Annotated in this window: 103 protein-coding genes and 2 pseudogenes (2 of these 105 cut by a window edge); 58 read left to right on the forward strand and 47 right to left on the reverse strand. The window is 73.5% G+C overall.

Annotated features, from left to right (window positions below):
• Together AB0G35_RS14450 and AB0G35_RS14455 are read right to left on the reverse strand one after the other, a co-directional pair.
• Positions 1-253 carry the 5' portion of a nuclear transport factor 2 family protein gene (locus AB0G35_RS14450; protein WP_360948335.1) on the reverse strand. The gene continues 179 nt to the left of window position 1, outside the view, so 253 of the gene's 432 nt are visible here — the first part of the coding sequence; its start codon is at positions 251-253; the stop codon falls past the left edge of the window.
• 61 nt (positions 254-314) lie between these two features.
• A complete protein-coding gene (locus AB0G35_RS14455) occupies positions 315-1,235 on the reverse strand; it encodes a zinc-binding dehydrogenase (protein WP_360948337.1) in 921 nt (306 codons plus the stop codon).
• 151 nt (positions 1,236-1,386) lie between these two features.
• On the opposite strand from AB0G35_RS14455, the gene AB0G35_RS14460 reads away from it, so the two are divergent.
• Positions 1,387-2,358: a LysR family transcriptional regulator gene (locus AB0G35_RS14460; RefSeq protein ID WP_360948339.1), complete on the forward strand. Its 972-nt coding sequence runs from the start codon at positions 1,387-1,389 to the stop codon at positions 2,356-2,358.
• Here the strand turns inward: AB0G35_RS14460 and AB0G35_RS14465 are convergent.
• On the reverse strand, positions 2,355-3,098 hold the full coding sequence (locus AB0G35_RS14465) for a TetR/AcrR family transcriptional regulator (RefSeq protein ID WP_360948341.1): 744 nt from the start codon (positions 3,096-3,098) through the stop codon (positions 2,355-2,357). The genes AB0G35_RS14460 and AB0G35_RS14465 overlap by 4 nt on opposite strands.
• A 111-nt stretch (positions 3,099-3,209) precedes the next feature.
• Here AB0G35_RS14465 and AB0G35_RS14470 point away from each other — a divergent pair, with 111 nt between their 5' ends.
• The gene (locus tag AB0G35_RS14470) at positions 3,210-4,292 is read left to right on the forward strand and encodes an alpha/beta hydrolase (RefSeq protein WP_360948343.1); all 1,083 of its coding nucleotides are present in this window, start codon (positions 3,210-3,212) and stop codon (positions 4,290-4,292) included.
• A gap of 97 nt (positions 4,293-4,389) precedes the next feature.
• Here the strand turns inward: AB0G35_RS14470 and AB0G35_RS14475 are convergent, their stop codons facing one another.
• Entirely contained in the window at positions 4,390-5,238 is an 849-nt protein-coding gene (locus AB0G35_RS14475; RefSeq protein WP_360948345.1) for a helix-turn-helix transcriptional regulator, read from the reverse strand.
• A 146-nt stretch (positions 5,239-5,384) separates the two neighbouring features.
• On the opposite strand from AB0G35_RS14475, the gene AB0G35_RS14480 reads away from it, so the two are divergent.
• The 3 genes from AB0G35_RS14480 to AB0G35_RS14490 all read left to right on the forward strand — a co-directional run bounded on the left by AB0G35_RS14480 (position 5,385) and on the right by AB0G35_RS14490 (position 8,499).
• Complete coding sequence (locus AB0G35_RS14480; RefSeq protein WP_360948347.1) at positions 5,385-6,146, forward strand: SDR family oxidoreductase; 762 nt, start codon at positions 5,385-5,387, stop codon at positions 6,144-6,146.
• Between the two features lie 238 nt (positions 6,147-6,384).
• Positions 6,385-7,212 carry a glycoside hydrolase family 16 protein gene (locus AB0G35_RS14485; protein WP_360948349.1) on the forward strand — a complete coding sequence of 276 codons (828 nt, stop codon included), beginning with the start codon at positions 6,385-6,387 and terminating at the stop codon, positions 7,210-7,212.
• A 78-nt stretch (positions 7,213-7,290) separates the two neighbouring features.
• Complete coding sequence (locus AB0G35_RS14490; RefSeq protein WP_360948351.1) at positions 7,291-8,499, forward strand: 4-hydroxybenzoate 3-monooxygenase; 1,209 nt, start codon at positions 7,291-7,293, stop codon at positions 8,497-8,499.
• A gap of 394 nt (positions 8,500-8,893) precedes the next feature.
• Here the strand turns inward: AB0G35_RS14490 and AB0G35_RS14495 are convergent, their stop codons facing one another.
• Positions 8,894-10,126: a serine hydrolase domain-containing protein gene (locus tag AB0G35_RS14495; protein WP_360948353.1), complete on the reverse strand. Its 1,233-nt coding sequence runs from the start codon at positions 10,124-10,126 to the stop codon at positions 8,894-8,896.
• Between the two features lie 276 nt (positions 10,127-10,402).
• Here AB0G35_RS14495 and AB0G35_RS14500 point away from each other — a divergent pair, with 276 nt between their 5' ends.
• A complete protein-coding gene (locus AB0G35_RS14500) occupies positions 10,403-10,726 on the forward strand; it encodes a putative quinol monooxygenase (RefSeq protein ID WP_360948355.1) in 324 nt (107 codons plus the stop codon).
• Positions 10,727-10,772: 46 nt separating this feature from the next.
• Here the strand turns inward: AB0G35_RS14500 and AB0G35_RS14505 are convergent, their stop codons facing one another.
• The gene (locus AB0G35_RS14505) at positions 10,773-12,128 is read right to left on the reverse strand and encodes a phosphoribosyltransferase family protein (protein WP_360948357.1); all 1,356 of its coding nucleotides are present in this window, start codon (positions 12,126-12,128) and stop codon (positions 10,773-10,775) included.
• A 164-nt stretch (positions 12,129-12,292) separates the two neighbouring features.
• Between AB0G35_RS14505 and AB0G35_RS14510 the strand changes: the two genes are divergently transcribed.
• Complete coding sequence (locus AB0G35_RS14510; protein ID WP_360948359.1) at positions 12,293-13,096, forward strand: TIGR01458 family HAD-type hydrolase; 804 nt, start codon at positions 12,293-12,295, stop codon at positions 13,094-13,096.
• Here AB0G35_RS14510 and AB0G35_RS14515 read toward each other — a convergent pair.
• Positions 13,053-13,706, reverse strand: a complete 654-nt coding sequence (locus AB0G35_RS14515) for a histone deacetylase (protein WP_360948610.1) — start codon at positions 13,704-13,706, stop codon at positions 13,053-13,055. The two genes, AB0G35_RS14510 and AB0G35_RS14515, sit on opposite strands and share 44 nt — an antisense overlap.
• 301 nt (positions 13,707-14,007) lie before the next feature.
• Between AB0G35_RS14515 and AB0G35_RS14520 the strand changes: the two genes are divergently transcribed.
• The 4 genes from AB0G35_RS14520 (at position 14,008) to AB0G35_RS14535 (ending at position 18,620) form a co-directional block, all read left to right on the forward strand.
• Positions 14,008-15,072, forward strand: coding sequence for a hypothetical protein (locus tag AB0G35_RS14520; protein ID WP_360948361.1), 1,065 nt, complete (start codon positions 14,008-14,010; stop codon positions 15,070-15,072).
• Between the two features lie 287 nt (positions 15,073-15,359).
• Positions 15,360-16,907 carry an ATP-dependent DNA ligase gene (locus AB0G35_RS14525; protein ID WP_360948363.1) on the forward strand — a complete coding sequence of 516 codons (1,548 nt, stop codon included), beginning with the start codon at positions 15,360-15,362 and terminating at the stop codon, positions 16,905-16,907.
• Between the two features lie 3 nt (positions 16,908-16,910).
• The gene (locus AB0G35_RS14530; RefSeq protein WP_360948365.1) at positions 16,911-17,384 is read left to right on the forward strand and encodes an NUDIX domain-containing protein; all 474 of its coding nucleotides are present in this window, start codon (positions 16,911-16,913) and stop codon (positions 17,382-17,384) included.
• Between the two features lie 222 nt (positions 17,385-17,606).
• Positions 17,607-18,620, forward strand: coding sequence for a winged helix-turn-helix domain-containing protein (locus AB0G35_RS14535; RefSeq protein ID WP_360948367.1), 1,014 nt, complete (start codon positions 17,607-17,609; stop codon positions 18,618-18,620).
• A 24-nt stretch (positions 18,621-18,644) separates the two neighbouring features.
• Here AB0G35_RS14535 and AB0G35_RS14540 read toward each other — a convergent pair whose 3' ends face one another.
• The 5 genes from AB0G35_RS14540 to AB0G35_RS14560 all read right to left on the reverse strand — a co-directional run bounded on the left by AB0G35_RS14540 (position 18,645) and on the right by AB0G35_RS14560 (position 23,754).
• Entirely contained in the window at positions 18,645-19,637 is a 993-nt protein-coding gene (locus AB0G35_RS14540; RefSeq protein ID WP_360948369.1) for a zinc-dependent alcohol dehydrogenase family protein, read from the reverse strand.
• A 13-nt stretch (positions 19,638-19,650) separates the two neighbouring features.
• Positions 19,651-20,499 carry a carbohydrate ABC transporter permease gene (locus tag AB0G35_RS14545; protein ID WP_360948371.1) on the reverse strand — a complete coding sequence of 283 codons (849 nt, stop codon included), beginning with the start codon at positions 20,497-20,499 and terminating at the stop codon, positions 19,651-19,653.
• Positions 20,496-21,479, reverse strand: a complete 984-nt coding sequence (locus AB0G35_RS14550; protein WP_360948373.1) for a sugar ABC transporter permease — start codon at positions 21,477-21,479, stop codon at positions 20,496-20,498. The genes AB0G35_RS14545 and AB0G35_RS14550 overlap by 4 nt, the downstream gene beginning before the upstream one ends.
• Complete coding sequence (locus AB0G35_RS14555; protein ID WP_360948612.1) at positions 21,460-22,782, reverse strand: sugar ABC transporter substrate-binding protein; 1,323 nt, start codon at positions 22,780-22,782, stop codon at positions 21,460-21,462. The genes AB0G35_RS14550 and AB0G35_RS14555 overlap by 20 nt, the downstream gene beginning before the upstream one ends.
• A 210-nt stretch (positions 22,783-22,992) precedes the next feature.
• Positions 22,993-23,754, reverse strand: a complete 762-nt coding sequence (locus tag AB0G35_RS14560) for a DeoR/GlpR family DNA-binding transcription regulator (RefSeq protein ID WP_360948375.1) — start codon at positions 23,752-23,754, stop codon at positions 22,993-22,995.
• Positions 23,755-24,059: 305 nt separating this feature from the next.
• On the opposite strand from AB0G35_RS14560, the gene AB0G35_RS14565 reads away from it, so the two are divergent.
• Positions 24,060-24,455, forward strand: a complete 396-nt coding sequence (locus AB0G35_RS14565; protein WP_030411227.1) for an STAS domain-containing protein — start codon at positions 24,060-24,062, stop codon at positions 24,453-24,455.
• A gap of 9 nt (positions 24,456-24,464) precedes the next feature.
• Here AB0G35_RS14565 and AB0G35_RS14570 read toward each other — a convergent pair whose 3' ends face one another.
• A complete protein-coding gene (locus tag AB0G35_RS14570) occupies positions 24,465-25,670 on the reverse strand; it encodes a sialidase family protein (RefSeq protein ID WP_360948377.1) in 1,206 nt (401 codons plus the stop codon).
• Positions 25,671-26,153: 483 nt separating this feature from the next.
• Between AB0G35_RS14570 and AB0G35_RS14575 the strand changes: the two genes are divergently transcribed.
• On the forward strand, positions 26,154-27,590 hold the full coding sequence (locus AB0G35_RS14575) for a VOC family protein (protein ID WP_360948379.1): 1,437 nt from the start codon (positions 26,154-26,156) through the stop codon (positions 27,588-27,590).
• Between the two features lie 77 nt (positions 27,591-27,667).
• Here AB0G35_RS14575 and AB0G35_RS14580 read toward each other — a convergent pair whose 3' ends face one another.
• Positions 27,668-28,429 carry a hypothetical protein gene (locus tag AB0G35_RS14580; RefSeq protein WP_360948381.1) on the reverse strand — a complete coding sequence of 254 codons (762 nt, stop codon included), beginning with the start codon at positions 28,427-28,429 and terminating at the stop codon, positions 27,668-27,670.
• A 2-nt stretch (positions 28,430-28,431) separates the two neighbouring features.
• Positions 28,432-29,019 carry a sigma-70 family RNA polymerase sigma factor gene (locus AB0G35_RS14585; RefSeq protein WP_360948383.1) on the reverse strand — a complete coding sequence of 196 codons (588 nt, stop codon included), beginning with the start codon at positions 29,017-29,019 and terminating at the stop codon, positions 28,432-28,434.
• A gap of 446 nt (positions 29,020-29,465) precedes the next feature.
• Between AB0G35_RS14585 and AB0G35_RS14590 the strand changes: the two genes are divergently transcribed.
• Positions 29,466-30,284 (forward strand): SAM-dependent methyltransferase, encoded by an 819-nt coding sequence (locus AB0G35_RS14590; RefSeq protein WP_360948385.1) that lies wholly within the window; start codon positions 29,466-29,468, stop codon positions 30,282-30,284.
• 56 nt (positions 30,285-30,340) lie between these two features.
• On the opposite strand, the gene AB0G35_RS14595 is transcribed toward AB0G35_RS14590, so the two are convergent.
• From AB0G35_RS14595 to dhaK, 3 genes are all read right to left on the reverse strand, one after another.
• Positions 30,341-30,772: a PTS fructose transporter subunit IIA gene (locus tag AB0G35_RS14595; protein WP_360948387.1), complete on the reverse strand. Its 432-nt coding sequence runs from the start codon at positions 30,770-30,772 to the stop codon at positions 30,341-30,343.
• Positions 30,769-31,377 carry a dihydroxyacetone kinase subunit DhaL gene (gene dhaL / locus AB0G35_RS14600; protein ID WP_360948389.1) on the reverse strand — a complete coding sequence of 203 codons (609 nt, stop codon included), beginning with the start codon at positions 31,375-31,377 and terminating at the stop codon, positions 30,769-30,771. The genes AB0G35_RS14595 and dhaL overlap by 4 nt, the downstream gene beginning before the upstream one ends.
• A 112-nt stretch (positions 31,378-31,489) precedes the next feature.
• Positions 31,490-32,482 carry a dihydroxyacetone kinase subunit DhaK gene (gene dhaK, locus AB0G35_RS14605; RefSeq protein ID WP_360948391.1) on the reverse strand — a complete coding sequence of 331 codons (993 nt, stop codon included), beginning with the start codon at positions 32,480-32,482 and terminating at the stop codon, positions 31,490-31,492.
• Positions 32,483-32,710: 228 nt separating this feature from the next.
• Between dhaK and AB0G35_RS14610 the strand changes: the two genes are divergently transcribed.
• From AB0G35_RS14610 to rpsN, 3 genes are all read left to right on the forward strand, one after another.
• A complete protein-coding gene (locus tag AB0G35_RS14610; protein ID WP_360948393.1) occupies positions 32,711-33,733 on the forward strand; it encodes an alcohol dehydrogenase catalytic domain-containing protein in 1,023 nt (340 codons plus the stop codon).
• A 131-nt stretch (positions 33,734-33,864) separates the two neighbouring features.
• Positions 33,865-34,101 carry a 50S ribosomal protein L28 gene (rpmB, locus tag AB0G35_RS14615; RefSeq protein ID WP_360948395.1) on the forward strand — a complete coding sequence of 79 codons (237 nt, stop codon included), beginning with the start codon at positions 33,865-33,867 and terminating at the stop codon, positions 34,099-34,101.
• Positions 34,101-34,406, forward strand: coding sequence for a 30S ribosomal protein S14 (rpsN, locus tag AB0G35_RS14620; RefSeq protein WP_360948397.1), 306 nt, complete (start codon positions 34,101-34,103; stop codon positions 34,404-34,406). Before rpmB ends, rpsN begins: the two co-directional genes overlap by 1 nt.
• Before the next feature lie 134 nt (positions 34,407-34,540).
• Here the strand turns inward: rpsN and AB0G35_RS14625 are convergent, their stop codons facing one another.
• Both AB0G35_RS14625 and AB0G35_RS14630 read right to left on the reverse strand, forming a co-directional pair.
• Positions 34,541-35,701 (reverse strand): adenosine deaminase, encoded by a 1,161-nt coding sequence (locus AB0G35_RS14625; RefSeq protein WP_360948399.1) that lies wholly within the window; start codon positions 35,699-35,701, stop codon positions 34,541-34,543.
• 164 nt (positions 35,702-35,865) lie between these two features.
• A complete protein-coding gene (locus tag AB0G35_RS14630; protein WP_360948401.1) occupies positions 35,866-36,612 on the reverse strand; it encodes a GntR family transcriptional regulator in 747 nt (248 codons plus the stop codon).
• Positions 36,613-36,782: 170 nt separating this feature from the next.
• Between AB0G35_RS14630 and AB0G35_RS14635 the strand changes: the two genes are divergently transcribed.
• Positions 36,783-38,495, forward strand: coding sequence for an aconitase family protein (locus AB0G35_RS14635; protein ID WP_360948403.1), 1,713 nt, complete (start codon positions 36,783-36,785; stop codon positions 38,493-38,495).
• Between the two features lie 9 nt (positions 38,496-38,504).
• Here AB0G35_RS14635 and AB0G35_RS14640 read toward each other — a convergent pair whose 3' ends face one another.
• Positions 38,505-38,822, reverse strand: a complete 318-nt coding sequence (locus AB0G35_RS14640) for a DUF6343 family protein (protein ID WP_360948405.1) — start codon at positions 38,820-38,822, stop codon at positions 38,505-38,507.
• Between the two features lie 315 nt (positions 38,823-39,137).
• Between AB0G35_RS14640 and AB0G35_RS14645 the strand changes: the two genes are divergently transcribed.
• The 3 genes from AB0G35_RS14645 to AB0G35_RS14655 all read left to right on the forward strand — a co-directional run bounded on the left by AB0G35_RS14645 (position 39,138) and on the right by AB0G35_RS14655 (position 42,212).
• Positions 39,138-39,929, forward strand: coding sequence for a SigB/SigF/SigG family RNA polymerase sigma factor (locus tag AB0G35_RS14645; RefSeq protein ID WP_360948407.1), 792 nt, complete (start codon positions 39,138-39,140; stop codon positions 39,927-39,929).
• A gap of 122 nt (positions 39,930-40,051) precedes the next feature.
• Positions 40,052-40,480, forward strand: coding sequence for an SRPBCC family protein (locus AB0G35_RS14650; RefSeq protein ID WP_360948409.1), 429 nt, complete (start codon positions 40,052-40,054; stop codon positions 40,478-40,480).
• A 103-nt stretch (positions 40,481-40,583) separates the two neighbouring features.
• The gene (locus AB0G35_RS14655; RefSeq protein ID WP_360948411.1) at positions 40,584-42,212 is read left to right on the forward strand and encodes an NAD(P)/FAD-dependent oxidoreductase; all 1,629 of its coding nucleotides are present in this window, start codon (positions 40,584-40,586) and stop codon (positions 42,210-42,212) included.
• Positions 42,213-42,294: 82 nt separating this feature from the next.
• Here AB0G35_RS14655 and AB0G35_RS14660 read toward each other — a convergent pair whose 3' ends face one another.
• Complete coding sequence (locus tag AB0G35_RS14660; protein WP_360948413.1) at positions 42,295-43,191, reverse strand: universal stress protein; 897 nt, start codon at positions 43,189-43,191, stop codon at positions 42,295-42,297.
• Positions 43,192-43,271: 80 nt separating this feature from the next.
• The gene (locus AB0G35_RS14665) at positions 43,272-45,416 is read right to left on the reverse strand and encodes a SpoIIE family protein phosphatase (protein WP_360948415.1); all 2,145 of its coding nucleotides are present in this window, start codon (positions 45,414-45,416) and stop codon (positions 43,272-43,274) included.
• 286 nt (positions 45,417-45,702) lie between these two features.
• On the opposite strand from AB0G35_RS14665, the gene AB0G35_RS14670 reads away from it, so the two are divergent.
• The 9 genes and pseudogenes from AB0G35_RS14670 to AB0G35_RS14710 all read left to right on the forward strand — a co-directional run bounded on the left by AB0G35_RS14670 (position 45,703) and on the right by AB0G35_RS14710 (position 50,200).
• Positions 45,703-46,089 (forward strand): gas vesicle protein, encoded by a 387-nt coding sequence (locus AB0G35_RS14670; RefSeq protein ID WP_360948417.1) that lies wholly within the window; start codon positions 45,703-45,705, stop codon positions 46,087-46,089.
• Between the two features lie 87 nt (positions 46,090-46,176).
• Positions 46,177-46,608, forward strand: a complete 432-nt coding sequence (gvpJ, locus tag AB0G35_RS14675; RefSeq protein ID WP_360948419.1) for a gas vesicle protein GvpJ — start codon at positions 46,177-46,179, stop codon at positions 46,606-46,608.
• A 3-nt stretch (positions 46,609-46,611) separates the two neighbouring features.
• Positions 46,612-47,325, forward strand: coding sequence for a GvpL/GvpF family gas vesicle protein (locus tag AB0G35_RS14680; protein WP_360948421.1), 714 nt, complete (start codon positions 46,612-46,614; stop codon positions 47,323-47,325).
• A gap of 69 nt (positions 47,326-47,394) precedes the next feature.
• A complete protein-coding gene (locus AB0G35_RS14685) occupies positions 47,395-47,646 on the forward strand; it encodes a gas vesicle protein GvpG (RefSeq protein ID WP_360948423.1) in 252 nt (83 codons plus the stop codon).
• Positions 47,647-47,718: 72 nt separating this feature from the next.
• A pseudogene (locus AB0G35_RS14690) lies at positions 47,719-48,018 on the forward strand (gas vesicle protein); the annotation flags it as partial.
• A gap of 392 nt (positions 48,019-48,410) precedes the next feature.
• Entirely contained in the window at positions 48,411-49,226 is an 816-nt protein-coding gene (locus tag AB0G35_RS14695; protein ID WP_360948425.1) for a GvpL/GvpF family gas vesicle protein, read from the forward strand.
• On the forward strand, positions 49,223-49,513 hold the full coding sequence (locus tag AB0G35_RS14700) for a gas vesicle protein (protein WP_360948427.1): 291 nt from the start codon (positions 49,223-49,225) through the stop codon (positions 49,511-49,513). The genes AB0G35_RS14695 and AB0G35_RS14700 overlap by 4 nt, the downstream gene beginning before the upstream one ends.
• Positions 49,510-49,920, forward strand: a complete 411-nt coding sequence (locus AB0G35_RS14705) for a gas vesicle protein K (RefSeq protein ID WP_360948429.1) — start codon at positions 49,510-49,512, stop codon at positions 49,918-49,920. The genes AB0G35_RS14700 and AB0G35_RS14705 overlap by 4 nt, the downstream gene beginning before the upstream one ends.
• A gap of 85 nt (positions 49,921-50,005) precedes the next feature.
• Positions 50,006-50,200, forward strand: a complete 195-nt coding sequence (locus AB0G35_RS14710; RefSeq protein WP_360948431.1) for a CsbD family protein — start codon at positions 50,006-50,008, stop codon at positions 50,198-50,200.
• Positions 50,201-50,301: 101 nt separating this feature from the next.
• Here the strand turns inward: AB0G35_RS14710 and AB0G35_RS14715 are convergent, their stop codons facing one another.
• The 3 genes from AB0G35_RS14715 to AB0G35_RS14725 are packed head-to-tail and all read right to left on the reverse strand — an operon-like array spanning position 50,302 to position 53,015.
• The gene (locus tag AB0G35_RS14715; RefSeq protein ID WP_360948433.1) at positions 50,302-51,285 is read right to left on the reverse strand and encodes a Rieske (2Fe-2S) protein; all 984 of its coding nucleotides are present in this window, start codon (positions 51,283-51,285) and stop codon (positions 50,302-50,304) included.
• Positions 51,286-51,290: 5 nt separating this feature from the next.
• Positions 51,291-52,304, reverse strand: coding sequence for an SRPBCC family protein (locus AB0G35_RS14720; RefSeq protein ID WP_360948435.1), 1,014 nt, complete (start codon positions 52,302-52,304; stop codon positions 51,291-51,293).
• A 6-nt stretch (positions 52,305-52,310) separates the two neighbouring features.
• A complete protein-coding gene (locus AB0G35_RS14725; protein ID WP_360948437.1) occupies positions 52,311-53,015 on the reverse strand; it encodes a histone protein in 705 nt (234 codons plus the stop codon).
• Between the two features lie 363 nt (positions 53,016-53,378).
• Between AB0G35_RS14725 and AB0G35_RS14730 the strand changes: the two genes are divergently transcribed.
• The gene (locus AB0G35_RS14730; protein ID WP_360948439.1) at positions 53,379-55,094 is read left to right on the forward strand and encodes an alpha/beta hydrolase; all 1,716 of its coding nucleotides are present in this window, start codon (positions 53,379-53,381) and stop codon (positions 55,092-55,094) included.
• A gap of 28 nt (positions 55,095-55,122) precedes the next feature.
• Here the strand turns inward: AB0G35_RS14730 and AB0G35_RS14735 are convergent, their stop codons facing one another.
• From AB0G35_RS14735 to AB0G35_RS14745, 3 genes are all read right to left on the reverse strand, one after another.
• Positions 55,123-55,353, reverse strand: a complete 231-nt coding sequence (locus AB0G35_RS14735) for a DUF6458 family protein (RefSeq protein WP_030798711.1) — start codon at positions 55,351-55,353, stop codon at positions 55,123-55,125.
• 146 nt (positions 55,354-55,499) lie between these two features.
• Positions 55,500-56,480 (reverse strand): Ku protein, encoded by a 981-nt coding sequence (locus AB0G35_RS14740; protein WP_360948441.1) that lies wholly within the window; start codon positions 56,478-56,480, stop codon positions 55,500-55,502.
• Between the two features lie 150 nt (positions 56,481-56,630).
• On the reverse strand, positions 56,631-57,029 hold the full coding sequence (locus tag AB0G35_RS14745) for a hypothetical protein (RefSeq protein ID WP_360948443.1): 399 nt from the start codon (positions 57,027-57,029) through the stop codon (positions 56,631-56,633).
• 609 nt (positions 57,030-57,638) lie between these two features.
• Here AB0G35_RS14745 and ligD point away from each other — a divergent pair.
• Positions 57,639-58,649, forward strand: a complete 1,011-nt coding sequence (ligD, locus tag AB0G35_RS14750; RefSeq protein WP_360948445.1) for a non-homologous end-joining DNA ligase — start codon at positions 57,639-57,641, stop codon at positions 58,647-58,649.
• Between the two features lie 16 nt (positions 58,650-58,665).
• Here ligD and AB0G35_RS14755 read toward each other — a convergent pair whose 3' ends face one another.
• Positions 58,666-59,787, reverse strand: coding sequence for a cation diffusion facilitator family transporter (locus AB0G35_RS14755; protein WP_360948447.1), 1,122 nt, complete (start codon positions 59,785-59,787; stop codon positions 58,666-58,668).
• Between the two features lie 154 nt (positions 59,788-59,941).
• Between AB0G35_RS14755 and AB0G35_RS14760 the strand changes: the two are divergent.
• Positions 59,942-60,585, forward strand: a pseudogene (locus AB0G35_RS14760) (endonuclease).
• 43 nt (positions 60,586-60,628) lie between these two features.
• Here AB0G35_RS14760 and AB0G35_RS14765 read toward each other — a convergent pair.
• The 9 genes from AB0G35_RS14765 to AB0G35_RS14805 all read right to left on the reverse strand — a co-directional run bounded on the left by AB0G35_RS14765 (position 60,629) and on the right by AB0G35_RS14805 (position 72,636).
• Complete coding sequence (locus tag AB0G35_RS14765; protein WP_360948449.1) at positions 60,629-62,446, reverse strand: complex I subunit 5 family protein; 1,818 nt, start codon at positions 62,444-62,446, stop codon at positions 60,629-60,631.
• The gene (locus tag AB0G35_RS14770) at positions 62,443-62,790 is read right to left on the reverse strand and encodes a sodium:proton antiporter (RefSeq protein WP_360948451.1); all 348 of its coding nucleotides are present in this window, start codon (positions 62,788-62,790) and stop codon (positions 62,443-62,445) included. The genes AB0G35_RS14765 and AB0G35_RS14770 overlap by 4 nt, the downstream gene beginning before the upstream one ends.
• Positions 62,787-63,539 carry an MnhB domain-containing protein gene (locus AB0G35_RS14775; RefSeq protein ID WP_360948453.1) on the reverse strand — a complete coding sequence of 251 codons (753 nt, stop codon included), beginning with the start codon at positions 63,537-63,539 and terminating at the stop codon, positions 62,787-62,789. The genes AB0G35_RS14770 and AB0G35_RS14775 overlap by 4 nt, the downstream gene beginning before the upstream one ends.
• Positions 63,536-63,805 (reverse strand): hydrogenase subunit MbhD domain-containing protein, encoded by a 270-nt coding sequence (locus AB0G35_RS14780; protein WP_360948455.1) that lies wholly within the window; start codon positions 63,803-63,805, stop codon positions 63,536-63,538. Before AB0G35_RS14780 ends, AB0G35_RS14775 begins: the two co-directional genes overlap by 4 nt.
• Positions 63,795-64,289, reverse strand: coding sequence for a monovalent cation/H+ antiporter complex subunit F (locus tag AB0G35_RS14785; protein WP_360948457.1), 495 nt, complete (start codon positions 64,287-64,289; stop codon positions 63,795-63,797). Before AB0G35_RS14785 ends, AB0G35_RS14780 begins: the two co-directional genes overlap by 11 nt.
• On the reverse strand, positions 64,286-64,462 hold the full coding sequence (locus tag AB0G35_RS14790; protein WP_360948459.1) for a hypothetical protein: 177 nt from the start codon (positions 64,460-64,462) through the stop codon (positions 64,286-64,288). The genes AB0G35_RS14785 and AB0G35_RS14790 overlap by 4 nt, the downstream gene beginning before the upstream one ends.
• A 129-nt stretch (positions 64,463-64,591) precedes the next feature.
• Positions 64,592-67,003, reverse strand: coding sequence for a phosphoketolase family protein (locus AB0G35_RS14795; RefSeq protein WP_360948461.1), 2,412 nt, complete (start codon positions 67,001-67,003; stop codon positions 64,592-64,594).
• A 41-nt stretch (positions 67,004-67,044) separates the two neighbouring features.
• On the reverse strand, positions 67,045-68,010 hold the full coding sequence (locus AB0G35_RS14800; protein ID WP_360948463.1) for an LLM class F420-dependent oxidoreductase: 966 nt from the start codon (positions 68,008-68,010) through the stop codon (positions 67,045-67,047).
• 393 nt (positions 68,011-68,403) lie between these two features.
• Entirely contained in the window at positions 68,404-72,636 is a 4,233-nt protein-coding gene (locus AB0G35_RS14805; RefSeq protein ID WP_360948465.1) for a bifunctional nitrate reductase/sulfite reductase flavoprotein subunit alpha, read from the reverse strand.
• A gap of 212 nt (positions 72,637-72,848) precedes the next feature.
• Between AB0G35_RS14805 and AB0G35_RS14810 the strand changes: the two genes are divergently transcribed.
• The 6 genes from AB0G35_RS14810 (at position 72,849) to AB0G35_RS14835 (ending at position 79,740) form a co-directional block, all read left to right on the forward strand.
• Entirely contained in the window at positions 72,849-74,012 is a 1,164-nt protein-coding gene (locus AB0G35_RS14810) for an NAD(P)/FAD-dependent oxidoreductase (protein ID WP_360948467.1), read from the forward strand.
• A gap of 105 nt (positions 74,013-74,117) precedes the next feature.
• Positions 74,118-74,882 (forward strand): VOC family protein, encoded by a 765-nt coding sequence (locus tag AB0G35_RS14815; RefSeq protein ID WP_360948469.1) that lies wholly within the window; start codon positions 74,118-74,120, stop codon positions 74,880-74,882.
• A gap of 114 nt (positions 74,883-74,996) precedes the next feature.
• The gene (locus AB0G35_RS14820) at positions 74,997-75,422 is read left to right on the forward strand and encodes an SH3 domain-containing protein (protein ID WP_360948471.1); all 426 of its coding nucleotides are present in this window, start codon (positions 74,997-74,999) and stop codon (positions 75,420-75,422) included.
• 208 nt (positions 75,423-75,630) lie between these two features.
• Positions 75,631-76,842: an acyl-CoA dehydrogenase family protein gene (locus tag AB0G35_RS14825; RefSeq protein ID WP_360948473.1), complete on the forward strand. Its 1,212-nt coding sequence runs from the start codon at positions 75,631-75,633 to the stop codon at positions 76,840-76,842.
• Between the two features lie 69 nt (positions 76,843-76,911).
• A complete protein-coding gene (locus tag AB0G35_RS14830; protein WP_360948614.1) occupies positions 76,912-77,748 on the forward strand; it encodes an oxygenase MpaB family protein in 837 nt (278 codons plus the stop codon).
• A 33-nt stretch (positions 77,749-77,781) separates the two neighbouring features.
• Positions 77,782-79,740 carry a serine/threonine-protein kinase gene (locus AB0G35_RS14835; RefSeq protein WP_360948475.1) on the forward strand — a complete coding sequence of 653 codons (1,959 nt, stop codon included), beginning with the start codon at positions 77,782-77,784 and terminating at the stop codon, positions 79,738-79,740.
• A 21-nt stretch (positions 79,741-79,761) separates the two neighbouring features.
• On the opposite strand, the gene AB0G35_RS14840 is transcribed toward AB0G35_RS14835, so the two are convergent.
• Positions 79,762-81,072, reverse strand: a complete 1,311-nt coding sequence (locus AB0G35_RS14840) for a glycoside hydrolase family 27 protein (protein ID WP_360948477.1) — start codon at positions 81,070-81,072, stop codon at positions 79,762-79,764.
• Positions 81,073-81,252: 180 nt separating this feature from the next.
• Here AB0G35_RS14840 and AB0G35_RS14845 point away from each other — a divergent pair, with 180 nt between their 5' ends.
• From AB0G35_RS14845 to AB0G35_RS14865, 5 genes are all read left to right on the forward strand, one after another.
• Positions 81,253-82,833 carry an NAD(P)/FAD-dependent oxidoreductase gene (locus AB0G35_RS14845; protein ID WP_360948479.1) on the forward strand — a complete coding sequence of 527 codons (1,581 nt, stop codon included), beginning with the start codon at positions 81,253-81,255 and terminating at the stop codon, positions 82,831-82,833.
• A 110-nt stretch (positions 82,834-82,943) separates the two neighbouring features.
• On the forward strand, positions 82,944-84,047 hold the full coding sequence (locus tag AB0G35_RS14850) for a nitronate monooxygenase family protein (protein ID WP_360948481.1): 1,104 nt from the start codon (positions 82,944-82,946) through the stop codon (positions 84,045-84,047).
• Between the two features lie 19 nt (positions 84,048-84,066).
• Positions 84,067-85,623, forward strand: a complete 1,557-nt coding sequence (locus AB0G35_RS14855; protein WP_360948483.1) for an acyl-CoA synthetase — start codon at positions 84,067-84,069, stop codon at positions 85,621-85,623.
• Between the two features lie 41 nt (positions 85,624-85,664).
• Entirely contained in the window at positions 85,665-87,179 is a 1,515-nt protein-coding gene (locus AB0G35_RS14860; protein ID WP_360948485.1) for an acyl-CoA synthetase, read from the forward strand.
• A gap of 132 nt (positions 87,180-87,311) precedes the next feature.
• Positions 87,312-88,112 (forward strand): VOC family protein, encoded by an 801-nt coding sequence (locus AB0G35_RS14865; protein ID WP_360948487.1) that lies wholly within the window; start codon positions 87,312-87,314, stop codon positions 88,110-88,112.
• Between the two features lie 4 nt (positions 88,113-88,116).
• Here the strand turns inward: AB0G35_RS14865 and paaK are convergent, their stop codons facing one another.
• On the reverse strand, positions 88,117-89,445 hold the full coding sequence (paaK, locus tag AB0G35_RS14870) for a phenylacetate--CoA ligase PaaK (RefSeq protein WP_360948616.1): 1,329 nt from the start codon (positions 89,443-89,445) through the stop codon (positions 88,117-88,119).
• Positions 89,446-89,567: 122 nt separating this feature from the next.
• Here paaK and AB0G35_RS14875 point away from each other — a divergent pair, with 122 nt between their 5' ends.
• The gene (locus AB0G35_RS14875) at positions 89,568-90,266 is read left to right on the forward strand and encodes an alpha/beta hydrolase (protein ID WP_360948489.1); all 699 of its coding nucleotides are present in this window, start codon (positions 89,568-89,570) and stop codon (positions 90,264-90,266) included.
• Positions 90,267-90,391: 125 nt separating this feature from the next.
• A complete protein-coding gene (locus AB0G35_RS14880; RefSeq protein ID WP_360948491.1) occupies positions 90,392-91,021 on the forward strand; it encodes a chorismate mutase in 630 nt (209 codons plus the stop codon).
• Between the two features lie 51 nt (positions 91,022-91,072).
• Here the strand turns inward: AB0G35_RS14880 and AB0G35_RS14885 are convergent, their stop codons facing one another.
• Entirely contained in the window at positions 91,073-92,701 is a 1,629-nt protein-coding gene (locus AB0G35_RS14885) for an acyl-CoA synthetase (RefSeq protein ID WP_360948493.1), read from the reverse strand.
• Between the two features lie 189 nt (positions 92,702-92,890).
• On the opposite strand from AB0G35_RS14885, the gene AB0G35_RS14890 reads away from it, so the two are divergent.
• From AB0G35_RS14890 to AB0G35_RS14910, 5 genes are all read left to right on the forward strand, one after another.
• On the forward strand, positions 92,891-93,691 hold the full coding sequence (locus AB0G35_RS14890; protein WP_360948495.1) for a crotonase/enoyl-CoA hydratase family protein: 801 nt from the start codon (positions 92,891-92,893) through the stop codon (positions 93,689-93,691).
• A gap of 18 nt (positions 93,692-93,709) precedes the next feature.
• A complete protein-coding gene (locus tag AB0G35_RS14895; protein WP_360948497.1) occupies positions 93,710-94,660 on the forward strand; it encodes an OB-fold domain-containing protein in 951 nt (316 codons plus the stop codon).
• A complete protein-coding gene (locus tag AB0G35_RS14900) occupies positions 94,657-95,700 on the forward strand; it encodes a thiolase domain-containing protein (RefSeq protein WP_360948499.1) in 1,044 nt (347 codons plus the stop codon). Before AB0G35_RS14895 ends, AB0G35_RS14900 begins: the two co-directional genes overlap by 4 nt.
• Positions 95,697-96,863, forward strand: a complete 1,167-nt coding sequence (locus AB0G35_RS14905; protein WP_360948501.1) for a thiolase domain-containing protein — start codon at positions 95,697-95,699, stop codon at positions 96,861-96,863. The genes AB0G35_RS14900 and AB0G35_RS14905 overlap by 4 nt, the downstream gene beginning before the upstream one ends.
• Before the next feature lie 94 nt (positions 96,864-96,957).
• Positions 96,958-97,197 (forward strand): DUF397 domain-containing protein, encoded by a 240-nt coding sequence (locus AB0G35_RS14910; RefSeq protein WP_360948503.1) that lies wholly within the window; start codon positions 96,958-96,960, stop codon positions 97,195-97,197.
• A gap of 18 nt (positions 97,198-97,215) precedes the next feature.
• Here the strand turns inward: AB0G35_RS14910 and AB0G35_RS14915 are convergent, their stop codons facing one another.
• Together AB0G35_RS14915 and AB0G35_RS14920 are read right to left on the reverse strand one after the other, a co-directional pair.
• The gene (locus AB0G35_RS14915) at positions 97,216-97,944 is read right to left on the reverse strand and encodes a leucine-rich repeat domain-containing protein (RefSeq protein ID WP_360948505.1); all 729 of its coding nucleotides are present in this window, start codon (positions 97,942-97,944) and stop codon (positions 97,216-97,218) included.
• A gap of 57 nt (positions 97,945-98,001) precedes the next feature.
• Positions 98,002-98,760 carry a maleylpyruvate isomerase family mycothiol-dependent enzyme gene (locus AB0G35_RS14920; protein ID WP_360948507.1) on the reverse strand — a complete coding sequence of 253 codons (759 nt, stop codon included), beginning with the start codon at positions 98,758-98,760 and terminating at the stop codon, positions 98,002-98,004.
• 161 nt (positions 98,761-98,921) lie between these two features.
• Between AB0G35_RS14920 and AB0G35_RS14925 the strand changes: the two genes are divergently transcribed.
• The 3 genes from AB0G35_RS14925 to AB0G35_RS14935 all read left to right on the forward strand — a co-directional run bounded on the left by AB0G35_RS14925 (position 98,922) and on the right by AB0G35_RS14935 (position 100,540).
• Positions 98,922-99,530 (forward strand): ABATE domain-containing protein, encoded by a 609-nt coding sequence (locus AB0G35_RS14925; RefSeq protein ID WP_360948509.1) that lies wholly within the window; start codon positions 98,922-98,924, stop codon positions 99,528-99,530.
• A gap of 10 nt (positions 99,531-99,540) precedes the next feature.
• Positions 99,541-99,936: an ACT domain-containing protein gene (locus tag AB0G35_RS14930; protein WP_360948511.1), complete on the forward strand. Its 396-nt coding sequence runs from the start codon at positions 99,541-99,543 to the stop codon at positions 99,934-99,936.
• A 103-nt stretch (positions 99,937-100,039) separates the two neighbouring features.
• Positions 100,040-100,540, forward strand: a complete 501-nt coding sequence (locus AB0G35_RS14935) for a hypothetical protein (protein ID WP_360948513.1) — start codon at positions 100,040-100,042, stop codon at positions 100,538-100,540.
• A 79-nt stretch (positions 100,541-100,619) separates the two neighbouring features.
• Here the strand turns inward: AB0G35_RS14935 and AB0G35_RS14940 are convergent, their stop codons facing one another.
• Together AB0G35_RS14940 and AB0G35_RS14945 are read right to left on the reverse strand one after the other, a co-directional pair.
• Entirely contained in the window at positions 100,620-102,623 is a 2,004-nt protein-coding gene (locus AB0G35_RS14940; RefSeq protein WP_360948515.1) for an N-acetylmuramoyl-L-alanine amidase, read from the reverse strand.
• Positions 102,624-102,949: 326 nt separating this feature from the next.
• Positions 102,950-104,083 (reverse strand): aminoglycoside phosphotransferase family protein, encoded by a 1,134-nt coding sequence (locus tag AB0G35_RS14945; protein ID WP_360948517.1) that lies wholly within the window; start codon positions 104,081-104,083, stop codon positions 102,950-102,952.
• Positions 104,084-104,367: 284 nt separating this feature from the next.
• Here AB0G35_RS14945 and AB0G35_RS14950 point away from each other — a divergent pair, with 284 nt between their 5' ends.
• Positions 104,368-105,897 carry a hypothetical protein gene (locus AB0G35_RS14950; RefSeq protein WP_360948519.1) on the forward strand — a complete coding sequence of 510 codons (1,530 nt, stop codon included), beginning with the start codon at positions 104,368-104,370 and terminating at the stop codon, positions 105,895-105,897.
• Positions 105,898-106,087: 190 nt separating this feature from the next.
• On the opposite strand, the gene AB0G35_RS14955 is transcribed toward AB0G35_RS14950, so the two are convergent.
• The gene (locus tag AB0G35_RS14955; protein WP_360948521.1) at positions 106,088-107,554 is read right to left on the reverse strand and encodes a SpoIIE family protein phosphatase; all 1,467 of its coding nucleotides are present in this window, start codon (positions 107,552-107,554) and stop codon (positions 106,088-106,090) included.
• 310 nt (positions 107,555-107,864) lie between these two features.
• On the opposite strand from AB0G35_RS14955, the gene AB0G35_RS14960 reads away from it, so the two are divergent.
• The 3 genes from AB0G35_RS14960 to AB0G35_RS14970 all read left to right on the forward strand — a co-directional run.
• Positions 107,865-109,289 (forward strand): HEAT repeat domain-containing protein, encoded by a 1,425-nt coding sequence (locus tag AB0G35_RS14960; protein WP_360948523.1) that lies wholly within the window; start codon positions 107,865-107,867, stop codon positions 109,287-109,289.
• Between the two features lie 169 nt (positions 109,290-109,458).
• Positions 109,459-110,586 carry a glycosyltransferase family 1 protein gene (locus AB0G35_RS14965; RefSeq protein ID WP_360948525.1) on the forward strand — a complete coding sequence of 376 codons (1,128 nt, stop codon included), beginning with the start codon at positions 109,459-109,461 and terminating at the stop codon, positions 110,584-110,586.
• Positions 110,583-111,695, forward strand: partial view of a glycosyltransferase gene (locus tag AB0G35_RS14970; protein WP_360948527.1) — the 5' portion only. Its footprint extends 111 nt past the window's final position; 1,113 of the gene's 1,224 nt are visible here — the first part of the coding sequence; its start codon is at positions 110,583-110,585; the stop codon falls past the right edge of the window. Before AB0G35_RS14965 ends, AB0G35_RS14970 begins: the two co-directional genes overlap by 4 nt.

A 111,695-nucleotide genomic window follows, 5' to 3' on the forward strand; every position in this document is an offset into this window, starting at 1 on the left:
CGACCACACGGTCGCCCTCGGCCACGGTGCCGACCAGCGTTATCTCCAGGGTTCCGGGGACGAAGGCCGGTCCCATGCCGCCGAGGAAGTCGTTGACGATGGCGTCGCGGCCCTGCCAGACCTTGGACACCGGCAGGCTGCCCGGGTAGTGCCAGGTCGCGTCCTCGGCGAAGCTGGCGTGGATGACCTCGGCGTCACCGTCGCGCACGGCCTCGATGTAGCGGATGACGACGGTCCTGGGGTCGGTGTTCATGATCGTGTTCCTTTGTTCGTGTGCGTTCGCGACCGGGGTTCTCCGGCCGGGGGAGACGGGTTCAGGACAGGGTGAGAACGGCTTTGCCGCGGATGTGGCGGTCGCGCAGGTCGGTGAGGGCGGTCGCGGTGTCGGCCCAGTCCGCGACGCGGCCGATCTCCGGGTGCAGCCGGCCCTCGTCGGTCAGCCGGACCAGCGCCGCCAGGTCGTCGTCGAGGCGGGTGTCCGCGTCGAGGTAGTGGAAGTGCCGGAGCACGGCCGATTCGGGGCCGTGGAAGAAGTCGAAGAAGTCGAGCGTCGCGGGGGTGCGGCTGGCCTGGCCGAACCAGATGAGCGTGCCGCGCCGGGCGAGCCGCGCCAGCGCGAGCGGAAGGGCCCGGCCGCCGGTCGACTCCAGCACGAGGTCGTAGGGGCCGCTCGCGTCGGCGACGTCATGGACGATTTCGGCGGCGCCGAGTCCGGCCAGACGGGCACCGCGTTCGGCGTCCCTCGTGACGGCGGTGACCTGCGCCCCCGCAGCGGCCGCGAGCTCGGTCACGTAGTGGCCCACGCCACCGGACGCACCGGTCAGCAGGACCCGCCGGCCCACCACGGGCCCGGCCGCGCGCAGCAGCCGCAACGCGGTGAGCCCGGCCAGCGGCAGCGCTGCCCCCTGGAGCACCGAGACCCCGTCCGGCAGCGCCGCGAGCGCGTCCGTCGGCACCGCCACGTACTCCGCCCAGCCGCCCGCCATGGGGTGGCCGACGACCCGGGTGATGCCGGTAGGGCCGCTTCCGTCGGCGGCCGGCTGCACCACCAGCCCCGCGACGTCCTTCCCGGGACGCTCGCCGGGGACCGGCCGCTCCAGCTTGAACGTCTCGCCCCGGTTGACCGAGAACGCCTCGACCTTGATCAGCGCCTCATGGGGGCGCGGGGTCGGCTCGGGGACATCGGCGAGCACCACCGGCTCGGCCGGATCCCCGGTCGGTATCAGGGCTTTCATTGCGGTCGGTCCTCCTCGGCGGCCGCCGGGGCGCTCCCCGGTGCGGCGTCTGGTGCGGTGTCGGGGACCATCCGACCGGGCGGCGGGGCGGCCCGGCCAACAACCGCACCGTCCGGCCGACAACGTGCGGTTGTCGCATAAGGTCAGCGGCATGGATCTCGACCTCGCCCTGGTCCGCGCGTTCACCACGACCGCCGAAACCCTGCACTTCGGGCGGGCCGCCGAGCAGTTGAGGACCAGTCAGCAGGCGCTGTCCAAGCGCATCGCACGGCTGGAGCAGCTGCTGGCCGTGCGGCTCTTCGTGCGCGAGGGCGGCGTCCGGCTGACCGAGGCGGGCGAGCGGTTCCTGCCGGCCGCGCACGAGGCGCTGGCGGCGGGTGAGCGTGCGATCGCGGCGGTGCACGGGGCCGGTCCGGCCGTACGGATCGACACCTGGGGCCACCTCTACGCGCCGATGCGCACCGTCGCCCAGGCCGTGCAGGCGCTCGGGCAGCTGCGGCTGGAGCCCGGTCCGGGACGCGACTGGCCCTCGGTCGCGCAGGCGCTGCTGCGCGGCGCCACCGATGTGGGCTTCGGCCGGGTGCACCCGCTGCCGGGCGGCGGTGACGCGGGGCTCACCCAGCGGCTGGTGCGGCTGGAGCCGGTCGACGCGGTGGTCGGCCCCGACCATCCGCTGGCCGGCGCGGACGCGCTGCGCCCGGCCGACCTGCGGGGGAGCATCCTGTGGTGTCCGGCCGAACTGACCCGGCTGGACTTCCTCCGCCGCTTCGCCGACGCCTTCGGCCTCACCCGGCGGCAGGACGGCCCCAACCTCGGCCTGGACCACCTCGTGCAGCACCTGCGCGGCGACCCCGCGTGCTTCACGCTCTTCCCCGCCGACGCCCCGCTGCCCGACCACGCGGGCCTGCGCGCGATCCCGCTCGTCGAGCCGGTCCCGCTGTACGCCTGGTCGCTGGCCTGGCGCGAGGCCGTCCGCCACCCGCTGCTCGACACCCTGCTCCGCGGCTTCACCGAAACCGGCCGCTCCCGGCGCTGGCTGGACTACACCCCGCGCCGCGACTGGCTCCCCGACACGGACCACGCCAAGCTCGCCGTGGGCCGGGGGGAGCACGCCCGGCGCTAGCCGCGCGGCGCCTCGCGGTCGATGAGGGTCTGGACACCGTCGAGGATGCGGTCCAGGCCGAAGGCGAGCGGGTCCTCGGCGGTGGGGGCGAAGGCGCCGGCGGCGACGGCCTTGGTCAGGGCGGGGAAGCGGTCGGCGTGCCGGTCGAGGAGCTCGCCCGTGAGGCGGTTCCACTCCTGGTCCTGCTCCTCGTCGAAATCCAGCAGCTGCTGGGCGAGGTTGCGGATCAGCCCGACCACGAGCAGGAAGACCTGGTGCCGCTGGGCCGCGGGCAGACCGGTCGGCTCCAGGGCCGCCAACGCGGCGTCCAGCCAGCCCAGTTGGTGGGGGCCCATGGCCTGGCGGCGCATCGCGGTGGCCGCGAGCAGCCAGGGGTGGGCCTGGTGGACGCCCCAGGACCTGCGGGCCCACTCGATCAGCTGCGGCCGCCAGCCGTCCCCCGCGGCCGAGAGGTCGGGCCGCTCCGCGAGCACGGCCTCGACCATCAGCTCGACCAGTTCGGCCTTGCCCGGGACGTAGCGGTACAGCGCCATCGCCGAGACGCCGAACGTGCCGGCGACCTTGTTCATGGAGACGGCTTCCAGGCCCTCGGCGTCGGCCAGCGTCACGGCGGCCTCCGCTATGCGGTGGGGGGTGAGGCTGGGCTTGGGGCCCCGGGTGGGCCGGTTCTGCTCGCCCCACAGCAGCGCGAGGCTCGCCCGCACGTCCCGCGCCTCCTTGGCCTTGGTGGTCCTGGCCACGGCGGCCTCCTTCTCCTCGCAGTCGGCGGAAGCCGGTTGACGTCCGCTCCAACTGTATATACCGTAAAGCTCACTGCTGATGGATTAAACAGTTTAGGGGGGTCACCTGCCATGCTGGGAACCGTTCTCGGAGTTTCCGCTGCCGCCGTCGTCGCCGGGCCGGCGGCGGGACTGCTGGGATATCGCCAGGTCAAGCGCGCTTCTTCGGCTCAGAAGCTGCGCATCACCGCACCCGGGGGGATCGACGAGGCCGGCTTCATCCGCATCGGAGGCATCGACCAGTACGTCTCCGTGCGCGGTGAGGACCGCGGCAACCCGGTCGTCCTGGAGCTGCACGGCGGTCCCGGCGCCTCCAACCTGGTCTTCGCGCCGCGCACCCGTGCCTGGGAGAAGCACTTCACGATCGTGCGGTGGGACATGCGCGGCGCCGGCAAGACCTTCGGCCGGGGTGGCCCGGCCGGGCAGGGCGACATGAGCCTGGAGCGGCTGCAGAGCGACGCCCTGGAGCTGACCGCACACATCCGCGCCCGGCTCGGCGTCGGCCAGGTCCTGCTGGTCGCCAACTCCTTCGGCACCTTCATCGGGCTCCGCCTGGCCCGCAGCCACCCGGAGCTGTTCTCCGGCTATGTCGGCACCGACCAGAACATCGTCGCGGGCGGCCGTGACCTGCCCTCCTACCGCGCGCTGTGCGAGCGCCTCCGGGAGTCCGGCAAGCGCAAGGAGCTGGCCGCCGCCACCGCCATGGGCCCCGATGCCACCGCCTGGAGCCCCGAACAGTGGTCGCAGTACGCCAAGTTCGTCGTCACGTCCGACCCGCTGACCTACGACACCATGAAGACCGTGGTGATCCGCTCGCTCTGGTTCTCCCCGCTGCACAGCCTCCGCGAGCTGCGCACGTATCTGAAGGGCATGAGCTTCTCCGAGCAGCTCGGGCCCGAGGCCATGGGCATCGACGAATGGGCCGAGGGGACCGCGTTCCGCATCCCGTTCTTCCTCTTCCAGGGCGACCGCGATGTGCTCACCCCGCCCGAGCCCGCCCGGCGGTTCTTCGACGATGTCACCGCACCGGTCAAGGACTTCGCGCTCATACGCAACGCCAGCCACTTCGCGTCGTTCCGGCACCCCGACCAGTTCCTGGACCTGATGCTCACCAAGGTGCGGCCCGTGGTCACCGGACGGCCTGTCGCCTGCTGACCGCGGGTGCGGGTGCGGGTACGGGTGCGGGCGGGGCCCCGGGGAGGCCAGACCTGCCCGGTGCCCGGCTGAGACCGCACCGCTCCGGCCGTAGGTGTCAGACCGCCGGGGTCGCCGCCCAGCTGGCCAGCAGCCGCAAGCGCTCCTCGGTCTGCGAACCGGGCTCGGGTGTGTAGACCACCAGCATCTGGTCCGGCTCCCCGGTCACGGTCAAGGTCTCGTAGGGCATGGTGAGTTCACCCACCACGGGATGGCGCATGCGCTTCGCCCCGGTGGTCTTCTCCTTGACCAGGTGGTCCGCCCACAGCCGACGGAAGTCCTCGCTGCCCAGCGACAACTCGCCCACCAGCGTGGCCAGTTGCCGGTCGTGCGGATGGCTGCCCGCGTCCAGTCGCAGATAGGCGACCGTCTCCGCGGCCACCGCCGCCCAGTCGGGGTACACCTCGTGCGCCTGCGGGTTGAGGAACACCTGGCGCGGCATGTTCCGTTCCCTGGGAGGCATCTGGGAGAAGCCGACGACGGCGTCGCCCAGCGCGTTCCAGGCGAGCACGTCCATGCGCCGGCCGAGGATGACCGCGGGGACCTTGTCGATGCTGTCCAGGAGGAGGCGCAGCCCCGGGCGGACCTTCTGGGGCGCGGATGCGGCGGCGGCCCTGCGGCGGGCGGCGGGCCGAGCCACCGTACGCAGGTACTCCTGCTCCGTGTCGTCAAGGCGCAGGACGCGCCCGATGGCGTCGAGCACCGCATCCGAGACGGACGGGCCACGGCCCTGTTCGAGGCGGATGTAGTAGTCGACGCTGACGCCCGCGAGCTGCGCGACCTCCTCACGCCGCAGACCCGGCACCCGCCGCCTGCCGTGACCGGGCAGCCCGACCTCCTCGGGCTGGATACGGGCGCGCCGTGAGCGCAGGAAGTCGCCGAGTTCCCGGTCCGGGGATATGTCCATGACGTGATCCTAGGCGGCGGAGCCGATCCGCTCCTGGTACTGCCAGACCCAGGAAAACGGCAGCCCTGGGTAAGGGCGGCGGCCGGGAGCAAGGTGGTTGCCGCCGGGAGACACCCGGCGGCAACCACCTCTCACCAGGAGTTCCCATGTCGTACGACACCCTCACCGGCCGTACCGCCGTCGTCACCGGAGCCGCCAGCGGGATGGGCGAGGCCACCGCCCGGCTGCTCGCCTCGCACGGCGTACGGGTGGCGCTGCTCGCCCGCCGGGCCGAGCGGCTGACGGAACTCGCCGCCACGATCGAGGCAGCCGGCGGACAGGCCCTCGCGGTCGCCGCCGACGTCACCGACCCGGCGTCCGTGGAGGCGGCCGCGGAGCGGGTGCACGCCGCCTACGGCCGGGTCGACCTGGTCGTCAATGCGGCGGGCGTGATGCTGCCCAACCCGGTCACCGCCGGCCGCGCCGACGAATGGCAGCGCATGCTCGACACCAATGTGGCCGGTGCGCTCCGCGTCATCCGCGCCTTCACGCCCGACCTGATCGCGGTGGCGGAGTCCGGCGGGACCGCGGACCTGGTCAACATCTCCTCGATCGGCGCGCACATCACCTTCCCGAATTACGCGGTGTACGGCGCGACGAAGGCCGCGCTGACGTACCTCTCGCAGTCCCTGCGCACGGAGCTGGGCCCGCGCGACGTCCGCGTCACCAACATCGAGCCGGGACTCACCGACACCGAGCTGGGCGGCCACATCGACAACGCGGAGCTCTCCGGCCAGCTGGACGGGATGTTCGACGCCCTGATCGGACTGTCCGCGGACGACATCGCGGACCTGATCGCCTACACGACCAGCCGCGCCCGGCACGTCAACCTGCGCCAGGCCATCGTGCTGCCCACGCGCCAGGCGTGAGCCGGCGAGGGGAGCGGCCCGGTGTGTGAGACCCCGCACATCGGGCCGGTGAACCTGGCCGGTGCGCGCTCATTCCGTGTATGCCTGGTATTCGCTCTCGCCCGGTTTTCGGGGCGGAGTGACCGGGATTACCCCGTGGTGCGCCGATAGCGCAGCGCAATCATCGAGAGCCTGCATCCGCAGTTCTTCGTCGAATTCCGTATTCATTGGGGGATTTTCCGAGAGGGGCAGCAGAACCGTGCATCGTCTGAAGGTGGCCGCGACCACACTTGCCGTCGGGGCGCTCGTTTCCGTCCCGGCGATCGCCGAGGGCGCCGCGAAGTCCACGTCCCAGCCGTCCACCACCACCCGCCCCTTGGCTGCCACCGCGCCCCGGCCCGCATCGGCCGGGCCGGCCGGAATTCCCGGCAGCTGGACGACGAAATTCGCCGATGAATTCAACGGGACGGCACTGTCCCGCAGCTGGACGCCCGGCTGGTTCGGCACCGGGGTCACCAAGCCGGTCAACGGCAAGGAACAGGCCTGCTACGACTCCCGCAATGCCACGCTGCCCGGCGACGGCGCCCTGCATCTGAAGGTCAAGGCCGGCCGTTCGACCTGCGGCGGGCAGACCAAGCCGAACACCGGGGCGCTGGTCAGCAGCAACGGCCGGTTCTCGTACACCTATGGGGCCGTGGAGTGGCGCGCGTACATTCCCTCCGGCGGGACGCAGATGGCCAACTGGCCCGCCCTGTGGTCCAACGGCCAGAACTGGCCCACGGACGGTGAGAACGACACGATGGAGGGCCTCGGCGGAAAGGCCTGCTTCCACTTCCATTCGCCCTCGGGCGGCCCCGGCAACTGCGTACCCGGCAACCTCAGCGGCTGGCACACCTTCGCCTCCGACTGGGAGCCCGGCAGCGTCACGTACTACTACGACGGCGTGAAGGTCGGCCGGATCGCGACGGGCATCACCAAGTCCCCGCAGTACCTCGTCATGGACCACACCGTGTCGTCGTCGATCGGCGGGCCGACCGTGCTGCCCGCGGACATGAAGGTCGATTACGTACGGGTCTGGCAGCACTGAGGCCCGCCGGGCGGGGCGAACCGCCCAACCGCCATACTGCGTGCGATCTTTCTCCCCGCCCGAAGGGAATCGCACGACGTGAACCCGCCTGCCCCCGCCTCCTTCACCCGCACCTCGGTCGCCGTCGTCGGCGCCGGGCCCGCCGGGCTGACCGTCGCGAACCTGCTCCGCGCGGCCGGCGTCGACTGCGTGGTACTGGAGGCGGAGAGCAGGCAGTTCATCGAACAACGGCCGCGCGCCGGCTTCATCGAGGAGTGGGCGGTACGCGCGCTGGACCGGCACGGGCTGGCCGGCCGGCTGCTCGAAACGGCCGAAACCCAGGACCGGTTCGAGTTCCGCTTCGACGGGCAGCGGCACACCTTCCGGACGGCCGAACTGTCCGGTCGCCGTCATTTCGTCTACCCCCAGCCGTTGTTGGTCACCGACCTGGTCGCGGCATACGTCGACGAGGCGGGCGGTGACGCCCGCTTCGGCGTGCGGGACGTCCGGCTGCACGACGTCGACGGCGACCGGCCCGCCGTGTCGTACACCGATCCGCGGACCGGGGCGCGGCACCACATCGACTGCGACGTCATCGCCGGCTGCGACGGCGCGCGCGGCGTGACACGCGCCGCGATACCCGCCGGACGGACCGTCCTGACCCGCTACGACCACGGCGTCGCCTGGCTCGCCCTGCTCGCCGAGGCCCCGCCGTCCGCCGACGGCGTGGTCTTCGGCATCCACGAGCGCGGATTCGGCGCCCATATGGCCCGCAGCCCCCAGGTCACCCGCTACTACCTCCAGGTCCCTCCCGGTGAGGACGCGGACGACTGGTCGCACGCCCGCGTCTGGGACGAGCTGCACACCCGGCTCGCCGCCGCCGGGGCCCCGCCGCTGACCGAAGGGCCCCTGCTGGAGAAGGTCGTCCTGGACATGCACAACTACGTGGTGGAGCCGATGGCGTACGGCCGGCTCTACCTGGCGGGCGACGCCGCACATCTGGTCGCGCCGATCGCCGCCAAGGGCATGAACCTCGCGATCCATGACGCCCTGCTGCTCGGCGAGGCGCTGATCGCGCACCACAACGGCGACGACTCCGGCCTGGCGGGCTACTCGGACGCCTGTCTGCGGCGGGTCTGGCAGTACCTGGAGTTCTCGCAGTGGCTCTCCGAGGTGCTGCACGGCGCCTCGTCCGGCGACCGGTTCCGGGCCGGTACGGCCTCCGCCCGGCTGCGGCGGCTGCTGGGTTCCCGTCCGGCGGCCGAGGCGTTCGCCGGGCTGTACCTCGGGGAGGGGGCCGATCTGTGAGTCACCCCGCCCGGCCCGCCGTCCCGGCGGGTGGGATGGCTCACAGGAAGCCGGAGGGTGATGCCCCGGAACGCTGGGTACGGGCCTCATGATCGCCGGGCGGGATACCGCACCGAAGTGGTAGAAATTCGGCGAAACCATCATGAGTCGCCAGGGAGAAGGGAGACGCCATGTCCTCGAAGCGCCGTCGCAAGAAGAAGGCACGCCGCAAGAACGGAGCCAACCACGGCAAGCGGCCGCAGTGCTGAGCTGAGGGCCCGACCGCCCTTGCCCGTAGCCGGCACCCCTGGGGAGGACCCCGTCAACCCCGCGGGCGCCGGCTACGCCTCCGTTCGGCCCGTCATGGCCCCCGCGGCGCGGCCGGCCTGCCCTCAGCGCCCGGAGCAGGGCTGCGTCAGGGCTTCGTCAGGGCGTCGGCTATCCGGAGGGTGGCCTGGACCTGGGTGGCATCGCGGCGGACCGGGTTGAACGACAGGACCGCGCGCCGCTGTTGGTCCCGCGTGGCAACCATGGCCGAGGCGTAGCCGAATTGTTCGCCGGACTTCCCCCAGAGGGTGATCCCGTTCACCGTGACCGTCTGCAGCCCCGCGCTGTAGCGCGCCGGGGTGCCGTCCGGCATCCGCACCTTTTCCGGCGGCAGCGTGAACATCCGGTCCAGCTCACGGGGTGGCAGCAGCTCACCGGAGAACAGGGCGGTGAGGAAACGGTCCAGATCGCCGGTGGTGGAGATCATCTCGCCCTCGCCCCAGGCGGCCGACTGATCGAAATCGGTGATGTCCAGCAGGGTCCCGTCCGTCATCTTCATATAGCCGTGCACATGCGGACCGTGGATTCGCGGGTCGTTGCCCGGCACGCAGGTGTGCCGCAGGCCGAGCGGGCGCAGGATGCGGTCGGCGACGACCTCTCCGTACGGCCGGCCGGTCAGCCGCTCGATCAGCAGCGCCAGCAGGACGTAATTGATGCCGCGGTACTCCTGGGCGCTGCCGGGCGGGAACTTCATCGAGCCGTGCGAGACGAGCGCGACGAGCTGTCGGGGCGTCCACCGGTCGTAGCGGTGCCGGGCGACGGCCTCGGGCGTGGACAGGTCCGGTTCGCCCTGCTCGCGAGGGAGCCCGCTGGTGTGGTTCAGCAGTTGCAGCACCGTGATCGGCGGGAACCCGGCCGGCAGCAGGCCGGGCAGCTCGCGCTGGATCGGCGACTCCACCGCGACCCGGCCCTCGGCGGCCAGTTGGAGCACCACCGTGGCGACGAAGACCTTGGTGATGCTGCCGACGCGGAAGGTGTCGTGAGCCCGGACCGCCCGGCCGGTGTCCCGGTCGGCGACGCCCGCGGTGCCGTACCACCGGCCCGCCGAGCCGCTCACCCGCACCTGCGCCGCGGTCAGCTGCGGATGCTCCAGATCGCCTATGGCGGCCCGCAGCGCCGCAACGTTCAGCGGAGGCACCGGGGGAACGGGCGGGACGGACGGGGCGGACTCGGCGGAAGGGACGGAAGGGACGGGCCGGTGCGGTGGCCGCGGGCCGGGAACGCGTCCGGCGGCCTGCGCGAGGCCCGACGTCGCCACGACCGCCGCCCCCGACAGCGCCGCACCCACAACTGCCCTGCGGGACAAGGAAGAAGAACTCATGTGACTCAGCATGAGGAAAACCCGCCGCGATTCCTTCAGGGCTTTCCCCGACCCGACCCTGACCGGTCCCTGAGACATCCCTGACCCGGCCCGGGTCACCGCTCCACGGACGGCACGACACGACAGGTCACGGCACGGCACGCCACGGTGGGCCGCGGCACGGCACGACCCGTTAGGCCACGGCTCGGCACGGCACGAAGGGCGCATCAGACCGTGACATTCACTCGCAAACCCCTGGCTAACAGGAAACTTCAGTATGTGATCTAGAATCGACGGATGATCTTCATTGTCGTCAAGTTCCCCGTGAAGCCCGAGCACGCCGAGGAGTGGCCGCAGCACGTCCACGCCTTCACCGGCGCCACCCGTGCCGAACCCGGCAACCTGTGGTTCGAGTGGTCGCGCAGCCTGGAGGACCCGAACACCTACGTCCTCGTCGAGGCGTTCCAGGACGACGCCGGCGAGGCGCACGTCAACTCCGACCACTTCCGGGCCGGCCTGGAGGCCATGCGCCCGCTGCTGCGCAGCACCCCCGAGATCGTGAGCACCACCATCGAAGGCGCCCACGGCTGGAGCGCGATGGGTGAACTCACCATCGACTGACGACGAGCGACCGCGCTGTCCCCGGCCGCTCAGCCTCCCCGGCCGCTCAGCCGACCAGGTGGTCGAGGAACCAGTCCCGGGCGCGCTCGGCGACCTGGTCCAGCGCGCCGTGCTCCTCGAAGAGGTGGGTGGCGCCGGGGATGACGTCGAGGCGGGTCTCGCAGCGCAGCGCGGATTCCGCCTCGCGGTTGAGGTCGAGGACCAGCGGGTCGTTGCCGCCCACGATGAGCAGGGTCGGCGCGCGGACACCGGCCAGCAGCGGCCCGGCGAGGTCCGGGCGGCCGCCGCGGGAGACCACGGCGCCGATGTCCGCACTGGGGGAGGCGGCGGCCCGCAGCGCGGCGGCCGCCCCGGTGCTCGCGCCGAAGTAGCCGATCGGTACGGGGACGCGGCCGCGCAGCCACTCCGTGGCGTCGGTCAGCCGCTCCGCCAGCGTCTCGACGGCGAAGACGTTCGCCCGGTTGGCCTCCTCCGCCGGTGTGAGCAGGTCGAAGAGCAGGGTGCCCAGTCCCGCCCGGTTGAGGGCGGCGGCGACCAGGCGGTTACGGGGGCTGTGCCGGCTGCTCCCGGACCCGTGGGCGAACATCACGGCCGCCTTGGCGCCCGCCGGCAACATCAGATCGCCGGTCAGCCGGACCCCGGCGGCGTCGATGGTCACTTCCTCCTCGACGTCCACGTCCTCCACGGGAGCCGCGCCCTCCTCGGCGCCCAGGTCGTTCCCGGCGTCCGGCTTCTCGTCGGCGGTCGTGCCGGCCCCCGTGGCGTGCCGGGCGGCGGCCTGCGCCAGCAGGGAGACCACTTCGTCGTCGGGGGTCTGGGAGAAGTCCCGGTACCACTCGCCCACGGCGGAGAACCCGAACGGCGTGGAAAGGCAGACGAATTCATCGGCGCTGCCGCGGAGCCGTTCGGCCGCGTCCGGTGGCGCCACCGGCACGGCCAGCACCACCCGGGCCGCGCCCTGCGCCCGTACCACCTCACAGGCGGCGGCCGCCGTGGAGCCGGTTGCGACGCCGTCGTCCACCAGGATCGCGGTCCGTCCCTCAAGGGACAGCCGGGGGCGTCCGGCGCGGAACTTCTCCGCCTGGCGTACCAGTTCCGCCTCCTCGGCACGCTCGACGGACGCCAGATCCGCCTGGCCGAGGTGGCCGCGACGGACGATGTCGTCGCTGATCACCCGTACGCCGCCCTCCCCGATGGCGCCGAACCCCAGCTCGCGCTGGTACGGGACGCCCAGTTTGCGGACCACGATCACATCGAGCGGCGCATGGAGCGCCCGCGCCACCTGGAAGGCCACCGGTACCCCGCCCCGCGGCAGGCCCAGCACCACGGGCTCTTCCTCCGCCAGCTGTCCCAGTGCTTCGGCAAGGCGCTGACCTGCGTCGACGCGGTCGGTGAACAGCACGATGCGCACCCCCTGCCCAGGGGACGGACGTCACGTCCCTACCTGTCTCGGAGCCCGTACACCTGTCTTTGACGTAACCGCAAGTGGAGAGCGGGCGCAAGTCGGGCCGGCCGCCGTCGGCCGCGTACCGGCGTAGGTGCACGACGGTGGTTACCGTCGCGGACATGGAACACATCCGGGCGGTGCTGATCGATATCGACGGGGTGCTCACGGTCTCCTGGAAGGCGCTGCCGGGCGCCGTCGAGGCCGTGGAACGGCTGCGCGCCGCGGACCTTCCGCTGGCCCTGGTCACCAACACCACCTCGCGCACCCGCGCCGAGATCGCCCGGCGACTGACCGGGGAGGGCTTCCCCGTCAGCGCCGACGACATCCTCACCGCGCCCGCGGTCACCGCCGCCTACCTGCGGGAACACCATCCCGACGGACGCTGTCTGCTGATCAACAGCGGTGACGTCCGAGCCGACCTGGAAGGCGTCGAGATCATGCAGGGGACGGACGGGGCGGAGCCGGACTCCGGGGCGGCGCCGGATGTGGTGGTCTTCGGCGGCGCGGGCGAGGAATTCAGCTATCCGGCGCTGAACGCGGCGTTCCGGCATCTGCAGGCCGGTGCCCGGCTCGTCGCGATGCACCGCAATCTGTACTGGCGTACGGCGCAGGGGCTGGACCTGGACACCGGCGCCTTCCTCCTGGGGCTGGAACGGGCCGCGCGGGTCGAGGCCCAGGTGACCGGAAAACCGTCCGAGGCGTTCTTCGCCGCCGCACTGGCGCACCTGGGCACGGCCGCCTCGGACACGCTGATGGTGGGCGACGACGTCGAGTCCGATGTGCTGGCGGCGCAGCGCTGCGGGATGACCGGGGTGCTGGTCAGGACCGGTAAGTACCAGCCCGAGGCCGTCGAGGCGGCCGACGGGACACCGGACCGGGTCATCGACTCGTTCGCCGATCTGCCGGGGCTGCTGGGCCGGTGAGGAGCGCGGCGATGTCCGTGGCCGTCCAGTGGCCGTGGGCACCCGGACAGCCCGCCAGGTAGTCGGCGGCGCGGCGTGCGCTCCATCCGTGGGAGGCGATGATCCCGGCCGCGATGTGGCGCAGATAGGCCGCGGACGGCGGGTGCAGGTCGACGGTGCCGTCGTCACTGCTCCAGGGTGCCGTGAAGGTCAGCACCGGCAGGCCGTCCCGCCGCCCGGCACACACCAGGGTTTCATAGCGGCCCGGGCCGATGCGGGCCCTTCCCTCGCGCAGCACCTCGGTGAGATCGAGCTCCCCGCCCGGTTCGCGGTACATCTCCTGGGCGGCGATGTCGCAGAACTGCTCGGCGGTCAGGAGGTAGAGCCGCGCGGGGAGTTCGGGGGGCCCGCCGCCGTTGCCGTGCGGCGGCCGCGGGCCGCGGTGGTCCGGGTCGTAGAAGGCGCGGCCGCCGGTCCACACCCGGGAGGTGGTGGCGAAGTACATCCGGCCCGGCAGCATGACCGGCTCGGTACGGGCCGGCGGACGCGGGTCCCGGCAGCCGGGAAAGCCGCGCAGCCCGCCGGGCGGGCAGCCGCCGGCCAGGTAGTACGTCAGCCGGTCGAGGTGCATGTTGGAGCCGTAGGCGGCGTACCAGAGGTGACGCTCGCCGTCCGGGCGGGCGGTGGCGTCGTCGAGGCGTCGGGGCCCGGTCACGTCTTCACGCTACGCGCCGGGAGGAGGTGTGGCGCGTGCGCCGCGTTCGGACGTCCGCCACCCCGGCGCGTCACCGTCCTCGGGCCGGGCCGCCCCGGGGCCGGAAATCGCCTGTCCCGACCGGGTGCGCGAAAGGCGGGCGGCGGCGCGGGTTTTGCGTGGAATCGGCTGGAGAAGCGCACTGCACGGACCAGGTCGCCCGAAGAACGGAGGCAGTGTGCCGGACACCGTGGCAGGAACCGGAACGGACGGGGCAATACGGCGGACAGCGGACGGAGCGCCGGGGACGGGAGCGGGCGTCGGCCGCCGGGGGGTACTCGCGGCGTCCGCGGCGGCCGGCCTCACGCTGCTCACCGGCTGCGGGGACGCGCCGTCCCCCGGCAGCTCGGACGCCAAGCCCGCTCCCCGGCCCTCACACACCTCGCCCGGCCCGTCCGCCCGGCACAGCACCCCCGCACCGGCCCGGACACCGCGCCGCCCCCGCCCCGAACTCCCCCGAGGCGGACGGAAGTTGTTCCCCCGCTACCGGATGGTCGGCTTCTGCGGTCTGCCCGGTGCGGCGGCGCTCGGCCGGCTCGGGACCGGGGACCCCGCGGGGCGCGCCGACGAGATCGAGAAGACGGCCCGCCGCTATGGAGCGGGGCGCGAACCGCTGCCCGTACTGGAGCTGCTGGCCGTGGTCGCCAACTCCACCCCCGGCCCCGACGGCGCCTACCGCTCCCGGACGCCCGCCGCGACGATCGACCGCTTCCACCGGCTGGCGCGCCGCCGGCGGGCGATGCTGCTGCTGAACGTCCAGCCCGGGCGGGCGGCGGTGCTCGACGAGGTCAAGGCGCTGCGGAAGTGGCTGGTCCACCCGGACGTGGGGGTGGCGCTGGACCCCGAGTGGGAAATGGGCCCCGGCGAGGTGCCGGGCGACTCCTACGGGCGGACCGACGGCCATGAGCTGACCTCGGTGGCCCGCTACCTGTCGGGCCTGGTCGCGGCGCACGATCTGCCGGAGAAACCGCTGGTCTTCCATCAGGTCGCCACGTCCGTCGTACGGGAGCAGTCCGCGCTGCGGCCGCAGCCGGGCGTGGCGCTGGTCAAGAGCGCCGATGGCATCGGCTCGCCGGGGCTCAAACGCGGTACCTGGAAGCGGCTGGTGCGCGATCTGCCGGACGGGGTGCACACCGGGTTCAAGCTCTTCTACGACGAGGACGCGCAGGGCGGCGGCCGCTTGATGACGCCGAAGGAGGTGCTGGCGCTCAGGCCGCAGCCGGAGTACGTGATGTACGAGTGAGCAGGCCGGCCACGGGCGGACGGGAACTCAAGTCCAGTGCCGGTCCGCCCGGCCCCGCCAGGCGTCGTTGGCGCGGGCGCCCGGCTCCGGGTGGAGCTGCTCCCTCCGGACCGTGCGCCATGAGGTCCTCCGGGGCCCTCGCACACCCTCCGACCGGCGTCGCCCTCCGCGCGGCACCGGGCACACCGGCTGAGCCGCAGCCCGTCCGGCCCGGAACCTGCTTGTGCGTGCGGCTACTTCACGGCGGCCCACCTGCGCCGCGGGCGTTGCGGAGGCACCATGGGACTGTGCTGCTGGCCGATCTCGCGCAGGTGTCAGGGAAGGTGGCCGCGACCTCGGCGCGGTCGCGGAAGATCGCGCTGCTGGCCGGGCTCTTCCGGGCCGCGGCGCCGGAGGACGTCCCGGTGGTCATCCCGTATCTGGCCGGCAGGCTGCCCCAGGGGCGGATCGGGATCGGCTGGAGCGTCCTGCGCGAGCCGGTGCCGGCGGCGGGCCGGGCCACGCTGACCGTACGGGACGCGGACGCGGCGCTGACCGGGCTGGCCGGGGTCGCCGGGGCCGGGGCGCAGGCGGAGCGGCGCCGGCGGGTGCGGGAGCTGCTGGGGGCGGCGACCGCGGAGGAGCAGCGGTTCCTGGTCGGGCTGCTGACCGGTGAGGTGCGCCAGGGTGCGCTGGACGCGCTCGCGGTCGAGGGGCTGGCCGCGGCGACCGAGGTGCCCGCCGAGGACGTCCGGCGGGCGGTGATGCTCGCGGGCTCGCTGCAGGACGTGGCCCGGGAGCTGCTCGCCGAGGGGCCGGCGGCGCTGACCCGCTTCCGGCTGACCGTCGGCCGTCCGGTCGGGCCGATGCTGGCGCACAGCGCGAAGTCCGTGGCCGAGGCCATCGGCAAACTGGGGGCCTGCGCGGTGGAGGAGAAGCTCGACGGCATCCGCGTCCAGGTGCACCGGGACGGCGAGGACGTACGGATCTACACCCGCACGCTGGACGAGGTCACCGGCCGGCTGCCCGAGGTGACCGCCGCGGCCCGGGAGCTGCCGGCCACCCGCTTCATCCTCGACGGCGAGGTGATCGCCCTCGGCCCGAACGGCCGCCCGGTGCCGTTCCAGCAGGTCGCGGGCCGGTTCGGGTCGCGGGTCGATGTCGCCGCCGCGCAGGCCGCGCTGCCGCTCTCACCGGTTTTCTTCGACGTCCTGGCGGTGGACGGCCGGGAACTGCTGGAACTGCCGGGCGCCCGGCGGTATGCGGAGCTGGCGCGGCTGGTGCCGGAGCCGATGCGGGTGCGGCGGTGCGTCGTCGAGGACCCGGCCGACCCCGCGGCCCGCACGGCCGCCGAGGAGTTCTGGACCCGGACGCTCGACCGCGGCCACGAGGGCGTCATGGTCAAGGCGCTCGACGCCCCGTACAGCGCGGGCCGCCGGGGCGCCGCCTGGCTGAAGGTGAAGCCCGTGCACACCCTCGACCTGGTGGTGCTCGCGGCGGAGTGGGGGCACGGCCGGCGCACCGGGAAGCTGTCCAACCTCCACCTGGGCGCCCGCGACCCGGACGGCGGGTTCGTCATGCTCGGCAAGACCTTCAAGGGGCTCACCGACGCCGTCCTGAGCTGGCAGACCGAGCGGCTCCGGGAACTCGCGGTGTCCGACGACGGGTACGTGGTGACCGTGCGGCCGGAACTCGTCGTGGAGATCGCCTACGACGGGCTGCAGACGTCTTCGCGCTACCCGGCGGGGGTGACGCTGCGGTTCGCGCGCGTGGTGCGCTACCGGGAGGACAAGACGGCCGCGGACGCGGACCCGGTCCAGGCCGTGCTCGCCGCGCATCCCGGCGGGCAGGCGTAGGCCGTGGCGCCGCGGCGCAGCGCCGGGCTGCTGCTGTACCGGGGCGCCGGGCCCGGCGTCGAGGTGCTGCTGGCGCACATGGGCGGCCCGCTGTGGGCCCGGCGGGACGTGGGAGCCTGGTCCGTGCCCAAGGGGGAGTACCTGCCGCCCGAGGAACCGCGGGCCGCCGCCCGGCGGGAGTTCGAGGAGGAGCTCGGGATGCCGCCGCCCGACGGCAGGTACCTGCCCCTGGGGGAGACCCGTCAGTCCGGGGGCAAGGTGGTGACGGTGTGGGCCGTCGAGGGCGATCTGGACCCGGAACGGATCGTGCCCGGCACCTTCACCATGGAATGGCCGCGCGGCTCCGGTACGGTCCGCAGCTTCCCGGAGATCGACCGGGTGGCGTGGTTCTCCCCGGACGAGGCGCACGGGCGGCTGGTGGCCGGGCAGCGGGTCTTCCTGGAACGCCTCGCGGAGCGGCTCACCGGCGGCAACTGACCTCCGGGGCACGCGGAGCGGGCCCCCGCGCCCTGGCCGGAACCGGCCGCCGGACCGCCGTGGGACGCGCCCCGCGCTCCCCGCCTTCACCCCCGCGCACACGGCCGGCCGCCGGCCGCCCTGGACACCCCGTCCCCCGACCGGCAGGCTGACGGCGGGGCCTGGGGGAGGCCCGGAACGGGGGCTTGGGCAACGGGGTCATGAGCATGCCGCGGGGGCCGCATGTTGCGCATCCACTTCGAGGACCGGGACGTCGCGCGGGTGCAGATCGCCGCGGAACCCGACCCGCTCTGGGAGACGGTGCTGGCGATGCACCAACTGGTGCCGGCCGGCCCCGGGGCGCCGGTGTACGCGGCCTGGCGCGCCCGGGCCCGGCGCGAACTGCACGCCCGCGGCCTGGGCCGGGCCGCCCGGCTGATCAGCGCGCTCGCCCCGGCCGACGCCCGCTACTTCCCGGACTTCCTCACCCCCGACGCGGCCCGCGACGGGCTCGCGGCGGGCCTGGCGGAGCTCCGCGCCACGCCCGCCGAGCGGCTGCTCGCGGAGGCCGCCCGGGCCGCGCTGCCGGCCCGGCTGCCGCGCTGGACCGGTGCGCTGGCAGCGGGCAGCCGGCAGCCGCTCGACGAACTGGCTGCCGCCCTCGGGGAAGTGCACCGCGCCGTGGTCGCCCCCGACTGGACACAGGTGGCTGCCATGGTCGGCTGCGACCGCGCCGCCCGCACCCGCGCGTTCTGCCGCGGCGGGGTGGACGGCATGCTCAACTCCCTCTTCCCCGCCGCGCGTTGGGACCCGCCGGTGCTGTCCGTGGCCTATCCGTGCGAGCGGGAGCTGCATCTGCGCGGCCGCGGGCTGCGGCTGATCCCGTCGCACTTCTGCTGGGGCCGGCCCATCGCGCTCGCCGACCCGGGACTGCCGCCGGTCCTCGTCCACCCGGTGGAGCACCTCACCGTCCGGGCGCCCGCCGCCACCCGCAACGTCCGTCCGGAGGCCCTGTCCGCCCTGCTCGGCCGGACCCGGGCCCGCATCCTCGCCGCCCTCGACGCACCCGCCACCACCGGTGAACTGGCCCGCCGCCTACGGGTCTCCGCACCGTCGGCCAGCGAGCACGTCAGCGCCCTGCGTGCGGCCGGCCTGGCCCGCAGCCGGCGCGACGGCGGCCGGGTCGTCCATGCCCTCACCCCGCTCGGCACCGCGCTGCTGCACGGTGAGCTCGCACCGGCACGCCTGCCGGAGTGAGTGAGGGCATAGACGTCCCCCGTCCTACGGGCAGACCTGGATCTTGCGGCCCTGCCCGGCCCGGAAACGGTCGAGCGCCCCGGCGTAGTCGCCCAGCGGGAGGCGGTCGCTGATGAAGACCTCCGGGTCGAGCACGCCCGCCGCGAAGAGTTCCGCGGCGCGTTCGTAGCTGTGCAGGACGGCCATCGAGCCGGTGATGGTGATCTCCTGGTTGTAGATCCGGTACGGCTCGATGACGGCGCGGGCGGCGTAGTCGGCCACGCCGAACTGGAGGAACGTGCCGCCCTTGCCGACCCGGCCGAGTGCGTCCTGGATGGCACGTTCGTTGCCGGTGGCGTCGATGACCACGTCCCAGCCGCGCGGCCGGTCCAGCTCGTCGGCGGAGCCGGCGGCGTTGCTGCAGCCCAGCGTGCGGGCGGTGGCCAGCCGCTCGGGGTTGAGGTCGACCACGTCCACGCCGGCCGCACCGGTCCGCTTGGCCAGTTCCAGCATCATCAGGCCCATCGTGCCCGACCCGTAGATCAGCACCTGGCTGCCCAGCTGCTGGGAGCGCAGGATGTCGTAGCCGCGGACCGCGCAGGACAGCGGCTCGATCAGGGCCGCGTCCTCGGTGCGCACGTGGTCGGGGAGTCTGACGCAGTTCGCGACCGGAGCCACGGCGAACTCGGCGGCGCCGCCGGCCGTGGTCACCCCGATCGCGGCCCAGCGCTCGCAGAGGTTGTTGCGGCCGATCCGGCAGTAGTGGCACTCGTGGCAGTACAGGGAGGGGTCGACGGCCACCCGGTCGCCCTCGGCGAGTTCGGTGACCGCGCTGCCGCGGGCGACGACCATACCGGCGAATTCGTGGCCCGGCACGACCGGCAGGGTGGGCGCGAACTCGCCCTGGAGGATGTGCAGATCGGTGCCGCACAGCCCGCAGGCGGCGACCGACACCACCACCTCGCGCGGGCCGGGGGCCGGGTCGTCGACGGTGGTGACCTCGACCTTGCCGGGGGCGCTGATCACTGCGGCCTTCATATGGCGGTTCCTTTCACTTCACGGCTCCGAGCGAGAGGCCCTGGACGAGCTTGTCCTGGGCGGCGAACCCGGCGACGAGCACCGGGAGGGAGATGACGGTGGCGGCGGCGCACACCTTGGCCAGGAACAGGCCCTGGCTGGTCACGAGTCCGGTCAGGAACACCGGCGCCGTACCGGCGACGATCCCGGTCAGGACCCGGGCGAACAGCAGCTCGTTCCAGCTGAAGATGAACGAGATCAGCGCCGTCGCGGCGATGCCGGGCAGGGCGACCGGGGCCACGATGCGGGTCAGGGTGGTGGTCAGCCCGGCGCCGTCGATCGAGGCGGCCTCCAGCATCTCCACCGGCACCTCGGCGAGGAACGAGCGCATCATCCACACCGCGATCGGCAGGTTCATCGACGTGTAGAGGATGACCAGCAGCCAGACGCTGTCGAGTAGCCCGGTGTTCTGCGCGACGAGGTACACCGGCAGCAGCCCGGCCACCAGCGGCAGCATCTTCGTGGAGAGGAAGAAGAAGAGGACGTCGCTCCACTTCCGTACCGGCTTGATGGCCAGGGCGTACGCGGCCGGGACGGCGAGCGCGAGCACCAGCAGGGTGGACACCACCGAGGCCGTCAGGGAGTTGACCAGCGGCGGCCAGGGGCTGACGCCGCTGCCGGAGCCGAAGAACTCCCGGTAGCCGTGCAGGGTCAGCCCCGCGCCGACGCTCGGCGGGTTGGTCGCCGCGTCCGCCTCGCTGTGGAAGGACGTCAGCACCATCCACGCGACGGGCAGGAAGAAGGCGATGCCGCACAGCCAGGCCGCCAGGCCCAGCAGGCTCCCGGTCCGCCGCCGGCGCCGGGTCAGGGGTGCGCGGTTCATCGGGTGACCTCCTCGCGCAGCAGGGACGAGACGGTACGCAGCGCGAAGGTTGCCACGATCAGGGAGCACACCACCACGACGACGCCCTGCGCGGACGCCCGTCCGTAGTCGTGGGCCTGGTAGAAGGTCTGGTAGATGGTGTACGGGAGGTTGGCGGTGCCCAGGCCTCCGGACGTGATGGTGAACACCGCGTCGAAGTTCTGGACGACGTACACGGTGCCCAGCAGCGCGGCCAGTTCGAGGTAGCGGCGCAGATGCGGCAGGGTGAGGCAGCGGAAGATGTCGAAGGCGGACGCCCCGTCCATCCGGGCCGCCTCGACCGCGTCGGCCGCCCGGCTCTGCAGCCCGGCGAGCAGGATCAGCATCATGAACGGCGTCCACTGCCAGATCAGCGACACCTCGACCGCGGCCAGCGGCACCTCGGTCATCCAGTCCGGCTGCGGCGGGCTGTCACTGCCGAACAGCCCCCATATCCAGGTCAGCGAGCCGTTGATCAGCCCGTACGAGGCGTTGTAGAGGGCGTGCTTCCACAGCAGCGCGGAGGCCACCGGAACGACCAGGAACGGGGTGATGAGCAGCGTGCGGACGATCCCGCGGCCGCGGAAGCTGCGGTCCAGCAGCAGCGCCAGGCCCAGCCCGAGCACCAGGCTGACCAGCACCACGGTCACGGTCAGCAGCACCGTCGTGCCCACCGAGGACCGCAGCGCCGGATCGGTGAAGACCGCCCGGTAGTTGGCGAAGGCGGCGAAGCCGCGGTTGTCGGGGGCCAGCGCGTTCCAGCGGGTGAAGGAGATCACCACCGTCGCCACGAACGGGAGCTGGGTGACGACGATCAGGAAGACCAGGGCGGGCAGGAGCGGGGCGCGGCGGGCCCAGTCCTTGGCCCGCTCGGTGCGGCGGGCGCGGGCGGCCGGGCCGCCGGCCGGCGGTACGCCCCGGCTCGCGGCCTCCCGGGCCGGTTCAGTGGTCTGCGTAGGCATCGGACACCTCCTGCGCCAGTCGCTGGCTCTTGGTGAGGGCCTCGGGCACGCTCTGCCTGCCGGCGATGGCCGCGCTGATCTCGTGCGAGACCTTGGTGCCGAGGTCGGAGAATTCGGGGATGCCGACGAACTGGATCCCGGGGGCGGGGCGTTGCTGGACACCGGGGTCGCCGGGCCGGGCCGAGCCGATGGCCTGCTGCGTGGCCGCGGCGAAGGCGCCGGCGGAGCGGGTGTAGTCGGGATTGCGGTAGAGCGAGGCCCGCTTGCCGCCGGGCACCCGCGACCAGCCCAACTCCCGGCCGACCAGCCGTTCGTACGAGGCGCCCGAGGCCCAGCGGATGAACTTCCAGGCCGCGTCCTGGTGCGTGCTGGCCTTCTGCACGCCCCAGGCCCAGGTGTAGAGCCAGCCGGAGGTGCGGGTGCGCTCGACGGGGGCGGGGGCGTAGCCGATCTTGCCGGCGACCTTGGAGCCGGCGGTCTCCAGGGAGCCGGCGCCGGCGGTGGCGTCGTACCACATGGCGACCTTGCCCTGCTGCATGTCGTTGAGGCACTCGGTGTAGCCGGCCTGCGGGGCGCCCGCCTCACCGTGCTTGCGGACCAGATCGACGTAGAACCGGGTGGCCCGGGTGAATTCCGGACTGTCGACCCGTGCCTTCCAGCCCTTGTCGAACCACGTCCCGCCGAAGGTGTTGACGACGGTGGTCAGCGGGGCGGCCAGCTGGCCCCAGCCGGGCTGGCCGCGCAGGCAGATGCCCTTCATGCCCTTGCGGAAGCCGTCCAACTTGGCCGCCAGGGCGGCGACCTGGTGCCAGGTCGGGTGGGCGGGCATGGTCAGCCCGGCGGCCTTGAGCAGGTCCTTGCGGTACATCAGGAAGGACGACTCGCCGTAGAACGGCTCCGCGTAGACCTTGCCGTCGGCGGCGGTGAGCGAGCTGCGGAGCGGCGCGAGGATGTCGTTCTGGTCGAAGGCACGGTCCTTTGCGGCGCGGGTGCCGAGTTCCGTGAGCCAGCCGTTGCGGGCGTAGAGGGGGGTTTCGTAGTTGCTGAGGCTGGCGACGTCGTACTGGCCGGCCTGGCTGGAGAAGTCCTGGCTCATCTTGTCGCGCAGGTCGTCCTCCGGCAGCACGGTGAAGTTGACCTTGATGCCGGTCTCCTTGGTGAAGTGTTCGGCGGTGAGCTTCTGGAGATCCACCATCTGCGGGTTGTTGACCATCAGGACGTTCAGGGTGTTGCGGCCGTCGTTGCCCGCGTCACCGGCGCCGCGGTAGCAGCCGGTGGTGGACAGCGACAGGGCCAGGGCCAGGGCGGTGAGTGCCGCCGCGCGGGGGCCGCGGCCTGCCCCGGGGGATCGTGCTCGCACGGCTCATACCTCTCTTTTTCACTGCATGTCGGCATGTCGGGGATACGGAGTCGTGCCGAGGCACGGTGGGGAACCGCACGAGGGCCCGCGTGGGGTGCGGCCTCGGCGGCGGCTTGATGGTGTTGTGCGGACCGGTTCCGTCCGGGCCCGGGGTCAGACCCGGAGCACCTGCGGCCCCAGGAGGGAGTAGCGGTGGGCCTCCGGAGCGGACAGCCCCGCGTCGGTGACGATCGTGTCGAAGTCGCCGACCTCGGCGAACCGGCAGAAGCTGCTGGCGCCGAATTTGCTGTGCACCCCGACCAGCACCCGCCGCCGGGAGGAGCGGACGGCCTGCTCCTTCACCTCGGCGACCGCCGGATCGGGGGTGGTCAGTCCGTGCTCCCGGGAGACGCCGTTTGCCCCGAGGAACGCCAGGTCGATCACGAACCGGGAGAGCATGTCGCGGGCCCAGGAGCCCACCGTCGCCTGCGTCCCGGAGCGCACCCGGCCCCCGGCCAGCAGGACGGTGGCGGACTCCGAGGCGGAGACCAGGGACGCGGTCCGCAGCGAGGCGGTGATCACGGTCAGCGGGCGGTCGGTGGGCAGCAGCATGGCGACCAGCTCGGGTGTGTAGCCCTCGTCGACGAAGACCGTCTCGGCGGATCCGACCAGCTCCGCGGCGGCCGCCGCGATCCGCCGCTTCTCGGCCACCTGCTGGGTCTCCCGCCGGGCGAGCGTGGTCTCGAAACCGGCGCTCTCGACCGGGTACGCCGCCCCGTGCGTCCGCCGGACCAGCCCGCGGCGCTCCAGCTCGCTGAGGTCACGGCGGACGGTCTCGCGGGCCACGCCGAACTCGGACGCGGCATCGGCGACCTCGACCCGGCCGGAACGCCGGGCCAGCGCGAGGATGCGGTGCTGGCGTTCCTCGGCCCTCATGGCTCACTCCTGCCCGGTGTTCCGGCGGTTTCCGGTGGCTTCCGTTCGGTCACGGGCCTGCCCGTTTCCGCCCGCATCAGGTTTATAGCAACCGGGGACGACCGAAGGTCTGCCCGTAGCGACAGGAAAACTGCCCGTTTTTGCCCGCTTCAGACCGCCGATGCACCGGCCGGGCCACCGGGCGGCTGCCCGTACCGCCTCCCTGAGCTGCCCGCGGCCCACCGGGACCACCCGGTCCGTTCCGGCCACACGCAGCGGTGGTGCCGGCGGCCGCGCCGCATAGTCTGGACGGCATGAGCTCGGAGATGCGGTCGTTGGCGGTCACCTCGGTCGTGGAGGCGGAGGAGTGCGCGGTGCTGCGCGTCAGCGGGGAACTGGACCTCCGCACCGAGCAGGCCTTCCTCGCCGAGGCGCGGTCGGTGGTCTCGGCCGGGCACCGCTTCCTGGTGCTGGACCTGACCGCCCTGCGCTTCTGCGACTCCCGGGGGCTGAGCTGTCTGCTGGCCCTGGAGTGGCTGTGCCGCCGCCTGGAGGGCCGGCTGCTGCTGGCGTCCCTGGGCGTACGGATGCTCCGGCTGCTGGTCGGCACCCAGTCGCTCGGCGTCTTCTCCTGCTACCCGACGGTCGGCCATGCGCTGGCCGCCGTCCCCGACGGCGCCCGCCCGGCCTGGCCGCCCGCCGTCGAGGACCCGTCCGTGTGAAGCGGCGGTTCACCCGGGTGACGGCCCGGGGCAGCGCATCCCCAGCCAGGCCCCGTTGAACCGGGCGAAGGTGATCCTCCGGTACGGGCCGGACTCGTAGAGCAGCCCGAACGTGCCGTCCGGCAGCCGGGTCAGCGTCGAGTACGCGGCCGGCCCCGGCACCACGGTCCGGGCCACCGGCCAGCTCTCGCCGTCGTCGCACGACCCCCGCACGGTCAGGTTCTCCCGGGCCCGGGCGCTCGCCGTGTTGCTGAACAGCAGCCAGTGCGCCCGCGGCCGGCGGGCCGGCGCCGCCGGGTCGTAGCGCAGGACCGAGGCGTTGTTGGCCGGGTCGGGCAGCTCGTCGTCGGCCGCCGGGGCGCTGTAGGACAGCCCGCCGTCCCGCGAGTGCGCGACCAGCCGCCGGGGCGTGCTCGTGGTGCGGCTGTTGAGCAGCACCCGCCCGTCGGCCAGCTCCACGGTCTTGTTCTCGTCCATCCGCGGCCCCACCGGCGTTCCCAGCCGCCAGGTCGCCCCGTGGTCGTCGCTGTACGCGCTCGCCGCCCACATGCTGCCGTCCGCCTTGCGGAACGCGTACTGCTGCAGCAGCCGCCCGCCGGACAGCTGGCTGCCGGCACCGGACGAGGCGAAGATGCCGCGCCAGGACGGGTCCTTGAGGGCGCGGGTGATCCGGCGGTGCCGCCAGCTGCGGCCGCCGTCGTCGGAATAGCTGTAATCGGTGTGCAGCACGGTGGTGCTGTCGTGCGCGTTGCCGGCGCCCGCGGTGCCGAAACCGACCCCCTTGGGGGCGTACGCGTGGAAGAGGAAGACCCGCCCGGTCGTCCGGTCCGCCAGCAGGCTCGGATCCCCGGCACCCACCCCGCCGTCGTAGTCCACCACCGCCCGCGGCGCGCTCCAGGTGCGCCCCTTGTCCCGGCTGCGCCGCACCATCACGTCCACATCGCCCGGCAGATCGGCCGCGCTGTCCATCCGCCGGTCGTACGCCGCGATCAGCGTGCCGTCCCGGAGCGTGGCCAGCGCGGGGATGCGGTACGTGTGCGCGCCCTGCCCGGACACCGCCAGATCCGTGGTCTCGAACAGCGCGCCCCCGGCGGCTCCCCGGCCGGCCTCCGGGACCGTGCCGGCGGCGGGCGCCCCCGGTGCGGTCAGCAGGGCGGCGCCGACGCCCGCGGCGAGCAGCGCGGCCAGGGCGCGGGAGCGGGCGGCTGCGGGCACCGGTTCCTCCAGGCGGACACGACGGGGGCCGCTCCAGCCTGCGGGAGGCCGTCCGTGCGGGCGCGCCGACCGGCCCCGTCGGGGTGACCGGACCGCGCGCCCGGAGCAGACGGCCACCTTGCGCAACCCCGCCCCGCCCGGAAACCCTGGGACCGGGAACCCCGCAGTTCCGGAACCCGGAACACCCGCGTCCACCCCGCCCCACGGACGCGCGACGGCACGCCCGTCATCCACTGCACCACCGGTGCCCGGCCGGCACCGGTTCCCGCACCTCCACAACGGGAAGGCGGACCGGATGGCTTCCGACGCGGCATCGGCCACCGCCGCGGCGCCCCGCCCCGAACGGGCCGACGCGGTGATCGTCGGCGGCGGGGTGACCGCGCCCCGCCCGGAGCCCCACCTCATCCGACCCCGCCCGGCACCCCCTCATCCGACCCCGCCCGGCATCCCTCCCGTCCCCGTCCCCGTCCCCCGGAGCTGCGTATGGTCCCCACCTGGCAACTGCGCGCCGCGTTCGCTTGCCGGCTGTCCGTCATGTACGGCACCGAAGTCCCCGCGTACACCACGCTGCTGGAGGTGACCGGGCAGATCAACGACGAGGTTGCGGCCCGGGACCCGGAGGCCGACCGGCTCGGCGGCCTCGGCCGGGTGGGCGTGGAACGCCACGGCGCGATCCGCGTGGGCACACCGGAGGAACTCCGGCAGGCCGCCCAGGTCTTCGCGGCGCTCGGCATGCACCCGGTGGGCTTCTACGACCTGCGGGACGGCGGCGAGGGCGCGGTGCCCGTCGTCTCGACCGCCTTCCGGCCGACCGCCCCCGAGGAACTGGAGCGCAACCCCTTCCGGGTCTTCACCTCTCTCCTGACCACCTCCGACCGCCGCTTCTTCCCCCCGGACCTCGCCGCCCGGCTCGGCGCCTTCCTCGCCCGCCGGCAGCTCTTCCCGCCCGAACTCCTCACCCTGGCCGCCCGCGCCGAGGCGGAGGGCGGGCTCCCCGATCCCCAGGCCGAACGTTTCCTCACCCTTGCGGCCGCCGCGTTCGCCCTCTCACCGGAGCCGGTCGACCGCGCCTGGTACGCCGAACTGGAACGGGTCTGTGCCGTCGCCGCCGACATCGGCGGGGTGACGACCACCCACCTCAACCACCTCACCCCGCGCGTCCTCGACATCGACGCGCTCCACCGCCGCATGGGCGCACGCGGCATCACCATGATCGACCGGATCCAGGGCCCCCCGCGCTGGGAGGGCCCGGACGTCCTGCTGCGCCAGACCTCCTTCCGGGCCCTGGCCGAGACCCGGACCTTCCGCGAGCCCGACGGCCGGCTCACCCGCGGCGCGCTGCGCGTCCGGTTCGGTGAGGTCGAGGCGCGCGGGATCGCCCTCACCCGGGCCGGCCGGGCCCGCTACGACCACCTCATGGCCGAGACCGACCGCAGGACGGCGCTGCGCCCGGACGCCGACCGCCAGCAGACCGCCCGCTGCCTCTGGCTCCAGGGCTTCCCCGGCTCCGAACACCAACTCGCCGTCTCCCACCTGGCGTTCTTCACCTACCGAGCGGTGCCGGCCCGCCCCCGGGACGGCCGGCGCCCGCCCGCCGACCTGGCCGGTCTGCTCACCCACGGCTGGCTCACCGCCCACCCGATCGTCTACGAGGACTTCCTGCCGCGCTCCGCCGCCGGCATCTTCCGCTCCAACCTGACCGGGGCGGGCCGCCACGACGCCGGCCTGGCCGGTGCGCCCTACGACACCGACCGGCTGGCCGGGGCGATCGGCCGCCCGGTCGCCGACCCGTTCGCCCTCTACGCCGAGCAGCAGGACCGCTCCCTGCGGCAGGCGCTGTTCACCCTCCGGGCGGGTGCCGCGCTACGCGCCCTGGACCACGGGGAGCTGATCGACGCGGAACCGGTCCCCGCCCCCTGATCACCCCTTGGCCCCTGCTCACCCAGGAGCGCGACGACACGCTGCTTCCTGTGCGCCCTTCTCCCACCGGCGCCCGGCTACGTGGTCCGGCCGAGGTCCCGCACCAGCGTGGGGGAGGGACGCGGGATCTCCCCGAAGTCCTCGTCGTCGCTGTCCACGACGAGCTGGTTGATCACATGCTCCAGGGCGGCCGGCAGGGTCGGCGCGAGCCCGCTGTGCCACTGCACCAGGAGGTTGTGCCGGGCCGCGTCCGGGAGCAGTTGCTTCTCGTCGAACGCGGCCACCGAAGGACGCTCCTCGTCGGGCCCGTGCGCGGCCTGCTCCCGCCAGTACGCGGCGTCGCGGTACTCGCCGTTGCGGCGGTGCGAGAGGTAGAGGCAGTACGCGGCGGTCCGGCTGCCGGCGCCGGCGCCGAAGTGCCACCAGAAGTGTGCCGCGTCGGTGCGGCCCGTGATGTGCAGCAGACAGGCGAAGACCAGCGCGCCCTCGGGGTCGATGCGGTGGTCGTTGACCAGCCGCTCCAGACTGGCCGCGGCCGCCGCGGCGTTCACCACCAGTGCACAGGCCAGCTGGAGTTCATGGGTGGCCTCGTCCCGGGCGCTCGGGTACCCGCTCGGCGCGGCGCGGTCCACCCGGCCCGCCGGCCCGGCCGGCCGTGCCCCGTCCGCCGCGAGCGCGCCCGCCGCAACGGGGACGCCGATCCGGCGGGGGCCACCGGGCGGCGTCGGGCCGTCGAGACCGTACAGGCCCGCCGGTCCGTCGGCCCCGGACACCGCGGCGGCGGCGCTGAGCAGCGTCTCGACGGTCTCTTGGCGGTCGGCGGAGTGGGTGTGCGACATGGTCAGTTCCCCCTGGGATTTCCCTGATCGATACCGAGCGCCGCGGCGAGCTTGCGCTTGCCGCGGCTCGCGTAGGAGCGGACGGTGACTTCGTCGACGCCGAGCAGGGCGCCGATCTGGGCGTCGCTGTAGCCGATGACGTGCCGGAGCACGATCACGTCGCACTGCCGCTCCGGCAGTCTGGCGATCGCCGCGTACAGCCCCAACTGGCTCTCCAGCATGGCGAATTGCTGCTGGCACTCGCGCAGCAGGGCGTGGGTGACGACGGCGAAGGCGGCGGTCTCGGTGAGGGCGGTGGGCTGCTGGTGGTCGTAGAGCCACTCCACCACCCGCTCCTTGAGGACCGACCAGGCGTACGCCTCCACCGACGCCTGCCGCAGCGCGTGCGGCCACAGCCGGCCGAGCTGCTCGTAGGCGGCCAGGGTGACCTCGCGGGCCGCGGGCTCGCTGCCCGTGTGCAGATAGGCGTAGGTCAGCCACTTGCGGGCATGGGTCGCGAGGAAGGCCTCGAAGGTTATCGAAAGGTGGCGGTCGGACCGGTCCGGTGTGGCGGGAGTCGGGTACCGGGGGAGTGCGGCTAACTCCCTCATGATGGCGTGCGCCGGGGCGCACGCCGGTAGAAGTCGGTCCCGGTCTGCGCTCACGAGCAGTCCTCGTTCCGTCGGCCGTGCACCGCTGACCGGGTGGCGGGGCGCCGGGGGCAGCGGGAGGACGGTTTGCCCTCACCCTCCAATGAACAGGAAACAGCCCCCGTTTGTGGCACGAGGGGCGCAAAAATCTTCCGCTGCGTATTCATATGACTACCCTTGACGATGGCATGTGGCGAATCGTGGCACCGACATGGCGGACTGTCACCGCTTGCGCGGGTGTGCGCCCCGCATGATCCGGCCGTCACCGGGCAGAGCTCCCACAGCCCCGTGCACAACGGCCGAAACCGCGCGCTGGGGGCGCACGGCTTCGGTGTGTGCGCCCCCGGTCCGCCCGCCCGGCGGCGCGGGGCCCGAGCGGTGTGCCGGACCTGGGGAGGCAGCGGACGATGAACGAGCACGAGCCCGTGGTGGACCTACAGCTGGACCGGGCCCATTCGTCCCGGATCTACGACTACTTCCTGGGCGGCAAGACCAACTTCCTGGCCGACCGGGTGGCCGCCGGCAGCGTGCTCGCGGTGTTCCCCTCCGCGCTGGTCGCGGCCCGCATCAACCGCGAGTTCATGCACCGCGCCACCCGCTTCCTCGCCGAGTCCGGCCTGCGCCAGTTCCTCGACATCGGCACCGGCATCCCCACCCCGCCCAACCTGCACGACATCGCCCAGGGCATCGCCCCCGACGCCCGGATCGTCTACACCGACAACGACCCGATCGTCCTCGCGCACGCCGCGGCCCTGCTGCTCAGCACCCCCGAGGGCCGCACCGCCTACGTCCAGGCCGACGTCACCGACCCCGGGAGCATCCTCGGCGCGCCGCAACTCCTCGACACCCTCGACCTGTCCCGCCCGGTCGCCCTCAGCCTCAACGCCCTGATGCACTTCGTCCCCGACGACGGCTCGGACCGCGCCCGCACCATCGTCGAAACCCTCAAGTCGGCCCTCCCCAGCGGCTCCACGCTCGCCATGAGCCACGCCACCGCCGACTTCGCCCCCGAGGCGATGCGGAAGATCCTCAAGATCTACGGCGACGCCGGGACCCGCCTCCAGTTCCGCACCCGCGCCGAGTTCGTCCGCTTCTTCGACGGCTGGGAGCTGCTGGAGCCGGGCATCACCCTCTCCCACCAATGGCGACCCGACGACCCCGCCGACGCCACCCACGTCACCGACGCCGAGGCCGCCTGCTACGCCGCCATCGCCCGCAAGCCCTGACGGCGGACCCGAAGGCCGGGCCGAGGGCCCGGGATCCCACGGGTCCGCCCGCCCGCTCATTCCTTCCGGTACCCGTACGCCTCCCCGGCCGCCGCGGCGACCGCGTCCAGATCCGCCCCCGCCGAGGCGGTGACCACCGCGGCCACCGCACCCTCCACGAAGGGGGCGTCCACCAGCCGCGCGCCCTCGGGGAGCTCGTCCCCCTCGGCGATCAGCGCCTTGACGGTCAGCACGGCGCTGCCCAGATCCACCAGGAGCGCCACCCCCGCGCCCCGGTCCACCCGCCGGGCCGCCTCCGTGATCAGCTCCGCGCTGGTGCCCAGCCCACCGTCCGCAGTGCCGCCCGCGGCCGCCACCGGCGCCGTGGCGCCGCCCCCGGCCAGCCCGACGGCCAGCGCGGCCACGGACTCCGCGACCGGCCCGCTGTGCGACACCAGCACCACCCCGACCAGCCCCTCCCCGCCGCCGGCCGGGCCACCGCCGGTCACTTCGCCACCTCGGCGAGTGCCGCGAACAGCAGTGCCGAGGACGTCGCGCCCGGGTCCTGATGCCCGATGCTGCGCTCGCCCAGATAGCTCGCCCGGCCCTTCCTGGCCAGCATCGGCACCGTCGACCGCGCGCCCTCCTCGGCCGCGTCGGACGCCGCCTCGAAGGACGTGGCCAGCCCCTCCACGGCGGGCACCAGGGCGTCCAGCATCGTCTTGTCACCCGGCGCCGACCCGCCGAGCTGCCCCACCGCGTCCACCCCGGCGCGCAGCCCGGCCCGCAGCTCCTCCGCGGACACCTGCGCCGCGTCGCCCAGCGTCTTCCCGGTACGCCGCAGCAGCGTGCCGTACAGCGGCCCGGACGCCCCGCCCACGCTGGAGATCAGCTGCCGCCCGGCCGCGGTCAGCACCGCCCCGGGCGTCGCCGGCGGCTCCGCCTCCACCACCTTCACCACGGCCGCGAAACCACGCTGCATGTTCGTGCCGTGGTCGGCATCGCCGATGGCCGAATCCAGCTCGGTGAGCCGCTCCGCCTCCCGGTCGATGGCGGCGGCCGCCGTCGTCATCCAGCGTACGAAGAACGCGGCATCCAGGGCCGTTCCGGACACGGACCACTCTCCTCGGATCGAGTTGCTCTCGGTTCACCTGCGGCAACGGGTACCCAGCTACATACACGAGCACCAGGACGCGTAAACGAAGCGGGGCCGCCGGGGGTGCCCGCTACCGGCCCCACCGGAGCGCGGCCGTCTGCACCGGCGCGTCCCACAGCCGCAGCAGCTCCCCGTCCACCTGACACAGCGTCACCGAAGCCCCCGCCATGTCCAGCGACGTCACGTAGTTGCCGACGAGCGTACGGGCCACCGCCACCTTCCGCTCGTCGAGCACCCGGCGCACCTCCGCGGCGAACCCGTACAGCTCCAGCAGCGGTGTCGCGCCCATGCCGTTGACCAGCACCAGCACCGGCAGCCGCGGTTCGAGGTCCTCCAGGACCGCCTCCAGCGCGAAGTCCGCGATCTCCCGCGAGGTCATCATCGGCCGCCGCTCCCGCCCCGGCTCGCCGTGGATCCCCACCCCCAACTCCAGCTCGCCGGCGGGCAGTTCGAACGTCGGGCTGCCCTTGGCCGGTGTCGTGCACGCGCTGAGCGCCACCCCGAAGCTGCGCGAGGACCGGACCACCTGCCGGGCCACCGCCTCCACCCGCTCCAGCGGCATGCCCTCCTCGGCCGCCGCTCCGGCGATCTTCTCCACGAACAGCGTCGCGCCCGTGCCGCGCCGCCCGGCCGTGAACGTCGAGTCCGTCACCGCCACGTCGTCGTCCACCAGCACGCTGGCGACCTGGATCCCCTCGTCCTGGGCCAGCTCCTCCGCCATCTGGAAGTTGAGCACGTCACCGGTGTAGTTCTTCACCACGAACAGCACCCCGCGCCCGCTGTCCACCGCGGCCGCCGCCCGCACCATCTGGTCCGGCACCGGCGAGGTGAACACCTCTCCGGGACATGCCGCGTCCAGCATCCCGGGCCCGACGAAACCCGCGTGCAGCGGCTCGTGCCCGCTGCCGCCCCCGGACACCAGGGCCACCTTCTCCGCCACCGGCGCGTCCCGCCGCACCACCACCCGGTTCTCCGCGTCCACCACCAGCTCCGGATGCGCGGCGGCCATCCCCCGCAGGGCGTCCCCGACGACGGTCTCCGGCACGTTGATCAGCATCTTCACGGGTACCTCCTGGTGAGCGGGCGGTCCGGCGGTTCAAGTATCGGCCGCGGGGGCGCCGACGGCAGCGGCGCGCCCCGGTGTCGCGGTCCCGTACGGCCTACCCCTCGCGGCACGGTGCACGCGCCCCGGCTCCTCCGCGCGCGTGATCGGCCGGGAGGTGGTCTGCTGGAACGGGGGCGCCCGTCGGCCCCCGCACCACGTCCCCGCAGTCCGCATCCGGAGAGCCGTATGAGCAGCTATCGCGTGGCGCAGGTCGCCGCCGCCGGAGGCTCGTTCGAGGTCGTCGAGCGCGAGGTGCCGGAGCCCGGCCCCGGCCAGGTGAGGGTGGCCGTGGACGCCTGCGGGGTCTGCCACAGCGATGTCGTCTTCGTGGAGGCCCAGGTCCCGGGCGTACGGTTTCCGCTGGTCCCCGGGCACGAGATCGCCGGGCGCATCGAGGCGCTGGGCGAGGGCGTGGACGGCGGCTGGCACACGGGCGACCGGGTGGCCGTCGGCTGGTTCGGCGGCAGCTGCCACCACTGCCCGCCCTGCCGCCAGGGCGACTTCATCGTCTGCGCGAACCTCAAGGTCCCGGGCTGGGCGTACGACGGCGGCTACGCGGACGCGGTGATCGCGCCGGCCGACGCCCTGGCCCGCATCCCGGAGGCGCTCCCGGCGGCCGAGGCGGCGCCGATGGCCTGCGCGGGGGTGACCACGTTCAACGGGCTGCGGCGCAGTTCCGCCCGGCCGGGCGATCTGGTCGCCGTCCTCGGCATCGGCGGCCTGGGTCACCTGGGCGTGCAGTACGCGGCCGCGATGGGCTTCGAGACCGTGGCCATCGCCCGTGGCGCGGCCAAGGCCGACTTCGCCGAGCAGCTCGGCGCGCACCACTACGTCGACAGCACGGCGGCCACCCCGGTCGCGGACGCCCTGCAGTCCCTCGGCGGCGCCAAGGTCGTCCTGGCCACCGCGCCCAGCGCGGGCGCCATCGCGGCGACCGTGGACGGGCTGTCCCACCGCGGCGAGTTGGTGGTCATCGGCGTCTCCCCGGAACCGCTGGGGATCAGCCCGCTGCAGTTGATCATGAGTGGCCGGGCCGTCCGCGGCCATCCGTCCGGCACCGCACAGGACGTCCAGGACGCCATGGCCTTCAGCGCGCTGCACGGCATCCGCCCGATGATCGAGACCGCGCCGCTGGACCGGACCGACGAGGCCTACCGCAAGATGCTCTCCGGCACCGCCCGCTTCCGGATGGTGCTCACGCTCCGCTGACCCGCACCGCGCCGCCGCCGAGGTTGCCCGGGGCGGCCGCACCCCAGCACTTGGAAATGGTTTCCATTACCGTTAATGTGGGCAGGGATACCGAGAGGCCCAGACGGGGACCGACGAGAGGTAGTCCGTACATGTCCGCCCACTGCCAACTGACCGGTGCCACACCGGGCTTCGGCAAGACCATCTCCCATTCGCACCGCCGGACCTCCCGCCGGTTCGACCCGAACATCCAGCGCAAGCGCTACTGGCTGGCGAGCGAGGGCCGGTACGTCCGGCTCACCCTCAGCGCCAAAGGGATCAGGACGGTCGACGTCATCGGGGTCGAGGCCGCGGTGGCGCGCATCCGCGCACGAGGGGTGAAGGTCTGATGGCCAAGCAGAGCAAGATCGCGAAGAACGAGCAGCGCAAGGTGGTCGTCGCGCGGTACGCGGCCCGGCGTGCCGAGCTGAAGGAGATCATCCGGCGGCCCTCGTCGACCGATGGCGAACGCGCCGCCGCCCAGGCCGAGTTGCGGCGGCAGCCGCGCGATGCGAGCGCGACCCGGGTGCGGAACCGGGACGGCGTGGACGGCCGCCCGCGCGGCCACCTGCGGAAGTTCGGGCTGTCCCGGGTACGGGTGCGCCAGCAGGCGCACGCCGGCTTCCTCCCCGGGGTCACCAAGTCGTCCTGGTAAGCGTGCAGACGGCGTACCGGCCGACGGACCGGCGTACGGAGGCGTACCGGCGTACGGACCGGCGTGCCGGCCGACGGACCGGGGGCCCGGGCGGCTGGTGCCCGGGCCGTCGGCCGCCGTGCGTGTGCTAGCTGTCAGACAAGGCTGCCCGCACCGGCCGGGACCCGGCCGAGTTCCTCGGCGCGCAGTCGTGCGTAGCCGGGGAGGACGACCTCGTTCAGCAGCGCGGTGCGCTCGTCGAAGGGGAGGAAGGCGGCCTTGACCGCGTTGACCGTGAACTCCTCCAGTTCGGCCGCGCCGTAGCCGAAGGTGGTGGCCAGGTGCTGGAACTCCTGCGTCATCGTCGTGCCGCTGACCAGGCGGTTGTCCGTGTTGAGGCAGACCCGGAAGCCGAGCCGGCGGAGCAGGTCGATCGGGTGCTCCGGGTAGCTCGCGGCGGCGCCCGTCTGGAGGTTGGAGGTGGGGCACACCTCCAGCGCGATGCGCATGTCGCGGACGTACGAGGCGAGCCGGCCCAGCGTGACCCGGCCGTCGGGACCGGTCGAGAGGTCGTCGGTGATCCGCACGCCGTGGCCGATGCGGTGGGCGCCGCAGCGCAGCACCGCCTCGTGGATGGAGTCCATGCCGACGGCCTCACCGGCGTGGATGGTCACCCGGGCGCCCTGGGCGCGGAGGTAGTCGAACGCCTCCGCGTGCCTGCTCGCCGGATTGCCGATCTCGCCGCCGGCGATGTCGAACCCGGCCACCCCGCGGTCGCGGTGCGCGACCGCGAGCCGGGCGATCTCCGGCGAGCGGTCCGCGTGCCGCATGGCGCACAGCAGGGTGCCGACCCGGATGCGGTGGCCGGCGGCCGCGGCCCGGCGCTCGCCCTCCCGGAATCCGGCGTTGACCGCGTCCACGACCTCGTCCAGGGTCAGCCCGCCGGTCAGGTGCTGCTCGGGGGCGTAGCGCACCTCGGCGTAGACCACGCCGTCGGCCGCGAGGTCCTCGGCGCACTCGGCGGCGATCCTGAAGAGCGCCTCCGGGGTCTGCATGACCGCGCAGGTGTGCGCGAAGGTCTCCAGGTAGCGCTCCAGCGAACCCGAGTCGGCGGCGTCCCGGAACCAGCGGCCCAGCTCGGCGGGGTCGGTGGTGGGCAGGTTCCGGTACCCGATGTGCTCGGCCAGCTCGATGACCGTGGCGGGGCGCAGGCCGCCGTCGAGGTGGTCGTGCAGCAGCACCTTGGGGGCGCGCCGGATCTGCTGCTCGTCGAGCACGTGGGGGGCCGCCAGCGGCAGCTTGTCAGACAAGGTCATGAGGCGGGAGTATGACACGACTTCCCGGGGACGGCGAACGCGTCCCGGGGGGCGGTGCCGGCCGGACGAGCGGCGGGCCGTCCCCGGGGCCGGCCCGCCGGCCGTTCCGCCGGGTGCCTCGCCGCTCGCCGCCCGCCGCCCGGCTCCCCGTCCCGCCGCCCGGCTTACCGGGCCTGCCAGACCGGCAGGGCCGGCGCGCCCGGCGGCAGCATGTGCTTGGCCGCCAGCAGCGGCGTCCGGTCCAGCCGGACGACCTGGGTGATCAGTACCGCGGGGGTGTCCGCCGGGCGGTCCAGCTGTGCCCCGCGCTGCCGGCCGAGGGTGGTGGCCACGACCGTGCTGCCGCCGGTCAGCGGCAGCCCGCGGCCGGCCGCGAGCAGCAGCCGGAGCATGGACGACGAGCCCGCCGCCTGCCCGTCGAACGCCTCCACCGCGGCCGGCAGCAGCTCCGCCAGCAGTTCGTCCTGCGCCGCCCACTCCTGCGTCAGGCACGAGGGCAGACCGGCCACCTCGATGCGGCTCTCCCAGAAGCGGACCCGGCAGGTGCCCGGCAGCAGCAGGTGCTGGGTGGAGAAGTCGGTCGGCTCCTCGTGCGTACGGGCCAGGGCGGTGGTGGTGACCTGGCGGTCCTCGCCCAGCAGCTCCTCGACCGGCTTGAGGTACTCGAAGCCGCGCGGCGGCAGGTGGTGGCTGACCGTGCGGCCCACCCCGCGGCGTACGTTGATCACGCCGTCCTCCTGGAGCAGGATCAGCGCCTCGCGCAGCGCGGGCCGGCTCACGCCCAGCTCGGCGGCGAGCCGGGGCTCGGTCGGCAGGGTGGAGCCCGGCGGGTACGTGCCGTCCCGGACCGCCTCGACCATGCGCTCGTAGAGCGCGACGACCGGACGCCGCTGCGGTTGCCTGCCGGCCATGTCGTTCTCCCTCTTCCACGCCGTCCCGCCCTGTCCGACAAGTCTGCCCCAGGCGCGGAGGATCGTGGTCCGGTGGCCGGTGGCCGGTGGCCGGTGGCCGGTGGCCGGTGGCCGGTGGCCGGTGGCCGCGGGGCGGGGCCGGCCCGGCAAGGGAGGGCTAACATGAACAAATGGGGCGTTCGCGTGGGACTGTGACGCAACGACTGATCGGCGACCACCTGGTCTCCGGCCGAATGGAGCCGGGCGAGGAGATCGCCCTCCGGGTCGACCAGACGCTCACTCAGGACGCCACCGGCACGCTGGTGATGCAGGAGCTGGAGGCGCTGGCGCTGGAACGGGTGCGGACCGAGGTCAGCGTGCAGTACGTCGACCACAACATCCTGCAGGCCGACGAGCGCAATGCGGAGGACCACCTCTTCCTCCGCTCGGCCGCCCGCCGTTTCGGGCTGTGGTTCTCCAAGCCCGGGAACGGCGTCTCCCATCCGACGCATATGCAGCACTTCGGAATTCCCGGGAAAACCCTGGCCGGTTCGGATTCCCACACCTGCGCCGGCGGATCGCTGGGCATGCTGGCCATCGGAACCGGCGGGCTGGAAGTGGCCCTCGCCATGGCCGGACGGCCACTGCACCTCACCATGCCGGAGATCTGGGGAATCCGGCTGACCGGTGAACTCCCGCCGTGGGTGAGCGCCAAGGACGTCATCCTGGAAATGCTCCGCCGCCACGGCGTTCAGGGGGGCGTCCGACCTCCGGGAAATGTCGTCGGCGTACGGGAGGTCGCCGGGGAGCCGGTCGGGCAGGTCGTCATCGGCTCGTCGGCGAACCCCGGACTCCGTGACTTCGCGGTGCCCGCCGCCATGGTGAAGGGGCGGCAGACCGCCCCGGGAGTGAGCTTCGACATCAATCCCACCTCCCGGGAGATCCTCCAGGACCTGACCCGGTGCGGAGCCACCTTCGAACTGATCGCCGCCGGCGCCAGAATTCACCAGTCGGGCGCTCTGGGCTGTATCGGCATGGGGCAGGCGCCGGCCGCGGGCCGCAATTCGCTGCGTACCTTCCCGCGGAACTTCCCCGGCCGCTCCGGCACCGACGACGACGCCGTCTGGCTGTGTTCGCCGGAAACCGCCACCGCCTCCGCGCTGACCGGCACCCTCACCGATCCCCGCGACTGGGCCGCCCGCTGCGCCATGCCCTGCCCGGCACCGGCCGCCCCGGATCCGGTCTCGGTCAACCACGCCATGCTGGAGCCGCCGTTGCCCCCGGACGAGGCGCTGCGGGTGGAGCTGGAACGCGGCCCCAACATTTCCGCGCTGCCGGAACTCGACCCGCTGCCCGACGAGATGGAACTCCCCGTTCTCCTCAAGGCCGGTGACGACGTCTCGACCGACGAGATCTCCCCGGCGGGCGCAAAGGCCCTGCCGTACCGGTCCAACATCCCGAAACTCGCGGAATTCACCCTGACCCGGCTCGACCCGGACTATCCGCGGCGTGCGAAGGAGGTCCGGGAGGGCGGCGGTCATGTCATCGTCGCCGGGGAGAACTACGGGCAGGGCTCGTCGCGGGAACACGCCGCCCTCACCCCGCGCCACCTCGGCCTACGCGCCGTCCTCGCGAAGTCGTACGCCCGGATCCACTGGCAGAACCTCGCCAACTTCGGCGTCCTGGCCCTGGAATTCGACGATCCGGACGCCTACGGGCGCATCGGCCCCGGGGACCGGCTGCGGCTCACCGGACTGCACGAGGCGCTCGCCGAGCACGGCCCGCCGGCCCTCCGCGTCCGCAACACCACCCGTGACGAGGAGTATCCGGTCCATCACCGGCTCTCGCCCGGCCGCCGCCGGGCGGTCCTGGCGGGCGGCATCATCCCGGCCCTGGCGCGCTGAGAACGGGGCTCAGCGCGGGCCCGGCCCGGTGACCGGGCGTCGCTCGCGGCGGATGCGGCGCAGCAGGACGACGAGGTCCAGCGCGGCGAGGAGCACCAGCACCCCGCAGACCACGGCCAGGACCAGCAGCACGGTCGGGCCGGGGGAGTCCTGCGGGCCGGCCGCCCCCGACCACACCGCGAAACCCACCGTTCCCGCGCCGAAGACCACCACCGCGACGGCCGACAGGATCAGCCGGAGCCGCAGCGGACTGCGGGCCGTGACCGGCTCGGTGCCGCTGCGCCGAGGGTCCTCGGGCACGGGTTCGTCCGGACGGTCCTCGGGCACGGTCGCGTCCCCCTTCCGGTCGGCCGACCCCGTGCCGGGGAGATCCTCGGCACGGGGGCCGCTGAGCCGAGCCGCTCGTCACCGGGGGGCACCGCGGCGGTTCCCTCACCCACCACCTGCGGACCCGGGGCGCGGCTCGTCCTCCCTCCCATTCTCCCACCGTGTGCCCGGCACGGGCGGTGCGGCCGGCCACCCCCGCCGGTCGTCTCGCGCGCGTCCGCCCCTGGCCGCACAGTGGAAACGACGAGCTCGACGAGCAGCGGGCACACCGCCCGCGGGCAGGGAGAAACGGCTGATCGGGAGGCGTGAGGGGCGATGACCAGCGGTGCCGGTTCCGGCCGGTACGCGCACCTGGACCCGGATACCGGCCCGGCCTTCGAGGAACTGGCCACGCTGGCCGACGGTGACCGCAGGGAGAGGCTGCGCGAGGAGATCCTGCGGGCCTGGCTGCCGATGGCCCACCGGCTGGCCCGCCGCTACACCGGCCGCGGCGAGAGCGACGAGGACCTGCGGCAGGTGGCCGCGCTCGGCCTGCTCAAGGCGATCGACGCGTTCGACCCGGGGGCGGACACCCCGTTCGGCGCGTTCGCGGTGCCCACCATCGTCGGCGAAATCAAGCGGCACTTCCGCGACGCGATGTGGGCGGTGCACGTCCCACGCAGCGTCAAGGACCTGCGGACCAAGGTCTTCCGCGCCCGCGAGGAGCTGTCCGCCCGCGCCGGTCAGCAGGAGGTCACGGTACGCGACCTGGCCGCCCACACCGGCCTCACCCAGGACGAGGTGCTGCTCGGCCTCGACGCCGAGAACACCTTCACCGCACTGTCCCTGGAACGCCCCCTGGGCGGCGACGGCTCCGACACGCTCGGCGAACTCGTCGGCCAGGAGGACCCGGCGCTGGCCCTGGTGGACGACCGCGCGGCGGCCACCGCGGGCCTGCGCATGCTCCCGGAGCGTGAGCGCCGCATCCTCTACCTGCGCTACTTCATGGGCCTGACGCAGAAGGAAATAGGCGACCGGGTCGGCCTCTCCCAGATGCACATCTCCCGCCTCCTGCGCCGCTCCTGCGATTTCGTCCGCGAACAGACCTTCGCCGCGCCCCGGACGTAGCCCATCGACGCGGCGCCTTTCCGGGGACGCGCGGAGCTGCCCCGGCCGGGTCGCCGCCCCGCTCCGGGCGGGGCACCCTGGAAGCGTAATCGCGTGCCATGAGCCGAGCTGTGAGGTGCCTGATGAGCACTCTCGAAGAACACATAGACATCAGCGTTCCGCTCGATACGGCATGGGAATGCCTGCATCGTGCGGAGTCCTATCCGCAGTTCCTGGACGGTGTGCAGGCGGCCCGGTCGGAGGGCGAGCGGACCCGGCTGGACGTCGAGGCCGGCGGCCGCACCCGGGAGTTCGAGGTCACGATCACCGACCGGGGCGGGGACAACGTGATGACGTGGCGGACCACGAGTGGGCCCAGCCTGGGCGGCGCCTTCTCGCTGCTGCCCCTCGACGACGAGCACACCCGCCTGCAGGCCCGGTTCGAGTACGAGCCGGGGACCATCACCGAGGCCTTCGGCGGTCCCAAGGGCTTCGCCCAGGCTGCCGCCATCGAACGGGGCCTGCGCAGCGATCTGCAGCAGTTCAAGGAGCTGGTGGAGCAGGGCGGGTGAGCCGCGCCGGTTCTTCCTGACGCGGAGGGGCGCTGCCCGAGCCGAGGGGGCGGTCGCCTGATGCACCTGATGCGGAGGGGCGGTTTCCGGACGGGAGACGGCGATGCCGGACGCAGTGGTGATCGGGGCCGGCCCCAACGGGCTGGTCGCGGCGAACCTGCTGGCCGACGCCGGGTGGACGGTGGAGGTGCTGGAGGAGCAGGAGGAGCCGGGCGGAGCGGTCCGCAGTGACCGCGGCGTGCACGCCGATTACGTCAGCGACCTGTGCAGCTCCTTCTACCCGTTGGCCGCCGCCTCGCCGGTCCTCGCGCGCCTGGACCTGTACGAGCAGGGGCTGGTGTGGAGCCATGCGCCCCGGGTGCTGGCCCATCCGCTGACGGACGGCCGCTGCGCAGTGCTGGACCGCTCCCCCGGGGACACCGCGGCCGCACTGGAAGCCTTCGGCGCCGGCGACGGGGTCGCCTGGCAGGGGCTGTGCGGCATCTGGGACCGGATCGGCCCGGACCTGCTCAAGGCCCTGTTCACCCCGTTCCCGCCGGTGCGCGCGACGGCCCGGCTGGCCGCCCGGCTCCGCGCGGAGGGCGGGCTGCGGCTGGCCCGGCTGCTGCTGTTGCCCGTACGGCGCCTGGGCGAGGAGGAGTTCCGCGGCGAGGCCGGGCGGCTGCTGCTGGCCGGCAACGCACTGCACGCGGACCTCGCCCCGGAAGCGGCGGGCAGCGGCGGGTTCGGCTGGCTGATGTCGATGCTGGCGCAGTCCTGCGGCTTCCCGGTGCCGGCCGGCGGGGCGCAGGAGCTGACCTGGGCGCTGGTCCGGCGGCTGCAGCGGCGCGGCGGGGTGCTGCGTTGCGGGGAGCGGGTGGTCGGGATCGTGGTCCGCGCCGGGCGCGCGGTGGCGGTGCGCACCGCGATCGGCGAGACGGTGCCGGCCCGCCGGGCGGTGCTCGCCGACGTGTCCGTGCCGGCGCTGTACGGCCGGCTGCTCGACCCCCGCGAACTGCCCGGCCGTCTGCTCGCGGACCTGCGGCGCTTCCAGTGGGACTTCGCCACGTTCAAGGTGGACTGGGCGCTGGGCGGCCCGGTGCCGTGGGCCGCCGAGGGCGCGGCCACCGCCGGCACCGTGCACCTCGCCGACGGGCTGGACGAACTCACGCGGTTCGCCGCACAGATCGCGATGGGGCAGGTGCCGGACCGGCCGTTCGCGCTGTTCGGGCAGATGACCACCGCGGACCCCACCCGCTCGCCGCCGGGCACCGAGTCCGCCTGGGCCTACACCCACGTACCGCACCGGGTCCGCGGGGACGCGGCGGAGCGGGGCGGGATCACCGGCGCCTGGGACCGCGGCGAGCAGGAGGCGATGGCGGACCGGGTGGAGGCGCAGGTCGAGCGGTTCGCCCCCGGCTTCCGGGCCCGGATCAAGGCCCGCCGCATCCTCGCCCCGCCCACCCTGGAGGCGCTGGACGCCAATCTGCACGGCGGCGCGGTCAACGGCGGCACCACCGCCGTCCACCAGCAGCTGTTCTTCCGGCCGCTGCCGGGCCTGGGGCGACCGGAAACCCCGGTGGAGGGGCTCTTCCTGGCCTCGGCCGGCGCGCACCCGGGCGGCGGGGTGCACGGCGCACCGGGGGCCAACGCGGCCCGGGCGGCGCTGCGCCGCGCGCCGGGCAGCCTGCTCCACCGCACCCAGGACGCCCTGGGACGCGGCGCCCCGCTGCGGGCCGGCACCTGGCCGTGACAGCCGGCCCCGACCCGGCCCGCCGGCGCCCCTCGTGACGGCCGGCCCCGACCCGGCCCGCCGTCGTGACGGCCGCCGCGCCCTATGCCGCCTGGCGGCCGCCGTCCCGCCCGGGCACGACCAGGACCGGCGAGGCCGCACGGTGCAGCACCTCGCCGCTCACCGAGCCGAGCATCAGCCGGCGCAGGCCGCTGCGGCCGTGGGTGCCGACGACCAGCAGGGCGGCGCCGCGGGACGCCTCGGTCAGCATCGTGGCCGGGCGGACGCGTTCGACCCGGGCGTGCACGGTGACGTCGGGGAAGCGGTCGAGACGCTTGGCCGCCTCGGTGCGCAGGATCTCCAGCGCGGCCGCGTCGAGCGCCTCGTAGTCGGGCGCGACCAGACTGGGGCCGGTCGGCACCTCGCCGGGGTGGAAGGTGGCGTGCAGCAGCTCCAGGCTCGCTCCGCGCACCGCCGCCTCGCCGTACGCCACGTCCAGCGCCTCCGCCGAGAGGTCGCCGAGGTCCGCCCCGACCACCACCCGGTTGTCCGGGGCCGCGGAGGTCTCCCCGGGCCGTACGACGATGACCGGGCAGTCGGCGTGGGTGGCCACCTGCTGGCTGACCGACCCCAGCGGCAGCCGCGGGAAGCCGCCGCCGCCGCGGTGGCCGAGTACGAGGAAGGAGGCCTCGGTGGCGCGCTCCAGCAGGACCGGCGCGGGTCGGCCGGGCACCGTCTCGGTGGTCACCGTGATGCCGGGGAACTCCGAGCGGACGAGCTCGGCGAGCTGTTCGGTGCCGGCGGCGCCCGGGGCCGGCGGGCCGTGCCCGGCCTCGTCCGCCGCGGTGCCGGCGGGGTCCGGGTGGCCGGTGACGTGGAGCAGATGCAGCGGGGTGTGGTGCAGTCCGGCCTGCCGCGCGGCGTGCCGGACCACCGTCCGTTGGCCGCCTCCTTCGTCAACTCCCGCCAGGACCGGGCGGATCGGTGAGGCACCGGACATCGGGTCACTCCTGTTCGCGTCGGGCACGCCGGGGCCGGGCGACCCCCGGGGGAAGGGCGGCTACCCCGCGAAGGGAGCGGTCAAGCGGGCCCGTCCGGTCCGATCGTGTCGGGGACCAGCAGCATGAGCGCCACGTCGTCCAACCGGTCCGCCCCGGAGTACCGGTTCTCCAGCAGGGCGTCCGCGAGGGCGTCGGGCTGCCGGGGCGGCGCCGCGCTCAGCCGGCCGGCCAGCTCCGCGACCGCACGGTCCAGGTCGACCCCCGGCTGCTCGACGAGCCCGTCGGTGTAGAGGGCCAGCACGGAGCCCGGTGGCAGGTCGATCTCGGTGGCCTCGTACCGGGCGTCGGGGTCGATGCCCAGCAGCAGCCCGTGCGGCACGTCCAGGACCCGGGTGTGCCCGTCGGGCTGGCGGAGCAGCGGCGGCGGATGGCCGGCGCTGGCCAGACAGGCCCGGCCGGAGCGCAGATTGATGTGCACGTACAGGCAGCTGGTGAACAGGTCGGGGTCCAGATCGGTCAGCAGCCGGTTCGTCCGGGCCAGCACCTCGCCCGGGGAGGCGCCCGCGGTGGCGTGGGCGTGCACGGCGGTACGGGCCTGCCCCATCAGGGCGGCCGCCGCCGCGTTGTGGCCCTGTACGTCGCCGATCACCGCGGCCACGCTGTCCGTGTCGAGGCGGATCAGGTCGTAGAAGTCGCCGCCGATGTCCATCCCGCGGGTCGACGGGAGATAGCGGGCGGCGACCGCGAGGCCGGGCACCGGCGGCAGACCGTGCGGCAGCAGCCCGGCCTGCAGGTCGTGGGCCAGCTGGTGTTTGGCGTCGTACAGCCGGGCCCGGTCCAGTGCCTGCGCGATCAGCCCGGCCAGTGAGGTGAGGACCTGGTGCTCCTCCGTGCTGAAGGTGCGGGGGCGGTCGTACGAGAGGATGCAGCAGCCGACCGGGCGGCCGGAGACGATCAGCGGCAGCACGGCCCGGGCCGCCTTGCCCGTCAGCTGCGGCAGCCCCGGGTAGTCGCGTTCCATCTGCTCGGGGGTGGTGTAGAAACTGGGCTCCCCGGTGGCGAGCGCGTGCACGGCCGGGCTCTTCGCGGCGCCCAGCGCGAGCCCCTCGAAGGCGGCGATGGCCTCGGCGGGGTAACCACGGTGGCCGATGGTCCGCAGCCGGCCGGCCTCCGCCGCGTACATGAGCATGCCCTGGGCGCCGAAGGCCGGCACGATCTGGTCGGCGACGAGGTCGACGACGTCCTGGACGCCGACCGCCTCGGTGAGCGCGGCCGCCAGATGCAGCACGTGGTAGATCTGCCCGGCCCGGGGCGGCACCGCCTCTCCCGGTGCGGGGACCGGCAGCGGGCCGTAGTCCTTGCCGGCCGGGACCTCCGAGGGCGCGATCCACACGCTCAGCCCGCGGCCGTCCGGGAACAGCCGGAAGGTGAGCCAGCGGTCGGGCGGGCGGAAGGCGACGAAGGACATCGGCTGACGGCTGATCACCGCGGCGCGGTACCGGTCCTCGAACACCGGGTCCCGCAGCCAGGGCAGCGCCTCCCAGGGGCGCGCGCCGATCAGCCGGTCCGGCTCCTCGCCGAGCAGCTCCGCCGCGCCGGTCGTGACCAGGGTGACGGCGCCGTCGAGGTCGAGGGCGCAGGCGCCGCCCGGGAGGCGTTCGGCGAAATCGACCGCGGCCCATGCCTCCTGCGGGCCGACGGTCCGGGCCGGCGGCGGGGTCAGCACCCGCGGCTCGACCGGCCGCGGCGGGTGCCCCTCGGACCGCCGGGGGTGCCGCGCCAGCACTTCCGCCAGCTGCCGGCAGCCGTTCTCCACGTGCTCCCGCTCGTCCGGCGACAGGTGCGGCGGATGATCTGCCGGCCACAGCAGCAGCAGTGCCCCCCGGCTCCCGTCCCCGTCCCGGTCGCCGATCGGCGCGGCGGCCAGCGCGAAGTCGTACGGCACGGCCACCGCCGTCCGGGGGAAGTCACGGACCAGCTGCTGATGGCTGCCCGCCCACACCAGGTGCCGCCGGCGGACGGCGACCGCGACCGGGATGGGGGCGGCCAGCGCCACCCGGCTCCACGGCTCCAGGAACGGCGCGGGCACCCCGCTCATGACGGTCAGCTGCAGCACCGGCTCGTCGTCCGCCAGCACGTACACGCCGCCGGCGGACGCCCCGGCGTCCAGCATCGTCCGGAGCAGTGCCCAGTCCAGCGGGTCGGTCCCGGTCCCGCCGCTCATCTCGCACCTTCACACCGCTGTCGTCGTGACATTTGCGACCCGCTCCGGCCCGCCGTCCGTCCGGAACAGTGCTGACGTTACGCCGACGGCCGGACCACGGCATGCGAGCGGCCACCCGGACCGGCACCCGAGGCGGGGCCGTACGGGGGCCGGGGTGGGCGGGCGGCCGCGGGCAGCCCATATCGGGAGCTATGCCGAGAGATGGAGCAAAGCGCCGTATATCATGTAATGGCGCCTCTTGAACTTGGCGCGGGCAGCATGTCACCTCCGCATTCGGAGACGAAACATGGCCGCAGACGAAGAGGACGAAGAAACACCGGACCGGCGCCCGACCCGCAAGAAGACGGCCGGGAAAAGCAGTGACGCGAACGCCGGCGACCGGACCAACGACAGGGGTACGGAGCGCGCCGCCCGCCGCGTTTCGGCGCCGCGGGCGATGCGCTACGCGGCCGAACAGCTCCAGGAGCTCCTGGGCCGGGCGCCCGATTCCGTCTCCGCGCTCCAACCCACGGAGGACGGCTGGATGGCCGACGTGGAAGTCCTGGAACTCGAACGCGTCCCCACCACGAGCAGCGTGATGGCGAGCTACCGGGTGACGCTGGACGAGGAAGGCGAACTGGTGTCGTACGAGCGCACTCGCCGCTACACCAAGGGGCAGGTCGGCCAGAGCTAGGCCGGCATCGCCGACACCCACCGTTCGCCACATGAACGACACGGCCACTCCGGGACGACCTGGAGGAGCCGGTGAAAGGGAGGCACCGTGACTGTAGTGCCGCAAGGAGGAGGGGCCGTGGCCACCGGTGGTGGCGGGACCGGCAACCTCTACGACATCGTCGAACTGCTCCTGGACCGCGGACTCGTCATCGACGTCTTCGCCCGCGTCTCGCTCGTGGGTCTGGAGATCCTCAAGGTCGACGCCCGCATCGTCGTGGCCAGCGTGGACACCTACCTGCGCTTCGCCGAGGCCTGCAACCGCCTCGACCTGGAGTCCGGCCGCAAGGCACCCTCCAAGCTGACGGACGTCGTCGGCGAGGTCACCGAGGGCGGTGCGCACGGCAAGACCAAGGGCGCCCTGAGCGGTGTCGCGGATGCCGTCGCCGACGCCCTCAAGAGCACCACCGAGGAGGCCGGGGAACGGCACAGGGAGCCCGCGGGCAAGCGCGAGCGACCGGTGAGGCACCGAAAGGACTGAGCCATGCCCGTCTACGTCTACTCGATCGTCTCCCGCAGTCATCCGCAGGGTCTGGACGGCGTACAGGGAGTGGGAGACCCGCCGTCAGCTTTGCGCACCCTGACCGTCGACAAGCTGTCCGCGGTGATCAGTGACGCTCCTGAACAGCTGCGGCCCAAGCGTCGCGACCTCGCCGCCCACCAGGCGGTCCAGGAGCGGCTGATGGCCGACGGCACGGTCCTGCCGCTGCAGTTCGGCTTCGTCGCCGACGACGAGGACGCGGTACGGACGGTGCTGGAGGAACGCGCGGACGAGTTCGCCGAGCGGCTGCAGGCACTGAAGGACTGTGTCGAGTACCACCTCAAGGCCGGCCAGGACGAGGAGGCGATGCTGCGCCAGATCCTCCTGGAGTCCGACCAGGCGCGACGGATGAACGAGGAGATCAAAGCCGGCCGGGGCGGCCCGGACATGCCGCTCGCCCTCGGTGAACTGGTCGCCAAGGAGATCGAGGCACGCAAGGACCGGCTCGCCGCTTCGGTCACCGAGGCGCTGACCGGGCTGGCCCGTGAGGAAAACACCGTCAAGCCGTCCGGCGACGACTTCCTCAGCGTGTCCTTCCTCGTCGAGAAGGACCAGGAGGAACGCCTGCGTACCGCGGTGCAGGAACTCGCCGAGAAACTGGGCGAGGACTTCAACCTGCGGCTGCGCGGTCCGCTCCCCGCCTACAGTTTCGTGTAATCCATCCGCCGCCCCGGGCGCTCGGCTCCTCCGGTCGCCCGGCTCCGCGGCGTCGTCCAGGGAGTTCCCATGGGTGTGCTGACGGAGATCGCCGCCCTTCCGCTCGCCCCGATGCGCGGCATCTTCTGGGTCCTGGGGAAGGTGGTCGAGGCTGCCGAGAACGAGTACTACGACCCGGCCCCCGTGGAACGCCAACTCGCCGACCTGGAAAAGGCGTTGCTGGCCGGGGAGATCGACGAGGAGACATTCGACCGGCGAGAGGACGAACTGCTGGACCGGCTGGACGAGATCCGGGCCCACGTTCAGGGCACCGGCGGCTGACCGGGACCGGCCGGACGCCGGAACCCCAGGGAATCGAGGTGCAGGGCCGTGAGCGAACCCCTTTCCAGGAGGCTGGGCGACCATCCGTCCCGGGCCGCCCCGTCCGCTCAGGGCGGTACCTCGGCCAACCTCGCCGACATCTTGGAACGGGTCCTGGAAAAGGGACTCGTCATCGCCGGTGACATCCAGATCAACCTCCTGGACATCGAACTCCTCACCATCAAGCTCCGTCTGCTGATCGCGTCGGTCGACAAGGCGAAGGAGATGGGCATCGACTGGTGGGAGCACGACCCCGCACTGTCCTCCCGCGCCAACGACGGCTACCGCTCGCTCGCCGACGAGAACCGGCGGCTGCGGGCCGAACTCGCCGCGGCGCGCGGCCGGTCCGTCAACGACGAGCTGCCGCCGGGCGACACGACGGGGCAACCCGAGGAAGCCGGGGAAGCCACCGAAGCCGAGAGGGTCGAGGCGAACGAACGGGCCGAGGTGACCAAGCAGGCCGGGCAGACCAAGCAGGCCGGGCAGACCAAGCGGGCCGAGCCGGTCGAGCGGGCCGAGCCAGCCAAGCCGGCCAAGCGGGCCAAGCGGGCCGAGCCGGCCAAACCGGCCGAGCCGGCCGGGGCTGCCGAGCGGACGGGCCGCCCGACCCCCCGCAACCGGCGCAGCGTGAGCGGTAACTCGGGCACGTCGGGCCGGGCCCGCACCTCCGGCAGCGCACGCAAGCGGGCCGAGCCGCGCCCGCGCGGCAAGCGGCAGGACGAGTCATGACCGAGGTCAGCAGCTATGCGTACGCGGTCGCGCGGGACGCCGACGGGTCGCTGGAGGCGGAGCTGTCCGGACTCCCGGGCGTGGCCGACGCACCGGTGCGCCTGGTGCGCACGGGCGACGACGGCGATGTGGTCGTCGCCGTCAGCGCGGTGCCCGCAGCGGAGTTCGACGAGGGAGCGCTGCGCTCCCACCTCGAAGACCTGGACTGGCTGGAGGAGGTCGCCCGCGCCCACCACCGGGTGATCGAGGCACTGGCCGCCCGTACCACCGTGCTGCCGCTGCGACTGGCCACCGTCTACCTCGACGACGACAGCGTCCGGCTGATGCTGGCGGACCGCCGGCAGGCGTTCGCCGACCGGCTCGCCGAGCTCGCCGCACAGACCGAATGGGGGGTCAAGATCTACGTCGAGGCGGGCGAGCCCCCCGAGGCCCCCGAGGAGCCGCCCGCCGGCCAGGACCTGAGCCCCGGGCGGGCCTACCTCAGCCGGCGCAGGGCCCAGCGCCACGCCCGTCAGGACGCCTACCGGCACGCCGAGGACGCGGCCCGGCGGGTCGAGGACACCGCCCGCACCTACGCCGTCGACCAGGTCAGGCACCGCCCCCAACAGGGCGAACTGGCCAGGGGTCCGGGCGAGAACGTCGTCAACGATGCCTATCTCGTGCCGCAGCGGGACGCCGAGGACTTCCGCACCGAGGTCCTCCGGGCCGGTGAGGGCTTCCCCGGCGTCCGCGTGGAGGTCACCGGGCCCTGGGCGCCCTATTCCTTCGCCGTCCCCGCCGAGGCCGAACCGCTGCGGAGAGCCGCGCCGTGAGGCCCGTGAGCGGGCCGCCGGCCAGGACGGACGAGCCGCTGCCGAACCCGCAGATCGCGCTCATCGACCTGCTGGACCGGCTGCTCAGCGGCGGCGTGGTGCTCACCGGCGACGTGGTGCTCTCCATCGCCGACATCGACCTCGTCCGCATCTCACTGCGCGCGCTGGTCGTCTCCATCAGCGCCGAGAACCCCTCCCCGTGGCCCACGCGCGACGAAGAGGAACGGGCGCAGCGCGACGAGCTGACGTACCGGGAGGGCCTGACGCTCCCGGAGGGCGGACCATGACGGACGACGCCCGCTGGCCGGCCGGCGCCCGCTTCGACGAGGTCGCCGACGCGGCGGAGCGCGCCTTCCGCCTGCTGCCCGCGGCCCCGGAGGACGACCTCCTGCGCACCCCCGGCGGCCAGGGACACCGGCCCGCACACCGGATCGCCACCGATCCCGACACGGTGGAACGCGACCTCATGAAGCTCGTCCTCACCCTCGTCGAGCTGCTGCGGCAGCTCATGGAACGCCAGGCGCTGCACCGGGTCGACACCGGGGACCTCACCGAGGAGCAGGAGGAGCGGCTGGGCGAGACGCTGATGATCCTGCACAGCCGGATGGTGGACCTCTGCGCCCGGTACGACCTGTCACTGGAAGACCTCAATCTGGACCTCGGACCCCTCGGGACCCTGCTGCCACCGTCCTGACCGGCACCGTCCCGAACCACCGTGGTGGCCCGGGACCGGGCCACCACCCCAAGGAGCACGACAACGAGCACGACAGGAGCGCGAGATGGACATCAGGAAGAAGACCCGGGAGCTCGGCGGCACGGCCGCGGGCAAGGCCAGGGAAGCGATCGGCAAGACCAAGGAAACGACCGGCAAGTCCCGCGGTGACGCGCGGCTCGAACACAAGGGCAGGACCGAGAAGGCCATGGGCAAGGTCAAGCAGGCCGTGGAGAAGGGCCGGCACAGCCTGAAGCACTGAGCGTGCGCCCGGCAGAACCGGTCCCCGCCGCCCGTGTCTCCGTGCGGGCGGCGGGGACCGGTGGCGTATGCGCCGTGTGAACCGGCCTCGGGGCGGTCTGTTCAGCCGGCGTCGGGCAGCCGGACCCGGACGGTGCCGTCGGTCTCCACGCTCACCAGGAACGCGGGCTGCGGCGCGGTGGCGGGGCCCCGCACGTTGGCGCCGTCCGCCAGCCGGAAGACGCTGCCGTGCCAGGGGCACTCCACACAGCCGTCCGCGACCTTCCCGTCCGACAGCGGCCCCGACATGTGGCTGCACCGGTCGGCGAGGACGTGGATGTGGCCGCCCGGCTCCCGCACCACCAGGAGGGGCACCTCACCCAGCTCCCGGCGCACCGCCGCGCCGACCGGGAAGTCCTCCCCCCGGCCGACGGTGTGCCAGCCCGCCGCCACGAGGTGCGGCACCGGCTGGGCCTTGTTGCTGCCCGCGGCCTGGCGGTAGGCGAGGTGCCCGCCGAGCAGTCCGCCGGTGCCGGCCGCGCAGAGCCCCGCGAGCCCGAGCGCCTTGCCCAGCGCGGTACGGCCGCGGCCGCGCTGCACCCAGGAGTTCGCGTACAGGCCGATGGCCGTGGCGATCGACGCGGCGTGCACCAGCCCGGTGCGCATCTGGTCCTCGTCCTGCTCGGCCCAGTCCACCCAGCCGGCCAGCGCGGCCGGTACTGCGGACAGCACCCCCACGCCCACCAGCACCCGGGCCCCGCGCCGGGTACCGGGCACCAGGTCCAGCACCGCGGCGGACAGCCACGAGCCCAGCGGGAGCTGGACCAGCGCCGGGTGCAGCGGATGGCCGATCGGCAGCCCGTGCAGCACATCGCGCCAGCGCCCGAGCGGCAGCCCGTGGACCACCCGCTGGAGCGGGCCGATCACCGGGTCGAGCTTCTCCAGGCGGCCCAGCTCGTCGAGGGAGCGCAGGAACGTGGCCTCGGTCCGGGCGGCGGCGCCTTTCAGCGTGCCGGTGCCGCCGCCGGAACCGGTGACCGTCTGCAGGACGCCACCCGTCCCCGGGGAGAGGACGGCGAATTTCGTGTACCGCGCGGAGAGCCGCATCAGCCTCACTCCTCTTCGGTCTCTTCCTCGTCCTCTTCGGCGGGTTCCTCCTCGTCCTCGTCCTCGTACTCCTCTTCCTCGTCCGCCTCCCCTTCCGCGGACTCCTCGCCTTCCTCCCCCTCTTCTGCGCCTTCTTCGCCTTCTTCGCCTTCTTCGCCCTCTGCTCCTTCTTCCTCTTCCTCTTCCTCGCCTTCCTCGGCCGCTTCGCTCTCCTCTTCCTCGACGGCCTCCTCATGGGTCCGTACGACCTCGCCGTCGCGGATCTCGCCGCGCCAGCCCTCCGGCTCCTCGGTGGTGAGGGTGACGTAGCGCTGGAAGTGCTTGAAGTCCAGCCGCAGCCGTCGTCCCTGCGCCCGCCAGATGTTGCCGGTCTTCTCGAAAAAGCCCGAGGCGTAGTACTCGACGACCAGCACGATGCGGGTCAGATTGGGCGCCAGCTCGTGGAAGCTGACCGCGCCCCGGGTCGATCCCTTGGCCCCCTCGGAGGTCCAGACGATCCGGTCGTCCGGTATCTGCTCCTGGACGGTCGCCTTCCAGCCCCGGGTGGACGGTCCGACCTTGGCCTTCCAGTCGCTGGTCGTCTCGTCGTGCGGCGACACATTGCGCACGCCTTTGGTGAAACGGCTGAACTTCTCGTACTGCGTCCAGTGGTCGTAGGCGGTACGCACCGGCACACCGACGTCGAGGACCTCGATGATGTTGGTGACCTTCTTGTCGCCCGAGCTGCGTTTCTTGCCGCCGCCGAGCGCCTCCTTGGCCTTTCCGAGCACCTTGTCCTTGAGGTTCCCCGCCGTGCCGGACAGCACCGCCTTGAGGGGGGAGTCGCCACTCAGCAGACCCGCGCCGATCTTGCCCAGGGAGCCGCCGTGCTCGGCGACATCGGTGAGCCGGCCCGTCATGTCCGTCAGCTTGTCGCCGGCCCGGTCGGCGAGGTTTCCCACCAACGCCGTCATGAGGTTGCCGAACTCGTCACGCAGCTGGTCCAGCCCCGAGTCCGGGCCCTGTCCCGATTTCGCCATGACCGGTCACCTCCCGCCTCTGCCACGCGACGTGGTCTTCTTGGCGGCGGTCTTCTTCGCCGGAGCCTTCTTGGTCGCCTTGGCCGCCTTCTTTCCCGCCGGGGCCTTCTTGGCGGTGGCCTTCTTTGCCGGGGCTTTCTTGGCGGCTTTCTTGGGCGGGGCCTTCTTGGCGGCCTTCTTCGCCGGGGCCCGTGCCGCTCGGCCCCCGCCGCCGCGGCGGGGCCGCTCCTCTTCCTCTTCCTCTTCCGGCTCCTCTTCTTCCTCTTCTTCCGGCTCTTCTTCCTCCTCCTCGTACTCCCCTTCTTCCTCCTCCTCGGGCTCTTCCTCGTCCTCCGGCGGCTCCTCCTCTTCCTCTTCCTCTTCCTCTTCCTCTTCCTCTTCCTCGTCACCCTGCGGGCCGAGTTCGAGGAGGCGGGTCCGGTCGCGGAGCGTATCGGCGAGCGAGACCAGTTGCCGGTTGGCGGCGGCTGCCAGGGCCTTGCGGCCGGCGCCCATCACCTCACCGCGCAGCTGGTCGCCCAGCTCCGCGACCTGGGGTATCTCCCCGAGCTTGCGGACGCCGTCGGACACCAGCTGACGTGGGTCGAGACCGGATTGGCGCCCCGCGAGGTAGGACGCCGCCGTGAGAGCGAGCCGGCCCTTCTTGGTACGGCCCAGCACATAGCCGCCGGCCACGGCGGCGGCGAGCATGATCTTCGTTCTCTCGTTCATGGACGTGTCACCTTTTCCTGGGCAGCCGGCTGATCGGCGCCATATCTCCAGAGTGATCCCTGTGGTGACCTGCGCATCTCGGGCGCGTATCGAGGGTGTGGGGCAGGGTCGCGCCCCGAGGGCATGCCGAAATAGGGGGGTCCGCTCGCCGTTACGGGCGGCCCGTTCTACGGGTTACCGGCGGGATGGAAGAAAAACCCGCGGAGGCGTCAAAACGGTATCGATTCGGTCGAAAAGCGTCCCCCGCACCGCAGAGTGCCCTTCCGATCGCAGACCGGCAGGTGTGCGGAAGGAAGACGACGGTCCTAGGCTCGGAATATGCCGGGAACACGCCGTGCACCGCCTCGTACGGGGGCAGATCGTGTGGGAACGGCGGGAGCGCGGCGTGCTCGCCGGTGTGCGGCCGCGGCCCGGCTGCTGGCCGTGGCGGCGGCGGTGGCCCTGCTCGGCGGGCCCGTCGGCACCCCCGCGGCGCCGGCCGGAACTCCCGCCCCGGCAGCCGCCGGTGACCCGTCCGCTCCCCCCGGGCTGGCGCGGTTCTACCAGCAGCGGCTCTCCTGGGCGCGGTGCGGCCCGGACGTACGGCAGAGCGCCCGCAGCCAGGGCGACACCGCGCCACCGGGCTTCTCCGACCGGCTGGAGTGCGCCCGGCTGACCGTGCCGCGGGACTACGGACACCCCGACCGGGCCGCGCTGCAGGTGCAGCTGGTCCGGCTGCGGGCCACCGGGCCCGGCAAACGGCTCGGTTCCCTCGTGCTCAACCCCGGAGGCCCGGGTGCTTCCGGCGTCGACTACCTGATCGGCAGCGGCAGCGCCTTCGCGCGGCCGGGACAGCGTTATGACCTCGTCAGCTTCGACCCGCGCGGCACCGGCCGCACCGAGCCGGTCTCCTGTGGCAGCCGGCTCGCCCCGCCGCCCGGCAACGCCGCCGACGACACCCTCGCGGCGAAGGAGAAGCGCATCAACGAGGCGTGCGGGCGGTACTCCGGCGGGATGCTGCCGTGGGTCGGCACCACGGAGGTCGCCCGGGACATGGACGTCCTGCGCGCCGCTGTCCACGACGACAAGCTCAACTACCTGGGGTTCTCCTACGGCACCAAGCTCGGCGCGGTCTACGCCCATGAATTCCCGGACAAGGCCGGCCGGATGGTGCTGGACGGCGTCGAGGACCCCACCAAGAACACCTGGCAGACCGCGCTCGCGCAGGCCCGGGGCTTCCAGCGGGCACTGGACGACTTCGCCGCCGACTGCGTCCGTGCCACGGACTGCCCGCTCGGCCCGGACGACGGCCGGGCGCAGGACCAACTGCTGCGCTGGTACCAGGAGTTGACCGATACGCCGCTGACGGTGCAGGGGCGGAAGGTGGACGAGACCACCTATGTCTACGCGCTGCGCGAGGCCCTCTACAGCCGGAGCGACTGGCCGGCCCTGCGGCAGGCCCTGGCGCAGTTGCGGCGCGGTGACGGCGCGGGCATCCTCCGGCTCAGCGACAGCGGCGGCAGCCGGGCACCCGGGAGCGACGGGGCCGCCCAGGGAAGCAAGGCCGCCACCCACGGCAAGGCCCGCGGCGGCACGGCCGTTGCCGTACCACCGCGGGCCGGTGTCCCGCCACGGGCCGGTGTCCCGCCGCGGCGGACCGGGCAGGACGACGAACTGCCGCCGCAGGACCAGCTGGCCCTGCGGGCGATCTCCTGCCGGGACACCTCGGAGCGTTACGGAGCCGCCGACTACCCCCGCGCGGAGCGCGAACTCACCCGGGCCTCACCGCTGTTCGGCCCGGACATCGCCCCGACCCTGCTGGACTGCTACGCCTGGCCGGTCGCGGGCGACGACTCCTCCCGCGACGTCGCCGCGCCGGGTGCGCCGCCGATGCTGCTCGTCGCCACCACCCACGACCCGGCGACCCCGTACCAGGGCGCCTTCAACATGGCCCGGGCGCTGGACAACTCCAGCGTCGTGCTGACCTTCCGCGGGGAAGGACACGCCGCTTACCCCACCGGCGACACCTGCGTCCAGAACCACGTCGACCGGTTCCTGGTGGACGGCGTGCTGCCCAGGCCGGGCACCAGCTGCGGCTGAGCGGGCCGGTGCGGGGCAGCCCGGTGGACTACCCCCGGTAGTAGCGGTTGTCCTCGACGTCGACCACGGGGGCGCCGGGGGAGGGTGGCTGGGTGCGCCGCCGCTTGAGGATGCTCACGTACGTGGCGAGTCCGATGATGCCGACGATCATCATGATGATGCCGACCAGGTCGAGGTTGATCCCGGCCATGTGCCAGTCGGTCGCGAACGTGAGGATCGCCCCCACCGCCAGCAGACCGATGCACCCGCCGATACCCATGGTCTTCGCCTCCATAACTGGTGTGACGGTCAGGTCTGTTGACAGTGCGGTTACCCGGTGGCGGGGGCCTTATGTCCGGGCCGCGGTGTGCCGTCCGGCGCGCGGGAGGGCGTGAGCGGTCCGGATCCGGGCCGTGGCCGGGCGGTTCAGCCGGCGCGGCGGCCGCCGCGGCCCGCGGTCTTCTTCGCCGCGGCCGTCTTCTTCGCGGCCGTCTTCTTCGCGGCGGTCTTCTTCGTGGCGGTCTTCTTCGTGCCTGCGGTCCCGGCGGCCGTCTTCTTCGCCGCGGTCTTCCGCCCGGCGGCCTTCTCCGGGGCCGCGGCCGGGCCGGACTCCTCGTCCTCGCCGCGCGACCGCTGCGCCGCCCGGACGCTGTCCTGCAGCGCCGCCATCAGGTCCATCACCTGGCCGGCCGGGGGCTCCTCGCCGGTCTCGAACTCCGGCTCGCGGTCGGCCAGCTTCGCCGCCACCAGCTCTTCGAGCGCCTCACGGTAGTGATCGTGCACGTCCTCCTCGGACAGGCCCCCGAAGGAGTCCATCAGCGCCTCGGCGGCCGCCACCTCATTGGCGTGCACCGGTGCCTCGCGCTCGGGCAGCACTCCCTGCAACGGGCGGATCTGGTGCGGCCAGAGCAGTTGCTGCATCACCAGGACGTCGCCCATCGGCCGGATCATCGCCAGCGTCTCCCGGCCGTGCAGGGCGATCTTCCCGAGGCCGACCCGCTGGTGCCGTTCCATCGCGTCGCGCAGCAGGACGTACGGTTTGGCCGCGGCCGGGCCGTCGATGCCCAGGTAGTAGCCCTTGCCCAGCTGCAGCGGGTCGATGTCGCCGCCGGCGACGAAGGCGAGGATGGTCAGTGTCCTGGCGGTCGGCAGCGGGAGGGCGTCCAGGTCCTCGTCGCTGAGCGGCACGACCGTGTCGCCGTCCCCGGGCCGGTAGCCGCGGCCGATCTCGTCGGGGGAGACCTCGGTGCCCTCCAGGGAGCACACCGGCTGGTTGCGCACCCGTCCGCCGTCCTTGGTGTGGATGCGGACGAAGCTGACCGACGCCGAGCTCTCCGTGGCGTTGTACGCGGCGACCGGGATCGTGACCAGGCCGAAGCTGATGGCGAACTTCGCCGTGGGACGCATGGGGGCCGCCTTCATCGGTGCGTTCGGCTCCATGCTAAGCGGGCCGGGCAAACCGTACATCCCGGGTCATACCGGGCATGGTCCGATCGGGTCGGGCGGCAGCCCCGGGGCCCGCCCCCAGACGCTGGGCGGCCCCCGGATCAGGTCAGGTCACGTCACGTCGTGCCGGCGGTCTCCTGCACAGAGCGCCCAGATGATGAAGATGTCGATGGCGACCAGCGTCAGGGCCCAGAACGGGTAGTACGGGATCCACAGGAAGTTCGCGAGCGCGCCGAGACCGGCGAGGACGACACCGAGGACGCGTGCCCATGTCGCCCCGCTGGCGATCAGGGCGACGCCCGCGGCCAGGATCACGATGCCCAGGATGAGGTGGATCCATCCCCAGCCCGCGAGGCTGAACGAGAACACGTAGTTCCGTGTCGTCAGAATGACGGTGTCCTTGGCGATGGCGGAGATGCCCTCCAGGAGGGTCATCGCGCCACCGAAGATCATCAGGACGCCCGCGAAGGCCGTCCATCCCCCGACAATGGTGGGTTTCTGCCTGGCCATGGCTCACTCCTCACATGAGAGACCCGGCCGGCCGCCGGCGCGATCCCGGCGGGGGTCATGTGGTCATGACCTGCTTCCACGTTTCCACAGGGACCGGCCGGCCGCATGTCAGGGGTGAGGAACCCGCATTGAGGGGGGATCAGCGCAGGCCGGCCGCACCGCGCGGCGGAGCGGCCGCCCCCGCGGTGCCCGGTGCGGGCAGCGGATCGGGCGCGGGGCCCGGTTCGGGACCCGGCGTGGGCGGTGCCGGGTTCGGCGGGGCCGGGTCCGGCTCGGGGCCCGGCACCGGCGGCGGCACCGGATCCGGTCCGGGGGCGGGGACCGGGCCGGGGCGCGGGCCTGGCGTGGGTCCGGGTGGCCCGGGCCCCGGGCCCGGCGTCGGTGGTACGGGATCGCGCTGTTCGCGCCCGCGCTGACGGTGTGTTTCGTCCGGTACGAGATCCGGCACGGACCCTCCTTCGCTACGGCCCCACGGGCGGTGAGCGCCCCATGAGGCCCCTTCGGCACATCACCCTTGTTGCCGATTTCGTGCTCGGCATGCGGCGTGGCGGGCGGCCACCACCCGGACGCCGGAGCGTACGGCGACCCGCAGCGGGTACCCCCGCCCGCATGGAGGACACGGACAAGGGCACGGACACCGGCACGGAAGAGGCCGGCAGGCGCGGCACCACCGGGAAGGCCGGCCCGACCCGCGGCAAGGCCCGCCAGGGCGGCACGCACGCCGTACGGGCGGGCAACCGCACGGTCGAGGTCCACCGCCCCGACAAGGTGCTGTTCCCGGACGACGGGCTGACCAAGGCCGATGTCGTCGACTACTACCGCCGGGTGGCCGCGGTCATGGTCCCGCAGTTGCGGGACCGCCTGCTGATGCTGGAACGGCTCCCGGAGGGCCTGGACGGTCCGCACTTCATGCAGAAGGAGACCCCGGACCACTACCCCGACTGGATCCGGCGCGAAGAGGTCGCCAAAGAGGGCGGTACCGTCACCCACCCCGTCTGCGACGACAAGGCCACCCTGCTCTACCTCGCCGACCAGGCCTGTCTCACGCTGCACCGCTGGCTGTCCCGGGCCGGCCGGCCCGACCACCCGGACCGCCTGGTCTTCGACCTCGACCCGCCGGGCTCCGACTTCGAGCCGGTACGGGAGGCTGCGCGGCAGCTCGTCGGCCTGCTGGACGAACTCGGACTGCCGGCGACGCTGATGACCACCGGGTCACGGGGACTGCACGTCACCGTCCCGCTGGACGGCCGCAGCGACTTCGACACCGTACGCGGCTTCGCCCAGGACGTGGCGGAGGTGCTGGCCGGGCGGCACCCGGACCGGCTCACCACGGCCGTGCGCAAGAAGGCCCGCGGCGACCGGCTCTACCTGGACGTCCAGCGCAACGCCTACGCACAGACGGCCGTCGCCCCCTGGTCGCTACGGGCCAAGCCGGGCGCGCCGGTCGCCGCGCCGATTAGTCACGAGCAGCTCGACGACCCCGAACTGACCGCGCGGAGCTGGTCGTTGAGGGAAGTGGCGGGAGTCGTGGAGCAGGCGCGGGCCCGGCCGTGGTCGAAGCTGCCGGCCCGCGGGCGGTCGCTGCGCACGGCCCGCAAGCGGCTCGACGCCATGCGCTGACGGGCCGTCGGCGCGGTCACTCCGCCGGCGGCCCGGTGTCCGGCGCGTCCGGCTCGGCGGGCCGTCCTTCGGCGTGCCGTCCCGTCGTATGCCGTTCGCGGTCGGCGAGCACCGCCTCGTCGAGCAGCCGGCGCTCCCGCCGGGCGCGTTCCCGGTCCCCGGCCGAGGCCTCCGTGACGTCCAGGAAGATCTGGTCGGCGACCGGCCAGTTGCGTCGGATCTCCGCCTTCACCCGGACCAGCACCTCCTCGACCTCCTCGCTGTCCAGCCCGCCGACGAGGTCGATCCGGGCGGCGATCAGCGTCGACCGGGTGCCCAGCCGCATGGTCAGCAGTGTCGTCACCGCGTCGATCTCCGGCTGCCGGTCCAGGAAGCGCGCGAGCGCCTGGCGCAGCGCCGGGTCGGCGGCCTCACCGATGATCCGGCCGCGGGACTCCTTGGCGAGCTGGTAGGCGACGTACATCAGCAGCGCCCCGATGACCAGCGACGCCCAGCCCTCCCACGCCACCGCGCCGGTGAGCAGGTGCAGTCCCACCCCGGCCATCGCGACGACCACGCCGAAGCAGGCGGTGGCGTCCTCGGCCAGCACCGTACGCAACGCCGGGTCGTCGGCCGCCCGGATCGTGGCCCACACGCTCCGGCCGGTCTCCCGCGCCTGCCCGCGGACCTGCGCCAGCGCCCGCAGCAGCGACGAGCCCTCGGCGAGCAGCGCGACCACCAGGACGACCAGCCCGACCGTGTAGCCCGTAGGGCTCTCCGAACCGCCCGAGCGCAGCGCCTCGACGCCCTGGAAGAACGAGAAGCAGCCGCCCATCACGAAGATCCCGACCGCGGCGAGCAGGGACCAGAAGTACCGCTCCTTGCCGTAGCCGAACGGGTGCCGGGAGTCCGGCGCACGGGTGCTGCGCTTGAGGGAGGCGAGCAGGAAGAGCTCGTTGAAACTGTCGGCGACCGAGTGCGCGGCCTCGGAGAGCAGCGCGGGCGAGCCGGCGATCAGCCCGCCGGCCACCTTGGCCAGGGCGATCACCAGGTTCGCGCCGAGCGCCACGAACACGGTGACCGCGGTCCTGGCGTCCGCGCTGTCCTGCGTCCCGTTCCGCGGCGGGTGCTGGCTCTCGTCCTGCGTCCTGTTCGACACCGGGTGCCTCCCGTGGCCGGTCGGCCGGCCGACGCGAAGCGTAGCCGCCCGCGGCCCGATGCGCACCCGGGCCGACCGGTTGGTTCCGGCCCGGTGCAGGAGGCAGCCTGGAAGCGGAAGGAGACCCGCGACCCCGACGGCACAGGAGCCGGCGATGGGCGGTACATCCGACCGGGCCCTTGCCCGCACGCTGCTGGAACGGCACGGCACGACCTACGCGCAGGAGAGCGGCATCCGGCTGCGCAACACCCCGCAGCCGCTCTGCCAGGTGCTGGTGCTGGCCCATCTGCTCAGCGCCCGGATCCGCGCCTCCGTGGCGGTGGCGTCGGCGCGTGCGCTGTTCGAGGCGGGCATGCGGACCCCGCGGCGGATGGCGGACGCGACCTGGCAACAGCGGGTCGACACGCTGGGCGAGGGCGGCTACCGGCGCTACGACGAGCGGACCGCCACCCAGCTCGGGGACGCCGCCCAGCTGCTGCTGGACGAGTACGGCGGGGACCTGCGGCGGATGCGGGACGCGGCGGACGGCGACGCCGACGCGCTGCGCGCGGTGCCCGGCCTCGGGGCCACGGGCTGCGACATCTTCCTCCGCGAGGTGCAGGGTGTCTGGCCCGAAATCGCCCCCTGCCTCGACGGCAAGGCCGTGCAGGGCGCCGAGCGGCTGGGCCTCCCGGGGGAGGCCGCAGACTGGCGCGGCTGGTCGGGAAGGACGAACGGGCGGCGTTCGCCTCGGCGCTGGTCCGGGCCGCGCTGGACAAGTCCGTGGTGGACGATGTACGCGAGGCGGCGGACGGCTGAGGCGGCGGGGCAGCCCTCGGCGGCCGGCCGGCGACCGCGGCCGTCAGGCGATCAGGGCCCCCAGCAGGGTGACGCCCGCCAGGAACCAGGCGACGTAGTCGCCGACATGACCGGAGTGCACCCGGCGCAGCGGAATAGTCCAGCGGGCCGGTTCGTCGTGCACCGGCCGCCGTACGGTCCCCAGCGCGAGCGCCGCGGCCAGCGCGGTGGCCACCAGGCCCCACAGCACTCCGGCGGCGTTCCAGTGCGGCGGGGGAGTGGGCACCGGCTCCGCCGCCCGGCCGTGCAGCACCGCCGCGAGGTAGCCGGCGTGGTCGGTGAAGGCGTCCGCGGCCTGCCCGATGCCGGTCCGCAGTCCCGGGACCAGCCCCACCGCCAGGGCCGCGGCGAGCAGCACCGCCGGCACGGTGAGCATGGTGTCCGGGATCCGGGAGAGCAGACCGCCCCGGGTCTCCGGCTCCTCCTCACCGGTCGTCTCCTCGGCCGGGTGCTCCTCGGCGTCGGCCGGACGGCTGCCCAGACCGAGGAACACCCGGGCACCGGCCCGCAGCACCGCACCGCCGGTGACCGCCGACACCAGCACGAACAGCACCGTCGCCCAGCCGCCCACGGCCTCCTCGGTGACCGCCTTGCCCAGCGCGGTGCCGAACGGCGGCAGCCCGGCCAGCGCCAGCCCGCCGGCCCCGAACAGCACGCCCACCCACGGCAGTTCGCGCCCCCGGCCGTGCAGCTGGTGCTCGTCGACGCTGGCGAAGCGGTCCAGCAGGATGCCCACGCACGCGAACAGCGCCGCCTTCACCCCGGCGTGCCCCAGGACGTACACCGCGACGCCGCCCACCCCCGCCGGGCTGAGCACCGCGAGACCCACCAGGAACAGTCCGGCGTGCGCGACCGTGGAGTACGCCAGCAGCCGCTTGAGGTGGCGCTGCTGCCAGCACATCAGCGCGCCCAGGACGGCGGTCAGCACACCCAGGGCGAGCAGCGCCCGGTGGACGTCCGCGGCCGGCAGCCCGCCCGGGCCGGCGAACACCGTCCAGTAGACCCGGGCGGTGCCGTACAGCCCCAGCTCGACCATCACCCCCGACATCAGCATGCACACCGGCGTCGGGGCCACCGCATGGGCGTCGGCCAGCCAGAAGTGGAACGGCACCGCCGCCGCCTTGACCAGCAGCCCGGTCACGACCAGGGTGAAGGCCGCGATCAGCAGCGCGTCCGGGCTGCCGCCGGGCGACCCGGCGAGGGCGGAGCCGATCTGCGCGAAGCCCAGCTCGCCGGTGTGCGCGTAGAGCAGGCCGATGCCCAGCAACGTGGCATAGCCGCCGAGGGAGTTGACGACCCCGAAGACCAGCGCGCCCTGGACGGCCCGGGCCTCCTCCACCCGGTAGCCGGTCAGCGCGTACGCGACCACACCCATCAGCTCGAAGAACACGAAGGCGTTGAAGAGGTCGCCGGTGAGCGTGAATCCGCACATGCCGGCCTGGAACAGCAGCACCAGCGCGGGGAACGAACCGGCGTGCCGGCGCGGCGGCTCGTCGAAGTACCGCCAGGCGTACCCGAGCGCCGCCAGCACCAGCAGCGAGACCAGGGTGGCGAGCCCCAGGCCGGTCCGGTCGCCGACCAGCACGATGCCCACGCTCACCCCGCCGTGCGGCCGCCAGCCGCCCAGCCACTCGGCGGGCTGCCCGGCCGACGGCCCGGTGGCCGCCAGCGCCAGCAGGGCCAGCACCGCGGCACCGGCCGCGAACAGGCAGCCCAGCGTCTCGGCGGCGAACCGCGGCAGCCGCCGGCCCGCCGCCACCAGCAGCGCCGCACCGAACAGCGGGGTGACCACGATCAGCGGCAGGGTCCGGGCGACGTTCACCCCCGCAGCTCCGACAGCTCGTCGGGGTCCACCGTGCGGTGGCGCTTGGCGACCTGGATGACCAGCGAGAGCAGCAGCGCGGTGACCGTCGCGCCGATGACGATGTCGGTCAGCGTCAGCGCCTGGACGACCGGATCGGCGACCGGGCGCGAGCCCGGGGCGATGTCGGAGAACACCGGCGAGGTGGCGCCGGAGCGGTAGCCGACGGCCAGCAGCAGGACATAGGTCGACGACTGGCAGACCGCCAGACAGCCCACGGCGTGGATGAGGTTGCGGCTGGTCGCCAGCCCGTAACACCCCATCAGGAACAGCCAGCCCGCGACCACGTACGGCAGCACGCTCATGCCCGGTCCTCCGCCTCCTCGTCCGTACTCACGATCTCCACCGCCTGGTCCAGGAATCGCGCCAGCAGCACCACCACCCCGGCCGCGACCTCCACGCCGATGGCGGCGTTGAGCAGCGGTACGGTGCCGCCCGAGGAGAGGGTGTTGAAGGTGCCGTAGGGCAGGAAGTTGCCCAGGTACGCCCAGCCCGCCAGCAGCGCCGCCGCGCCCACCAGGACGTACGCCGCCTCACCCGCGGCGTCCGCCACCTCGTACAGCCCGAGCGGCCGGATCCGCTCCAGCGCCCGGTAGTCCACCGCGATGTAGAGCAGGTGCAGCGAGGTCGCCACCACCACCCCGCCCTGGAAACCGCCGCCGGGGCTGAGCTGGCCGTGCGCGACGATGTACAGGCCGATCAGCAGGGTGACCGGCAGGGCGAACAGCGCGTAGCGGCGCACCGGCGGCGCGACCCGGGCCGGCTCCGGCTGCTGCCGGTTCTCGTCCCTGGTCTGCCGCAGCAGCACGACCGTGCCCAGCACCGAGCCGAAGAGGATGGACTCCTCGCCGAGGGTGTCCAGGGCCCGCTGGTCGAAGTTGACCGAGGAGATGGTGTTGGCCGTGTGCCGGGCGAGCGCGGCCCGCACCGCCCGGTCGCCGTAGGGGTGCCACCCGCCGCCGAACGACGGCAGGTCGAGACAGGCCAGAACGTACAGCACCGCGGCGCCCAGCCCGCCCAGGGCCAGCACCCACCTCCGCAGCCGCATGGTCATTCCCGCTCCTCCCGGCGCTCGCTGCGGGCCTGGCGGCGCACCTTGCGCACGGACAGCAGCACCATCAGCGGCGTCAGCGCGGAGCCGACCGCGAGCTGGGAGAGCGCGACGTCGGGCGCCTGCAGCAGCAGGAAGAGGGTGGCCAGCGACAGCCCGAGCAGGGACAGCAGGAAGGACTGGCGGACGGGATCGCGCACCAGGACGGTCCCGGTCCCGGCGGCGGCCACCAGGAGCAGGCCCAGCAGCACCGGCAGTTCACCGGTCATCGGACATCCCCTCCGTGGGTGCGCCCCGCCCGTGCCCCATGGCCGCCGCGGCGTGCACGGCCCGGGTCGCCACCCGGCACCCGAGTGCCAGCAGCACCCCGATGATCAGGAGTTTCACCATCGCCCGGCCGGGCCCGGCGGCGACGGAGAGCGGCACCACCACGGCGGCCACCGCGACGTAGTTCACCACCGTCAGCGCGCGCAGCCGGCCCTGCCCGGGCGGATGCTCCGCCAACTGGTCGGCCAGCAGGCGTACGAAGAGCAGCGTCCCGGCCGGGCCCAGCACCGACAGCATCAGCGCGGTGTCGACGTAGGCCGGCCGGGCGAAGCCCTGGGACAGCAGCAGGAAGACCAGACTGAGGAGCGTGGTCGCCACGTTCTGTGCGGGCACCCGCCGGCGGGCCCGGCCGGTGGCCACGCCGCAGGCGGCCGGCGCGAAGCCGCACAGCAGCAGCGCGGTGGCCGCGGCGGTCCAGCCGTTCACCGGCCGTCGACCGCCCGCCGGGCCCCGCGGGCCGCGGCGGCGGCGATCAGCCCGGCGCCCGCGCCGACCGCCCACTCCAGGGTGTCGACCGGACCGATCAGCATGATCCACAACAGGGTCAACGCCGCCCACCAGCCCAGGAGTTCACCCCCGGCCGCCAGCGCTCGCACCATCCGCCACACACCTCCCTGCCGACCGGGTACCCGGGCCTCAGGCTCACATGCGGCGCCCCGGCCGCCCCGTCACCGCGCCGCGGACTACTCCGTCGGTGCGTGCGGCCCGGGGGCCGGGGCGGCGCGCGGTCAGCCGGACCAGGTCCAGTCGGCGACCTCGGGCAGATCGGTGCCGTGCTCCCGGATCCAGGCGTGGTGGCGGGTGCGGACGTCCGCCATCGCCTGGCGCAGCGCGACCGCGCGCACGCCGAGGCCGGGCACCCGGTCGATGACGTCCATCACCAGCCGGTAGCGGTCGAGGTCGTTGCGGACGACCATGTCGAAGGGCGTGGTGGTGGTGCCCTCCTCCTTGTAGCCGCGGACGTGCAGGTTCGGGTGGCCGGCCCGGCGGTAGCAGAGCCGGTGGATCAGCCACGGGTAGCCGTGGTACGCGAAGATCACCGGCTTGTCGCGGGTGAACAGCGCGTCGTACTCGGCGTCCGGCATGCCGTGCGGGTGCTCCCCCGCGGGCAGCAGCCGGGCCATGTCGACCACGTTGACCACCCGCACGGCCAGCTCCGGCAGGTGACGGCGCAGCAGGTCGGCGGCGGCCAGCGTCTCCTGGGTGGGGACGTCGCCCGCGCAGGCCAGCACCACGTCCGGTGGGTTGCTGCCGTCCTCGGTGCCGGCCCACTCCCAGGCGCCGGCGCCACGGGCGCAGTGCGCGCGGGCCTCGTCGAGGCTGAGCCAGTCGAAGCTGGGCTGTTTGCCGGCCACGATCACATTGACGTAGTCCCGGCTGCGCAGCGCGTGGTCGGCCACCGACAGCAGGGTGTTGGCGTCCGGCGGCAGGTAGACCCGGACCACCTCGGGGCTCTTGTTGAGGATGTGGTCGACGAACCCGGGGTCCTGGTGCGAGAAGCCGTTGTGGTCCTGGCGCCAGACGTGCGAGGTGAGCAGGTAGTTCAGTGAGGCGATCGGGCGCCGCCAGGGCAGCCGGCGGGACGTCCGCAGCCACTTGATGTGCTGGTTGACCATCGAGTCGACGATGTGCGCGAACGCCTCGTAACTGGAGAACAGGCCGTGCCGCCCGGTGAGCAGATAGCCCTCCAGCCAGCCCTGGCACAGGTGCTCGGAGAGCACCTCCATGACCCGGCCGTCGTGCGCGAGGTGCTCGTCGGTGTCCAGCGTCTCGGCCTGCCAGGCCTTGCCGGTGACGTCGTAGAGCGCGTCCAGCCGGTTGGAGGCGGTCTCGTCCGGTCCCACCACCCGGAAGTCCCGGCGCCCGGCGGTGGCCGCCATGATGCCGGACAGCAGACCGCCCAGCACCCGGGTCGGCTCGTGCAGCACGGTGCCGCGCTTGTCCACCTCGACGGCGTACCGCTCCAGCGGCGGCACCGGCAGCTCCCGCAGCAGCAGCCCGCCGTTGGCGTGCGGTGAGGCGCCCAGGCGGCGGGGCCCCTCGGGGACGCAGGCCAGTACGTCGGGGGTGGGCCGGCCCTGTGCGTCGAAGAGCTCCTCGGGCCGGTAGGAGCGCAGCCAGTTCTCCAGCTGCCGCAGGTGTGCGGGGTTGTCGCGGACGCCGGACAGCGGGACCTGGTGGGCGCGCCAGGTGTTCTCGACGGGCTTCCCGTCCACCTCGTGCGGGCCGGTCCAGCCCTTGGGCGTGCGCAGCACGATCATCGGCCAGCGCGGGCGGTCGGTGACGCCGTCGCGGCGGGCCCGGCCCTGGATGTCGGAGATCCGGTCCAGGCAGTGGTCCATGGCGGCGGCCAGCGCCCGGTGCACCGCCGTCGGGTCGTCACCGGTGACGTGCACCGGCTCGTGTCCGTAGCCGCGCAGCAGCGCGTCCAGTTCCTCCTCGGGGAGCCGGGCGAGCACCGTGGGGTTGGCGATCTTGTAGCCGTTGAGGTGCAGGATCGGCAGGACGGCGCCGTCGTGCGCCGGGTCGAGGAACTTGGTGGCGTGCCAGGACGCGGCGAGCGGACCGGTCTCCGCCTCGCCGTCGCCGACGACGCAGGCGACCAGCAGGCCGGGGTTGTCGAAGGCGGCGCCGTAGGCATGGGTGAGGGAGTAGCCCAGCTCACCGCCCTCGTGGATCGACCCCGGGGTCTCCGGTGCGACATGGCTGGGGATCCCGCCGGGGAACGAGAACTGCCGGAACAGCCGGGCCATGCCCTCCCCGTCCCGGGCGACATCGGGATAGGTCTCCGTATAGGTGCCGTCCAGCCAGGAGTTGGCCACCACGGCGGGGCCGCCGTGGCCCGGCCCCCAGATGCACAGCGCGTCCAGACCGCGGGCCTTGACGACCCGGTTCAGATGGGTGTGCACGAGGTTGAGGCCGGGGGAGGTGCCCCAGTGGCCCAGCAGCCGGGGCTTGATGTGCTCGGGGCGCAGCGGCGCTTCCAGCAGCGGGTTCGCCATCAGGTAGATCTGCCCCACGGACAGGTAGTTGGCGGCCCGCCAGTGCGCGTCCAGGGTGCGCAGCTCGGCGGCGTCCAGTGGTCCCGGCACCGCCGACCGTCCCGTTCCGGGGGCTGCCGGGGCGTGCGCGTCGGGCATGCTCAGCTCCTCACGACTTGGCGTGCAACGGACGGTCCCGCTCACAGGTTCCGCAGTGCGGGCAGCAGTTTGGTCCCCGCCCAGTCCAGGAACGGCTCCTGGTGGTCGCCGCCGATCTGCACCAGCGCGACCTCGGTGAAGCCCGCGTCGACGTACGGACGCACCGCCTCGACGAACCGGCCCACGTCGTCGCCGCACGGCACGGCCTCGGCGACGTCCTGCGGCCGGACGTACCGGGTGGCCCCGGCGAAGCCGTTCGGCCCCGGCAGTTCGGAGTTGACCTGCCAGCCGCCCAGCATCCAGCGGAACTGGTCGTGCGCCCGGGCGACGGCCGCGTCGCGGTCGGGGTCGTAGCAGACCGGCAGCTGGCCGACCCGCGGTTTGCCGGTGCCGCCGTGCCGGTCGAACGACGTCAGCAGCTCGGCCTTGGGCTCGGTGGCGATGACCAGGTCGCCCAGCGTGCCGGCGATCTCGCAGGAGCGTTCGCCCGATACGGCCACGCCGATCGGCGGCGGGTCGTCGGGCAGGTCCCACAGCCGGGCGTGCACCACGTCGAAGTGGGTGCCGTGGTGGGTGACCTCACCGCCGCCGAAGAGCTTGCGGATGATCTCGATCGCCTCGGCCAGCTTGTCCAGCCGTACGGGTGAGGCCGGCCAGCCGGCGCCCACCACGTGCTCGTTGAGGTTCTCGCCGGAGCCCAGCCCGAGCCGGAACCGGCCGCCGGACAGCAGCTGCATGGTCGCGGCCTTCTGGGCGACGACCGCCGGGTGGTAGCGGGTCGTCGGGCAGGTCACGTACGTCATCAGCGGGATGCGGGTGGTGGCCTGCGCCGCTGCGCCCAGCACGCTCCAGGCGTACGGGGAGTGGCCCTGTGAGGCGAACCAGGGGGAGTAGTGGTCGGAGGTGACCGAGAAGTCGAAGCCGGCGCGTTCGGCGCCGACGACATGATCGACCAGGGCCCGCGGGCCTGCCTGTTCGGTCATCATCGTGTATCCGATCTGCACCATCTAACACACCTTGCTGTGGTGGGGTACGGCCTGCAACCCGGGCTGGCACCGGGCGGCCGTGTCAGTCGGGCGGCTCGGGTGCGGGGTGCTCTCCCGGTTCGGCCCCGGGCGGCTCCACCGGAGGCGTACCCGGCTCCTCCGGTTCCCTTTCCGGCTCGGCCGGCACCGGGTCACGCGGCAGCGGCTCCGGCTCGCTCGGTACGGGCCCCGGACCCTTGGGTTCGGGTTCAGTGGTCAAAACGGTCATAGCGCTCTCCTTCCTCTCCATCCTGCGTTCCATGCGGGGACTCGGCCCGTTCGGGGTGGAAACGTCTTTCGCAGGGGGAGACGGGAGGGGGAGGCGGAAGGCGGAGCTGTTCCGGACGTGGCCGTCGGGGCCGAGCGGCGGAGCCGTCAGTACACGTCCCGTACGTAACGCTTCTCGGCCGCGAGCTGTTTGACGTACGCGGTGGCGGCGTCCTCGGCCAGGCCGCCGTGGGCCACCGCGATCTCGCGGAGCGCACGGTCGACGTCCTTGGCCATCCGCGAGGCGTCGCCGCACACGTAGAAGTGCGCACCGTCCTGCAGCCAGGACCACAGCTGGGCACCGTGTTCGCGCATCCGGTCCTGGACGTAGACCTTGGCCCGCTGATCCCGGGAGAAGGCGGTGTCCAGCCGGGTGAGCAGCCCGTCGTGGTGCAGCCGGCCGAGCTCCTCCTCGTAGTAGAAGTCCGTGGCACGGCGCTGCTCGCCGAAGAACAGCCAGTTGGGGGCGCGGTGGCCGCGGGCCCGCCGCTCGTCGAGGAAGCCGAGGAACGGTGCGACGCCGGTGCCGGGCCCGACCATCACCATCGGCGTCGCCGGGTCGGCCGGTGGCCGGAAATGTGCGCTGCGCCGTACGAAGACCTCCACGGGGCCGCCCGGCTCGGCATCCGCCAGGAACGCCGAGGCCACGCCCTTGCGCGGGCGGCCCTGCCGGTTTTCGTAGCGGACCACGGAGACCGTCAGCCGGAGGAGCGCGGGATCGGTCAGCGGGCTCGACGAGATGGAGTACAGCCGCGGCCGCAGGCGGGGGAGCAGCTCGGCCCATTCCTGCGCGGCGGCCCGCATCCCGTGCTCGGCCACCACGTCGACGGCCTGCCGGCCCCAGGTCCACCGGTCCAGCTCGCCCTTGTTGCCGGGCCGCAGCAGCTTCCTGAGCGTGCGGTCCCCGGTCTGTTCGGCGGCCAGCCGGAGCAGCGCCGGGGTGATCCGGGTGATGTCGAGGTGGCGGTGCAGCGCCTCGCCGAACGGCACCGTGCCCGCCCCGTCGAGGCCCACCGGGGCCGCCGGGTCCAGGCCGGTCAGATCCAGCCACTCCGCGACCAGCTCCGGGCAGTTCAGCGGCTGCACGCCGAGCGCGTCACCGGCCTCGTACGCCAGCGGCACCCCGTCGGCGCCCCGGGTGTCGAAGGTGAACCGACGCACCTCCTTGGTGGCGCCGGGCCGGCTGAGCAGGTCGTTGCCGACGAGCCGGGCGGTGACGGTGGGGTCCTTGGCGGGGGCGGCGGGGGCGGGTGCCGTCCCGGTGGGCCCGTCGGCCACCGGTTCCGCCGCGCCGCCCTCCAGTGCCCGCAGCACCTGGTCGAGCCACTGCCCGGCCGGCTGTGCGTAGTCCGGCTCGCAGTCCGTCCGCGGCGCCAGCCGGACCGCGCCCAGCTCCGCCAGCCGGGCGTCCAGCCGCCGCCCGTGGCCGCAGAAGTCGTCGTACGAGGAGTCGCCCAGCGCCAGGACCGAGTAGCGCACGCCCTCCAGGCGCGGGGTGTCGGGTGCGGTGAGCGTCTCCCAGAAGTCCGAGCCGTTGTCGGGGGCCTCGCCGTCGCCGAAGGTGCTGGTCACGATGAGCAGGTCCGCGGTGCGCGGCAGGCTGGCCGGGGTGCTCTCGGCCATGCTCACCAGCGTCGCCTCGCGTCCGCTGCCCTTCAGCCGCCGGGCGGCGTCCGCGGCGACCTCCTCCGCGTTGCCGGTCTGCGAGGCCCACAGCACGATCACCGTACGGGCGGCGGAATCCGACGCCGTGTCAGTCGATCCGTTCGGGGCGTCCTGCGCCGCCGTCCCGGTCGGTTCGTCCTCGGCCCGCGAGAACATCCCGGCCAGCACGCCGTTCACCCACAGCGCGGTCTCCGCACCGAACGGCGCCTGGGCGGGCAGCACCGGCGTACCGCCGGACGGGCGGGAGGCCAGCCCGGTGAGGAATCCGGACAGATAGCGGCGCTCGTGCTCGGCCAGGGGCGGCGGGGCGGGGTCGGTCAGCCGGAACAGATCGGTCAGGACCGCCACCGCACCGCCCGCGCCGCCTGCTCCCGGGGCGCCCGCCGGACCGTCCCCCGGCCGGTCCGCCGGGCCGCCCGGGTCGGTGGCCGGCCCCTCCGCCGCGCCCGGGAACGCCGCGCCCTCAAGGTGGCCGGCCCCTCCCGGCACCCTGGTCAGCGCGACCGCACACACCTTGAACTCGGGCTGGAACGAGACCGGATCGACCGCGTCATGGGTCACCGCGTTGACGCATCGGTACTCACCGAACAGATCGTTCCAGTGGAACGGCGCGAAGCAGTCCCCGGGCCGTACCCGGTCGGTCACGACGGCCGGCAGCACCGCCCGCCCGCGCCGCGAGGCGACCTCCACCGCATCGCCCTCCACCACGCCCAGCCGCTCGGCGTCCTGCGGATGCAGCTCCACGAACGGCCCCGGGTTCAGCCTGCCCAGCTTGGCGACCTTGCCGGTCTTGGTCAGGGTGTGCCACTGGTGCGGCAGCCGGCCGGTGTTGAGCAGGTACGGGAAGTCGTCGTCGGGCAGCTCGGCGGCCGGCAGGTGCGGCCGGGCGAAGAACACGGCCCGTCCGCCGGCGGTGGGGAAGACCAGCCGGGGGCGGCTGCCGTCCGGCCGGACGACCGGCTCCCGGCCGGTTCCGTCGTTGAGATAGCGCACCGGATTGCGGTCCGGTCCGTCGGCGGCCGCGCTCGGCCACTGCACGGGCGTCTCGCGCAGCCGCGGATAGCTGACCCCGCTCAGGTCGTACCCGGTCCGCGGGTTGCCCGCCCGCTTGAGCTCCTCGAATATCTCCTCGGCGCTGTCGTAGGAGAAGGCGTCCGCATAGCCCATCTCGCAGGCGACCCGGGCGATGATCCGCCAGTCCGGCCAGGCCTCGCCGGGCGGATCGGCGGCCTGCCCCACCAGCGTCAGATTGCGCTCCGAATTGACCATCACGCCCTCGGACTCGGACCACATGGCGGCCGGCAGCACCACATCGGCGTACGCGGTGGTCTCGGTCTCCGCGAAGGCGTCCTGGACCACGACGAACTCCGCGGCCTCCAGGCCCTCGATGACGGTGCGGCGGTTGGCGACCGAGGCGACCGGGTTGGTGCAGATGATCCAGCAGGCCTTGATGTCCCCGTCCGCCATCCGCCGGAACATCTCCACGGTGCCCCGGCCGCCGTCGTCCGCCCGCAGCGTCCCCGGGGCGAGCCCCCACAGCTCCTCGGTGAACGCGCGGTCCTCGGCGACCAGCGCCGACCGCTGGCCGGGCAGCCCCGGGCCCATGTAGCCCATCTCCCGGCCGCCCATCGCGTTGGGCTGGCCGGTCAGCGAGAACGGGCCGCTGCCCGGGCGGCCGATCGCGCCGGTCGCCAGGTGCAGGTTGATCAGCGCGTTGGTGTTCCAGGTGCCGTGGGTGCTCTGGTTCAGCCCCATCGTCCAGCAGCTCGTCCAGTCGCCGGCCGCGCCGATCCACTCGGCCGCCCGGCGCAGCTCCGCCTCCGGGATCCCGGTGATCTCCGCGACCTTCGCGGGCGGGTAGTCCTGCAGGAACGCGGGCATCGCCTCCCACCCCTCGGTGTGCCCGGCGATGAACTCCTCGTCGATGTCGCCGTTCTCCACCAGCAGGTGCAGCAGCCCGTTCAGCAGCGCCAGATCCGTACCGGGCGCGATCTGCAGGAAGAGGTCCGCCTTGGCCGCGGTGGCGGTGCGCCGGGGGTCGACCACGATCAGCTTGGCGCCGGCCTTGACCCGTTCCAGCAGCCGCAGGAAGAGGACCGGATGGCAGTCGGCCATGTTGGAGCCGATGACCAGGAACACATCGGCCCGGTCGAAGTCCTCGTAGGAGCCGGGCGGGCCGTCCGCGCCCAGCGACAGCTTGTAGCCGCTGCCCGCACTCGCCATGCACAGCCGGGAGTTGGACTCGATGTGGGTGGTGCGGAGGAACCCCTTGGCGAGCTTGTTCGCCAGGTACTGCGCCTCCAGCGTCATCTGCCCCGAGACGTAGAGCGCGACGGCGTCCGGGCCGTGCGCGTCGACGGTCTCGCGCAGCCGGGCGGCGGTCTGCTTGATCGCGGTGTCCATGGCGGTGGGCACCGGCTCGTCGCCCCGGTCGCCGCGGACCAGGGCGCCGGTCAGCCGGCCGGGCGCGGTGAGCAGTTCGGCGCTGGTCGCGCCCTTGGTGCAGAGCCGCCCGTGGTTCGCCGGATGGGCCTTGTCCCCGCTGGCCCGGCGCACGGTCCGCCGGCCGTCCCCGTCCGTCGCGACGTCCAGCACGATCCCGCAGCCGACACCGCAGTACTGGCACGCCGTGCGCACCTGCGTGAGGCGCTCTGCCGGTGTTTCCGCTGCGGTCACGGACGGTCCCCTTCGTGGTCGGAAGCTGCGGATCGACCCTACGAAGGGCCCGTTAACCACGTGTCACACGAGGCGATCATCCGTCGTTACGGCGACCACACACCTGCGCCCGGCGCCGCGTGAGGCCCGGTCCGGGAGACCCGCGCCGAAGGTGAAGCAACACAAAAAGCATATCAATTGCACTTTCATATCCGCTGTGCTTTTCTGTGGCCATGAAACCCACTGCTTCTCCCGCTTCCCCCCGCACCGCGATCATCGGAGCCGGTCCCGGCGGGCTGACCTGCGCCCGCGTGCTCCAGCGGCACGGCGTCCCGGTCACCGTCTTCGACCGGGACGCCTCCGCCGACGCCCGACCGCAGGGCGGCACCCTCGACCTGCACCCGGCCACCGGACAGACGGCACTGCGCGCGGCCGGCCTGTACGAGGAGTTCACCGCCCTCGCCCGCCCCGAGGGGCAGGAGATGCGGCTCTACGGCCGCGACGCCACCCTGCTCTTCCGGCACGCCCCGGCCCCGGACGCGGCCGAGCGCCCCGAGATCGACCGCGGCCGGCTGCGGCGACTGCTGCTGGACTCCCTCACGCCCGGCACCGTCCGCTGGGGCCACCACCTGCGGGCCCTGCACCCGCAGGGCGACGGCCGGCACACGGCGGCCTTCGACGACGGCCACACCGAGGAGTTCGACCTGGTCATCGGCGCCGACGGCGCCTGGTCCCGGGTCCGCCCGCTGCTCTCCGGCGCCACCCCGCACTACTCCGGCGTCACCTTCGTCGAGTTCTCCTTCGACGACGCCGACGCCCGCCACCCCGCGCTCGCCCGACTGGTCGGCGACGGCAGCATGATGGCCTCGTCCGCCGACCGGGCGCTGATCGTCCAGCGCAACGGCCACGCCCACCTCCGCGGCTACGCCGCCTTCCGGGGCTCGGAGGACTGGGCCCTGGAGGCAGGGGTGACGATGACGGACACCGAGGCGGTGCGGGCCGCGCTGCTCGGCCGGTTCGCCGGGTGGGACGACCGGCTGCTGGCGCTGCTGACGGACAACGACGGCGGATTCGTCAACCGGCCGCTGTTCGCCCTGCCGGTGCCGCACACCTGGGCGCACACCCCCGGTGTCACGCTGCTCGGCGACGCGGCGCACCTGATGACGCCGTTCTCCGGCATGGGCGCCAACCTCGCCATGCTCGACGGCAGCGAACTCGCCCTGGCCCTCGTCGAACACGCCGACCGGGACGCGGCGCTGCGCGCCTACGAAGCCGTGCTGCTGCCCCGCTCCGCCGACGCCGCCGAGGGCGCCGCCCGCGGCCTGGCCAACGCCCTCGCCCCGGACGCCCCGGCGGGCTCGCTGCGCCATATGCGGGCCATGGCCGAGAACGCGTAGCGGCCCGGCCTCCTGCCCGCGGGCTCCGGTTGCGGCCCCCGCGCGCCCGCCGGACGATCAGCAGCGAACGGACAGCGACGGCACCGCACGGAGACGGAACCCACCGTGAAGATCACCGAGCCCACCCCCGGCGCGCCCTGCTGGGTGGAGCTGGGCACCTCGGACGTCGACGCCGCCAAGGTGTACTACCGCGAGGTCTTCGGCTGGCGCGCGGAGACCGACCTGCGCCCGGAGGCCGGCGGTTACACCGTCTTCCTCATGGGCGCCGCCCCGGTCGCCGCGGTCGCCCCGCTCTCCGCCCCCGGCCGGCCCACCGCCTGGACCGTCTCGTTCGCGACCCGGGACGCCGATGCGCTGGTCGCTGCGGTCACCGAGGCCGGCGGGCGGCAGCTGACGGCGCCGGTGGACGTCTTCGGGCACGGCCGCTTGGCGGTGCTGGCGGACCCGGAGGGTGCGGTGTTCTCGGTGTGGCAGGCCCGGGACTTCCCCGGCGCGGCACTGCTCAACGCGCCCGGCTCGCTGGGCTGGGTGGAGCTCGCCACCCGCGACGAGGAGGCCGCCAAGCACTTCTACACCCGGGTCTTCGGCTGGACCGTGGGCACCCACGAGGACTATCCGCAGTGGGGCATCGACGGTGCCGACTTCGGCGGGCTGAGCGCGCTGGACGAGTTCTACCCGGACGACGTCCGGGCGCACTGGCTGGCGTACTTCGCGGTAGCCGACGTCGACGACACCGCAGCCCGGGCCGCGGAGTCCGGCGGCATGCTGCTGGTCCCTCCCACGGACGTGCCCGAGGGGCCGCGGATCGCGGTGGTCCGGGACCCGCAGGGGGCCTCCTTCGGGATCCACCGCGCGGGCACCGAAGGCTGACTGTCACACGATCGGCGGCCTGTTCGTCGTTTCACCACATTCCGAGGGTGGTTTGCGCGTAATGTCCACTTCGCATCAATGGGTGGCATCGCGCGTCAAGAACAGGAGACCCTCATGTCCACGACCGAATTCCTCGCGGTCCGCGGCAGAAAGCTCGCAGCCGGCGCGGGCGCACTGACCACGGCTGTCGCCCTCGGAGCGGCGCTGTCCGCCATGACCCCGGCCCAGGCGGCGCCCGGACCGACGGCCAAGCCGTACGGCGTCGTCACCACCAAGATGGGCCTGAGTGAGCGTCAGTACCCCAGCACCGACGCCTCCGTGAAGGGCTTCCTCCGGCACCGCGCCCAGGTCAACCTGGTGTGCAAGGTGCGCACCCAGCCCGTCGGCGGCAACACCGTCTGGTACCTGACCGGCGAGGGGCGCGGGACCTGGGTCGCGGCGAAGTACGTGACCAACAACGGCAACGTCAAGTACTGCAAGGACGTGCAGCGTGGCCGGATCGCGCCCCGCAACAACGCGGCCAAGCACGCCGTGGGCTGATGGCGTCCGGCACCCAGGCCCGGTCCGGCACCCGCAGGTGCCGCACCGGGCCTTCGTGTGCGCCCGCCGGGCCCGCACCGCGGCCGCGCTCTTCCGTATTTCTGGAACAAGTTCTACTGTGCCCCCCGATCCGTCGTCCGGCGGGCCGTCAGAAACAGACGGCCCGCCGGCCGGACGACCCGGACCGACCGGACGATCTGGAGGGGCCGTGCACCTCGAATACACCCCCGAGCAGCAGCAGTTGCGTGCCGAGCTGCGCACCTACTTCGCCGAACTGGTGCCGGACCGTGCCCACGCCCTCCCCCATGGCCTCCAGGGCACGGGTGGTGCCCCCATCGAGGACCCGGCCGCGCGGAAGCGGTTCTACCGCGAGACCATCCGCCGGCTCGGCGCGGACGGCTGGCTCGGCGTCGGCTGGCCCCGGGAGTTCGGCGGGCGCGGGATGACCCCGATGGAGCAGTTCGTCTTCTTCGACGAGGCCGCCCAGGCCGGCGTCCCGTTGCCGCTGATGGCACTCAACACCGTCGGCCCGACGCTCATGCGGTTCGGCACGGAGGAACAGAAGGCGTACTTCCTGCCGCGCATCCTCTCCGGCGAACTCGACTTCGCCATCGGCTACAGCGAACCCGAGGCGGGCACCGACCTGGCCTCGCTGAAGACGCGCGCCGTCCGGGACGGCGACCATTACGTGGTCAACGGCCAGAAGATCTGGACCACCAACGGCGACACCGCCGACTGGGTGTGGCTGGCCGTCCGTACCGACCCCGGCGCGCCGCCGCACAAGGGCATCACCATGCTCCTCGTGCCGACCTCCGACCCCGGCTACTCCTGCACCCTGATCAACACCCTCGCCTCGCACGACACCACGGCGAGCTACTACGAGAACGTCCGCGTCCCCGTCTCGCGCCGCGTCGGCGAGGAGAACAAAGGCTGGCGGCTGATCACCAACCAGCTCAACCACGAGCGGGTCACGCTCGCCGCGCACGGCACCATGGCGATCCGCGCCCTGCACGACGTGCAGCGCTGGGCCCGGGAGACCAAGCTCGCCGACGGCCGCCGCGTCGTGGACCTGCCCTGGGTCCGCCGCCGCCTCGCGCAGACGCACACCAAGCTGGACGCGATGAAGCTCCTCAACTGGCGGATGGTGGGCGCCCTCCAGGACGGCACGCTCACCCCGCAGGACGCCTCGGCGGTCAAGGTGTACGGCTCCGAGGCGCGGCGGGACGCGTACGCCTGGCTGATGGAGGTCGTCGCCGCCGCGGGCGCCCTGAAGGAGGGCTCGGCGGGCGCCGTCCTCCACGGCGAACTGGAACGCGGCTACCGCTCCGCGGTGATCTTCACCTTCGGCGGCGGCAACAACGAGATCCAGCGCGAGATCATCGCCTGGATCGGCCTGGGGATGCCGCGGGTACGGCGTTAAATTGACCTCGTGGACGCCCCTCGCGCAGGTGACCCGGGACTCTTCGGCCCCTCCTCGGTGACCTGGCAGATGCACGCCGATCCGCTGATGTGGATCGCCGGGATCCGTGCGCTGTACCTCCAGGCGCTGCACCCGCGCGCGGTGCGCGGCGTCCTGCAGAACTCGGACTTCCGGCGCGACGCCTGGGGCCGGCTCATGCGGACCGCCGACTTCGTCGGCACGACGACGTACGGCACCACGGCCGCCGCCGAACGGGCCGGTGCCGCGGTCCGCGGCCTGCACCGGCGGCTGACCGCCACCGACCCGGCCACCGGCGAGCGCTACCGCATCGACGAGCCGGAGCTGCTGCTGTGGGTGCACTGCGCCGAGGCCGACTCCTACCTCCACGTACTGCGCCGCTCCGGATACCCGCTCACCGACGCCCAGGCCGACGCCTACCTGCGCGAACAGCGGACGAGCGGCCGGCTCGTCGGGCTGGACCCCAAGCGGGTCCCCGGCGACCGCGCCGGGTTCGACGCGTACTTCGCACGGGTGCGCCCCCTCCTCGCACCGACCCCGGAGGCCCGGGAGGTCGACGCGTTCCTCCGCCGTCCGCCGACGCCCGCCGGGCTCGTCCCGGCCCGCGCGGTGCTCTGGCCGTGGATCGCCCGGCTCGCCTACGGCGCCCTCCCGGCGTACGCCCACCGCCTCTACGGGCGCCCGGCGCCGCCGCCCGCGGTCGTCACCCGAAGGCTGCGCGCCACCGGCCGCCTGCTTCGCGCCATTCCGCCGGCCGCCCGCCGGCAGCTGCCGCCCCGGCACGTCCTGCGTGCCGTCGAGCGGCTCGGGCCGGACGCCCGCCCGTCGGCCTACAAGCTCCGCCGCGCCGCCGCCATACTGGACCCGCAGGGGGAGCGGCGCGGCTGATCGTGAGGGCGGGGACGGGGGCGGCGACAGACGATGGCGGAAAACCGGCTGATCCAGGGGCGGTACCGGCTGCTGGACACCATCGGGCGCGGCGGCATGGGCGAGGTCTGGCGGGCCCGCGACGAATCACTGGGCCGACAGATCGCCGTCAAATGCCTCAAACCGCTGGGGCCCCGGCACGAGCCCTCGTTCCTGGACGTGCTGCGCGAACGCTTCCGCCGTGAGGCCCGGGTCGCGGCCGCCCTCCAGCACCGCGGCATCACCGTCGTCCACGACTTCGGCGAGGACCAGGGCACCCTCTTCCTCGTCATGGAGCTGCTGACCGGCCGCAACCTCAGCCAGCTGCTCGACGACAACCGGCGCCAGCCGCTGCCCGTCCCGGACGTCATCGACATCGCCGAACAGGTCACCGCCGCGCTCGCCTACACCCACGGGCAGGCCGTCGTGCACCGCGACCTGAAACCGGCGAACATCGTCCGCACCGCCGACGGCACGGTCAAGATCTGCGACTTCGGCATCGCCCGGCTGGGCCACGACATCGGCTTCACCGCCCGCCTCACCGGCCCCGGCGTGGCGATGGGCAGCCCGCACTACATGTCGCCCGAGCAGATCGGCGCACACCCCGTCGACCACCGCAGCGATCTGTACTCCCTCGGCTGCGTACTGTACGAACTCGCCACCGGCGTCCCGCCGTTCGACCTCGGCGACGCCTGGGCGGTGCTCGTCGGACACCGCGACACCGCCCCGACCGCGCCGCGCAGCCTCCGCCCCGACCTGCCGGCGGCCTACGAGCGGATCATGCTCCAGCTGCTCGCCAAGGACCCCGACGACCGGCCCCGCGACGCCGACGAACTCGCCAAACGCCTCGCCGACGCCCGCCAGGACCCCGACGGCACCACAGCCGGCCCCGGCGCCACCGTCCCCGCCCTGCCGGCCTGGACCGACGGCATCACCCCCGGCTCACCGGCCGTCCCCCGCCCGCCCCGCTCCGTACCCGTCCGCGAAGTCACGGTCCTCACCGACGCCTGGACCGGCGGCGGCGACCCCCGGTCCGGCGACGCCGCCGTGGCCGCCGGCATCGCCAGCCCCGCACCACCGGACGACCTCCGCACCGCCCTCGCCGCCCGCCTGACGGCCGGCCGGGCGCTGGGCGACGAGGGCCGGTACTTCGAGGCCCACCAGACCTACGCCGAGGTGCTGGCCGCGCAGGAACACACCCTGGGGCCCGACCACCCCGACTCCCTCGACTGCCGCCACCACCTCGCCCGCAACCTCGGCCGACTGGGCCGGCTGGAGGACTGCCGGGCCATGACCCGGGACGTGGCCGCCGCCCGCGCCCGGGTCCTCGGCGCCCGCCACCCCGACACGCTCACCACCCGTTACGAACTCGGCCACGTCCTCGGCCGGCTGGGCAGATGGGCCGAGGCGCTGCGCACCTACCAGGAGGTCGCGGCCGCCCGTACCGTCACGCTCGGCCCCGACCACCCCGACACCCTCGACGCCCGCTACGAGGTCGGCGTCGGCCTCGGCCGGCTCGGCCGCAGCGCCGAGGCGCTGACGCTCTACCACGACCTGGTCGCGGCCCGCACCCGCACCCAGGGCGCCGACGACCCGGACACCCTGCGCGCCCGGCACGCCCTCGGCGTCAACCTCGGGCGGCTGGGCCGCTGGCCGGAGGCGCTCGCCGAGGCGAAGGCGGTGGCCGCGGCCCGCGACCGGGTGCTCGGCCCGGACCACCCCGACACGCTGGTCAGCCTCCGGGAGACCGCGGTGGCGCTCGGCTGGCTGGGCCGCTGGGACGAGGCACTGGACCGCTACCGCCGGGTCGCCGACGCCCGCACCCGGGTGCTGGGCGCGGCCCACCCCGACACCCTGGCCGGCCAGAGCGACCTCGCCCAGTGCCTGGAACGACTCGGCCGCCAGGACGAGGCGACCGCCCTGCACCGCCGGGTCGCCGCCCTCCGCCGCGAGCGTGCGGCGCACCGCCGGTAGCCGCCCGTACCCGGCCACGGCTCAGTCGGCCGGCGTCACCCGGTACAGCACCGTGCCGTGCGCCGGTACGTCGCTCGCCACGATGTCCCCGTCGGTGTGCTTGCGATGACCGCTGACGAGATCGTGCAGCCGGTACGAGGACGCCTCCGGCAGCCCGGCCGCGCCCGCGGTGACCGACAGCGTGCGCGGCGCGTCACCGGAGTTGAACAGCGCCACCGCCCGGTCACCGTTCTTCAGCGGCTTGGCCAGCACCGCAAAGTGGTCGTCCTGCGCGACGATGCGTCCCTGGACCCCCAGCGGATCCTGGTCGACCGCGATGACGTGCTCGTTCCCCAGCACCGCGCGGGCCTCCGGGGAGAGCTTGCCGAGGTCCGTACTGGAGATCAGCGGCGCCGCCATCATCGCCCACAGCGACATCTGGCTCTGCATCTCGTCCCGGCTCAGCCCCAAGTCCCCGGCCAGCAGGAAGTCCGGGTCGTTCCACCGCCCGGGGCGCTGCAGATCGGCGAGGTTGGCGTTGTAGTGGAAGTTGTAGACGATGGAGGACCACTTGGCGGCCGGAGTGCTCTGCTGCAGCGCCACGTCCCGGCCGCCCCGCCAGAGGTTTCCCAGCTCGGACGACCAGCCGATGACCCGGTGCCAGACGGCGTCGCCATCGAACTGGAAGTAGGCCGGCGCGGAGACGGAGAAGGTGATCGGCCGTCCGCTGGCCCGCAGCGCCCGGCTCATCCGGCCGTACAGGTCCCGGTAGGTCTCCTCCTTGCTGTGTCCCGGCGCGGTGGGCACGTTGCAGCCGTCGGCCTTGACGTAGTCCACCTGCCAGCTCGCGAACAGCTTCGCGTCCTCGGAGAAGTGGCCGAGACTGCCCGGGTACTTCTCGCAGGTGAGCGTGCCGACGTCCTCGTAGATGCCGAACTTCAGCCCCATGGCGTGCAGTTGCTGCCCCACGTAGGCCATGCCGTGCGGGAACTTCACCGGGTCCGGCAGCAGCTCGCCCTTGGGGCCGCGCTCCTTGGCCATCCAGCAGTCGTCGACCGTGACGGTGCGGTAGCCCTTGCGCGCGAGCCCCGAACGGACCAGGGCCCGCGCGTTGTCGAGCACCACCTTCTCGTCGACGTGGCAGGTGTAGTACGACCAGTTGTTCCAGCCCATCGGGGGAGTGGGGGCCAGGTTCGGGTACGGGCCGGCGGCCGGCCGCGCCTCGGACGCGCGGCCCGGGTCGGGGGTGGCCGAGGCGGGCGCCGGGGCGGCCAGCAGCCCGGCCGAGCAGGCGGCGACGGCGGTGAGTCCGGCGACGGAGCGGCCGATGCGGGGAACCGGGGGACGGGACACGGTGTCACCTCACGGGTGTGCGGAGCGGCCTGACGGGGGGACGGCCGGGGCGGTGCCGAGGTGGAGCACGGCCGGACGCTAGGAGCAGCCCCGGACCCGGTCAAGAAGCCGCACCGGCCGGCGTGGAGGTTTCAGCCGCGTGTACCTGGCCTCCACGATCACCGCGTGCTACCAAGGGGCATGCCGGAACGGACTTCGTATGACGCGGTCATCGTCGGCGGCGGGCACAACGGACTGGTGGCCGCCGCCTATCTCGCACGCGCCGGACGCAGCGTGCTGGTGCTGGAGCGGCTGGACCACACCGGTGGTGCCGCCGTGTCGACCCGGGTCTTCACCGGTGTCGACGCCCGGCTGTCCCGCTACTCCTACCTCGTCAGCCTGCTGCCGCCGAAGATCGTGCGGGACCTCGGACTGCGCTTCGCGGTCCGCAAACGCACCGTCTCCTCCTACACGCCCGTGGTGCGCCACGGCCGCCCCACCGGCCTCCTGGTCGGCGGCGGCGCGGACCGCACCCGCCGCTCCTTCGCCGAACTCACCGGATCCGACCGGGAGTTCGCGGCCTGGGAACGCTTCTACGGCACCACCCGGCGGCTCGCCGAGGCGGTCTTCCCCACCCTCACCGAACCGCTGCCCACCCGTGCCGCGCTGCGCGCCCGGGTCGACGACGCCGCCACCTGGCACGCCGTCTTCGAGCGGCCCCTGGGCGAGCTGGTCGAAGAGACCTTCACCGACGACCTGGTCCGCGGGGTGGTCCTCACCGACGCGCTCATCGGCACCTTCACCACCGCCCACGACCCGTCCCTGCGCCAGAACCGCTGCTTCCTGTACCACGTCATCGGCGGCGGCACCGGCGACTGGGACGTCCCCCTGGGCGGCATGGGCGCCCTCACCGACGCCCTGGCCGACGCCGCCCGCCGGGCCGGCGCGGAGATCGTCACCAGCTGCCCGGTGACGGCCCTCGCCACCGACGGCCGCACCGCGGAGGTGTCGTGCGAGCAGGGCACGATCGGTGCCCGCCGGGTCCTGGTGGGCGCCTCGCCGCGGGAACTCGCCCGCCTCCTCGGCGAGGCCCCGCCGCCGCCCGCCGAGGGCGCCCAGCTCAAGGTGAACATGCTGCTCACCCGCCTTCCCCGGCTCCGCGACACCGGCGTGGACCCGCGCGAGGCGTTCTCCGGCACCTTCCACCTCGCCGAGGGCTACGACCAGCTGGAACGCGCCTACCGGCAGGCCGCGGCCGGGAGCCTGCCGGCCGCCCCGCCCTCCGAGATCTACTGCCACTCGCTGACCGACCCGTCCATCCTCGGCGCCGACCTGGTGCGCCGGGGCTACCAGACGCTGACCCTCTTCGGCCTGCACACCCCCGCGCGGCTGTTCGCCGACGACACCGCCGACCACGCCGCCACCCGCGACCGCCTCCTGGCGGCCACCCTCGCCGAACTGGAGACCCACCTCGCCGAGCCGCTCGCCGACTGCCTCGCCCTGGACGCCGACGGCCGCCCCTGCGTCGAGGCCAGGTCCCCGCTCGACCTGGACCGCGAACTCGGCCTGCCGGGCGGCAACATCTTCCACCGCGAGCTGGCGTTCCCGTACGCGGACCCGGAGGCGGACGCTCCCGCCGGGAGCGCGGCGGCGCGCTGGGGGGTGGCCACCGCCCACCCCGCCGTCCTCCTGTGCGGTGCGGGCGCGGTGCGCGGCGGCGGGGTGAGCGGCATCCCCGGCCACAACGCGGCGATGGCGGTGCTGGAGGAGGGGGTGGCCTGACGGCCGCCGGCGGCGCGGTGCCCCGGAGCCGCCCCGGGACCGTGCCGGTTTTCTGACGCTGCATCAGAAAATCTCTTCCCTCGTACGGCGCCCTGCGGCATCCTGCGCGCATGCAGACGGAGCTGAGCAACAGGCTGGGCGCGGAGCACGCCGTCTTCGGGTTCACCCCCTTCCCGGCGGTTGCCGCGGCGATCACCCGGGCCGGCGGGTTCGGGGTGCTCGGCGCGGTCCGCTACACCGCGCCGGACGCCCTCGCCCGCGACCTCGACTGGATGCAGGAGCACACCGACGGACTGCCGTACGGGCTCGACGTCGTGATGCCCGCCAAGAAGGTGGAGGGCGTCGGCGAGGCCGACATCGAGGCGATGATCCCGGACGGGCACCGCCGGTTCGTCGACGGACTCCTCGACAAGTACGGCGTACCGCCGCTCGCCGAGGGCGAGGCGTCCGGATGGCGGATCACCGGCTGGATGGAACGGGTCGCCCGCACCCAGCTCGACGTCGCCTTCGACTACCCGATCGCGCTGCTCGCCAACGCCCTGGGCCCACCACCCCCCGACGTCGTCCACCGCGCCCACGACCAGGGCATCCTGGTCGCCGCCCTGGCCGGCAGCCCCCGGCACGCCCGGCACCACAAGGCCGCCGGCATCGACATCGTCGTCGCCCAGGGCTACGAGGCCGGCGGGCACACCGGCGAGATCGCCACCATGGTCCTCACCCCCGAGGTGGTGGCCGCCGTCGACCCGCTGCCGGTGCTCGCGGCCGGCGGCATCGGCAGCGGCGAGCAGATCGCCGCCGGACTCGCCCTGGGCGCCCAGGGCGTCTGGCTCGGCTCGATATGGCTGACCACCCGGGAGGCCGAACTCCACTCCCGGCGGCTGACCGCCAAACTGCTCGCCGCCGGCCCGGGCGACACCGTCCGCTCCCGCGCCCTGACCGGCAAACCCGCCCGCCAGCTGCGCACCGAGTGGACCGACGCCTGGGACGACCCGGCCGGGCCCGGACCGCTGCCGATGCCGCTGCAGGGACTGCTGGTCGCCGAGGCGAACTCCCGCATCCAGCGGCACGAGGTCGAACCGCTGCTGGGCACCCCCGTCGGCCAGATCGTCGGCCGGATGAACAGCGAACGCAGCGTCCAGGCCGTCTTCGACGACCTCACCCGCGGCTTCGAGCGGGCCATCGACCGCATCAACCGGATCGCCGGACGCGCCTGACCCCGAGGAGGACAGCGCAATGACCGACTCCCCACCGCCCAACGGCTTCTGGGCACAGGCCGCCGCCGACCCGGACCGTACGGTGCTGATCGCCCCGGACGGCGCGGAGTGGACCGCGGGCCGGCTGCACGCCGCAAGCAACCGGCTGGTCCACGGGCTGCGCGCGGCCGGCCTGGAGCGCGGCGACGCCTTCGCCGTGGTCCTCCCCAACGGCGTGGAGTTCTTCACCGCCTACCTCGCCGCGTCCCAGGCCGGCTTCTACCTCGTCCCGGTCAACCACCACCTCGTCGGCCCGGAGATCGCCTGGATCGTCGCCGACTCCGGGGCGAAGGTGCTGATCGCCCACGAACGGTTCGCCGACGCGGCCCGGCAGGCGGCGGACGAGGCAAAGCTGCCGGCCGCCCGGCGCTACCTGGTCGGCACGGCGGACGGCTTCAGGCCGTACCGCGAACTCCTCGACGGACAGCCCGATTCCGCGCCCGACGGCCGGACGCTGGGCTGGGTGATGAACTACACCTCCGGCACCACCGGACGTCCGCGCGGCATCCGCCGCCCGCTGCCCGGCACCCCGCCCGAGCAGGCCCCTCTCGGCGGTTTCCTCGGCATCTTCGGCATCAAGCCGTTCGACGACAACGTCCACCTGGTCTGCTCGCCGCTCTACCACACCGCCGTCCTGCAGTTCGCCGGCGCCTCGCTGCACCTCGGCCACCGCGTCGTCCTGATGGACAAGTGGACCCCCCAGGGCATGCTGGCCCTGATCGACCGGCACCGCTGCACCCACACCCACATGGTGCCCACCCAGTTCCACCGCCTGCTCGCGCTCCCCGAGTCGACCCGGGCGGCCTACGACGTGAGCTCGCTGCGGCACGCCGTCCACGGCGCCGCCCCCTGCCCCGACCACGTCAAACGCGCCATGATCGACTGGTGGGGCGGCTGCGTCGAGGAGTACTACGCGGCGAGCGAGGGCGGCGGCGCCTTCGCGACGGCCGAGGACTGGCTGAAGAAACCCGGAACGGTCGGCAGGGCCTGGCCGATCAGCGAACTGGCGGTCTTCGACGACGACGGCAACCGCCTGCCGCCCGGTGAACTCGGCACCGTCTACATGAAGATGACCACCGGCGGCTTCCGTTACCACAAGGACGAGGGCAAGACCCGGAAGAACCGGATCGGGGACTTCTTCACCGTCGGCGACCTCGGGTACCTCGACGAGGACGGCTACCTCTTCCTCCGCGACCGCAAGATCGACATGATCATCTCGGGCGGGGTGAACATCTACCCCGCCGAGATCGAATCCGCCCTGCTCGGCCACCCCGCCGTCGCCGACGCCGCGGCCTTCGGCATCCCGCACGACGACTGGGGCGAGGAGGTCAAGGCCGTGGTCGAACCCGCCGAGGGCCACGAGCCCGGGCCCGGCCTGGCCGCCGACATCCTGGCGCACTGCGCACGCCGACTCGCCGGCTACAAACGTCCCAAGTCGGTCGACTTCATCGCCGTCATGCCGCGCGACCCCAACGGCAAGCTGTACAAGCGCCGGCTCCGCGACCCCTACTGGGAGGGCCGGGAGCGGGCCGTGTAGCGGTACTTGACCTCGCACCGGTCCGCCCGCAGGATCCCGCCATGACGGATGTGCGCAGCAGCACGGTGGACGGGATCCTGCGACGGAGCGCCCGGCGGGTGCCGCACCGCACGGCGGTCCGGTACGGCGACCGGACCTGGACCTACCGGGAACTCGACGAAGCCGCATCGGCCGCCGCCGCGGTGCTCCGTGGATCCGGCCTCGGCCCCGGCGACCGGGTCGGCTCCTACGGCCACAACTCCGACGCCTACCTCATCGGCTTCCTCGGCTGCGCCCGCGCCGGGCTCGTCCACGTGCCCATGAACCACCACCTCACCGGCGACGAGCTGCGCTACCTCGTCGAACAGTCCGGCAGCTCCCTCGTCCTGGCCGATCCGCAGCTCGCCGGGCGGCTGCCGGACCCCGCCCGCGTCCTGCCGCTGCGCGACACCGACGACTCGCTGCTGGCCCGGCTGCGCACCGCGCCCGCAGACCCGGACCCCGGGACGACGCCGGACTCCGACGATCTGGTCCAGCTCCTCTACACCTCCGGCACCACCGCCCTGCCCAAGGGCGCGATGATGACCCACCGCGCCCTCGTGCACGAGTACGTCAGCGCGATCACCGCCCTGGACCTGAAGGAGGGGGACCGCCCGGTCCACTCCCTGCCGCTCTACCACTCCGCGCAGATGCACGTCTTCCTGCTGCCCTATCTGGCGGTCGGCGCGGAGAACACGATCCTCGACGCCCCCGACCCGGAGCAGATCCTCGACCTGGTCGAGGCGGGCCGGGCGGACAGCCTCTTCGCACCGCCCACGGTGTGGATCGGCCTGTCGCAGCACCCCGGGTTCGCCGACCGCGACCTGACCGCCCTGCGCAAGGCGTACTACGGCGCCTCGATCATGCCGGTGCCGGTCCTCGAACGGCTCCGCGCCCGGCTGCCCGGCCTGGCCTTCTACAACTGCTTCGGGCAGAGCGAGATCGGACCGCTGGCCACCGTGCTGGGACCGGACGAGCACGAGGGCCGGATGGACTCCTGCGGGCGACCGGTGCTGTTCGTCGAGGCGCGGGTGGTCGACGAGTCGGGCCGGGAGGTGCCCGACGGCATCCCGGGCGAGGTCGTCTACCGCTCCCCGCAGCTGTGCACCGGCTACTGGGACAAGCCCGAGGAGACCGCCGAGGCGTTCCGCGACGGCTGGTTCCACTCCGGCGACCTGGCCGTCCGGGACGCGGAGGGCTACTTCACCGTGGTGGACCGGGTCAAGGACGTCATCAACTCCGGTGGGGTGCTGGTCGCCTCGCGCCAGGTGGAGGACGTGCTCTACGCCCACCCCCAGGTGGCCGAGGTCGCGGTCATCGGGCTGCCCGACGAGCGGTGGATCGAGGCGGTGACCGCGGTGGTCGTACGGCGTCCGGACGGGGGCCCGGTCGGGGAGCAGGAACTGATCGAGACGGCCCGGGCCCGGCTCGCGCCGTTCAAGGCCCCCAAACGGGTGGTGTTCGTGGACGCGTTGCCGCGCAACGCCAGCGGCAAGGTCCTCAAGCGGGAGCTCCGGGAACGGTTCGCGGGGTCCTGAGCCGGGCGGCGCGCGCGGCGCGCGGAACGCGTGCGAGGGCGGCTGTCAGTGCCCCCTGCCATGCTGAAAACGTGGCCGGGGAACAGCCGGCCGACGGCCCCTGCACGTCTCGTTCGCACGACGGAGGACACCATGCTGACCACCCGTTACGTCCCCGGCACCCCCAACTGGCTCGACCTGGGCACACCCGACGTCGACGCCGCCGTCGCCTTCTACTCCGCCGTCTTCGGCTGGCGCATCCGGTCCGCCGGCCCGGAGTCCGGCGGCTACGGCTTCTTCCAGCTCGACGGCAAGACGGTCGGCGCCGTCGGCCCGCTCACCGAGGAGGGCGCGAGCCCGGCGTGGACGGCGTACTTCCACACCAGCGACGCGGACGCCACGACCAAGGCGGTGGAGCAGGCCGGCGGCGCGGTGCGGGTCCCGCCGACGGACGTCTTCACGGCCGGCCGGATGGCCGCCTACACCGATCCGACCGGCGCCGACTTCGCGGTCTGGCAGCCCGGTGACGTCCAGGGCCTGGAGGTGGTCATGGAGCCCAACACCCTGTGCTGGACGGAGCTGTACACCACCGACGTGGCCATGGCGAAGGGCTTCTACCGCTCGGTGTTCTCCTGGAGCTTCCAGGACATGCCGGTGGGCGGCGACCGGTTCTACTCCATCGTCTCCTCGCCGGGCGGCGGCGAGGGCGAGGACACCGGCCAGGGCGGCGTCATGCAGCTGGCGGAGGAGAATCTGGCGGCCGGTTCGGCGTCGGAGTGGCACCCGTACTTCGGCGTGACCGACTGCGACGCGACCTACGCCGCCGCCCTCGACCACGGCGCCACGGTCCTCATCCCGCCGACCACCGCCCCCGGCGTCGGCCGGCTGGCGATGGTGACGGACCCGGCCGGCGCCCCGTTCGCCCTGATCAAGGGGGACCCGGAGATGACCTGAGCGGTCAGGCGGTGTCCCGCGGCCGGGCGTCCACGATCCGCTTGATCTTGCCCACCGAGCGCTCCAGCGTCTCCGGATCGACGATCTCCACGGCGACCGACACCCCGATCCCCTCCTTGACCCCGCGCGCGATCAACCCCACGGCTGCCGTGCGTGCCTCGGGGGTGGCATCGGGGCGGGCCTCGGCGCGCACGGTCAGATGGTCCATCCGGCCCTCGCGGGTGAGCCGCAGCTGGAAGTGCGGGGCGACCCCGGGCGTGCGCAGCACGATCTCCTCGACCTGCGCCGGGAAGAGATTGACCCCGCGCAGAATGATCATGTCGTCGCAGCGCCCGGTGATCTTCTCCATCCGGCGGAAGGCCGGCCGGGCGGTGCCCGGCAGCAGCCGGGTCAGATCGCGGGTGCGGTAGCGGACGACCGGCATCGCCTCCTTGGTGAGCGAGGTGAAGACCAGCTCGCCGTGCTCACCGTCCGGCAGCACCTCACCGGTGACCGGGTCGACCACCTCCGGATAGAAGTGGTCCTCCCAGATGTGCAGCCCGTCCTTGGTCTCCACGCACTCCTGGGCGACCCCCGGGCCCATCACCTCCGACAGCCCGTATATGTCCACGGCGTCGATCGCGAACCGCTCCTCGATCTCGCGGCGCATCTGCTCGGTCCAGGGCTCGGCGCCGAAGATGCCGACCTTGAGCGAGGTCGTCCGCGGATCGATGCCCTGCCGCTCGAACTCGTCCAGCAGGGTGAGCATGTACGACGGCGTGACCATGATGATCTCGGGCCGGAAGTCCTGGATGATCTGCACCTGCCGGCCGGTCATCCCGCCGGACGCCGGGACGACCGTGCAGCCCAGCCGCTCCGCGCCGTAGTGCGCGCCCAGCCCGCCGGTGAACAGCCCGTAGCCGTAGGCGATGTGCACCGTGTGGCCGGGCCGGCCGCCGGCCGCGCGGATCGAGCGGGCGACCACGTCCGACCAGTGGTCGAGGTCGCGTGCGGTGTAGCCGACCACGGTCGGGCGGCCGGTGGTGCCGCTGGAGGCGTGGATGCGCCGCACCTCCTCCCTGGGGACCGCGAACATCCCGAAGGGGTACTGCGCGCGCAGGTCGTCCTTGACCGTGAACGGGAAACGGGCCAGGTCACCGAGCGTTCGGCAGTCCTCGGGGCGCACCCCGGCCCGGTCGAACGCCTCGCGGTAGAAGGGCACATGGTCATAGGCGTGACGCAACGAGGCGCGCAGCCGGGTCAGCTGGAGGTCCCGCAGGGCGTCCGGCGCGAGCCGCTCCGCGTCGTCGAAGCCCGTGCTGTCCGTCGCCCTGCCCGTGGCCGCTTCCGGCATGAGTGTCACCGCCTCGTCTCCCCTACCGATCATTCGGTAGCTGCATGCTGATCCAAGTAATCAGCGCGCGGCGAACACGTCAAGGGGCGTGGCGCAGGCGGCCCCCGGGTAGCGTCCAGCGCATGAGTGACGTCCGGAAAGTGCAGGTAGGTGACGTTCGGCTGGCATACCGGGTGTGGGGAGAGGAGGACGCGCCCCCGGTCGTGCTGCTGCACTGCCTCGGCGAGGACGGCGAGGACTGGCGCGGCGTGGTCGGCCGGCTCGCCGGCACCCACCGGGTCTTCGCCCTCGACCAGCGCGGCCACGGGCACAGCGACTGGCCGGGGGAGTACGGCTTCGTGCGCTGGCGGGACGATGTGATCGGCTTCCTCCAGGCGCTCGGGCTGAAGCGGGTGACCCTCATCGGCCACTCGGTCGGCGCGGTGGCCGCCCTGCTGCTGGCCGCCGACCGTCCCGAGCTGGTGGACCGGCTCATCCTGGAGGAGGCCGCCCCGCCGCTCCCCGCCGACCCGCCGCAGGAGGCACCCGAGGAGCCGGCCGGCCCACCGGCGTTCGACTGGCGCGCCAAGACGGCGGTGGTGGCCGAGCGCAACGCCCCCGACCCGCAGTGGTGGGAGTGCCTGCCGCGGATCACCGCCCCCACCCTCGTCATCGGCGGCGGCCCCACCAGCCCCATCCCGCAGGAGCACCTCGCCGAGATGGCGGCCCGGATCCCCGACGCCCGCCTGGTGACCGTCGAGGGCGCCGGCCACCTCGTCCACGAGGACCGCCCGGGCGAGTTCCTCGCCGCGGTCACCTCGTTCCTGCCGCCCCCGCTGTAGCCCGCCGCGCGGACCCGCCGCCGGCGGGCGGGCGGGCCGTCTAGGCTCACGGCCGTACGCCCTCCCGCGTACGGCCCGCCCGGGGAACTCCCCTCGGCCGGCCCCAGGTTCGAGAAAGGCCGACCGTGCAGCCGACCCGCCCGATGCGCCGCGCACTGATCGCCGGCGCCGCCGCGACCCTGCTCCTCACCGGGGCCGGCGGCGCCGTCGCGGCACCCGCCGCCCCCTCGCCCGCGGCCCCGGCCGCCGCCCGCGCGCACTCCCCGTACGACATGCTCCGCCCGCTCGCCGAGCTGTCCGCGGAGCGGCTGGCCACCGGCGATCTGGTGGCCGCGGCAAAGTGGGGCACCGGCAGTCCGATCGACGATCCGGCCCGTGAGCAGCAGGTGCTGGACGCGGTGGCGGAGCAGGCCCGGCAGCTCGGCGCCGATCCGGCCGTGACGGTGCGGATCTTCCGGGACCAGATCGAGGCCAACAAGATCGTGCAGCGCGGACTGCACCGCCGCTGGGACGCCGACCCGTCGCAGGCCCCGGCCGAGCGCCCCGACCTGGGCGAGGTCCGCAAGGAGATCAACCGCATCAACACCGAGCTGGTGCGGGCCATCGCCGCCTCCGCGCCGGCCCGCTCGGTACCGTCCTGCCGCCCGCTGCTGACCGTGGCCGGCGCCCGGGTGCGCCACGCGCGCCACCTGGACCCGCTGCACACCGTGGCGCTGGCCCGCTCGCTGGCGTCGGTGTGCGGGGCGGCCGGCTGACCGGCGGCCACCCGCCGCCGGGGGGAACGGGAGGGCGGGGGCCGAGGCCCCTCACGCCCCCCGTTCGCCCGCCGCCACCGCCTTCGCCCAACGGTAGTCGGCCTTGCCGCTCGGGGAGCGCTGGATGCGGTCGGTGAAGACCACCGCGCGCGGGACCTTGTAACCGGCCAGCCGGGTGCGGCAGTGGGCCTGGAGGGCGGGAAGGTCCAACGGCGCGCTGCCGTCGCGGAGTTGCACCACCGCGGCGACCCGGTTGCCCCACCGCTCGTCCGGAACGCCCGCCACCAACGCGTCGTAGACGTCCGGATGGGCCTTCAGTGCCTGCTCGACCTCCTCCGGATAGACCTTCTCGCCACCGGAGTTGATGCACTGCGAGCCCCGGCCGAGGACGGTGACGATGCCCTCCTCGTCGACCGTGGCCATGTCGCCCAGCAGCACCCACCGCTCACCTCCCGCCTCGAAGAACGTCTCGGTGGTCTTCGCCGGGTCGTTGTAGTAGCCCAGCGGTACGTGCCCGCGCTGGGCGAGGCGCCCCACCTCGCCGGCCGGCACCGGCTCGTGCGTCGCCGGGTCCACCACGGCGGTACGGGAGTTGACGCGCAGCCGGAAGCCCTTGGCCGGGCCCGAGTCGTCGGTGGCGGTGCCGTTGAAGCCGGACTCCGAGGAGCCGAAGTTGTTGAGCAGCATCGCGTGTGGCACCAGCGCGGCGAACTGGGCGCGTACGGTCTCGGAGAGGATCGCGCCCGAACTGCTGACGCTGAACAGCGAGGAGCAGTCGGTGCCCTTGAGCGGCCCGGAAAGCGCATCGACGAGCGGGCGCAGCATCGCGTCACCCACCAGCGAGACGCTGGTGACCCGCTCCCGCTCGATGGTCCGCAGCACCTCCTCGGGCACGTACTTGCGGTGCAGGACGACCTTCTGGCCGAAGTGGAAGGCGATGAACGCGGTCAGGGTCGAGGTGCCGTGCATCAGCGGGGGAGTGGGGAAGAAGACGATCCCCTCGCCGCCCGCCGCGACCCGTTCGGCCAGCTCCTGCGGCCGGGTGACCGGATCGCCGGTCGGTGCGCCGCCGCCCATGCCGGAGAAGAAGAGGTCTTCGTGCCGCCACATCACGCCCTTGGGCATACCGGTGGTGCCGCCGGTGTAGATGACGATCTGGTCGTCGGCGGAGCGCGGCCCGAAGCCGCGGGCCGGTGAGCCGGACGCCTCGGCGTCCGCGAGCGCGACCGGCGCGACCGCGGGCTCCGGGGCGCCGTCCGGCGGGGTGCCGACCCGGACCAGGTGCCGCAGTCGCGGCGCCTGCGGCAGGGCGGCGGCCACCCGGTCGGTGAACTCCGCGTCGAAGACCAGCCCCACCAGGTCGGCGTCCCGGTAGAGGTACACCAACTCCTCTTCTACGTAACGGTAGTTGACGTTCACCGGCACGGCGCGGATCTTCAGGCACGCGTACACCGCCTGGAGGTAGGGGACGCCGTTGTAGAGGTGCAGCCCGACGTGGTCCCCGGGGCCGATGCCCCGGCCGGCGAGGTGGTGGGCCAGCCGGTTGGCGGCGCGGTCCAGCTCCGCGTACGTCAGCCGCCGTTCCGTGCCGGTCCCCGGGTGGTCGAGGTACACCAGGGCCTCGCGGTCGGGAACGGTGTCCACGATCGACTCGAAGAGGTCGGCAAGGTTGTACTCCACGTCTCCTCCAGACCGGGCGGCATCGGCGCAGGGGAGTCCGCGGCACCGGACCCCGGCGGTCATTAGAGCGCCGCGGACAGGAGCAGGGAAGGGGCCCGGCGCAAGTAATCTGACTACCTGTCAGAAAAGCCTTGAACTCGCCGTGCGGCTACTGCAACCTGTTCTCGTTCCTGCAGACGGGAGACCGCAATGGGTGGGACGGAACACCTCACCGTGCAGCGCGAAGGCGCCACACTGGTGCTCACGCTCAACAGGCCCGACGCCAAGAACGCACTCTCGCTCCCCATGCTCGTCGGCCTGTACGACGGCTGGGTGGCGGCCGACGAGGACGACGCCGTCCGCTCGATCGTGCTCACCGGCGCCGGCGGCGCGTTCTGCGCCGGGATGGACCTCAAGGCCCTGGCCGGGAAGGGCATGGCCGGGCAGCAGTACCGCGACCGGCTCACCGCCGACCCCGACCTGCACTGGAAGGCGATGCTGCGCCACCACCGCCCGCGCAAGCCGGTGATCGCCGCCGTCGAGGGGGCCTGCGTCGCGGGCGGCACGGAGATCCTCCAGGGCACCGACATCCGGGTCGCCGGCGAGTCCGCCGCCTTCGGCCTCTTCGAGGTCGCACGCGGACTGTTCCCCATCGGTGGCTCCACGGTCCGCCTGCAGCGCCAGATCCCCCGCACCCACGCCCTGGAGATGCTGCTCACCGGCCGCCCCTACAACGCCCGGGAGGCCGCGGACATCGGGCTGATCGGCCATGTCGTCCCCGACGGCACGGCGCTCGCCAAGGCCCTGGAGATCGCCGAGCAGATCAACGCCTGCGGCCCGCTCGCCGTGGAGGCCGTCAAGGCCTCGGTGTACGAGACCGCCGAGCTGACCGAGACCGACGGCCTCGCCGCCGAACTCCGGCGCGGCTGGCCGGTCTTCGACACCGCCGACGCCAAAGAGGGCGCCCGCGCCTTCGCGGAGAAGCGACCGCCCGTGTACAAGCGCGCCTGATCCCGAGGAGAACCTTCGATGCCCGACGTCCTCAACGCCCCGCTCGTCGTCGAATTCCCCTTCACCCGCTCCCTCGGCCCCGTCCAGCGCGCCTTCCTCACCGGCCTGCGCGAACGCGTCGTCCTCGGTGCGCGGACCGGTGACGGCCGCATCCTGGTCCCGCCCGTCGAGTACGACCCCGTCACCGCCGAGGAGATCCGCGGCCTCGGCGGCCTCGTCGAAGTGGCCCCCACCGGCACGGTCACCACCTGGGCCTGGAACCCCGAGCCCCGCCGCGGCCAGCCCCTCGGCACGCCGTTCGCCTGGGTCCTGGTCCGCCTCGACGGCGCCGACACCGCCCTGCTGCACGCGCTCGACGCCCCGGCCCCCGAGGCGGTGCACACCGGCATGCGGGTCCGCATCCGCTGGGCCGAGGACCGGAAGGGCGCCATCACGGACATCGCCTGCTTCGAGCCGTACGACGGCGATCCGGCCGAACCCGCTGGCCACACCGGCGAGTTCGAGGACACCGTCACCGGCATCGTCGCCCCCGCCCGCCTCGACTACGTCCACTCGCCCGGCCGCGCCCAGTCCGGATACCTCCACGCCCTCGCCGAGCGGCGGACCGTGGGCGAACGCTGCCCCTCCTGCCGGAAGGTCTACGTCCCGCCCAGGGGCGCCTGCCCCACCTGCGGCGTCGCCACCTCCGACCAGGTCGAGGTGGGCCCGCGCGGCACCGTCACCACCTTCTGCATCGTCAACATCAAGGCGAAGAACTTGGACATCGAGGTCCCGTACGTCTACGCCCACATCGCCCTCGACGGCGCCGACCTCCCGCTGCACGGGCGCATCGGCGGCATCCCGTACGACCAGGTGCGGATGGGCCTGCGCGTCGAGCCGGTGTGGACCGAAGGGGGCCGCCACCCCGACCACTACCGGCCGACCGGCGAACCCGACGCGGAGTACGACACCTACAAGGAGCTGGTATGACCCGTGAGATCGCGGTCGTCGCCTTCGCCCAGACCGACCACCGGCGCACCAGCGACGAGCTCTCCGAGGTGGAGATGCTCCTCCCGGTGCTGCACGAGGTCCTCGACCGGACCGGCCTGAGGACCGGCGACATCGGCTTCACCTGCTCCGGCTCCTCCGACTACCTCGCCGGCCGCGCCTTCTCCTTCACCATGGCCCTCGACGGTGTGGGCGCCTGGCCGCCGATCTCCGAGTCGCACGTCGAGACGGACGGCGCCTGGGCCCTGTACGAGGCGTGGACGAAGCTGCTCACCGGGGACGCCGACACCGCTCTCGTCTACGCGTACGGCAAGTCCTCGCCCGGCTCCGTACGCGACGTCCTGACCCGCCAGCTCGACCCGTACTACCTCGCGCCCCTGTGGCCGGACTCCGTCGCGCTCGCCGCGCTCCAGGCGCAGGCACTCATCGACGCGGGCGAGACGGACGAGCCGGCGCTCGCGGCGATCGGGGCCCGCAGCCGGGCGACCGACAACGTCCATGCCCAGCTCAAAGGCCCCGTGCCACAAGGGAATTACGTCGTACGCCCGCTGCGGACCGGCGACTGCCCGCCCATCGGCGACGGCGCCGCCGCCGTGATCCTCGCCGCGGGGGACCGGGCCAGGGAACTCTGCGCCCGGCCCGCCTGGATCCGCGGCATCGACCACCGCATCGAGGCGCACGCCCTCGGCGTCCGCGACCTGACCGACTCGCCGTCCACCCGGCTGGCCGCCGAGAAGGCCGGCGCCTTCGAACGTCCGCTGGACACCGCCGAGTTGCACGCGCCGTTCAGCTCGCAGGAGGTCGTCCTGCGCAAGGCCCTGGGGCTCGACGACTCCGTGCGGGTCAACCCGTCCGGCGGGGCCCTCGCCGCCAACCCGATCATGGCCGCCGGGCTCCTCCGCATCGGGGAGGCGGCCGCCGGGATACACCGGGGCACCTCCGACCGCGCCCTCGCCCACGCCACCTCCGGCCCCTGCCTGCAACAGAACCTGGTCGCCGTCCTCGAAGGGGATCCCCGATGAGCAAGGAGCCCGTGGCCGTCGTAGGCATCGGCCAGACCAAGCACGTGGCGGCGCGCCGGGACGTGTCGATCGCCGGACTCGTCCGCGAGGCCGCCCGACGCGCCCTGGACGACGCGGAGTTGACCTGGTCCGACATCGACGCCGTGGTCATCGGCAAGGCGCCCGACTTCTTCGAGGGCGTCATGATGCCCGAGCTCTACCTCGCCGACGCGCTCGGCGCGGTCGGCAAGCCGATGCTGCGGGTGCACACCGCCGGCTCGGTCGGCGGCTCGACCGCCCTGGTCGCCGCCCACCTCGTGGCGGGCCGCGTCCACGGCACGGTCCTCACGCTCGCCTTCGAGAAGCAGTCGGAGTCCAACGCGATGTGGGGCCTGTCGCTCCCCGTCCCCTTCCAGCAGCCGCTCCTCGCCGGCGCCGGCGGCTTCTTCGCCCCGCACGTCCGCGCCTACATGCGCCGCACCGGCGCCCCCGACACCGTCGGCTCCCTGGTCGCCTACAAGGACCGCCGCAACGCCCTCAAGAACCCCTACGCCCACCTCCACGAGCACGACATCACCCTGGAGAAGGTCCAGTCCTCGCCCATGCTCTGGGACCCGATCCGCTACTCCGAGACCTGCCCCTCCTCCGACGGCGCCTGCGCGATGATCCTCACCGGCCGGGAAGGCGCCGCGCGCGCCCCGCACCCGCCGGCCTGGATGCACGGCGGGGCGATGCGCAGCGAGCCCACCCTCTTCGCCGGCAAGGACTTCGTCTCCCCGCAGGCCGGCAAGGACTGCGCGGCCGACGTCTACCACCAGGCCGGCATCACCGACCCGCGCCGGCAGATCGACGCGGTGGAGATGTACGTCCCCTTCAGCTGGTACGAACCCATGTGGCTGGAGAACCTCGGCTTCGCCGACGAGGGCGAGGGCTGGAAGCTCACCGAGTCCGGCGTCACCGAACTCGACGGGGACCTCCCGGTCAACCCCTCCGGCGGCGTCCTGTCCACCAACCCCATCGGCGCCTCCGGCATGATCCGGTTCGCCGAGGCGGCGCTGCAGGTGCGCGGCCGCGCGGGCGAACACCAGGTCGACGGCGCCCGCCGGGCCCTCGGGCACGCCTACGGCGGCGGCTCGCAGTTCTTCGCCATGTGGCTGGTCGGCGCCGAACCGCCCGCCACCTGACGGACGCACCGGCCCGGCCCGCCACGTCCTCTGTCCGACCCGCGGGACAGTGGCTAGGCTGGCCGCGGACGACCGAACCGGGAGGAGCGGCGACGTGGCCGACAGCATCACCGAGCAGCGGCTCGCGGGCGGGCCCAGGCCCGATCTCGACCTGTCCCAGGCCGAGTGGCAGTCCGGCAGCCAGGGCGTGGGCGACGTCCAGATCGCCTTCGTCGAGGGCTACATCGCGATGCGCAACCGCCGCAGCCCGGAGATCCCGGCGCTGATCTTCAGCCCCGCCGAGTGGCGCGCCTTCGTCCTCGACGCCCGCGACGGGGAGTTCGACCTGACGTAGGCGCGGCGCCGGCCGCTGTCAGGTGAGCACCACGCACCCGTTCGCGCGCAGCGCCCGGACCGGCTCCGCACCGTCGTCCACGGCGTTCCAGCGCAGATCCAGCTTCTCCAGTGCGGGGAGCCGGGTGATCCACCGCGGCAGCTCCGTGATCCGGTTGCCGCGCAGATCGAGCCGGGCCAGCCGGCGCAGCGTGCGCACCGCCTCCGGCACGCCGGGCAGGGCGTTGTCGCGCAGCTCCAGCACCCGCAGCTCGTGCAGCGCGGCGACGTGCGCGGGCAGCCCGGTCAGCGCATTGCCGCCCAGCCACAGCTCACGCAGCCGCCCGAGCCGGCCCACCGATGGCGGGAGTCCGGTCAACCTCGCCTTCTGAGCGCGGAGTTCGACCAGCGCGGTCATCTCGCCCAGCGTGTCCGGCAGCCGGCCGAGCGGGTTCTCGCCGACGTTGAGGTAGCCCAGCCGGTCCAGCCGGCCGAGAGTGTCCGGCAGGGCGGTGAGGCGGTTGTCGTGCAGATAGAGGTAGCGGGTCAGGCCGGTCAGCCCGCCGATCTCCGCGGGGACCGCGGTCAGCGCGTTGTGGCCGAGGTCGAGGGTGTGCAGCGCACGCAGCCCGCCCAGTGCCGCCGGAACCGAGGTCAGCGCGTTGTCGGCGAGGATCAGCACCTCCCAGTCCGTGCGCTGCCACACCTCGGGCGGCACCGAACCCAGCCCGGCCTTCCAGTAGTTGAGCGTGCGGGGCGGCGCGGACATGCGGAGCCCTTTCGGGAGGAGGGGGAGGGGAGTCTCGCGTCTCGGGGCAGGGGCTGTCTACGGCCAGTCCAGCAGGTCCGGCAACGGGGCAGGGCGGCTCGCGCGGCGGCAGTCCAGCGGCCGGTGCGGGGCGCGGCCGGCCAGCCAGGCCGCCAGGTCGGTGCGGCGGCCGCGTACGGTCACCTCGGGCGCGCCGGCGTCGCCGTACTCCCGCCGGAACGCCTCGTCGGTGGCCTCCAGCACCAGGCGCAGATCCTTCGGGGCGCGCGGCGCCAGATGGCTCAGCAGGTGGTGGCACAGCCCGTGCGGCCAGTCCTGCGGGCCGTGGCCGAGCCGGGCGTCCGCCGTGTGGATCTCCAGCTCCCGCCACCAGGCCCACAGCACCGTGCGCAGATCGCCGTCCCGGTAGCGCACCGGGCGCGACCAGTCGGCCGGACCGACCGCCGCCCAGGCCGCAAAGGACTCGTCCAGCGCGGCCCCCACCGCCTCCCGGAGCGCCGCGGCGTCCCGTACCGCACCGGCCTCGATACCGGCGGCCCGCTCCGCGCGCCCGCCGTCGTACAGCTCGACCAGCTCACCGCGCAGCGCGTACCGGGCCTGGCGGGCGGTGGCGCGGGCGATGCCCTCGATGTGCGCGAGGACATGGGCGCGGGACCAGCCGGGCAGGGCGCTCGGTGCGCGTACCGCGGCGTCCGTGAGCCCGGGCAGCAGCGCCCGCAACCGCTCCTGGCCCGCCTCGATCTCCGCGCGGACCTCTTCGGCCGACGGGGTGGGTTCCGGCACGGTCTCTTCCGGTGCGGTGGATTCCGACGTCACGGCCACAGCAGCTCCTTCGTCCAGTTCTCGCCGGTCCGGCGGCGGGCCGGCCGGGTGCCGAACACCAGGAGGCCGCACCGCAGTTGACGGAGATCGGCCATGTTCCCCCCTGGAGTTCCCTTCCGAACCTAATGGTTGCAGATGACGTTACCATTAGCTCCATGACCGCAACACGGCTCGCACTGGATCTCGCCGTCACCATCCGCCACGACGGCCACGGCGGTGTCACCGACGACCTGGCCCACCCGGACGGACTCACCGCCTGGATCGCCGAGCGGGCCGCCCTGCTCGACTGCGCCGCCGACCCGGTCACCGCCGACCCGGCGCTGCACACCGCCGTACGCGACCTGCGCGCCGCGGTCCGCGCGCTCTTCGCCCGCGCCGTCCGCCCCGGACCGCCCAGCTCCGCCGACGCCCACCGGCTGCTCCCCGAGGACACCGCCCTGCACCGCCTGAACAGCGCCGCCGCCCTCGTCCCCACCTCCCCCCGGCTCAGCTGGGAGCCCGGCGTCCCGCCCGCACTGCGGCTGCACCCGCACGGAGCCCCGCCCGCCGCGGACCGGATCGTGGCCGCACTGGCCCGCGCCGCCCTCACCTTCCTCGCCGGCCCCGACCGCACCCGGCTGCGCGCCTGCCCCGCCCCGCGCTGCGTCCGCTACTTCGTCAAGGAACACGGCCGCCAGGAATGGTGCAGCCCCTCCTGCGGCAACCGCGCCCGGGTCGCCCGCCACAGCGAGCGGCACAAGGAAGGACGGCGCGACCCCTCGTAAGGTGGGCGGCATGACCGGTGAACGCGATCTTCCGACCCTGCTGAGCGGGATGCGCCCCGAACTGAAGGAGGGCCGGTACGTCTTCACGGCCGTGCGCGGCGCGATCCCCGCCGGACTCGCACCCGTCGTCACCGTCGCCGAACCCGAAGGACTGACCCTCGTCCTGCGCCAGGAGGAGGCCGACCGCGCCGGCCTGCCGTACGACTACGTCGCCGGCTGGATCACCCTGCGGGTGCACTCCGCGCTGGACGCCGTCGGGCTCACCGCCGCCGTCGCCACCGTCCTCGCCGACGCCGGCCTCAGCTGCAACGTCGTCGCCGGCTTCCACCACGACCACCTCTTCGTGCCCTATGAAGCGGCCGACGAGGCACTGCGCCGCCTCGGTGAACTGGCCGTACGCGACTGAACCCCGGCACCCCGCACACCGGCCCGCCCCACCGGCCCCGAGGGCCGCCCACCACCCCGACGTCCGGCGCGGCGAGCCCCGCCGGGCCACGTACGATGGCGGCATGTCCTTCCTCCGCCGCCGCAGCGCAGCCACGCCCGCCGGTCCCGACTTCGACGTTCTCGCCATGGACCCGGGGGACTGGCCGGGCAACCTGGGCGCCGGGCTGCTGCCCGCACCCGACGGAAGCTGCCAGGGCGTCTTCCTCCGCTACGACCTCTTCGGCGGCCGCGGCCCCGCGATGATCATCGGCAACCTCCCGGAGGGCTCCCCGGCCCGCGAGCTGGACGACGACCAGGTGCCCTTCGAGGTTGCCCAGCTGCTCGCGGCGCTCGGCAACGACGAACCGGTCACGGTCGTCGAGAGCGAGGACACCCCCGTGATGCACGACGACAACCTGCTGATCGTCAAGCGCATCAAGTGCTCCGAGAGCCGCATCTCCTGCGCCCAGTTCGACCGCAGCGACGGCGTCCTGGTCACCATCGCCAGCTGGGACCGCCCGATCACCGACGACCTCTACGCGCTGCTCAAGCCGCTGCCCGCGGAACTCTTCCAGCAGGGCTGACGCCGCACCCGCACGAAAAACCACGCCCGGCGGACGGACCCCGTCCACCGGGCGCGGCGTTTCCCCCGGCCACCCGGGGCTACGAACCCGACCGCCGTACCTCCACGTCGGCCGCCCGCACGTAGCCCACCCGGTGCCCCAGCTGGATCTCGTAGTAGACGTCCTCACCGCGCACGACCGCGTGCTTCGACACGTCGAACGTCGGCGCGTAGAAGTACTCGCCGGTCACCCGGCCGCCGACCGCGTACCGCTGCCCCGCCGTGATCGTGTACGGCAGCGGAGAAACCGACTGGTACGGCACCCCGGCCGGATAGGCGGCCTTCTCCGGGTACGCCCGGCCGTAGACAGGGATCTCCTCCCGGCCGGCCTTCGGGGTGGCGACCAGCCCCTTGGCGTTCACCGCCGTCGGCGCACCGTGCGGATTGCGGAACCACGCGACCTGCCCGAGGTACCAGATCGCGGTCCAGTCACCCTCCCGGCCCGCCAGCGCGAACCGCTGCCCCGCCGTGGCCCGCGCCCCGGTGTCGTTCACCCCGTCCGTCGAGTCGCTGCCGTCCTGGTGCAGCCCGACGTCCTTGACCAGCGGAGCGCTCTCGCTCGGCGCGGTGTGCAGCCGGACCGCCGCGGAACCGTGCGGTGCGCAGGGGGCACCCGGCTTCTCGCAGCCGGTGTAGCGCGGCCGGTTGCGGTCGTAGTCGGGGAGGACGGTGACCAGTCCGCCGTGCTTGCCCGCCGTGGCGTGGAACGGCTTGCCCAGCAGCTCGAAGTAGTGCGCCCAGTCCCAGTACGGCCCGGGATCGGTGTGCATCCCCGGGATCGTGGACGTCGTCGTGCCCGGCACGTTGTCATGGCCCAGGATGTGCTGCCGGTTCAGCGGCACGTCGTACTTGCGGCTCAGATACTTCACCAGCCGGGCCGACGACCGGTACATCGCCTCCGTGTACCAGGCGTCCGGGGCGGCCAGGAAACCCTCGTGCTCGATGCCGATGGAGTGCGAGTTCACGTACCAGTTGCCGGCGTGCCAGGCGACGTCCTTGCCCGGCACGTGCTGGGCGATCAGCCCGTCCGAGGAGCGCACGGTGTAGTTCCAGGACACATAGGTCGGGTCCTTGATCAGCTTCAGCGTGACGTCCCACGACCCCTCGGTGTCATGGATGACGATGGTGTCGACCTTCTGGTCCCGCGGCCGGTCCGCCTTGTCGTGGTTGCCGTAGTCGTGGTCGCCGAACTCCTCGTACGGCGCCGGGACCGACTCGCACGCGACGCTTTCCGGGCACTCCGGCCCACGGTCGCCACCCGGCGCGGAGGCCCGGTCGGCGGCGCCGCCGAGACGTTTCTGCTGCCCGGCGTCCGGGACCAGACCGGGGGCCGCTCGCAGACTGACCCGCTGCCCGGCGTCGGTCGTCCGCGCCCGGCCCTGCCGGATCACCGAGAACACCTCGTCCGCGAACGCCTTGCCGGCGCGCGGATCGTCCTGACCGCCGTAGCGCGCCACCGCCGCGTACCACCGGGCCGGGTCGCCCTCGGCGGACAGCCCGAGCCGGCGCTGCTCCGCCGCGAGCAGCGCCGCCCCGCCCAGCACGTTCGCCGCCGGGTCCGTACGCAACCGCTCGGCCGGCAACCCGGTCAGCCGGGCCGCGGCCGGCAAGGTGCGCAGTCGCGCCGGGAGTTCGGCGGGCAGCGCGGCCCTGAGCGCCGCGCCCCGGGGGACCCGCTTGCGGGGGCGCGAGGCGTCGCCCCGGGCGTCCTCGTCACCCTCGCTGAACTCCGGCGCCCGTGCCAGCGCCGTCCGCGCGTCGGTCAGATGCATCGGGCCGTAGCCCCCGGAGACACTCGGCGCGCCGCCGTGGCCGTCCCACCGCGACTCCAGGTACGAGACGCCGAGCAGCACGCTGCGCGGTACGTGGAAGCGCGCGGCAGCCTCGGTGAAGGCCCGCTGCAGGGCGTCCGTCCGGGGCTGCCCGGCGCTCGCGGACGGTGCTCCGGCAAGCGGCAGCAGCAGCACGGCCGCCGCCACCGCTGTCGTGGACCTGCGCAGGGCGGGGCGATGGGTTCTCTTGTCTTCCGGGGCGGATCCTCGCAAAGCAGCCTCCTCGGTCCGGCCCGAGCCGGGCGGTGTGACGGATGGTGCACCAACGGCTGTACGGGGTGGACCCGAGAGTAGAGCCCCGTGGGGCCCAGAGCCATAGGTGGGCCGACGGACCGTCAAACACCGCACCGGATCGGGATTTCGCATGTCAGGGCATCTCCAGAGGAGCCTTCCCGGACCGCCGCCCGGCCTGCGGGGCGTCAGTGGAATGGACCAATGACGGTGCGGCGCACATGGGTGAGCGGCGCCTCCCGCCACCGGGTGCGCCGCTCACAATCCCCCTCGGGAAGTGCCGTGCAGAAGACACTTCCCCTGGGCGGTCAGCGGGTGCCGACCGCCGCCCGTACCGCACGGCGAGCCATCTGGCAGTCGTCGTGCAGCCGGCGCAGGAGCAGCCGCTGCTCCTCGCCCGCCGTGGGGGCACCGGGCTGTCCCGGGCCCGGAGTCCCCGTTGGCGCGGGTTCGCGCATGGTCCGCTGGACCGCGGTTTCGTAGCGCCGGATCTCCCGGGTGAGGATCAGCATCAGATTCACCAGGAAGGAGTCCCGCGAGGCGGTGCCGGCGTTCTGCGCGAGCTGGCTGATCTGACGGCGCGCCACCGGGGCGTCGCCGAGCACCGACCACAGGGTCGCCAGGTCGTAGCCGGGCAGGTACCAGCCGGCGCTGTCCCAGTCGAGCAGCACCGGCCCGGCGGGCGACAGCAGGATGTTGTTCAGCAGCGCGTCGCCATGATTGAACTGGCCCTGCACGTGCGACAGGCCGTGCATCAGCTTCTGCAGGTCACCCAGGTCGCGGTCGGTGAGCAGCCCCAGGTCGTGGTAGCGGCTGATCCGGTCGGCGTAGTCCAGCGGGGCGTCGAACAGCCCGCCCGGCGGACGCCAGCGGTTGATCTGGCAGACCGCACCGATCGCCGCACGGATGTCCGCCCGGGGCGGCGCCTCGGCGGGGTGCCGGGTCATGGCGGCGACCCGGCCGGGCATCCGCTCCACGATCAGCGTGCAGTTGTCGGGATCCGCCGCCACCAGCCGCGGCACCCGTACCGGCGGACGATGCCGGACGAATGCGCGGTATGCGCTTATTTCCTGCCGGAACCTTTCCGCCCACGCCGGGGACTGGTCCAGTAAACACTTGGCGACCGCGGTCATACGGCCGGTCGTGCCGGCGAGGAGGACGGATCTGCCGCTCCGGCGCAGCACCTGGACCGGATTGAACTCGGGACAGATGCGGTGCACCGAGGCGACCGCGGCGCGCAGCTGTGCGCCCTGGGGCCCGGACAAGTCGAGTCGCCCGCTGAGCGGTTGGGTGCCCGTCCCCGGTGCCCGCCGGGTCCGGCCACCGGAGAGACCGGGGACCGCCCCCGCGGCAGGAGCGGGGGCGAGATACGGCCCGCTTCCCGTCGGGTGTGGGCGGTGCGGCCGGGCGGGGGCGGTCACGGCGGACGATGCTGCATACATGGGTGAGACAGATCCCTTCGTGCGCCGACGAGTTGCGTGCGCTCCCGGCCCGGTGGAGGGAACCCGTGAACGGGCCCCGTGCAGGAGGCCGATCCAGGGTCCCTGTGAAGGGCGCGCACCCTGGGGAATGCGGTCCCGCCACCGGGCCGGGGGCGGCACGTCTACAGAACACTCGGCTGCGGGTGGCAGACCATCTGGCGTGCCCTGGCGAACCCTGGCGAATGGTCGCAGCGCATGTCACCGGCCGTTACTGTCAACTCAGTCGAGGAACCTGGGGGCTTGACGTGGACAGGCAGCCGAACACCCGTCTCGCGGACCTTTTCGGCCTGGCCGGCTGGTCCAAGGGAGAGCTGGCGAGGCTCGTCAACCGGCAGGCGGCGGCCATGGGCCATCCGCAGCTGGCGACCGACACCTCGCGAGTGCGGCGCTGGATCGACATGGGGGAGACGCCCCGGGATCCCGTGCCCAAGGTCCTGGCTTCCCTGTTCACCGAGCGCCTCGGCCGTGTCGTAACCATCGAGGACCTCGGGTTCGCCAGAACCGGTCGCTTGGGGAAGCGGCAGGCCATGGACGGTCTGCCGTGGGCTCCCGAACGGACCGCTGCGGTCCTCACGGAATTCACGGGAATGGACCTCATGCTCAACCGACGCGGCTTGGTGGGTGCGGGCGCGGCGCTCGCCGCGGGCTCCGCACTCACCGGCGCCATGCACGACTGGCTGCACACCGATCCGGCCCCCTCCGGCGCCTCCCGCCACGACGACCCGTTCGCTTCCGACTCCTTCGACGACCTCGACCAGATCGGCCTCGACCGCTACGAGGCGGCCCCCGTGGGGTCGCAGGAAATCGACGCGCTGGAGCGCTCGGTGGAGGTCTTCCGCGCCTGGGACGCGGCCCGCGGCGGCGGGCTGCAGCGCAAGGCGGTGGTGGGGCAGCTCAACGAGGTGGGCGGCATGCTCGCCTACCGCCATCCCGACCACCTCCAGCGCCGGCTGTGGGGCGTGGCCGCCAACCTCGCCGTGCTGGCCGGCTGGATGTCGCACGACGTCGGCCTGGAGCCCACCGCCCAGAAGTACTTCATCATCGCCGCCCATGCGGCCCGCGAGGGCGGCGACCGCCCGCGCGCCGGTGAGGCCCTCTCCCGCGCCGCCCGCCAGATGGTCCACCTGGGCCGCCCGGACGACGCGCTGGACCTGATGAAACTCGCCAAGTCCGGCTCCGGCGAGGAGACCCTGCCCCGCACCCGCGCCATGCTGCACACCATCGAGGCCTGGGCCCAGGCGTCCAAGGGCCAGGGCCAGGCGATGCGCCGCACCCTGGGCGAGGCCGAGGAGCTGTTCGTCTCGGACAAGGGCGACGTCCCGCCCCCGTGCTGGATGCAGATGTTCGACGAGGCGGATCTGCACGGCATGCAGGCGCTGGCGTTCCGCACCCTCGCCGAACACGACCCCACGGCCGCCAAGATCGCCCAGCACCACGCCAAGCAGGCCCTGGCCCTCCGCGCGAGCGGCTTCCAGCGCTCACAGATCTTCGACTACATCTCCATGGCCTCGGCCTGCTTCATCGGCGACGACCCCGAACAGGCCGACCGCTACGCCAGGTTGGCCCTGGTGTCCATCGGTGAGAACTCCTCCCACCGCACCTGGGACCGGCTCCGCGAGATGTTCCGGCTCACGGGCCAGTACGCGAACTACGCCAAGATCCAGGACCTGCGCGAGGAGATCCAGGATGTCCTGCCGAAGCCCAGGCCCCAGTCCAAGGAATCACGCCTGGGCCCGGGCATCGGCACGGGCCTGGGGCCGAACTTCTCGGTCTGACGCCCCCCGGCCGCCGCTGACCCGATCCGTCGCCCCAGGGCCCCGTTCCGCACAGGTCCGGCGACCCCGTGGCGCACGGCCCCGACGGTCTCATGCCTCACGGGTCCGTCCACCGACGGCTCCGCGCCTCATGCGTGCGGGGCGGCCGGCTCGTACGATGCCGGTCCGCCCTCGGCTGCCGCGGTGGGTGTCAGTCGCCGACCCTGGCGATCAGCACACACGCGTCGTCCTCACGCTCGGCGCCGCCGAACTCCTCGACGACGATGCGGACGCAGTCCTGCGCACTCCGGGCCGTGGCGAACCGCGGTGCCAGCGCCAGGAGCCGCTCGGCGCTCTCCTGGTCCGTGCCGGGCCCGTCCATCCGGCGGGGAACCAGCCCGTCGGTGTGCAGCACGAGCAGGTCACCGAGCTCCAGTTGCTCGGCGCGCTGGGTGTACGCCGCCCCGGACGTCGCCCCCAGCAGCACGCCCTCGGGCGGGTCGAGCGCGCGCCCCGTACCGCCGCGGAAGAGCAGCGGTGCGGGGTGCCCGGCCTGGGCCCACTCCAGCGTGCGGGTCTCCGGATCGAAACTGCCGCAGACCGCACTGCCGAGCGCCGGCTGGGCGGCGGTGTCCAGCAGTTGGTTGAGCAGCCCCATCAACTGCCCCGGACGGTGCCCGGCGACCGCCATACCGCGTAGCGCGCCGAGCACCATCGCCATCCCCGACGTGGCGGCGACGCCGTGCCCGGTGAGGTCGCCGACGCTCAACAGCGTCCGGCCGTCCGGGAGTTGCATCGCGTCGTACCAGTCACCGCCGATCAGGGTGTGGGTGCCGGACGGCAGATAACGCCCCGCGAGGTCGAGGGTGACCGGGCCGCCCTCCGGGAACCGCAGGGAGCCCCGACACGGCGGCAGCACGGCCTCCCGCAGCTCGACCGCGAGCCGGTGCTCGGTCTGCGCCAGCTGCCGCTCGCGGTGCAGCGATTCACGGGTCTCGCGCACCGCCTGCTGGCTGCGGCGCAGCTCGCTGACGTCCCGCAGGACGGCCCACATACAGGCCGTACTGCCGTCGGCGTCCAGCACCGGCTCGCCCACCATGTGCACCGTGCGCAGGCTCTCGTCCGGGCGCACGATGCGGAACTCGCCGTCGATCGGCCGCCCGTCCACCAGGCAGTCGGTGACCATCGCGGCCAGCCCCTCCTGGTCCTCCGCGTGCACCAGGGACGGCAGCTCGTCCAGGGTCAGCGGGCCGTCGGCGGGGGACCGGCCGAAGATCGCGAACAGCTCGTCGGACCAGCTGACCTCGTCCGTGAGCAGATTCCACTCGGCGCTGCCCACCCGGCGCAGCAGCGCACCGCGCGCGGGGCGTTCGAGCCCGGCCGGGACCGCCGGTACCTCGGTCGCCGGTTCCGGGCCGTCGTCACTCTCAGTGGGCAGGCCCTCTCTCAGTTGGTCGAGATGGCCCCCGAGATCGTCGAGGTGGTGCACGGCGAGATCGCACAGTGCCCGCTGCCAGCGAAGCTGCGGGTCGGGGGCGAGGCCGGTGTCCACCGTGGACTCCCGGCGCACCGCGTCGAGGCCGCCGCGCAGGCGGCGGGCCTGCGTGATCAGGGCCTCGACCGTGTCGCGCTCGGGGGGCCGGTCGGCTGGGTGGTCCGCGAAGAGAGGGGACGGCATGACGTACTCCGTGATCAGGCGGCGCCGGGCTGAAGGGCCGGTAACGACTGTGGCACAGGCGGCGACCCTGCGTAAGGGATTTGGCACTACCCGATACGGTGGTGCAGCTGGCATATGCCTCCGGCCTCCCTTGGCAAGTCGGGGAGAATCGGCGGAACGACAGGTTCCAGGCTAGGCTTCGGCCGCCGTACTGCAGGCGTTGCTGCCGATCCATGGTGGGAACGAGGCATACGGCCCGTAGTCACCGGCAAGAATGCCGGTCAGCGGAAATCCCGTTGCCAGCCCGTCCCCCGCACCGGATGCTGACCTCATGTTCGATCCAGACATAGCGCCCAGTGGCACCCTGCTCGGCCTCCTGCAGCGAGGCCGCGGCGACGGGACCCTGCACGCCCTCGCGGCGCCGCGGGCCGAGGCGCTCGCCGCGCTCAACGACAGCGTGCTGCGCGACCCCCGGCGCGACTGGCAGGTGGAGAACCGCTCGCTGTACTACGCGCGCCTCTACATGCAGCTCGACGGCGGGCTCGACGAGATCGAACGCCACCTCTTCCACCCCGACGACCTCACCGACACCGGTGAGGAGCGCACCGGCCTGGCCCTCGCCGTCCTCGGCCACCTCGCCGCGTACGGCAGGGACGCGGCGCGGCTGCTGCTGCGCAGCTACGCCGCGGTCGGCAGCAACTGGCGCTGGGCGCTGGACGAGCTCGCGCTGCGTGACGACGACGCCGGGCTGATGTCCCTCGCCCCCGCCGTCCTCGCCCGCTTCCCGGAGACCGAGCAGGGCCGCGCCGAGCTGGCCGCCGCGGTCCGGGACGCCTACGAGCCCCGGCCCTGGCGGCTGTGGGCCGAGGACCCCCGCTACGGCCCCCGGCTGACCGCCGCCGGCGAACAGGGCTCCTTCGACCGCTGGCAGCGCCAGCTGCGCCCGCGCGGACCGCGCCCCGGCTGGGGCGTCGCGGACGTCCTCCGCTGGGCCGAGGAGGGCCTGGAGCCGGAGCCCGCGGAGCACCGTCACCTCGCCGCCGCCCGCTGTCTGGCCGCCGTCGTCGGACCCGAGGACCGCCCCGAACTGCTCCGGGCCGCCCGCAGCGGCCCGGACGCGGCACGCGCCGCGGTGCTGCACCACCTCGCCGAGCGAGGCGATCCGGACGTCCTCGACCTGATCGAGACCGCGGTCACCTGCCCCTTCTCCTCCGAGCAGCTGGTCTCCGCCGGGCTTGCCGCCTTCGAACGGATGCGGAGCGTGGCCGCCGTCGAGCGGGCCCGCGACTGGGCGGCGCGTACGGACCGGCTGGGCGCCTCGGCCGCCGCCGTGCTCGCCCGCCGTGGTGCGCAGCGCGACGCCGACCTGGTGCTGGCCGCGCTGCGCCGTACCGTACGGGCGGAGGGCCCGGACGCCGACGGCCTGTGGGAGCTGGTCGACGGCACCGGCCGCCTCGGCGTCGCCTGCGCCGCCCCCGTACTGCGGCACATCTACCGCGAGACGTCCTCCTCCCACCTGCGCGGCCGGGCCGCCGCCGCGCTCGCCGTCACCGACCCCGGCTTCGCGGCCGGCTTCGCCGTCGAGTGCCTCTGGGACTGCGAGGAGACCACCCGCGAACTGGCCGCCCGGCACGCCGCCACCGGCGACGACCGGGTCGTCGAACAGCTCCGCCGACTCGCCGCCGACCCGGCCGAGGAGGCCGAGGTCCAAACGGCCGTCCGCAGCCGCTTCGGTCCCGACGCGTCGGCGGTTTGAGCCCCACGTACTTGGCTGTCCCGCCGCGGGTGTTGCTCGCCGTTCCGCTGCGCTTCGCGGCGCCGCCGCAGGCAGGTACGTGGGAGGGATCGCAAAGCGCAGCGGAATGTTCGCCGGCTGGAAAGATCCACGTGGCTCGCTCCACGCACGGTCCGCCGACAACAGCCCTATGCGTGTCGTCATCGTCACCGAATCCTTCCCGCCCGATGTCAACGGCGTCGCCCACTGCGCCCTGGAAACCGCCCGCCACCTCGTCCGCCGCGGGCACGATCCGCTCGTCATCGCGCCGCTCGGTGGCGCCGCGCCCGGACCCGTTGCGCATGACAGCCCCTGCCCCGTAGTGCGGGTGCCGTCGATGCCGCTGCCCGGTTACCCGCAGGTGCGGATCGCGCTGCCCGGACGGCGGCTGTCCGCGGCGCTGGCCGGGCACCGGCCCGATGTGGTGCACCTCGCCGGCCCCTTCGTCCTCGGTGCCCGCGGGATGGCCGCCGCGGCCCGTCTGCGGGTGCCCGCGATCGCCGTCTACCAGACGGACCTGGGCCGCTACGCCCGTACCTACCTCGGCGGCGGCACCGCCACCGCCTGGCGGCGGCTGCGCGCGGTGCACGGGGCCGCCGACCGCACCCTGGCACCCTCCAGCGCGGCGCTGCTGGACCTGACCGAGCACGGGGTGCCCCGGGTCCACCTGTGGCCGCGCGGGGTGGATTCCATCCGGTTCCACCCGGGACGGCGGGACGCGGTGCTGCGCAGCTCGCTGACCGCCGGACGGGAGCTGCTGGTGGGGTACGTGGGGCGGCTCGCCCCCGAGAAGGACGTCCGGCTGCTGGCCGAGACCTCCCGGCTGCCGGGCGTCCGCACCGTCGTCATCGGCGAGGGCCCCAGCGCCGCCGGGCTGCGCGCCGCGCTCCCGGAGGTCCGCTTCCTCGGCCGCCGCACCGGTGACGAACTCGCCCGGCTCTACGCCTCCCTGGACGTCTTCGTGCACACCGGGCCCTACGAGACCTTCTGTCAGACCGTGCAGGAGGCGATGGCCTCGGGCGTGCCCGTGGTGGCGCCGCGGGCCGGCGGGCCGGTCGATCTGGTCGACCACGGCCGTACGGGGCTGCTGGTCACCCCCGGCGACGGCGGCGCGTTCCGCGACGCGGTGCGCTTCCTGGCGGGCAGCGCCGAACTACGCGTGCGGTACGGCGCCGCGGCCCGCCGGGCCGTCGCGGACCGCACCTGGGAGGCGGTCGGCGACCAACTGCTGGGCCACTACGAGGACGTGCTCACCGACCGGACGGCGGTGGCGGCATGAACCGGCGACCGGCCCGCACGACGGGCCTGCGGATCGTACGGATCGCCAACTTCGTCACCCCGTCCTCCGGCGGACTGCGCACCGCGCTCGCCGCGCTCGGCGCCGGCTACCGGGCCGCCGGACACGAACCGGTGCTCATCGTGCCCGGCCCGCCCGGTCACGACCGGACGCACGAGGAACTCACCGCGCAGGGGCGGGTGTTCACCCTGCCGGGGACCGCGCTGCCCGGCAGTGGCGGCTACCGGATGCTGACCGACCGCCGCCGGGTGCAGCGGCTGCTGGCGGCGCTGGCGCCCGACCGGCTGGAGGTGTCGGACCGTACGACGCTGCGCTGGACGGGCGAGTGGGCCCGCCGGGCCCGGGTCCCCGCGGTGATGGTGTCGCACGAGAGCGTGGACGGGGTGCTGCGCACCTGGGGCGTGCCGCGGCCGCTCGCCCGCGCCGCCGCCGACCGGCTCAACCGCCGTACCGCGTACGCCTACAGCCGGGTGGTGTGCACCACCGAGTGGGCGGCCGCGGAGTTCACCCGGGCCGGCGCGCGCAACGTCGTACGCGCCCCGCTCGGGGTCGATCTGGCCGCCCGGCACCCGGACTGCCGCAGCGCCGAGCTGCGCCGCCGGTGCGCGGGCCGGGCCGAGGTGCTGCTGCTGATGTGCTCCCGGCTGTCGCAGGAGAAGCGGCCAGGGCGGGCCCTGGACGCGCTCGCCGAGCTGCGCCGGCGCGGCGTCGACGCGGCGCTGGTGGTGGTCGGTGACGGGCCGCTGCGGGCCCGGCTGGCCGCCCGTGCGCGGGCCGAGCGGCTGCCCGCGTCGTTCCTGGGACACCTCGCCGACCGCGACCGGGTGGCCGCCCTGCAGGCCAGCGCCGATCTCGCACTGGCGCCCGGTCCCGCCGAGACGTTCGGGCTGGCCGCCCTGGAGGCGCTGGCCTGCGGCACTCCGGTGGTCGCCAGCGCGGCGTCGGCGCTGGCCGGGCTCGTCGGCGACGGGGGCGACACCGCGCTCGACGACGGGCCCTCCTTCGCCGACGCCGTGCAGCGGGTACTGGCCCGGCCCGAGGCGGCCCGGCGCGCCGCGGCCCGCCGACAGGCCGAGGGGTACGGCTGGCAG

It is taken from the genome of Streptomyces sp. NPDC021749 (assembly GCF_040640655.1).
Classification (GTDB): Bacteria; Actinomycetota; Actinomycetes; order Streptomycetales; family Streptomycetaceae; genus Streptomyces.

What these genes read in the sequence shown, in the direction of transcription:
- AB0G35_RS14790 (WP_360948459.1), bottom strand. Translation starts at nt 64,462, where the DNA reads ATGGTGCGAGCGCTGGCGGCCGGGGGTGAACTCCTGGGCTGGTGGGCG.
- AB0G35_RS14510 (WP_360948359.1), top strand. Translation starts at nt 12,293, where the DNA reads ATGGAACACATCCGGGCGGTGCTGATCGATATCGACGGGGTGCTCACG.
- AB0G35_RS14580 (WP_360948381.1), bottom strand. Translation starts at nt 28,429, where the DNA reads ATGTCGCACACCCACTCCGCCGACCGCCAAGAGACCGTCGAGACGCTG.
- AB0G35_RS14575 (WP_360948379.1), top strand. Translation starts at nt 26,154, where the DNA reads ATGGTCCCCACCTGGCAACTGCGCGCCGCGTTCGCTTGCCGGCTGTCC.
- AB0G35_RS14625 (WP_360948399.1), bottom strand. Translation starts at nt 35,701, where the DNA reads ATGACCTTGTCTGACAAGCTGCCGCTGGCGGCCCCCCACGTGCTCGAC.
- AB0G35_RS14930 (WP_360948511.1), top strand. Translation starts at nt 99,541, where the DNA reads ATGACCGGTGAACGCGATCTTCCGACCCTGCTGAGCGGGATGCGCCCC.
- AB0G35_RS14945 (WP_360948517.1), bottom strand. Translation starts at nt 104,083, where the DNA reads ATGTATGCAGCATCGTCCGCCGTGACCGCCCCCGCCCGGCCGCACCGC.
- AB0G35_RS14705 (WP_360948429.1), top strand. Translation starts at nt 49,510, where the DNA reads ATGACGGACGACGCCCGCTGGCCGGCCGGCGCCCGCTTCGACGAGGTC.
- AB0G35_RS14935 (WP_360948513.1), top strand. Translation starts at nt 100,040, where the DNA reads ATGTCCTTCCTCCGCCGCCGCAGCGCAGCCACGCCCGCCGGTCCCGAC.
- AB0G35_RS14680 (WP_360948421.1), top strand. Translation starts at nt 46,612, where the DNA reads ATGCCCGTCTACGTCTACTCGATCGTCTCCCGCAGTCATCCGCAGGGT.
- AB0G35_RS14875 (WP_360948489.1), top strand. Translation starts at nt 89,568, where the DNA reads ATGAGTGACGTCCGGAAAGTGCAGGTAGGTGACGTTCGGCTGGCATAC.
- AB0G35_RS14455 (WP_360948337.1), bottom strand. Translation starts at nt 1,235, where the DNA reads ATGAAAGCCCTGATACCGACCGGGGATCCGGCCGAGCCGGTGGTGCTC.
- AB0G35_RS14585 (WP_360948383.1), bottom strand. Translation starts at nt 29,019, where the DNA reads ATGAGGGAGTTAGCCGCACTCCCCCGGTACCCGACTCCCGCCACACCG.
- AB0G35_RS14855 (WP_360948483.1), top strand. Translation starts at nt 84,067, where the DNA reads ATGACCGACTCCCCACCGCCCAACGGCTTCTGGGCACAGGCCGCCGCC.
- AB0G35_RS14925 (WP_360948509.1), top strand. Translation starts at nt 98,922, where the DNA reads ATGACCGCAACACGGCTCGCACTGGATCTCGCCGTCACCATCCGCCAC.
- AB0G35_RS14710 (WP_360948431.1), top strand. Translation starts at nt 50,006, where the DNA reads ATGGACATCAGGAAGAAGACCCGGGAGCTCGGCGGCACGGCCGCGGGC.
- AB0G35_RS14565 (WP_030411227.1), top strand. Translation starts at nt 24,060, where the DNA reads ATGCGGTCGTTGGCGGTCACCTCGGTCGTGGAGGCGGAGGAGTGCGCG.
- AB0G35_RS14535 (WP_360948367.1), top strand. Translation starts at nt 17,607, where the DNA reads ATGTTGCGCATCCACTTCGAGGACCGGGACGTCGCGCGGGTGCAGATC.
- AB0G35_RS14770 (WP_360948451.1), bottom strand. Translation starts at nt 62,790, where the DNA reads ATGAGCGTGCTGCCGTACGTGGTCGCGGGCTGGCTGTTCCTGATGGGG.
- AB0G35_RS14610 (WP_360948393.1), top strand. Translation starts at nt 32,711, where the DNA reads ATGAGCAGCTATCGCGTGGCGCAGGTCGCCGCCGCCGGAGGCTCGTTC.
- AB0G35_RS14820 (WP_360948471.1), top strand. Translation starts at nt 74,997, where the DNA reads ATGTCCACGACCGAATTCCTCGCGGTCCGCGGCAGAAAGCTCGCAGCC.
- AB0G35_RS14725 (WP_360948437.1), bottom strand. Translation starts at nt 53,015, where the DNA reads ATGAACGAGAGAACGAAGATCATGCTCGCCGCCGCCGTGGCCGGCGGC.
- AB0G35_RS14720 (WP_360948435.1), bottom strand. Translation starts at nt 52,304, where the DNA reads ATGGCGAAATCGGGACAGGGCCCGGACTCGGGGCTGGACCAGCTGCGT.
- AB0G35_RS14900 (WP_360948499.1), top strand. Translation starts at nt 94,657, where the DNA reads ATGACCCGTGAGATCGCGGTCGTCGCCTTCGCCCAGACCGACCACCGG.
- AB0G35_RS14630 (WP_360948401.1), bottom strand. Translation starts at nt 36,612, where the DNA reads ATGGCCGGCAGGCAACCGCAGCGGCGTCCGGTCGTCGCGCTCTACGAG.
- rpmB (WP_360948395.1), top strand. Translation starts at nt 33,865, where the DNA reads ATGTCCGCCCACTGCCAACTGACCGGTGCCACACCGGGCTTCGGCAAG.
- paaK (WP_360948616.1), bottom strand. Translation starts at nt 89,445, where the DNA reads ATGCCGGAAGCGGCCACGGGCAGGGCGACGGACAGCACGGGCTTCGAC.
- AB0G35_RS14685 (WP_360948423.1), top strand. Translation starts at nt 47,395, where the DNA reads ATGGGTGTGCTGACGGAGATCGCCGCCCTTCCGCTCGCCCCGATGCGC.
- AB0G35_RS14540 (WP_360948369.1), bottom strand. Translation starts at nt 19,637, where the DNA reads ATGAAGGCCGCAGTGATCAGCGCCCCCGGCAAGGTCGAGGTCACCACC.
- AB0G35_RS14460 (WP_360948339.1), top strand. Translation starts at nt 1,387, where the DNA reads ATGGATCTCGACCTCGCCCTGGTCCGCGCGTTCACCACGACCGCCGAA.
- AB0G35_RS14860 (WP_360948485.1), top strand. Translation starts at nt 85,665, where the DNA reads ATGACGGATGTGCGCAGCAGCACGGTGGACGGGATCCTGCGACGGAGC.
- AB0G35_RS14515 (WP_360948610.1), bottom strand. Translation starts at nt 13,706, where the DNA reads ATGCACCTCGACCGGCTGACGTACTACCTGGCCGGCGGCTGCCCGCCC.
- AB0G35_RS14780 (WP_360948455.1), bottom strand. Translation starts at nt 63,805, where the DNA reads ATGACCGGTGAACTGCCGGTGCTGCTGGGCCTGCTCCTGGTGGCCGCC.
- AB0G35_RS14495 (WP_360948353.1), bottom strand. Translation starts at nt 10,126, where the DNA reads ATGAGTTCTTCTTCCTTGTCCCGCAGGGCAGTTGTGGGTGCGGCGCTG.
- ligD (WP_360948445.1), top strand. Translation starts at nt 57,639, where the DNA reads ATGGAGGACACGGACAAGGGCACGGACACCGGCACGGAAGAGGCCGGC.
- AB0G35_RS14670 (WP_360948417.1), top strand. Translation starts at nt 45,703, where the DNA reads ATGGCCGCAGACGAAGAGGACGAAGAAACACCGGACCGGCGCCCGACC.
- AB0G35_RS14915 (WP_360948505.1), bottom strand. Translation starts at nt 97,944, where the DNA reads ATGTCCGCGCCGCCCCGCACGCTCAACTACTGGAAGGCCGGGCTGGGT.
- AB0G35_RS14470 (WP_360948343.1), top strand. Translation starts at nt 3,210, where the DNA reads ATGCTGGGAACCGTTCTCGGAGTTTCCGCTGCCGCCGTCGTCGCCGGG.
- AB0G35_RS14475 (WP_360948345.1), bottom strand. Translation starts at nt 5,238, where the DNA reads ATGGACATATCCCCGGACCGGGAACTCGGCGACTTCCTGCGCTCACGG.
- AB0G35_RS14845 (WP_360948479.1), top strand. Translation starts at nt 81,253, where the DNA reads ATGCCGGAACGGACTTCGTATGACGCGGTCATCGTCGGCGGCGGGCAC.
- AB0G35_RS14775 (WP_360948453.1), bottom strand. Translation starts at nt 63,539, where the DNA reads ATGACCATGCGGCTGCGGAGGTGGGTGCTGGCCCTGGGCGGGCTGGGC.
- AB0G35_RS14560 (WP_360948375.1), bottom strand. Translation starts at nt 23,754, where the DNA reads ATGAGGGCCGAGGAACGCCAGCACCGCATCCTCGCGCTGGCCCGGCGT.
- AB0G35_RS14865 (WP_360948487.1), top strand. Translation starts at nt 87,312, where the DNA reads ATGCTGACCACCCGTTACGTCCCCGGCACCCCCAACTGGCTCGACCTG.
- AB0G35_RS14500 (WP_360948355.1), top strand. Translation starts at nt 10,403, where the DNA reads ATGATCTTCATTGTCGTCAAGTTCCCCGTGAAGCCCGAGCACGCCGAG.
- AB0G35_RS14655 (WP_360948411.1), top strand. Translation starts at nt 40,584, where the DNA reads ATGCCGGACGCAGTGGTGATCGGGGCCGGCCCCAACGGGCTGGTCGCG.
- AB0G35_RS14960 (WP_360948523.1), top strand. Translation starts at nt 107,865, where the DNA reads ATGTTCGATCCAGACATAGCGCCCAGTGGCACCCTGCTCGGCCTCCTG.
- AB0G35_RS14715 (WP_360948433.1), bottom strand. Translation starts at nt 51,285, where the DNA reads ATGCGGCTCTCCGCGCGGTACACGAAATTCGCCGTCCTCTCCCCGGGG.
- AB0G35_RS14635 (WP_360948403.1), top strand. Translation starts at nt 36,783, where the DNA reads ATGGGGCGTTCGCGTGGGACTGTGACGCAACGACTGATCGGCGACCAC.
- AB0G35_RS14745 (WP_360948443.1), bottom strand. Translation starts at nt 57,029, where the DNA reads ATGGCCAGGCAGAAACCCACCATTGTCGGGGGATGGACGGCCTTCGCG.
- AB0G35_RS14545 (WP_360948371.1), bottom strand. Translation starts at nt 20,499, where the DNA reads ATGAACCGCGCACCCCTGACCCGGCGCCGGCGGCGGACCGGGAGCCTG.
- AB0G35_RS14480 (WP_360948347.1), top strand. Translation starts at nt 5,385, where the DNA reads ATGTCGTACGACACCCTCACCGGCCGTACCGCCGTCGTCACCGGAGCC.
- AB0G35_RS14660 (WP_360948413.1), bottom strand. Translation starts at nt 43,191, where the DNA reads ATGTCCGGTGCCTCACCGATCCGCCCGGTCCTGGCGGGAGTTGACGAA.
- AB0G35_RS14955 (WP_360948521.1), bottom strand. Translation starts at nt 107,554, where the DNA reads ATGCCGTCCCCTCTCTTCGCGGACCACCCAGCCGACCGGCCCCCCGAG.
- AB0G35_RS14665 (WP_360948415.1), bottom strand. Translation starts at nt 45,416, where the DNA reads ATGAGCGGCGGGACCGGGACCGACCCGCTGGACTGGGCACTGCTCCGG.
- AB0G35_RS14590 (WP_360948385.1), top strand. Translation starts at nt 29,466, where the DNA reads ATGAACGAGCACGAGCCCGTGGTGGACCTACAGCTGGACCGGGCCCAT.
- AB0G35_RS14650 (WP_360948409.1), top strand. Translation starts at nt 40,052, where the DNA reads ATGAGCACTCTCGAAGAACACATAGACATCAGCGTTCCGCTCGATACG.
- AB0G35_RS14895 (WP_360948497.1), top strand. Translation starts at nt 93,710, where the DNA reads ATGCCCGACGTCCTCAACGCCCCGCTCGTCGTCGAATTCCCCTTCACC.
- AB0G35_RS14850 (WP_360948481.1), top strand. Translation starts at nt 82,944, where the DNA reads ATGCAGACGGAGCTGAGCAACAGGCTGGGCGCGGAGCACGCCGTCTTC.
- AB0G35_RS14735 (WP_030798711.1), bottom strand. Translation starts at nt 55,353, where the DNA reads ATGGGTATCGGCGGGTGCATCGGTCTGCTGGCGGTGGGGGCGATCCTC.
- AB0G35_RS14800 (WP_360948463.1), bottom strand. Translation starts at nt 68,010, where the DNA reads ATGGTGCAGATCGGATACACGATGATGACCGAACAGGCAGGCCCGCGG.
- AB0G35_RS14695 (WP_360948425.1), top strand. Translation starts at nt 48,411, where the DNA reads ATGACCGAGGTCAGCAGCTATGCGTACGCGGTCGCGCGGGACGCCGAC.
- AB0G35_RS14905 (WP_360948501.1), top strand. Translation starts at nt 95,697, where the DNA reads ATGAGCAAGGAGCCCGTGGCCGTCGTAGGCATCGGCCAGACCAAGCAC.
- rpsN (WP_360948397.1), top strand. Translation starts at nt 34,101, where the DNA reads ATGGCCAAGCAGAGCAAGATCGCGAAGAACGAGCAGCGCAAGGTGGTC.
- AB0G35_RS14550 (WP_360948373.1), bottom strand. Translation starts at nt 21,479, where the DNA reads ATGCCTACGCAGACCACTGAACCGGCCCGGGAGGCCGCGAGCCGGGGC.
- AB0G35_RS14835 (WP_360948475.1), top strand. Translation starts at nt 77,782, where the DNA reads ATGGCGGAAAACCGGCTGATCCAGGGGCGGTACCGGCTGCTGGACACC.
- AB0G35_RS14810 (WP_360948467.1), top strand. Translation starts at nt 72,849, where the DNA reads ATGAAACCCACTGCTTCTCCCGCTTCCCCCCGCACCGCGATCATCGGA.
- AB0G35_RS14890 (WP_360948495.1), top strand. Translation starts at nt 92,891, where the DNA reads ATGGGTGGGACGGAACACCTCACCGTGCAGCGCGAAGGCGCCACACTG.
- AB0G35_RS14830 (WP_360948614.1), top strand. Translation starts at nt 76,912, where the DNA reads ATGCACGCCGATCCGCTGATGTGGATCGCCGGGATCCGTGCGCTGTAC.
- AB0G35_RS14645 (WP_360948407.1), top strand. Translation starts at nt 39,138, where the DNA reads ATGACCAGCGGTGCCGGTTCCGGCCGGTACGCGCACCTGGACCCGGAT.
- AB0G35_RS14740 (WP_360948441.1), bottom strand. Translation starts at nt 56,480, where the DNA reads ATGCGTCCCACGGCGAAGTTCGCCATCAGCTTCGGCCTGGTCACGATC.
- AB0G35_RS14795 (WP_360948461.1), bottom strand. Translation starts at nt 67,003, where the DNA reads ATGCCCGACGCGCACGCCCCGGCAGCCCCCGGAACGGGACGGTCGGCG.
- AB0G35_RS14965 (WP_360948525.1), top strand. Translation starts at nt 109,459, where the DNA reads ATGCGTGTCGTCATCGTCACCGAATCCTTCCCGCCCGATGTCAACGGC.